Origin of the sequence: Catalinimonas alkaloidigena, assembly GCF_029504655.1 — a bacterium.
Lineage (GTDB): Bacteria > Bacteroidota > Bacteroidia > Cytophagales > Cyclobacteriaceae > Catalinimonas > Catalinimonas alkaloidigena.
Map to the genome: position 1 here is coordinate 7,559,044 of NZ_JAQFIL010000001.1, position 115,343 is coordinate 7,674,386.

Below are 115,343 nucleotides of genomic sequence, written 5' to 3' on the forward strand. Positions count from 1 at the left end.
AAACTTTTAACAATGTACTTTTGCCGGCTCCATTTTTACCAATAATACCTACCGCTTCACCACGCCCCACTTTAAATGATACATCTTTAATGGCCCAAAACTCTTCAGTTTTCTGATTAGCATTATTGGTAAAGAAAGATGCAATGGTTTCTTTTAAGCTTCCACTTGAAGTGTCTCCTATGGTATATTTTTTAGATACACTATGTATGTCTACGGCAATTTCACTCATGATATTAGATGATATCAGCAATAGTTCGTTCTACTTTTTTAAAGTAAAATAAAGAACTTATGAATAATAAGATAACTACAAAAAAGGAAACATACGAAAGTATGTTCGGAGGATCAGTACCCAACACAGTCCATCGGAAACCGTCAATTACTCCTGCAATAGGATTAAGGTAATAAATGATTAGAGCCCAATTTGGAATACGATCAGCAAAAATACTTGCAGGGTAAGCAACTGGAGTAAAGAACATCCCAAATCTTACCAGAAATGGAACAATCTGCTGAAAGTCTCTATACCTTATAGTCAGGGCACTTAACCAAATCCCTACTCCTAATGCTGCAATAACGGCCATCAAAATGAAGAAAGGCAAAAAGATAATATTTGGAGAAGGCGCATACTGATAAAATATTAATAACAAAAAGATAATTAGAAGAGCAATAAAAAAATCAATCAACCCTACCAAAGCTTTTGACAAAGGTATGATAAGACGAGGAAAATAAATTTTTTGCACCATACCTTGAGAGCCAATGATAGAATTACCAGCTTGATTCATCACTGATGAAAAATAAGTCCATGCTGCCAAGCCGCAAGCTGCAAATAATATGTATGGAATCTCACCTGTATTAAGTCTTAATCCGCGGCTAAATACCAATGCAAAGACAATCAATGTCATGAAAGGTTGTATAAAAGCCCATGCAAACCCCAAAAAAGTTTGTGCATATTTCACTTTAAAATCTCTTTGGGCAAGCGTGTAAAAAAGATCTTTATAGCTAAAGAGCTCTTTTAGATCAAGTGAAAGGACACTTTTATTGGCATCTATGATTACTTTATGATTTGCCATTTTTATTTTTACTTCGTGTAATATTCTCTATACCAGTCTACAAACTTTTGAATACCCTCAATGAGAGGAGTGGCTGGTTTAAAGCCAACATCTTTGATCAGGTCATCTACATCTGCAAATGTTGCTGGCACATCGCCATCTTGTATGGGCATCATATTTTTCTGAGCCTCCATACCCAATGCCTGTTCCAAGGTGCTTATAAAGTCTAATAACTTAACTGGATTGTTGTTGCCAATGTTATAAAGGGCATAGGGGGCAAAACTACTGGCTGCGTCAGGGTTGTTACCGTCCCAACTAGGGCTAGGTGATGCGACATGAGGCAACAGTTTGATGACTCCTTCTACAATATCATCCACATAGGTGAAGTCTCTTTTCATTTCACCATTGTTGTACACATCAATTGGTCTATTCTCTAGTATAGCTTTGGTAAATAGAAAGAGCGCCATATCTGGTCGCCCGTAAGGGCCATAGACTGTAAAGAAGCGCAGACCGGTAGTAGGAATATTGTATAAGTTTGAATAAGTATGTGCCATCAATTCATTGGACTTCTTGGTAGCTGCATACAATGAAACCGGATGGTCTACATTATGATGGACAGAAAAAGGCATCTTTGAATTGGCGCCATATACAGAACTAGAGGAGGCGTATACCAGATGCTCTACAGGATAGTGCCGGCAAGCCTCCAATATGTTTAGAAAGCCAGTAACATTAGCATCTATATAAGCATAAGGGTTGACCAGCGAGTATCGTACCCCTGCCTGCGCCGCAAGGTTTACCACATAGTGAAACTTTTCTGTCTCAAAAAGCTGATCTATCCGCTCTTTTTCCAAAAGGTCTATCTTATGAAAAGAAAAGGTACTCAGTACCTTTAATATATCAAGACGACTCTTTTTAAGATTGGGATCATAATAATCGTTCAGGTTATCTATCCCCACTACCTCAAAACCTTGCTGACAAAGTTTTTGTGAAAGGTGAAAACCAATAAAACCAGCTGCGCCGGTGACTAACACTTTTTTTGTTTGGCTCATAATAAATATTACAGCTTACCGTCTACCAAATTTTTATCAAGTATGCTTTTGACATCATATATAACGCCATTTTCTTTTTTTACTTCCTTCAGGTCAAGTTGTAGAAAATGTTTGTGACCTACAGCCATTACTATGCCTTCATATGCTTTATTAGGTACAGAAAGAAGTTCTATACCATATTCTTCATATACTTCACTGAAGTTAGCTAATGGATCATAAACTTCTACATTTACTCCAAAATCCTGTAATTCCCTGATAATATCAATAACCCTGCTATTACGTATGTCCGGGCAGTTCTCTTTAAAAGTAATTCCTAATATGAGGACTTGAGCGCCTTTAATAGCATGACCTTTCCGGGAAAGAAGTTTCACTACTTTATTTGCTACAAAACTCCCCATATTGTCGTTGATCCTTCTGCCGGATAATATGACCTGAGGGTGATAACCTATGCTTTCAGCTTTATGCGTAAGATAATAAGGGTCTACACCAATGCAATGTCCTCCCACTAGACCGGGCCTGAAAGGAAGAAAGTTCCACTTGGTCCCGGCAGCTTCCAGCACTTCCTGGGTATCAATCTGGAGACGGTCAAAAATTAAGGCAAGCTCATTAACAAAAGCGATGTTAAGGTCTCGTTGAGCGTTTTCTATCACTTTGGCTGCCTCAGCTATTCTGATAGAAGATGCTTTATGGGTACCTGCAGTGATGATACCCTGATAAAGCTGATCCACTTTTTCAGCGATCTCGGGCGTACTTCCACTGGTTACTTTTTTAATAGAATGAACCCGATGCTCTTTGTCACCGGGATTGATCCGCTCGGGTGAGTACCCACAGTAAAAATCCTGATTGTAAACTAAGCCACTTTGTTGCTCAAGAATAGGAACACAATCATCTTCCGTGCAGCCGGGATAAACGGTAGACTCGTAAATTACAATATCACCTTGTTTAAGCAATTTTCCTACTGTCTCACTTGCTCTGCGAAGCGGAGTGAGGTCAGGTTTTTTGTACTGATCAATAGGCGTGGGTACCGTGACTATGTAGATATTACAATCTTTGATATCTTCAAGTTGGTTGGTAAAGGTAAGTCCGGAGGCTTGTTTAAATTCCTCGGGTTCTACCTCACCGGTACTATCCTTTCCTTCCTGTAATTCCAGGATTCTCTTGTGGTTGATATCAAAACCTATAACCTCGTATTCTTTTTCTTTTCCAAACTCAATAGCCAGAGGAAGGCCTACATACCCTAAACCTATGACGGATATTTTAGTACTGTCAGTATTAATATCCACTAAAGCTTACTTTTAATATTGAAAAAAATCACCTGAGCGACAATGATGCCTAGCCCTACCGCGATACCAGCGAATAATGCTAAGGTAATGATCAGTTCACGGTTAGGCTCACTTTTAGTCAATGGAATCTGTATGGGTTCCAACACCTTAAATACAGGAGTTTCTTCCTGCACTTTAATTCTAGCCTGTTCAAGCTGTTGAGCAATACCTTGGTATAAGGTGTAAGACAAGTCATAATCGGTCTGTGCCTGTTCTAAAGCAATTCGTGCGCTTTCAGTAGCAATATTTAGGTTGCGATCTCTCAGGCGCGCTAATCTTTGCTGCGCTTCATTGTATCGCTCTTCTTTCTCTTTATATTGTTTTTCTACGAAATCAAGATCCTGCTGAACCTTCTCAGTCCTATATTCTGTAATATATTTGGTCAAATATGCAACAGCCAATTCAGTGGTTTTAGCAGATACTAAAGGATCGGGCATTACTGCAGTGACTGTAACCGTACCATTCTCCTCAATAGTAGTAGTGATTCTTCTTTTTAACTCAGCCATGACCCGCATCTGTCTGCTTGTTAAAGTAATTGGGTCATACTCTTGTACCAATTTATTCTCAAGGTCATTTTGAGTAGTGTCACTGCTATTTAACACAGTAGTTCCTTTTTGCATGTTTGCAGTAGCAGATCTGGTGTCCTTTTTAAATAAGTTGACTACTGCCATGGGTAAGTCAAGGAGCATATTGGGAAGCCCTATTGTATATTTCTTCAGGTTTTCTGTCAAAGGAGGCTCACTTATTTCCGTAAAATAGTAGTACAAACTCATGGTAGTATCTAAGGAAGGGAAATATTGATCTTCTTCCATTACCGAGATGTTGAATGGAGTACTTTTGGTGATGTCAGGGTATAAGTTTATGTTTAGTCCAGTGCTGCTTCCTCCTAAACCTATACCTGCAAACCCTCCGATTTGTCGTAGAATATTGGAAGAACTTCTTCCAGCGCTTGCATCAGACTGAGGCATCAGCACAATATTAGATTTATATTCTTCAGGGCTTACAATAGCGATAAAAATGCCTATTACTAGTGCGCCCAAGACAGTGTAGAGAAGGAGCTTTTTTCGTCTCCAGATTTCTTTAAAAAGAAGCGCTAAATCTATTTCATCATCTGCTACCTGAGGGTCACGATGAGCAGTAGCCCCATTAGTAGACTCCTCTTTTTTAGCATCTTTTTCCTGATAATATTTTTCTTGCGTTTCCAACACTTATGTGTTTAATATTTTAATAATACCGCTTGCTAGTATTAATTACGGTTAGCCACATTTATCACTGTAACAATGGTAAGGGCAATACTAGCGAGCGTTGAACCAATCCCTACCCAGGCTTGTGTTGATAATCCTCCCTGCTTTTGCGGTACAATAATTTCAGCCCCTGGTTTTACCTCAGGGTAGTCTTTAAAAAACAGGAAACTTCCTGTTTTATCCACAGATCCATTGGCATAGATCACATAGGCTCTTTTTTTATCTGCTCGTTTGGTAAACCCTCCTGCTTCAGATATATAGTGCTTGAAGCCTTTAGAACGATCATACCTTGTAGAAGAAGGGTACAATAGCTGACCATTCATTTGTACCGTCTGTAATTCTTTTGGTACTTCAAGCGTATCACCCGGTAAAAGAATCAAATCGTACTTTGATTTTGGACTTTCTAATATTCTCTGCAGCTCAATTCCAATAGCATTAGTTTCAGAAACACGTACTTTAGCTGCTGCTAATGTTTTGAGAAGTTCAGGGTCCAAAGTTTGCAAGTTTACTATGCCTTTTCCCCTCGTGCCCCTAGCATTGTTAGAGGCATTGGAGTTTACAGAAGAGGAATTCATTTCTGAACTTATTTGAACTCGCTGTAAAGAATCTATAACTTCCTCTTTCCTTTGATTGAGTTCTTTATAATATTCAGGGTTTAGTCTGATCAAACGTGCCCCTTCTAAATAGGCAAAACTAGTTAAGCCTCCCGCTCTTTCAATTAAGCTGGAAATACGTTCATTTTTATTAGTAATTACATATTGACCAGGATACATTACTTCCCCTTTTACCACGACTCCCTGTTGTACTTCATATTCAGGCGACTTCCTGACAAACACCTGATCAAAGGGCATTAGTTCAAAACTGGCGTTTTCAGGAGATAGGCTTAAATCTTTGTCTACATAAAACTGAAAGATATTTGCCATCTGTACATTCTCAGACACATTGGGGTTCTCCTGATCCAGTATTTCTTCTGCGGTAACTCGACGAGCTACTTCTACTCTGGCCTGAGAAGCAGATTCCTTGAGCCCTCCAGCCATAGCAATAAGGTCCTCAAGGGTCATATTACGCATAAAGCTGAACTCACCAGGGGCTTGTACTTCACCATTGATATTGACGTTGAACTCTTCTTCCAAATCGAAAATAGAGAATACTCTGACAAGATCCTCTCTCTGTAGGCCAATATCGGGAGCTCTATCAGTAAGGACATCCCTCAGACTTACAGAGATTACTTTTGAGGTGAGGTCTTCTCCCTTACGGTAAATCAGAGCACGACTGGTAAACGCATCTTCTCTTAAGCCTTCTGCCTTTTGTATAAGCTCTTTCAAAGTCATCCCCTCCTTGAGTTCATAAGTGCCGGTACGAAAGACAGCTCCTACAATTTCCACGCGGTTCTCAAAGCGATCCAAGATAGAGTCAACTTTAACCAGATCGCCGTTTTGAGGAGTGAAACTACTAATCTCGTCTCCATCTATATCTTCAATCCTCTTGGCCCTGTCTGTCTTGCGTATTACCTTGAGGCGGTGAGTATAAGCCTTGTCTGTAAAACCGCCGCTAAAGCGAATGGCTTCACCCAAAGACTCCTCCCCTTTCATTTCATAATATCCGCTTCGCTTTACTTCTCCCTGAAGTTCAATACGGGTATCATAAGGAACTACCCGAATAATGTCCTGATCCTGTAAAGGAATAGTACTGGCATTCTCCCCTTTAACGAGATAATCGTATATGTCAAGGATAGCGACGACCTTATTATTTCTGACGATCTCAATGTCTCTGAATGATCCTATAAAAGAAGGTCCTCCGGAAAGGTAAAGCGCATTAAAAGCTGAAGCTAATGAAGGTAAAGTATAAGTGCCGGGTTTACGAACCTCTCCTACGATAGTAACTTTGATGCTTCTGACTCTTCCCAATGAAACTTCGGCAAAAGTATTAGGCCCTCTCTCCCCAAATGAACGTAGCCCTGAATATATATCTGTAAGGCGGTTGATGATCCTGTCAGAGGCTTCTTCCACGGTAAGGCCATTGACATAAATGGGTCCCAGGTTGTCAATTGTCACCGTACCTTCTCTGCTTACCTCCAGTATATAGTTTTGGCGGGATGCCCCCCAGATATTTACCATCAATTCATCCCCGGTGCCTAACTGGTAGTTTTTTGGTGTGGCAATATTGATACTTGGCTCAAAAGTAATGTTCTGGTTGTTGAAAAGCTCCATGCCAAACACTTTTCTCTCTTCTTTAGTGAGCATGGCTGAGCCAGCCGATTTATTGTTGCTACTATCTACATTTGCACTGTCCTGTAGATTAAGGCTATTGCCACTTGTTCCATTTCTATTATTCTGGGCTTGAGACCCAGAACTCAGGCGTACAGAACGAAGTCTGCTCATAAGCTTGCTTACTTCGGCACGAGGCAACCCTCGTATCACCGCCGTTGTTTCAATCTGCTGGTCAGATAAATTACGTTCTTCAGCAGCATTGATAAACTGTTTGATTTGCGCATCAGATAACTGGTCTACTTTGATCTTACTAAGATCCTGCTCTAGTAGATTACTTTGTGCTGATGCTGATTGAAAGGTGTATAGTAAACAGATGATAACACCTGAAAGAATTATTTTTAATGACATACCCTATGTAATAAATGCAATGATAGCTCTCCCCAGTATGGCGCAAAGCTATGAATATTGCCCATATCTAACAAACCACAAATTCCTTAACTTGCTGAACACTAACGTTCATTTGATTAACTTATATTGTGCTGGCACTCAAATAATAAGCCAAACGTAAAAAGAATAATAAATACTTACATTTTTCTTACCTGCCGTCCGCTTTACTTTCAGCAGCTGGTGTTGAAATATGCTTAGACTACATATAAAATTACAGTTGCTGCATTGTATTTTATTAAGGGTGTTTTGACGGTTCAAAGCCATTTGTCGTGTGAATCACCGCTAAAATTATCTTATGTGCCAAAGTGGTAATAGTTAAGCATTCTTTGTTACTTTGATGCCATGAATTCAAGCAAAAAAAAACTCTTTTTACTGGATGCAATGGCACTGATTTACCGGGCACATTTTGCCTTCAGTAAAAATCCACGCATCAATTCAAAAGGAGTGAATACCAGTGCAGCTTTTGGTTTCACAAATACGCTCTTTGAAGTACTTACCAAAGAAAAGCCAACGCATATCGCAGTAGCTTTTGATACCAGTGCGCCTACATTCAGGCATAAGCAATTTGAAGCCTATAAAGCCAACCGTCAGGAACAGCCGGAAGACATCAGGGTAGCTATTCCTATTGTCAAAGATATTGTCAGGGCTTTTGATATTCCTGTATTAGAACTGGATGGTTATGAGGCAGATGATATTATTGGCACCATTGCCAAAAGGGCATCCTGCGAGGAGTTTACGGTATATATGATGACGCCGGATAAGGACTATGCACAGCTGGTAGAAGATTGTGTTTTTCTCTACAAGCCTGCCTTTATGGGCAATGGGGTAGAAATACTGGGCGTGCCGGAAGTATTGAAAAAGTTTGACATTGAACGGGTAGAGCAGGTCACTGATATCTTAGGGCTGCAAGGCGATTCGGTAGATAATATTCCCGGCATACCAGGAGTAGGAGCCAAGACTGCCGTAAAACTATTAAAACAATTTGGTTCGGTAGAAGGAGTAGTTGAAAATGCCGATCAGCTCAAAGGTAAGCAGAAGGAAAAAGTGATTGAGTTTGGTCAGCAAGGAATACTTTCTAAAGAGCTGGCGACGATCAAGATTGATGTACCGGTAGATTTTGATGCGGAGATGTTTAGCTACAATGGACCCGATGAGGAAGCGGTACGCAAAATTTTTCAGGAGCTGGAGTTCCGGGCGCTAACCCGCAGAGTACTGGGATCCCCTGCTGAGCAGGCAGCGAATACTAACGGACAAACCAGCCTTTTTGAAGAAGCCGCCCAAAGCATCGCTGAACAGCCTACAGACCTGAAAAGCATTACCGAAGTAGTACACGACTACCAACTGATAGATACAGCAGAAAAACGGAAAGAACTGGTACGGGAATTAGAAAAGCAGGAAGCTTTTTGCTTTGATACCGAGACGGATAGCCTGGACCCTCTTACCACTGAACTGGTAGGTTTGGCATTCTCCTTCCAAAAAGGAACTGCTTTTTACGTGGCGGTTCCGGAAGGTCGGGAAGAAATACAAGCCATTGTTAATGAGTTTAAGCCTTTGCTTGAGGATCAGAAAAAACTAAAAATTGCCCAGAACCTGAAGTTTGATATGCTGGTGCTTAGGAAGTACGGTGTAGAGATTCAGGGAGCTATTTTTGATACTATGATTGCCCATTACCTGATAGATCCGGAAACCGGGCATGGTATGGATGTGATGGCAGAAAACTACCTCAAGTACAAACCTGTCTCTATAGAAAGCCTGATCGGGAAGAAAGGGAAAAAGCAGGGCAATATGCGGGATATTCCTGCCGAAGAGATAACTGAATATGCCGGAGAAGATGCAGACATTACGTTGCAGCTAAAAGAAACTTTCAGTAAGGAGATAGAGAAGGACAGTAAGCTCAGGAAGCTGTTTTATGAGATGGAGCTTCCTCTTATTCCGGTATTGGCTGCAATGGAATACGAGGGCGTGCGAATTGATACATCCGCACTGGAAGAACTTTCGGCAGACCTTAGCAAAGAACTGGTTGAAATAGAAAAAGAGATTTTTGAAGTAGCAGGCACAGAATTCAATATCGGATCGCCCAAGCAACTGGGAGAGGTGCTTTTTGATAAAATGAAGCTGGTAGATAAGCCCAAAAAGACCAAGTCAGGGCAGTATGCTACTGGTGAGAACATACTTTCGGCACTAGCTACCGAGCATGAGATTGCCCGACGAATTCTGGACTTCAGAGAAGTACTTAAGCTCAAAAACACTTATGTAGATGCCCTGCCCAAACTGATCAGTGACTACGATGGACGTATTCACACTTCTTACAATCAGGCGGTAACTTCTACCGGAAGGCTAAGTTCTACCAATCCCAACTTACAAAACATTCCTATCCGTACGCCTAAAGGTCAGCTCATCCGTAAGGCCTTCGTACCCCGCAATGAAGATTATCTGCTGATGTCGGCCGACTATTCTCAGGTAGAGCTGCGTATTATGGCTTCTTTCTCCAGAGATGAAAGTATGATGGAGGCTTTTCGCCTGGGCAGAGATATACATGCGACTACGGCTGCCAAGATTTTTGATGTGAAACTGGAAGAAGTTACCGCTGAAATGAGGCGCAAAGCCAAAACGGCTAACTTTGGAATTATATATGGTGTGTCGGCTTTTGGCCTGGCCCAGCAACTCAGCATTCCTCGTGGCGAAGCTTCTGAAATTATCAAGGCTTACTTTAAGGAATTTCCCAGCATCAAAAATTATATGGACGCTGCCATCAAGCAGGCAAGAGAGAAAGAATATGTAGAAACCATTAGAGGACGCCGCCGTTATCTGCGCGATATCAATTCGCGTAACCCTACAGTGCGAGGCTATGCAGAACGAAATGCCATCAACGCTCCTATACAGGGCACTGCCGCCGACATGATTAAGCTTGCCATGGTCAACATCCACCACTGGATGGAGAAAGAAAAGCTCAAGTCCAGCATGATTATGCAGGTACATGACGAACTGATTTTTGATGTGCATCAGTCCGAAACGGAGAGGGTAAAGGAGAAGGTAGTAGAGCTGATGAAAGACGCACTACCGCTGGAAGTCCCTATGGAGGTAGAAGCTGACATTGCTAAAAACTGGTTGGAAGCTCATTAATCATCTTATGCGACCTACATTTCAAGAAATACAAAAAGCTGCCCGGCGCATTGCGCCATTGATCCACCGTACGCCAGTATTGCGCAGCGAAAGTGTAAATAGTATGGCGGGGACACAACTTTATTTTAAGTGCGAAAACTTCCAGAAAGCCGGCGCCTTTAAGATGCGCGGCGCAGCGAATGCTGTGCTTTCGTTGAGCGATGAAGAAGCTCAACGAGGCGTAGCTACCCATTCATCAGGTAATCACGGACAGGCACTGGCAAAAGCAGCGCAAAGCCGTGGCATCAAAGCTTATATCGTAATGCCGGAAACCGCCCCTTCTGTCAAGAAAAAGGCAGTCGCAGGTTATGGGGCTGAGATTATCATGTGCAAGCCTACTTTACAGGCACGGGAAGATACACTGGCTGAAGTGGTAGAAAAAACCGGAGCAGCTTTTATCCATCCCTACAATGACGAGCGTGTCATCTGTGGACAGGGCACGGCTGCCATGGAACTTATAGAAGAAATGGGGGAGCTGGATATTGTTATGGCGCCCGTAGGCGGAGGGGGCTTGCTCAGTGGAACAGCCATTACAACTAAAGCTATGTTACCTCAGGCTCAGGTAATCGCGGGTGAACCCAAAGGGGCCGATGATGCGTATCGTTCCTTACAAGCAGGTAAGATTATTCCTTCAGAATCACCTAATACAATAGCCGATGGTTTGCTGACTTCACTGGGGAGCAAGACTTTTCCCATTATTCAGGAATTAGTGTCGGAGATCATTACGGTAAGTGATGAGGAAATTATAGCGGCCCTAAGGTTGATCTGGGAGAGAATGAAAATCATTGTGGAGCCATCATGTGCGGTTCCTCTGGCAGCAGTGCTACAACAGAAAGAGAAATTTGTCGGTAAAAGAGTCGGTATTATTCTGACAGGAGGCAATGTAGACCTGGAAACCTTACTGAATAAGTTATAGGGGTTAGGGAGCAATCGTGTTATGTTTTTTTATAGTTGGCAAGCAAATTATAATGCCTTAGCGCTATAACACCCCTCTGTGGTAGATGGGAACCATAACAATTAACATTACTCCCTAGCGGCTAAAAACCATAATATTAAATTCACAGCATGAAAAACATAGCAGTATTTGCATCAGGTAGTGGTACTAATGCAGAGGAGATATTTAAGAAATTCCAAAACCATTCTTACGCCCGGGTGCGGTTGCTGCTCTCTAATAATCCCAAAGCCGGTGTCATTACGAGAGCTGCCAATTATAATATTCAGGTGTGCGTTTTTGATAAAAGCATACTTTTTCATACCGATGATATTATCACTACCCTGAAAGAGGCTGAAATTGATTTGGTAGTGTTAGCAGGTTTTATGCTCAAAATTCCTGAAAATATTTTAAAGGCCTATCCTAACCGAATTGTCAATATCCACCCTGCGCTTTTACCCAAGTACGGAGGAAAAGGCATGTACGGCAGACATGTACACGAAGCAGTAGTAGCAGCTAAAGAAAAGCAGTCGGGCATATCTATCCACTTGTGTAATGAGCATTATGATGAAGGCAAAATGATTCTGCAGGTGAGTTGCGATTTATCAGAAAATGACAGCCCGGAAGACGTAGCTGCCAAAGTTCAGAAGCTGGAACATAAACATTATCCTGAGGTAGTAGAAGAATTGGTATTGAAACTGGATTGAATTCAAAATAGTAAATTTCAACTTCAAAATTTCCCCAGCTACTAACGCTCCAAAACCTAAGGCCTAAAAACCAACTCCCAACTTTTACGCTGCTGTAAAATAGCTTACCTTTGCAAGCTCAAATCAAACCCGACCTATCATGAGCAAAAAGATCAATGCTGCACTTATTTCTGTGTATTATAAAGAAAACCTGGCTCCTATAGTTAAGCTGCTGGATGAGTATGGTGTAAAGCTGTATTCTACCGGGGGCACACAAAAGTTTATTGAGGAACAAGGAGCAGAGGTAACTGCAGTAGAAGACCTCACCGGTTATCCTTCTATTTTGGGAGGAAGAGTGAAGACGCTGCACCCTAAAGTGTTTGGCGGTATCCTATCACGTAGAGATGACGAAGGTGATGCTAAGCAGGTACAGGAGTACGAAATTCCTCCCATTGACCTGGTGATTGTGGATTTATATCCTTTTGAGGAAACGGTAGCTTCCGGTGCTGCTGAAGCAGACATCATTGAAAAAATTGATATTGGCGGCATTGCTTTGATCAGAGCGGCAGCTAAAAATTTTAAAGATGTATTGATTGTCTCTTCCCGCCAGCAATATAGTGCCCTGGAGCAATTACTAAAAGACAAGGAAGGTAGCACTGAGCTGGACGATCGCCGTCAGTTCGCAATGCAGGCTTTTTCCCAAAGTTCCCGCTACGATACGGCTATCTTCCAGTACTTTAGTGGGGCTACTAATAGTGAGGCAAGTGCAGCAGCCAGCTTCGATAAAGCAAAACTACCGGTAAAGCCATTGCGCTATGGAGAAAACCCTCACCAGGAAGCCGCCTTCTATGGTCAGTTGGAAGATATGCTGGAGCAACTGAATGGGAAAGAATTATCTTTTAACAATTTGGTAGATATAGACGCGGCAGTGGATCTGATAGAAGAATTTGAGGATGAGACTGCTTTTGCCATCCTCAAGCATACCAATGCCTGTGGCTGTGCTACCGGAGCCAGCGTAAAGGAAGCGTATCAGAAAGCATTTGCGGCAGATACTGTTTCTGCTTTCGGAGGGGTATTGATCACCAATGCTGAAGTAGACCTGGCAGCGGCTGAAGAAATGAATAGCCTCTTCTTTGAAGTGCTCATTGCTCCTTCATTTTCTGATGAAGCCTTAGAACTCCTGAGCAAAAAGAAAAAAAGAGTATTGCTGAAGAAGAAAACAGACAAATCTTCTCAAAAGCAATTTAAGACGCTGCTGAACGGAGTTATTGAGCAGGACCGTGATCTAAAAACTGATAGCCTGGAAGATCTGAAAGTAGTGACCAAACGCGCTACTACTGACGAAGAGAATGAAGCTTTGCTGTTTGCCAGCAAAATATGCAAGCATACCAAGTCCAATACGATAGTCCTTGCTAACAAAGGACAGCTGCTATCCAGCGGAGTAGGACAGACTTCAAGAGTAGATGCGCTGAAGCAGGCGATTGAGAAAGCCAAGCACTTTGGGTTTGAGCTTAATGGTGCGGTGATGGCTTCAGATGCCTTCTTTCCCTTTCCGGATTGTGTAGAAATCGCTAAGCAGGAAGGTATCAATGCCGTGATTCAGCCGGGAGGCTCAATCAAAGATCAGGACTCTATTGATTACTGTGATGGCCATGGTATGGCCATGGTGTTTACTGGCTTCCGCCACTTTAAACACTAAATTATTTAGATAAGTATTGTTGAAGAGGGGTAGGCCGGGTAAGGTTTATCCCTTTTTTATCTGAGTCCTGTCTGATTTGCAAGGAGGTGGAGAAAACAAACTACTGGAAGCGACCTTTCTCTGTTACATTTACCCGATTATGATTGCCCTACTGTACTGCGTCTTTTCTTACGAAGAAGTTCTTCATTGATGTAGGGCTTCTTGACGATCACGTCCCTTCTGATGATCAATGAATAAAGTATGAAAGTAACGATCAGCCCGGTGAAAGAGTATGAGACAGAGGACTGCGAAAAGAAATAGCAACTGATGCTCACTACCGCAATACTACATAAAGAAAGCAGCAGGGTTGCGCTGAGATGACTGAACCCATTGTCTATGATAAAATGGTGAATGTGGTTTCTGTCAGCCACAAACGGGCCTATTCCGCCGGCAATTCTATGAGTGAATACCCTAAGCGTATCAAAAAGAGGTACTGCAAGAATCAAAATGGCAATGGTAGGTGCATTGGGAATATAGACATTATTCAATACCTCATTATGTTGAATAAATTTTACAGCAAAAAGAGAAAGAATAAAACCTACAATCAACGAACCACTATCACCCATGAAAATTTTATTTTCTTCTGAGAAGTTGAAACGGATGAAAGCAAGAAGAGAACCAATTAGTACCGCTGCCAGTACGGCCGCCCAGTAAATACCTGCCAGATAAAAGTAAATGCCAAAAGTAAGGGCCGCAACTATGCCTATACCTGCTGCCAGGCCATCTATACCATCAATCAGATTATAGGCATTGATAATGACTACAATTACAAATAGCGTAATGACAAAGCTGGGAATATAAGAGATTTCGTAGGTCCCTAATATTCCGAATAAGTTGCTTATCCGTATGTCAGTAAAATATATCAACAGGGCTGCCGCCAGTATCTGTGCCAGCAGTTTTTTATAGGGGTCAATGACTAGTATATCGTCTTTTAAGCCAATAAAGAAAAGAATAACCAGAGAAGGAATGATAAGGTGAATATTGAGCGCACTGGAAGCAGTTTCGGGAGTAGCAAGCAGAAAGGTCATCACCACGGAAGCAAAAATGGCAATTCCACCAAAGTTGGGTGTTTTCTGTGCATGAGAGCTTCTTCCATTGGGCTCTTCCATCAGGTGTTTTTCCATCGCTACTCTCACAATAACAGGTATTGTAACAGAAACAATGATAAAAGCAAAGATTGAGGCAACTGACAATGAAACCAATGGGGTATTCAAAAAGTCGGTAATCATAAAAAAGTATGATTTGGTTTGATTAGCTAAAACTCTTACTCAGGTGTAATATAATGACAATCTACGTGCATGTTTACTCTCGTCAAAGCTAATATAATAATGCGTACAAAGTAAGTATAATGTACTTTGTTTCGGTAGAATTAAGCTAAACTAACTTTGTTTAGCTTAATTCAGAGATTTTGTTCGCTAAAATACTGCATTTATTTTGATGCTTTAAAGTACTTTCTGCTTCTCCATTTTTTCCTGTATATGACTCAAAGATATATCGGTCATGAGTTTTTCTTCCAAGAGATCAGCCCAGGTATACATATACTTTACCACATCTTTTTTATAGTTATGCCTTAGGTGCCTTTCTCTCGCAGGCAGTTTTTGTAAAACATCTCTATCAGAAAGTCTTTCCAGGTGTTTAAAGTCTGCTATGTCCATACCGACTTCCAGCATATAGGAAATCACCTGATCCATGAGGTAGCCGCTGGTAGGACAAAAATCTAAGGCCTGTTCACTCCAGTCTCCTCCGCGGGTACGCATGGCATATTCATGGATATCCGCTTTGGATAGCTTGGTAACTTCCTGTACCAGATAACCACAATTACAACTGCCCATATGTCCCCACTGATAGTTTTGACTATCCTGAAGTTTCTTTGCTGCATTACGAAGGGCGTAAATCAACTCGGGATTAGGTTTGGCCATAGTAAATAGATTTTGTTAAAGTTCGTATGTATTCAACCCATTGAGCGCTTTAGAGTTTAAGTAATTTTTTCTAAATTAAGATGGACGCCACAGATCAATATTTATAATAAAGTAAGTATAAACAACATTAAGGTCAAATATTATGGGAAAAGGAGATAAAAAGACCAGGAAGGGGAAAATTGTGAAGGGCTCATATGGGGTAAGGAGACCACGCAGGAGCAATAGTAACAAAAGTACTTCTGAGGAAAAAGCAAAAAAATAGGATACCATTGAAGCTAATTCATTAGTATCCTTTTCTGAATTTTGTTGAAGCCTCGCGTCAATGAAGCGAGTGCTTTTTTGCTAGCGTTTACATTTTTTTATCAGGAAACTCTTTGAACATCTTTTGCACAGATTCATAAGCGGTATTGAATCGTTCTTCCGGGTGGTTCACAGGACCTATCCCAATGCCTCTCCAGACCAGTTGCTCCTGCTCAGTAGACAGTAAATCTACGACAAAAGTACCGGTCTTTTCATACTTTACTTCTTTATACCGTTGATTGTAATTAGGGCCATACAGCGAATTATAAGCCCACATACCACGCATACCATAAGGATAGTAGGGATCATTATTGACACTCTTCCAGCTTTCTTTGCGAGCTTCTTCGGTCAGTATATTAAAGGCAACAACCAAATCAGGAGCATCGGTATTGAGTTCATAGCCCTTCTTCTTCATCTCATAAGCGATAGTTTTACGAATTTCCTGATAAAGAATGGCTGTAGCCTGGTCCATCTCCTTTAAGTCCACTTCGGCAAAGGCATAAGTGCCATATTCAGAATTATCAAATCCCTCGTCTTTTTCTGCGATTATCTTGACTGAAGAGCAGGCAAAGGTAAATAGTAACATCCATGCCATGCTCCCGCTAATGATATATTTTTTCATGCTAACTATTTAATTATCAACTGCTTTAATAACGTAATAGAGGTCTCCTTTTGTGCCTTTGATAAAAAAAATGATCAAGGATAGTTTCTGGCTTTAATTCTCCTTAATCACAAGGACAATTTTTCCACTGTTTTGGTTGGATTCCATGTAGGTGTGTGCATCTGCTACTTCTTTCCAGCTGTACATACTATCAACAACAGGTTTAAGTATACCTTTCTCAAATAGCGGAAGGGCAAAGGCGGAAAAGTCCTTGGTAAGCTGAATCTGGTATTCAAGACTGCGGGAACGCAGGGTGGAAGCCGTGATTTGTAACCTTTTGCTCAATAGCTTAAGGAGGTTAAGTTCTTCTACTTTTACGCCTCCTAATATTGCCAGCAAGACAAGACGACCATCCATACCCAAACAGTTGATATTACTGTTAAAATACGGGGCAGCGATAAAGTCAATGATAACATCTACCCCTTTTCCGTCGGTCTGCTCATTCACTACTTTTTCAAAGTCCTGATTTTGATAGTCAATAGCCAAGTTAGCTCCTAGTTCCAGACACAGCGGGTGCTTGGATGCAGAAGCAGTAACGATAATTTTTCCGGCTCCCATTTCACGGGCCAGCTGAATGGCCGCCGTGCCTACGCCGCTCGCACCGGCATGAATGAGCAGCTTCTCTCCTTTTTTGAAATATGCCAGCCAGCTTAGTGCCTGATAAGCGGTAAGAGAAACTTCGGGAATTGCAGCGGCTTCGGCCAGGCTGAGGCTATCTGGTACGGGCATTGCCATGTCTTCATGGATAACCGCGTATTGCGCATATCCCCCTCCGGGAATCAGACCAAATACCAGATCTCCTTGTTTCCAGCGTTTTGCTTCACTACCCGTTTCTACTACTTCACCGCTGACTTCCAATCCCAGAATTGGGCTGCTGCCTTTGGGGGGAGGGTATTTCCCTTCTCTTTGAAGAATATCAGCACGATTGAGGGCGGTGGCGGCTACTTTTATGAGTATTTCATGCTTATCAGGCTGTGGGGTTTCCCACTCACCTATCCGAAGTTTCTCAGCTCCTCCGGGCTGATCAAAAATTACAGCTTGCATCTAAGGATAGTTTTATAGTGAAAAAATAGATGAAACTCTAAAGTACGCAATAGTCAGAAAATAAACGTTCTACCGGCTACTTACCATTTGTCCGCTAAGCCTTAGCAGGTCTATCTCAGCAATTTTGGTAGAATAGATCGCATCTATGAGGCGGCTCTCTGCCTGCACTGCGTTAATCTGGGCTTCGCGAAGCTCCAGCGCATTGCTGTTCCCCAAACGATAGCGCTCTAGTGCAATTCTAGCATTCTCTCTGGCAATCTCCAGATTTTCTGACTCCAGCTCTAGCAGAATAGTGCTGTTGGTATAATTGATGTATGTCTTCTCCAACTGGGCTTTCAGCTCCTGAGTAAGTTCTTTGAGCTGGAGATCTTGATTTTCGGTCAGTATACGGGCATTTTGTATCTGCCGATTTTTGTTGAAGCCATTGAATATATTCAGGCGGGCAGCTACACCATAATTCACTCCATTGGCGCGGCGACCCAGTACAAACCCTGCTTCCGCTACTGAAGAATTATAGCTATAGCCCAGGTTTACCAGTATTTGAGGCCAGCGTTCTGCTTCCAGCTCTCTTACTTCCAGATAAGAAATGTGTTGATTGCGACGAGCCAAAAGCAGGTTAGGGTTGCTACTCAACGCTTTTTCCCGCAGTTCGCCAATAGATAAATCCATATTGGCATCTATCTGGTTGGGTACGGCAAAATCGGTGTCGGGCTCACGTACCAGAAAAGTATTCAGATCCACTTTGGTATTGTAAAGTTGCTCCTTTTGCTGTATAAGCGCTGAGGTATCGGCATTATAGTCTACCTGCGCTGCAAGGTATTCCAGCTTGGAAGTGTTTCCTACTTCGTACTTGGTACGAGCCAGGCGCAGCCTTTCACGAGAGAGGTCTACAGAATTTTGCAGCACATTGACCCTGGCCTGTTCCAGAATGACCGTATAGTAAGCCGCAGAAATATCAGCTACCGTATTCTCCATGTTAATCTGTGCTTCTATCGCGGAGGCCTGCTGTAGCTCGGCCAGTTTGTCGTAGCTAATAAACATTCGGGTGCCATCAAAGACTGTCCATTCAAGCAGGGCTGACGCGCTTAAGCTATTGGAGCGGGCACCGCTTACATTTTGTTCGTCACCGCTGGCAAATATCTGTTCAGAGTCCTGTATATTATAATCTTTGCTGGCGACAGCATCCAATGTAGGAAGGAAACCTGCATTGCCCAGCGTATAATTATTGTCGGCTATATTTTTATTATTAGCAGCAATCTGAACACTGTAGTTTTCTTCCAGCCCCATCTGTATGGCTTCTGATAAACGTAGTGTATCTGTATTTTGCGCTACTGCCGGAAGCCCGCCCATCATCAGCAGGATTCCAAGCATGTAGCAGTTAAGTCTGATATTCATTAGTCGTACGCTTGCAGTAGTGAAATGTTTATTTGTGAGAAGTCTCAATTTTAGCTTTGCTGGGAGCTTTACCTGACATAAAGGAATAGATCACAGGAATAACCACCAATGTCAGGATAAGTGAAAACAGCAGTCCTCCAATGATAGCCATACCCATAGGAATACGGCTGGTAGAAGCAGCGCCTAATGCCAGAGCAATTGGCAGCGCTCCCAGAATAGTAGCCAGGCTGGTCATCAGAATAGGTCTCAAACGAATTGTAGCGGCCTCAATTACCGCGTCAAATTTATTCAGACCTTCCTCCTTGCGCTGGTTGGCAAACTCAACAATCAGAATACCATTCTTGGTCACTATACCGATGAGTACGATGATACCAATCTGGCTAAAGATGTTAAGGGTATGTCCAAATAACCAGAGGGTTAGTAGCGCTCCCGTAAGCGCCAGAGGTACGGTAAACATGATGATCAGCGGGTCTATAAAGCTTTCAAACTGGGCAGCCAGCACCAGGTAGATTAATACCAAAGCCAGACCAAAAGCAAAGTATAAGCTTCCTGAGCTCTCCTGATAATCTTTGGAGGTACCGGAAAGAGCAGTAGAGAAAGAGTCGTCCAGTACCTCATCGGCAATCTCATCCATGGCTGCAATACCCTGACCGAGCGTAACGCCATCTGCCGGAGAGGCGGATACCGTAGCAGCCACATAGCGGTTGTAACGATACAGTTGAGGTGAAGTACTTTGGGTTTCCATGTTTACCAGGTTATTCAGCGTAATCAGCTCTCCTCTATCATTGCTCACACTGATTGAACTTAAGTCCAGGGGCTCATCACGGTTTGATCGGCTGGCCTCACCGATGATCTGGTACTGCTTGCCGTTCATGACAAAGTAATCAAAACGCTGACCGCTGAAAAATAGCTGTATGGTCTCTGCAATGTCCCGTACCGATACACCCAAGGCTCTGGCTCTTTCTCTATCAATAGTAACGGCGAGCTCTGGCTTATTGAACTTAAGGTCAAGGTCAACTACAGCGAAGTCGGGGTGTTGAGAAGCTTCGTCCACAAAGTCAGGAAGCACTTCTTTCAGCCTCTCCAGATTAGGTGCCTGGATTACATATTGCACGGGCAGGCCGCTAGACCTACCTACCTGTATGGTTTGTTCCTGCACCACAAAGGTACGGGCAAAATTCATATCGCCTACGATTCCACTAAGCTGCTGCGCAATTTCCTGCTGTGAACGCGCTCTTTCAGAAGGTGGCTTGAGGGTAATTCTCAGGAATGAAGAGTTGACAGAATTACTGGAACCAAAACCCGGTGAGGTCACCGCGATCAACGATTGCTTTTCCTGAAGTGTATCTGCCACATTGAGCAGCTCCATCACATAATTATCCATCAGTTCAAATGATGTTCCCTCAGGAGCGGTAGAAAACAGGCGGAGGCGGCTTTTGTCCTCCAGAGGAGCCAGCTCGGAGGGAATGATTGCTCCCAGACCGATAATACCTCCTAAGGAAAGAACCACGATCACGATAGCGGCCCAGCGATGCTTCATAAAACGGATCAAAAACATATTGTATCCGTTGGTCATCCACTCAAAGAAGCGCTCGGTAACTTTATAAAACCTGTTACTTCTCTCTTTCTTCTTTAAAAGCCGGGAACTCATCATAGGAGTAAGCGTGAGCGATACAAAAGCTGAGATCAGCACTGAGCCTGCTACTACCACACCAAACTCACGAAAAAGTCTACCGGTTACCCCTTCCAGAAAAATGATAGGCAGGAATACCGCTGCCAGGGTCACCGTAGTAGAGATGATCGCAAAGTAAATCTCAGCCGAACCCTCATGGGCAGCCTTTTTGGGAGAAATCCCTGACTCTATCTTTTGGTAAATATTCTCCAGTACCACAATAGCATCATCCACCACCAGCCCGGTGGCCAGTACAATTCCCAAAAGTGTCAGAATGTTGATAGAGAAATCGGCAAAGTACATGATGAAGAAGGCCCCGATCAGAGAGATAGGGATGGCGATGGCAGGGATGAGGGTAGTGCGCCAGTCGCGCAAAAACATAAAAATTACGATCACCACCAGACCAAAAGCGATAAGGATGGTCTCTTCTACCTCCGTAATGGCCTTGCGGATAGTAAGGGTAGTATCTAGCGCGTAGCCAAGCTTAAGATCATCGGGAAGCTCTTTTTCAATCTGGTCTACCCGTTTGTAAAACTCATCGGCTATGGCAATGTAGTTGGCTCCGGGTTGGGGTGTCACAGCTACTCCCACCATCGGTATTTTGTTGTTTCCTCTCAGCAGGGTACGCTGGTTTTCCGCATCCAGCACGGCTTTTCCAATATCTTTGAATTTGATGACTGCACCATCTTCTTCTTTGATGATCATTTCATTATAATCATCCTCTGTCACCAGCCTGCCCATAGTACGGATAGTCAGATAGCTGCGATAGCCCTCAATATTTCCGGTAGGTAGCTCTACATTCTGCTCTTGTACAGCATTTCTCACATCGAGCGGAGTAAGCCGGTAAGCTTCCAGTTTGGCAGGGTCCATCTGCAGGCGCATGGCGTAGCGCTTATCGCCCCAGATTCGGATATTACTGATACCCGGTATGGTTTGCAGCCTTTCTTTAAAAGTATTGGTGGCTATGTCGGAAAGCTCCAGCAGGCTCCTTTGGTCACTCTGCACGGTGAGGGCCAGAATGGTGGTGGCATCGGCATCTGCCTTGGTGACAATAGGAGGGTCAGCATCGGGAGGGAGGTTACGACGAGCCTGTGACACCCTGTCCCGCACATCATTAGCCGCAGCTTCCAGGTCTTCTCCCAGCTCAAACTCCACCGTAATGGTACTCCTTCCGTCAGTGCTGATAGAAGAAAGTGAACGTATGCCACTGATACCATTGATTCCCTCTTCCAGTGGTTCTGTGATTTGCGATTCTATCACATCAGCACTGGCTCCGGTATAGTTAGTACTGACAGAAATAATGGGAGGGTCTACGCTGGGGTACTCCCTAATTCCAAGATAGGTAAAGCCGATCACGCCAAAAATAATAATCACGATGGACATTACTGTGGCAAGTACCGGACGTTCAATACTGATGGATGAGAGGTTCATAGTGTAGGTTATAGGGATATATTGGGTTCATCAACGTTCAGCTCTGAGGCCTCATCTCTCAGGGTTTTAATCTCAAGCGACCTGCCGTCCTGGATGGACATGAGGCCGGTGAGCACGAGGGTGTCACTCGGAGTCAAACCCTCAATAATCTGCACCATATTTTCATTGCGTATGCCGGTCTTGATTCTCTTGGAGGCTGCTTTGCCATTTTTACTGATGAAAACTTTCTGTCCTTCCAGTTCGGTGAGTATGGCTTCGGAGGGTACCAGGATGGCATCTTCAAAAGTTTTGAGGATAATTTCTATACGGGCAAAAGCTCCCGGCCTGAGGGCATTATCAGGGTTACTGCTTCTTGCTCTCACTCTTACAGTTCTTGTATTGATATCAATTTTTGAGTCTATGGCATATACTTTAGCCTGGTAAGTCTCATTGGTATTAGTAACACTAAAGTTGACTACTGTGCCTTCTTTAATCTCACTGATGTAGCGCTCCGGCACTGAGAACTCTACTTTGATAGGGTCAATCTGCTGCATAGAAGCGATGAGCGTAGTGGGTGAGACGTACCCCCCTTCACTCACATTTCGCAGGCTGACCACCCCACTAAAGGGCGATACGATATTGGTTTTGCGAATCTGCGTTTCTAGCAGGTCGATCTCAGCCTCTATGGTATTGAGCTGGTTGAGCGTGACATCATATTCTCCCTGGCTGATCGCTTCTATGTCCAGTAGTTTTTGCTGACGGGCTTCTTCACTTTGCGCCAGCTTTTCCTGCACTTTCAGTTTTTTGAGCTGCGCATTCAGCTCACTGTTATCAATCCTGGCGAGAAGCTGTCCTTTGGATACCCGACTGCCTTCCTCAAAGTAAATACCTACGATGCGGCCGGAGGTTTCAGGCCTTAGCTCTACTTCTTCATTGGGCAGCAGGGTTCCGGTGGCATAAATCTTATCGTCAATCTCAGAAGTCTTGATTACCATTCCTTCCACGGGCATTGCCGCATTGGCAGTTGAGTTCGGACTTTCACTACTTTTCTTCTCTGCTTTGGAGCAGGCCTGAAGGAGTACAGCCAGCAGCAAAAGCACATAGGTAAAAGAGCTTCTTTGTATCAAGAAAGGCTTTCGTTTCATGTTAATTTCTTATTCAAGTGGGCGTATTTACTAGTCACGTTCAACAACTACAATTAGTTGTATGCACGTCAGAATTCTCTGCTTACTAAAGTTGATGTATGCTCTGTTAAGAATAACCGAATCCCTTTTTGTATAGTATAAACGTTTGTGAAAAACATATACTCGGGCTTCCCGGTAGTGATGTTTACACATTCGTGTATCCTCTTTGTATGAACCCTATGGCCAGTTTGTTGAAAATATCCGGTTTTTCAATATTGCAGACATGTCCGCAATCATCTACTACCTGTAAGATCGCAGAGCTATGCTCTTTTACGATTTTTTTTACCGGCGGTAAAAACATATAGTCTCTTTCTCCCATGATATAAAGCGTTGGCACCGCAATTTCTTTCTCTTTAAAGTATTTTAAAAGCGGGTTGACTTCATGGGTAAGTTTAAACCACCTCAGAAACTCTTTTTTGTACAGCTTCTTGGCCTCTCCTATAAATAAATTACGTGAAGAAGCATCTCTGGGGTTAGGCATGATGACAAAAGCAAACAGACGATAAAGCCACATATAGGGCACAAAGCGCTTGAAGGTATGACCTAAGAATACCAGCAGGCGTGATCGTAAGTTCAGGCGGGTAACGGCCCCACACAGGATCATGGACTTCATATACTGAGGGGCAATTTCCCCCAAAGTACGGATGATAATCGTACCCATAGATACTCCGATATAATGTGCTTTCTCTATTCCCAGATGAGTTATTACTTCCAGCAAATCAGTAGTTACGTCCTTGAAAGTGTAATTATGCTTTACATATCCCTCCAGTAAATCTTTGGAACGTCCATGCCCCCGTAAGTCTACCAGCAGTACGTTGAAGTGTTTACGAAACAAACGAAGCTGACGATACCATATAGAAGAGCTACCCCCTGCCCCGTGTACAAACACAACCCACTCTCTGTCTTTTCCCTGCTGATAATCTTTGAAGTATAACATTGAATAAATGCTAAAAGAAGCGGCAAAATATTTTATCCGTTACTATGCAACCCAAATTTCTTATCAGAGTTTCAAGAAAAGTAGATATTCGTTAGATAATCGCGCAATGTAGAACTTCGCATAAATATATTAATCAGTTTACCATAGTCTGTTTTGATATTTTATACTAAAGGCTATAATAAATCTACCAATCTAAGATAGTCTACCATTGACTTACGAAAGGCTTCCCTTTCGTCTCGGCGGCGCATAAAAGGTATTTGCTGATCATCATTGAGTATGTACAGAGCTCTCTGGTCCTGAATACTTCGGTAAAGCTGTACTGCCAGTTGAAAATGCTCAGCTTTATTGCCGTTTGAAAACTGGTAGGTGCCATTCTCTTGTGCTACTGTATCCTGCCACATGATTTTTATTGTATCCAATGATTGCAGGAAGGCATTAGGCTCGGTCAGTACATAAGCCTCATCATACCTCCAGTTAACGACAATAGAAAGGTTAAGTATAGGTCTGTCCTCTGCTTCTACCTGCTCTTTGAAACGGTACACATCCAGTTTGGTGTCACCCATCACGGCCTTGTCGTATTGTATCGACCTTACATTTTTGAAAAACAGTTCGGAAGCATCTGATGTAGTAAACTTTGCTGATTTTTCATCTACTTCTTTGTACTTGCTGCCATTGCAGGCCATAATGATGAAACACAGCATAAGGGTGTATAAATTCAGGAAATGACGCATAGCTAAAGCATAACTTTGGATGGTGGAGCTTTGTTTATGCCCCATGTGCTTTAGGGTTTAGCGGTTTTTTGAAGCAAAATCACTCCCATACTCCGGGCATTGTGCACGACTACATATTTGAGAGGCTCTACCAGTTGATAAGCATGTTGCTCACACAGATCTTCCAGCATATCCACTTGTAGCAGGTAGCGTTCACTACCGTCGGGCAGAAGGTAGCGCCCATTATCTCCAAGCGTTTTAACCTCCTGTCCTATCCCGGCCAGCATAGCGGTTCGTATGAATAGCAAGCCTCCCGGCCGCAACAGGCGAGTGAGTTCGGCAAACATTTTACTGAAGTGGATATGGTTATGAGCGAAATGTAGTACCGCACTGCTGATGATACCATCAAAGCTTTCAGGGGGTAAAGAAATATCCGCTACATCATCTTCAATAAACTTCTCAGGATCAAAGTCGGGGTGCAGGGAGCGACCGTACATCCTGAGCATACGCAGGGCAGCAGTATCCTGGTCTACGCCCCACACATCATAGCCCTGCCGAATAAAGTAGACGAGATTACGGCCCTCCCCACAGCCTGCATCCAGCAGGCGCATATCAGGGGTGAAATGTCCTTTTAGAATATGGTCAAGTAAATAGATATCGATATTGCCAAGAAGTTGGTTAAGGCCCTGGGGGAACATAAGGAGAATGATTAAATGGCTAAATAATTATACCGGAAAATTGTACACATACTACGAGGATAAAATTAAGAAACTGTTTTGAAAGAGACAGCAGAAGGTTTTAGCTTTAGGGCAAAATAAACGACTTACCATGAAGATCAATATACCTCCTTTTCACCTGGCTTTTCCGGTATCGGATTTAGCTGCCACAAGAAAGTTTTATGAAAAAACGCTGGGCTGTAGTGTGGGCAGAACAGCCGAGCGCTGGATAGACTTTGACTTCTTCGGTCACCAACTTTCCGCTCACCTTCGTCCGGAAGAAGTAGCCCAGGCCAGAACCAATGAAGTGGATGGCGATAATGTGCCGGTGCGTCACTTCGGAGTTATTTTGGCGTGGGAACAATGGCATGAACTCTCTGAGCGACTCAAAGAAATGGGGATTCAATTTATTATAGAACCGCATATCCGTTTTAAAGGAGAAGTAGGTGAGCAGGCTACCATGTTTTTGCTGGACCCCAGCGGCAATGCGCTTGAGTTCAAGTCTTTCAAAGATATGAAACAGATATTCGCGAGCTAGCCCTTGCTGATGAATAATGACGAATGTGGAATGATTAATAAGTAAAGCGTAGTGCATTAACCATCCATCATTATTCATTATAGTCATTCATACCGCAGGCTATCCACCGGATTTTGTTTTGCGGCTTTAAAAGTCTGTCCGCTGATGGATAAAAATGCGATGAAAAGGATAATCAAAGTGGGCAGCACAAACCACCACCAACTGATATCAACCCGGTAAGCAAAACTTTGCAGCCAGTCGGTGATGAAGTAGTTGGCAATAGGCAGCGCGATGATGCAGGCAATCAGTATCAGTTTGATATAGTCTTTGGAAAGTAAAAACAAGATACTTCCCACTGTAGCTCCCAGTACTTTGCGGAGGCCGATTTCCTGCGTACGTTGGGCAGTACCGAAAGCAGATAAGCCAAGCAGGCCCAGACAAGATATCAGCACCGCCAGCGTGGCAAAACAAACGAATAATTTTCCGAAATGCTCTTCTGCTTTGTAAAGCGCGTCGTAAGCTTCATCCGCAAAAAAGTAGCTGAAAGGGATGTCTGCCAAATCAGCCCACTTATGTTCTAAATTCACAAGGGTTGATCGCAAACGTTCCGGTGAAAGTTGTACTGTCAGAAAAGTAAGGAAGCCGGGGCTATTGCGTAAAGTGAGCGGCTGAATTTCCTTCTGAAAAGAGTGAAAATGAAAATCATTTACCACACCAATGATTGTCCCTTCCTGCTCCCCCTGGCGGAATGATTTGCCTACCGCATCTGCCGGGTTGACATAGCCCAATATCTTCGCGGCTGACGCATTGATCATCATCGCCTGCTTAGAATTGGGTGCGGTTATATCTGAGAACGCCTGGCCGGCAATTACTTCTATTTGATATTGTTCTAAAAAGTCACGATCCACAAAGTAAGCATCCAGACGAAGTTCATATTCTTCATGATCTGCGTTTTCCAGGCTGGTGATGAGTTGATGATTAGCCCTTCCTGGTAAGCTTGAGGAAACTGTAGCGGATTCAATGCCGGGGATGCGCAACAACTCCTGTTTTATCGTCTCAATACGGTCCTTTACCTGCTCATCAAAATGAAAATCTATTACCAGCTTATGTCTTTTGTGAAACCCCAGTTCCTGGTTTTGCATAAAGTGTAGTTGGTGGTAAATGACCAGGGTGGCCATTATCAAAACAACTGAAACAAAAAACTGGCAGGTCACCAATGTTTTGCGAAGCAGGGTTCCCTGAGAACCGGAAACCAATTTGCCTTTTAAACTGCTCAGTGGCTGAAAGCCGGAGAGAAAAAGCGCAGGATACAAACCGGAAAGCAGGCCGAGCACGAGAGCAAGTAAAAAAAGCAGGCCAAGGTAATTGATAGGCTCAAAAATACTGTTATTGATAATTTTACCGGATAGCTGATTAAAAATAGGAAGAAATATCATGCATAGCAGTAGGGAGAGAAAAAAAGCTGTCAGGCTCAGCAAAACAGCGTCGGTAAGAAACTGAGTGATCAGCTCTTTTCGGCTGGCACCCAACACTTTTCGTACTCCCACTTCCCGGCTACGTTGCATGGAAACAGCCGTGGAGAGATTGACAAAATTGAAAGAAGCAATAAACAACACAAATAACGCTACCAAAGTGAAAGTATACAGATTTTTTTTGTTCCCACTTACTGAACTTCCCGCTCTATGTCCTCTGGGTTTAGCCTGCAGATAAACACTTTTGAGTGGCTCCAGAGAAAGTGAGTAGCCGATCTGATCTTGCGGCATATGTTCTCCTACAAAGGAGGGAAGTTTTTCGGCCAGGTGAGCAGGAGCATAATCATTCGCTAACAACAGGTAGGTGTAGAAGCCAAACCTTTTCCAGTTATCTGCCATAGAAGGGTTCCATTCCTGCAAGAGCGTAGACATGGAAACCAGCATATCTACCCGAAAATGAGAGTTGGCAGGTATATCCTGCATCACTCCTGTGACAGTAGCAGCGTGTTTCCCATCTATGAGCAGCGTTTTACCCAGACAATCGTTAGAGCCAAAATACTTATGAGCGGTAGTTTCAGTCAGAACGATGGTAAAGGGAGCATTCAGCGCTTGTTGAGGATTACCGATGAGAAAGGGAAAGGTAAAGACCGAAAACAAAGAAGAGTCAGCATAAGCTACTTTTTCTTCACTAAAATTGTGCTGCCTTTGCTGGACAAGCAGGTAGTCCAGCAGAAGTCTTGTGGCAGACTCCACTTCAGGAAAGGTCTCTTCTAAAGCTGGTGCCATAGGGGCGGAGGTACTCTGATAGTCTATGCCTTTGGAAGTTTTTACATCAGTGACCAGGCGGTAAATACGGTCAGCTTTTGCATGATAACTATCATAACTCAACTCAAACTGTACATAGGTCCATGCAAAATAGCATACACTCAAACCTATAGACAGCCCCAGCAGATTGATGAGCGTAAAAGCTTTGTGCTTTCGGAAGTTGCGGAGGGCGAGATGGAGGTAGTTCTTTATCATAATGATGAATGAATAATGACTGATGACGACAGCTTTTCACCCCTCATTATTCAATAATCATTCGTAATTACCGAGCATTTTGCAGGGAAACTACCATATTTTGCAGTCAATGGTAGAAGTATTTCACATCGCCTGTATAATCTCTTTCTTGGAAAGCTGAATACTCCACATGCCCATAAAGTCAGTATTCCGTAAAGTATCTTCACTGCCGGGAAGTTTTTTTCTGAGTCCTGGGTTTAGCATCATTGGCTTGGTGTATAAGTAAGCCTCTTCATTGATCTTCTGCACATTGTCATTCACTGGTAAGTCATTCTCCACATTATACCAGTAAGCCTCCCAGAGTTGCTGTTCCATTTCGCTCAGTTGAAGCTGTTCCGCATCGGCAGGTACCCAGTGAATTTCCGCATTATGAGCTTTTGCCAGGGAATCTATTGTTACCAATGTGCGCTCATTTACGAAGCTATCGAGACCTTCAGATGCTCCTGCTTCCGACTGATAAAGCTTGACAGCAAGCTCCTGGGCCTGCACGGCTATATCATTACCCTGCTTATAAGCTCCTTCCACAATCTCTGCCGGGAGGATACGCTTGATTTCCCGCTGTTCCATTTCTTTGTTGATGGCCTCCTGGTCAAGTTGTTTTCTGCTCGCACTATCGCATCCCAAAATACTACCCATCATTATTACCGGAAGAAGGATTTTATTTAAATGCTGCATTTTTAGAGTAATCATTTAAAGGCTAGCTTACTGTGATGAGCATACCTCTCTGTTCTACCGTTTCCCCAAACGCCTGAAGCTGCAAACCAAGCTTTTGAGCAAACTGGACGAAATTATCTTCCTGTTCGGCTTCTACAGCGACTAATAAACCACCGCTGGTCTGGGGGTCACAAAGTAAAGCTTTTTGCCCCTCAGTAAGTGGACTGATCTTATGACCGTAACTGTCGAAGTTGCGTTGTGTCCCGCCGGGCATGCTCTTCTGCGCGATGTACTGGTCTATTACCTCAAAGCGGGGTACACGTTGGCTTTCCACTAGGGCGCTTACTCCGCTGCCTTCGCAAATTTCGCTAAGGTGGCCCAGCAGCCCAAATCCGGTAACATCGGTCATGGCTTTGACATAGGAAAGTGTAGCAAACTGTTCCCCGGCATTATTGAGGGTAAGCATGCTGTTTCTGGCCAATGCCAGGTCTGCTTCTTTTACCAATCCCTTCTTCTGGGCGGTCGTCAGAATACCCACGCCCAGTGGCTTAGTCAGGAATAGCTTACAGCCCGGTGTAGCACTGTCATTCTTTTTCAGGTTTTCAATCCTGATCCTGCCGGTGACGGCCAGCCCAAAAATAGGTTCGGGAGAGTCAATGCTATGGCCGCCCGCCAGCATAATACCCGCTTTGGCGCAGGCATGGCGGCTACCTTCCAGCACCTGCTGGGCCACCGCTGCCGGGATGGTATTGACAGGCCAGCCCAATATCGCAATGGCCATGATGGGGGCACCCCCCATCGCATATATATCGCTGATCGCATTAACAGAAGCAATCTGTCCGAAGTCAAAAGCATCATCTACGATGGGCATAAAAAAGTCCGTGGTGCTGATGACTGCCTCGCCATTGCCCATATCATATACTGCCGCATCATCTTTGGTGCTATTGCCTACCAGTAATCTAGGGTCAGGAGCCTGATGCAGTTGGGACACCAGCATACTTTCCAGAATTTTTGGCGATATTTTGCAGCCACATCCTGCTCCGTGACTATACTGGGTAAGTTTTATTTGCGCGGAAGCTTGCTCCATAGTTATGATTGATTTGAAGTTTTCAGCGTAATTTGATCTGCCACTTTCTTTACTGCCAAAGCGTTTGCATAAGGATCATCTTCACTACAGGGCAAAGAGATAATTTGTTCTGACGGTCGGCGGTCCATATTTCGGTGATAGCTGCGGTCATAATAGGTGAGGAGGTTATCAGCCACTGATTCTAGTCTATTTGCTTCCAGGTCCTCCAGAGCCTTCTGGGTACGTAAACCTCCCAGTCGTTTTTCTATCCTATGTATGGCCCTGCTTAAAGCGATGCTGTTCTGCTTTCCATATTCTCTAACCAGGCGCTTAATGCGTTCTTCTTTGGGCAGGCTCACCTGTATCATGCTGGCTGCTTTCATCTGTTCCCAAAGTTCGTAGGGAAGTTGTACGCCTCCGATGCTGAATGACTCATCCTCCAGCCAGACCCGCCTGTTATGATCTAATGCATGCCACTTCTCAAAAAGATCATTCTGAAACTGTTCAGTGGTAGGCTGTATGGCTTGGCCTATTCCCCCGAAGGAAGAACCTTTGTGGTGGGCAAGTGCTTCCAGGTCAATGACCTGCTCTCCCTGCTCAGCCAATGCTTTGAGTATGTCTGTTTTTCCACTGCCCGTTTCTCCGCCTACAATGAAAAGCTGTACAGGTTCTTTTAACCTTTCCAGCACATAATTCCGGTAAGCTTTGTATCCCCCTTCCAGGGTAATGACTTCCATGCCAGCTGTTTCAAGGAGCCAGGCAAAGCTCTCACTACGCATGCCTCCTCGCCAGCAGTGTACCAAAAGTTTTTTGTCAGGTGCGATTTTATAGGTTGCTTCAACAAAAGAACGCATCTTTGGCCCCACCAGCTCAAGCCCTTCCAGCATTGCTTCCTGCCGGCCTGTCTGCTTATAAGTTGTTCCCACAACTGCTCGCTCCCGATTATCAAAAAGAGGAATGTTATGCGCTCCGGGAATGTGGCCGGAGGCAAACTCTGCCGGAGAGCGGACATCTATGATAGGTAGCTGGCCTGATTTTTTCAGAAATGCTGTTGCTGAAAGCTTGTTCATATAAGATAATTATAAAAAAGAGAAATGCTTCTCTACTTTGTCAAGGTAACAAATATGAATAGCTTTTGTGTTATTAGTCTGTGGTTGCGCCCACTACCTCTTCCCTTATCATTTCATCGGGAAGTTTACCTTCTGTGCTGGCTACAATCATAGCGACGGAGGCATCACCGGTAACATTAACTACCGTACGACACATATCCAGGATACGGTCTGGAGCAAGGATAAGGGCAATGCCTGCGGTGGGCACGCCAATGGCTTCCAGCACTATGACCAGCATTACAACTCCCGCACCGGGTACGGCTGCAGTACCTATAGAAGCTAACACTGCAGTCAGCACGATCATTAGTTGTTGGGTGATAGACAGACCCAGGCCCAGAGCCTGGGCGATAAAAACAGCAGCTACACCCTGGTAAAGGCTGGTGCCATCCATATTGATGGTAGCGCCTAGGGGAAGCACAAAACTGGCTACTTCTTCCGATACTTCCAGATCTTTCTCTACCACCTCCATCGTCACCGGCAGGGTGGCGGCACTGGAACTGGTACTGAAAGCCAGTAACTGGGCAGGGCGTATTGCCTTAAAAAATTTAGAATAGGGAACTTTAGTGAAGATCTTGAATAAAGAAGGGTAGACGACCGCAACCATGAGTGCAAGACCAATGATAACCGTGATACTGTACCAAAGCAAAGCTAGCAACAGCTCAAAAGCCTGGTCAGGATTTTCGCCTCCCAGATCTACGATAAGCGAAGCGATCAGTGCAAATACACCATAAGGGGCCAGGATCATGATAAACTCCACGATTTTAATGATAATATCATTGAAGCCATCAAAAAAAGCGATAACCGTGCTGCCTTTTTCTTTTGGTACTTTTAGCAAAGCTATGCCTATAATGAGTGCCAGAAACACCACCTGCAGCATATTGGCATTGTCGCCGAAGGATTCAAATACATTTTGCGGCACCACATCTACCAGGGGTTGCAGCGGCCCGGCATCTTTTACGCCTTCTGCCACAGTCTGACGTGCTTCTACATCTCCGCTGTACAGAGAGATCAGGTTTTCGCGAGTAGTTTCCGGAAGTTGCTTACCCGGCTGTAACATGTTGACCAGCACCAGGCCGATGGTAACGGCTATGGCAGTAGTCACCAGGTAGATACCGATGGTCTTTCCTCCCATGCGGGAAAGTTTGGAGATATCGCCCAGGTTGGATATACCCACGATCAATGAAGCGAGCACCAGAGGTACAGCGATCATCTTGAGGGAGTTGACGAAAATAGTACCGAATGGCTTGATATATTTGACGGTAAGGCTGGGGTCCCAGCCAAGCTGTATGCTCAGAATACCGAAGACGAGCCCTAAAACCAGACCGATCAGGATCTGAGTATGCAAAGGAATTTTTTTCATATACGAGTCTCTCAGTTAGGATTTCTCAGGTAAGCACAAAATCAAAAGAAGTTGTAAAAATGCAAAATAAGTAGGTGAAATGCTAACCACTAATATCCGGCTAATATTATTTATGTTATCTATTGAGTTAGTGTAGTAATAAAAAAAGCCCGATCTATGGGACCGGGCTCTGTAGCAGTAGATGTATGCAATTTAGTAGTAGCTAAGGGCAAATAAGTCTTGAGATGGCCATTCCTGCATTTTCTCAAATGAGTTGTGCATGATGTAATTTACCTTGCCATTAAAGTAGCGGCTTCTTCGGCTGGTGGTGTTGGCCAGTACTACCCAGGAGATGCCATTGTCCAACCTCTTCATAATGGCTGATGTTCCTGCCAGCGTACCTGTACGCCACCAGGTGCCATCGGGGGTAATGCCACGCCAGCCATAAGGACGATTCCCTCCATGCCCCGGCTTGACCATGGTGAGCAAAGACTCGTTAGAAAGTATGTCCGGTGTATTTTTAAATCCATCCACAGCTACCAGAAATTTCAGCAGGTCGGTAGATGTTGCCAACCATCCCCCCGCCGCCGCCAATGCTTCTATATTAAAGCTATACGTAGTAGAAACAAGCTCTTCAGGGCTGTTCAGCGAGGGACGCATGTTGTTATAGGTAAAATCGTAATAGGCTACTTCGTTTTCAAAGCGGTCTTCCTCAAAGTTTTTAGCCAGGCGCATATCTCTTATGCCCAGTGGGTAGAGAATTTCTTTCTTCACGTAGTCTTCATAACCTTCGCCGGAAACCGCTTCAATCACTTTACCTAAGAGGGCGTAACCGAAATTAGAGTAATCATAATAAGCACCCGGACGATACGGCATGTGCTTGGAGAGGATAAACTCAATGATGGTATCCAGGTCAGGTGAAGACGTTTCGCCCATATCTTCGGCTATCTTATGAGGGATAAACATAGGGTCACCATAGGTCCGCTTGCTCCAGCCGGAGGTGTGGTTGAGCAGGTGTCTGACTTCAATGTTATAGATCTTTCTGTCCTTGATCTTATCGTAAACTCCCCCTTGTAGTATTCCTTCTTTACCAAATACTTTATCTTCTAATTGTAACTTACCATCCTCATATAGTTTCATCACTGCTACAGCAGTGATCAGCTTAGAGATGCTACCAATACGGAAAAGGTGATAAGGTTGGGTTGTCTGTTGCGCATCAATGTCAGTATGGCCAAAACCTTTGGTATAAATTAACTGACCATCTTTGACGATCCCTACCGAGGCTCCGATAATTCCCTGGCGCTTGATGAAGCGATGCATGGCGGAGTCTACATGAGACAAAGCCTTAAGGTTAGAGTTTTCATTGGAAAGGTTGGTGACGCTTTTAACCACTTCCATGCCACTGCTACCAAAAGCTTCATGATCGCCATCAGCAATAGTGAAGGGAATTCCTAAGATCAAAAGTGTAAAAATAAGTCCTGCTACCAGATTACTCATACGTAGTAATGGGAAATTCTGTAAAGGAATTTTTACTGTGCCTAGCATTAAAATATTCAGGTTAATAATTACCAAGCTATACCGCTCTGAAGTGCTTTTAGTTCCTTAGTAAGTCTTAAATCATAGCTTGTAACCTTAAATATGGAGCATAAATAAACGTATAGCAATAGGGGTATTAGATAGATTCTAAACATTAGTCGGATTATACAATGCAGATGAGTTTTTTTTAAAAAAAGTAAAAATTTCAGCCTTCAGAAAAAAGATGATCAATAAGGCCCTGTCCCTGAATGTATCGATCTGATACGCTCACTGTTCGCATACCTACAATATGACAATTGATGACATTTTTTAATAATCTGATTATCAGAATATTAGATAGAAGGTATGGCTTTAGTATTACTGTATAGCCTACACCAAAGCTATTAGTATTATGAAAAGATTTTTTGCCTTAATGCTGCTTTCAGCCCTGTGCAGCGCACAGATGACATTTGCCCAGGTGTCTCCAATAAAAATAAAAAAGCTGAATAGTAAACCCATAGTGGAAGCTAAACTCAATGGAAAGAAAGCCTACTTTCTGCTGGATACGGGATCTGATATAACCGTATTGCATGATGAAAATGCTAAACACTTTGATTTTAAGATCAAGCGCATGGTAAGCCCGCAAAGGGTAGCGGGCATTCATGGAAATGTCAACAATATGAATCGTGCATATGGTCTCAAGCTTGAGTTGGGAGACTTACCCATCAAAATACCTTTTTTTACTTATGATCTTAGCTCGGTAATTCAGGCGATTCATAGCAGCACACTGCTAAGAATCAGTGGAATCATAGGCTCAGATGTAATGATCAAATACGGGTTTATAATAGACTACAAAGAAGAGCTTGTCCATATGGAGAGCCCAACTATGGCTACCGTAGCACAGGCTGATGTGGATCAGACTAATTACAGGTAATAATAGCCTTACCAGACTTGCCACTTTTCTGGCTATATTCAACCGCTTTAGCAGCCTGTTTTAATGGAAAGGTAGCTCCGGCTTCTAATGGGATCACGTTGTTTTTGGCAAGTTGGTATAATTCGCTGCTAAGCCGGGCCTTGGTGGAGGTGCTGCTCTCCTGCATCCACCGGGACAGCCAGAAGCCTTTTATGTTAAGCTCTTTAAAGATCATCAGGCCACCATTCAGGGAAGTAGGTTTTCCACTGAGCACACCGTAAATAAGCATTTTACCTCCATGCCCCATGCAGTTTATCGCCTGCTCACAGAGTTCGCCACCTACTGATTCAAAGCAGGCCTGTACGCCTCTTCCGTTAGTAAGCGCATGCACTCTTTCAGTGAGCTGATCCTTTTCGGTATGGATGACCGCCTCGGCGCCCAACATATGTAGCGCATCCACCTGCTCATCTCTGCGAACGGTACAAATTGTTTTAATCCCCCTTTCTCTAGCGATTCTGATCACTATTTTGTTAAGCGCAGCGTAAGCGGCGGTGAGCAACAGCCAGTCCCCTTTCTTCAGATTTACGTCTTCCAGCATAGCCAGCGCCGTAAAAGGATTTACAAAAAACTGGGCCCCTTCCTCCCAGCTTACGTTTTTGGGTAGAGGCATAACAGACGACGCCGGAACTACCACATAATCTGACCAGCTCCCCAGTGTAGCGAAGGCCACTCGCATGCCTTTAAAAAGTTCAATGCCATCACCTATGCCCGTACCGATTTTATCAATTTCTCCGGCACCTTCCATACCCACCGGACTGTCGGGAAACTTAGGTTTGAGGCCATATTGCCCTTGTATGAAGAGTACATCAGCGGGATTGACCGAAGCGGATTTTACCCGGATACCTACCTGGCCGGCTTTTACTTCGGGAGTAGGTATTTCTTTAAGTTCCAGTACTTCTTTAGCTGCTCCGCTTTGGTTGAATACAATTTTTTGCATGATATATAATTAGGCTTCGTGATTAAATGAGATTAATATTGTTGACCCGGAACATCTGTTTTTTTCTTAAGAAATTTATATATTCTGCTCCAAGCAAGACTACTATACAACTATGAAAAAGCTACAGCTGTTACTTTTATTTTTTATTTTGAGTTCATATGCCTCTGCACAGGAAAAGCATGCAGAACCCGAAACACTGGAGCCGGGTGCAAAAGCGCCGGACTTTAACCTCAAAGGTATTGACGGTCAGATGCACAGTCTTTCTGAATATGATGATGCGGATGTGCTGGCTATCCTATTTACCTGTAACCACTGTCCTACGGCACAGGCCTATGAGCAGCGTGTAATTGATCTGGTTAATGATTATCAGGATGAAAGTTTTCAACTGATAGGCATTTCTTCCAATGCGCCGGATGCCATCAGCCTTTCAGAATTGGGCTACACCGACCTGAGCGATACCTATGAGGAAATGAAAATCAGGGCAGAAGAAATGAATTACAACTTCCCTTATCTATATGACGGAGATGATCAGGCGGCGGCGCTTCAATATGGCCCGGTAGCGACTCCTCATATCTTCATTTTTGATAAAAACCGTAGCCTCAGCTATGTGGGCAGGCTGGATGCTTCAGAAAAACCCGGTACTGCCAATGCAGAGGATGCCCGACAGGCCATAGACGAGTTACTGGCAGGAAAAGAAGTTTCTACGCCTCAAACCAAAACTTTTGGCTGCTCCATCAAGTGGGGCTGGAAAGACGAGTGGGTACAGAAGCAACTGGATGCCTGGGCTGCAGAAGAAGTAAGTATAGAACCCATCGGTACGGAGGGTATTCAGCAGCTTATTGCCAATGACTCAGATAAGCTGCGCCTGATCAATGTGTGGGCTACCTGGTGCGGACCCTGTGTGATGGAGTTTCCTGAGTTCATAGAAATAGACCGGATGTATCGCGGCCGCGATTTCGAGTTTATCTCTATCAGTGCGGACAAGCCTGATAAGCAGGACAAAGCACTGGCTTTCCTGAAGAAACAGGAAGCTTCCAACAAAAACTATATCTTTAATACCGACGATAAATACGCTTTGATAGAAGCGATTGACCCGGAATGGCAGGGAGCCTTGCCCTATACTATTCTGGTGGAGCCGGGAGGCAAAATCGTATACAGCCAGCAGGGTACGATTGATCCGCTGGAAATGAAAAAAGCGATCGTGGAGAACCAGTATATTGGGCGTTACTACTAATGTCTACTACACCTTCAACCAATAAGGATTGCTTATTGCAGAAGCAGTATTACCAAGAAAAGACCGGTATAAGCCGGTCTTTTTATATAGGGCACAATGAAAGATCAAAATGACAAAAGTGCAATTTAATGTGAAGATAGTTTCATTATGGTTCTATTTTTTTTGAAAGACCACAATATTTTCATTGTTTCTGGAGACAAGCATCACTTTGGATTGCTTTGACTCTATCATTACTGCGTCTCTTACTTCACCCTCTACATATGTGCCCGAAGCGGCAGGGGAAAGTGCTTCAAACTTTCCTGATCCTCTACCTAGCAGTAATGTGCCTCGGCTAGCGTCATGTCTGCCTACCTGAGGCTTGAGTGCGTAAAAGTTACCTCCCAGCCAGATATCCGGATAACCGTCTTCATTAAAATCTTCAACGGCGATAGCAAAAACCGGGGCCACCTGTGCTTCAACCGGCAATGCTGTGAGCGAAAAGTTTCCTCCCTCATTCCAAAGTATCGCGCTTTCCAAATAGCTCGCTTTATAAGTAAGAGACTGTTGACGTAGCTGAAGTGGAAATAACGTTTCGTAGGTTTGCCTGGCGTAGTCCTCATACTTCAGAATCTGTTTGCGTAGCTGGGGAAGCTGCTTGGTCAGTTCTCCTTTGGGAGCGAAAGGATATGCCTGATCGTCCAGAGGGGCATACCAACTGAGTATAAACTCGCTCTTGTTGTTTCTGTCAAAATCGTTTACATACAGGCTAAGAGGTTTTTCGGGAGATGCCTGAAGTTTACTGTTTAGCCCCCAATTACCTAACACAAAATCCATATCACCATCTTTATCCAAATCAGCAGCTTCAATTCTGTTCCACCAGCCCTGGCTATTTTTGATTTCAGTACTGTTGACCAACTTACCATCTTCGTTGTTAAAAATATGAATTCCCATCCACTCACCTACAACGATTAAGTCCTTATCCTGGTCTCCATCTATATCTACCCAACTAGCATCAGTCACCATGCCAATGCCCGATAGTGCTTCGGGGGTTTCGTCCACCCAGTTACCTCCTTTGTTGACCATTAAGTAGCTTCGTGGAGGAAGACCATAGTTACCTGGTACGCATCTTCCTCCCAAAAACATATCCATGCTGCCATCCCCATTAAAGTCTGCCGCTTCCAGACAGGAGAAGTTGCCTACGAGGCGGGGAACGTTACGGTTGCTGGGCTTCAGCTTTCCCTGCCCGTCATTTTCAAAGTACCTTAAAATAAAATGCTGACCTCCTTCAAGATACTCGTTGCCGCCAGCACCTAACATCAGGTCCTGGTCGCCATCCTGGTCTACATCCAGAAAAGCGCCACAGCTACTTTCAAATGATCCAGCTATTTTTAGCCCCTCACTCGGCGTTCTTTTAAAACTTCCGTCATTCCTCTGGGTAAATAGTTTGTCTTCATCGTCTTTAGCACCCAGTAAAACGAAATCTTCAAGCTTATCCCCATTTACATCCCCTTTTACTATTCTGGGGCCTTCGGTCGACAACATTCTCCAGAGTAAAATTTCGTGATCAAAATCATTGTAGCGGTTCTCCTGATGGCGGGAGTCTCCCTGCACCAATTGGTCACTGACTTCTGTTAGTAGAGGAGCCGGAACATTCCTGGCAGTTGATACTGGCACCGCTGTACTACTAGCCTCTTCATGATCCAGCGTGAGGGTTTGGTCAGCAGCAATATTTTTCAGTAGCTGTTTTCTTTTATCCGGCCAGATTACTTCAAGTTGATCAATGCTACTTTCTTCCCCAAGACCAAATAATAAGTAAGGCTCAATGCTACTCTCAAAACCCCGGGTATTGAAATTCTGTAATACCTGAATATTCTCCTTAATCGATATTTTGACCTGTGCACCAATACCAAAAGGGTTGTTCGCATAACCTTTAAATTTAATTTTGAGGTAGTGATGCTGTGTCTTTTCAGCTTCGTTTTGGTAGATGAAGACAGGCATATTGACATTGTTGATGACCAGGTCCTGATCCCCATCGTTATCCAGGTCACCATATGCGGCCCCATTGCTGAAAGAGGGCTGAGCCAGTCCCAGCTGCACTGTGTTATCTTCAAAACCCAGCCTTCCGGTATTGCTAAAGGCAAAATTTCTGATTGGGTTAGAAGGCATCTGAGTAATCATATTACTATAGTCAACCTTCTCTTTTTGGGCTATTTTTCGGTATACTCCATTGTCTGAAAGAAAGTCCCGAAAATCCATATACATCAGGTCTCGTTGTAGACCATTACTGACAAAGAGGTCTTTATGCCCATCATTTTCAAAATCAAAAATAAGTGCCCCCCAACTCCAGTCTGTGGCTGCTACATCTGAAAGCATGCCAATCTCCTGAAAATCGCCTTTGCCATCGTTAAGGTGCAGGCAGTTTTGCCCTATTTGGTAATGATAATTAGCCCTGTACTTCATGTTCTCCAGGTGATAAGGGTCAAAGGCTGACATAGCTTTCAGCCGGTAATTATCACCCGCCAGCATATCAGTGGTAAAAATCTCGGGATGACCGTCATTATTAATATCCGCCATATCACCTCCCATACTGGAAATGGAACAGAAGTCTATGCGGTCGATCAATTCTTCGGAGAAGCTCCCGTCTCCCTGGTTGATGTAAAGGTAGTCTCGTTCCCAAAAGTCATTGCTAATATAAATGTCGGGATACATGTCCTGATTGATATCCCCGATTACTGCGCCTAGTCCGAATCCTATGGCGCTGCTGTAGATGTTTGCCTGCAGGGTGATGTCTGTAAACTTATTACCATCATTTCTGTACAGTTTATCTCCTCCCATTTCGTCGGGTTCATCACGCATACTTTTGAACAGGTCAATCTTGCTGGGATCTTTAAAACTGTTGTTGAGTAAGTAGCAGTCAAGATCTCCATCCAGGTCGTAGTCAAAGAATGCTGCCTGGGTAGAGTAGCCCTGATTGTTTAAACCGTACTCCTCGGCTTGTTCACTAAAAGAAAGGTCTCCATGATTGATAAACAACTCGTTTTCCTTATTATCTCCAGCGATATCACCCGAATTGCTGACGTAAATGTCCAGCCAGCCATCTCCATTCACATCAGCCATCGTTACCCCTGTGCTCCAGGCTTTAGTGCCGGCAACACCTGCCTGTTCGGTGACATCTTCAAATGTCATGTTTCCTTTGTTGAGGTATAGTTTATTTCCTGTCAAATTGGCGGTGAAGTATAAATCGGGAAGGCTATCATTGTTGATATCCCCGATAGCTACACCTCCTCCATTATAAAAATTGCGATAGGTAAGAATGTTAAAATCCTCCTGATCCTCTACCTGGTTGATAAAGTCTACGCCTGTAGATCCGGCTTCTAACAGACGAAAGTAGGTCTGTCCATTATTTTCAGGAGCAGTAGGCTTGCTCTTCTGTTCAGATATTTCCTGCGAGCAGGCAGTGAACAACATACATCCAAAAAACAGAAAAATACAGTAATTATATATAGAGCTCATAAGCTAGGAGGTTCTTTTTTACTCGATTAGGCTATATTGTTTTTTTGTTGGAAACTGGCTCTTACTCTGGGTTCCCATGTATTCACCCCAGCGCGGTGAGCCTTGCATTCTGATTCCTGTACTGATGCGCTTTACACTCATTCCCATAAAGCGGAAAAGGTCATTTGGGTTGAAGTATTGAGTATAGACGATATCGAGGAATCCATCCATGTCCAGGTCGCCCAGCCAGGGTGTAGAGTAAATGTTCTTAAAACTTGGAGCCTGGTCTATGATATGTTCTTTTCTATCCTGGAAGTCAAGTGCGATTAGCCGCATTCTTATACTTTTTGGTGAACGAATGTCTTCTGTAAGCTCAATATCACAGTCGTAATCATTGACGCTGAGAATAGCTTCGTCATACCCATCATTATCTATATCGTAAGCTACAGGGGTAGATAAATTGAAACAACCAATATTGTTCTGGTAGATAATTACACCGTCTCTGCCATCAAGAAGTACCTGTGAGGCTGTTGAATAATCCGGCCATTTACCCTTACTCAGCATGGTAAAGAAATCCGGAATATTGTCCTCATTAAAATAGCCCACAGCAAAACTATTGCTTGACTCCATCTGGCTAAATTTTGTTTCCCATATTGGCTCTAAGGATTTTCCATCTATCGCAGAGGCTGTGCCAGCGTGAGAGATTGCTATGATATCAGTATAGCCATCCTCTGTGATGTCTGTCAATACAGGGGGAGCGATAAATCCATGCTGTTCTTCGGTGGCAATAGCTTTGGCTTTGTAGAGTTGCCCTTTTATCAGATCATCAAGCGTAGCAAGATACAAGCTGCCTCCCATAGTTTCGCCACCCGTACCGAATATGAGCTGTATATTTTCATTTCCTGCATGCGCAAAGCAGAGCGGAGACATATAAGATTCATGGCTATCAGGCATGGTATCTGCCGCGATAATTTTTCCGTTTCGGGAGTCAAATAGCATCAGCACAGCAGGATGGCGTTCGCTGGTATCATTGGGCAGAGCATTCCAATTACCGCCGTTTACAGTAAGTAAATCCTGGAAGCCATCATGATTCTGATCTGGTACAAGAACGCTGTTGTAAAAGTTGAAACGTGCATACTGCAATACCGGATCATTTTCGTGGTGATAGCTGTATTCCCAAATTAAATCGCCACTCTTACCATCCAGGGCTTTCAGGCTATGGTTTCTTCCTCCTATAAAAACATCCTTGACGCCATCACCATTGATGTCGTAGAATACTGCTGAGCCTACGATACTGGCATCAGCCGCCTGTTGCCAAAGTAAGTCACCATTCTTACCATTTAGGGCAAGTATACCTTGCTCTGTGGGAGCTAATTCTTCTTTTCCAGCGCCTATTACGATATCCAGTATCCCATCAGCATTCAGGTCGGCTGCTTTGGGTGAAGACTGGGACCCAATCTGATAAAAAGATTGCTGCCAGGCTACTTCAGTCTTCTTTCTGCTACACCCAATAATTCCTAACAGGATAATTAAGTAGTGAATGTGTACAACGCTCCTAAGCACTTGGGTATCAGGTTTCTCGTTTTTCAAAATGCCTTAAAATGTAATGAGTATAATCTTGAAAAAAAAGCATAAGCAGGTTTTAAGGCACGGATCAATTGGTTACTGAATAAAAAATAGCGGACCTGTAAGATCAGGCCCGCTATCATGATTTTATCAAATTATCTTTTTACTGAACGTCCCACCATACACGGGTCATCACATCGTTGGGAAGTGTACCCCCTTCCTGAAGGTTAGGGTTATTGGCCACTTCCTGAGAATAGTATTCAATTCTTCTGAATATCTGCCCGCCTGAAACATTACCAGGATAATTTACCGGACTTAGTTCCGGGTAACCCGTTCTTCTCCAGTTACTATAGGCCTCATACCATTGCATAAAGTTTGCTGCCCAGTGTTGCTCACCGATCATTTTCTCTGAACCATCAAAAGGGTTAGCCGCCAGATAGGCTTCTACTTCCGCATCGCTCACGGTCAGTGAAGGATCAAAAATATCCCACTGCTGCATTGAGCCTTTGACACCGGCATTGTAGTGAGAGGTAGCATCACCACTGTGCCAACCTTTGAGTGCGGCCTCGGCTAATAGGAATTCTACCTCTGCATAAGTCATAAAGATAAAGGGGTCATCTACATCCAGCATCATTGGATTAAGGCGAGAGTAGGTAAGCTCCCTGTCTATTTCTTCAGTGGTGCCTTCGTACTCCTTGATGGTTTCCGTATCATAACCATTAGGCATGCCTTTTTGCGCGGCGGGGTCTGTATTGTAAGGACCACCCCAGATACCGATTCCTCCGCTATAGATCATCAGGCGAGGATCATTACGACCTTTAAGAAAGTCAATCAGAGTTTTGCTAAGCATATTGTTAGCTCCCCAGTCATCAGGGATCATGGCACGGGAAATACCATTTTGGTTGAACCACTGGCTGGGGCCGGATGCCATCTGTATCCACGCCATGTCCTCATTGCTCTCCATCACACCTCCGGAAATGGCTTTCTGCACATAAGTTTGAGCAGTACCGGGATCTACATTAGAAATACGCATGGCTAAACGTAACATCAGCGAATTAGCGAGCTTTTTCCACTTGGTAAAGTCTCCTCCGTATACAACATCAGCAGCGCCTACCTCATCCGAACCGGTGCCTATGGTAGCGGCGGCAACCTCAAGCTTAGCCAGCATATCCTTGTAGATGGTTTCCTGTGAATCATATTTAGGAAAGAATATGCCCTCAACCCCTTTGTTGGCTTCGGTGTAGGGCACATTACCATGCAAATCGGTCATGATATGCATAGGAATAATATACATGATCTGGGCCATATGGTGCAGGTTTGTCCAGTTGGGGTTTGTGCCTTCTGGCCCAGTCTGGCGAATAACCTCTCCTAAAGTTTTCAGGGCGTTTTCATAAACGTAAGACATAAAACCATTGAAACTGTCAAGGTGGCGCATGTATTTATCACCGCTTCCTCTCTCTCCGCCCACTTGTAGGGTTGCCATCTGCTGGATAAGACCGGATGCAAGGTTCAGATGCACCCTGCCATTGATATATCGGTTTTCGGCAGCTTGCACCTGCCCCTGGGTCAACATGAACTTCCAGTCCAGTTCATTAGCAGCGGTGGGGTTAATATTTAGTTCCACCAGTTCATCGTTATCGCAGCTCGCCAGTGGCAGCATACAGATGATGATGATGCATGAAAATATATTTATGTATTTCATTGTTATCTGTTTTTTTTAAAAGCTCACCTTTAAATTAAATCCATAAGAACGGGTTTGAGGCACACCAAAGTAGTCAAAACCCTGTGCGTTATCATTGCTGTAGTTAGACTCAGGGTCAACGTTTTCCAGATTGGAATACAGAATGAAAAGGTTTCTTCCTACGAAGGAAATACTTGCCCTGTTTATAGGTGTGTTTTTTAACAAGCTACTGGGCAATGTATAGCCCAGGCTTAGCTGGCGGAATTTAATGAAAGACGCATCATAGATGAAACGATCTGATAGCGAACTGTACGCCCCCCAGAAGCCAGGAATTTCTGTGGCATCCAGCGTTTTGGAGAAGGCTTCTCCATCCTGATCTACTCCGGTAACAGTAAGCGACTCGCGGCCTTCTGAAACAAAGCCAAGTCCACTGGTGGGTTCTACTGTCATCTTATGCTGACCTGCTCCTACAAAGCGTGCGTTAGTTCCTGAGTAAATATCCCCTCCAGCCTTGAAGTCAATCAGAAAGTCCATGTATATTCCTTTCCAATTGAAGCTGTTGGTCAGACCTCCCACATAATTATGTACACCGTTGCCAAGAATAGAAGTTTCGTCTGAGCGTACCGGCTGACCACTATCCGGATCAAATACCGGCTGTCCATTGATCATCTTCTGGGTAAAGCCAGTGATCGTACTGAATTGTTCACCCACAATCTGATTGATGAATGCTACCCTGGTACGAGGCTCACCAACCTGTATACTGGTAATGCCATCAGAAAGCTCAATTACTTCATTGTTATTCAGAGAGAAGTTAAATGTGACATCCCAGTTGAAATCACTTTGCTGTATAGGTGTACCTGTTAGCAAGAGCTCAACTCCTCTGTTTTGCATTTTTCCTACGTTAATGGTTGTTCCTGAGAAGCCTGAAGCTTCGGAAATGGTAGCATTCAGGATGTCATCAGTAGTTTCCTGACGATAATAGGTAAAGTCAACACCGAGCCGGTTATTGAAGAAGCGGAAGTCCGCACCAATTTCAAACTCAGTAGAAGTCAGGGGTACCAGGAAGCGGTTAGGAATATTACTTTGTGAGATAGAGGCAGTAGGTAAGCCCAGGTGACCTTGTCCCAAACTATAGGTCAGGTCTAAGCGGTAGGGGTCGGTATCTCCTCCCACCTGTGCCCACGAACTACGCAGCTTACCATAAGAAAGAAAGCTGTTGCTGGACATGTTAAAAAGCTCTGTGAAGACAAAGCTACCTCCGATAGATGGGTATAAAATATCGTTAGTTTCAGGATTGAGCGTAGAGAACCAGTCCTGTCGTGCGGTTCCTGTTATGTAAATTAAATCCTTATAACCGATGGTAGCTGACCCAAATACTGAGTTAATCCCTTTTTCGCTGAATCCATAGCCAGGATTCTGGTTTTCCAGATTGGTAAAAGTATTGAAGAATGGAATATTAAAATTACTTCCGTTCAAAGCCAGTGCTTCGTAAGAACGTCGCATACGGTTTCCTCCTATGAAGGCATTAACAGAAATATCTCCAAAGTTATCATCAAAGCCAATCATCCCTTCCAGATTGGTTTCACGTATACGTTCTTCTCTTTCATTCATGCTCCCCCGGCGCTGATAGCCGGTTCCATAAGGAGTGATATCAGTTTCTCTCCGGGTATACCAGTCCATCCCGAAGCGCCCCTGCACATAAAGAAAATCTGTAATGTCATAACGAGCTACATTAGAAGTGATGATCCTGTCCCTGACATCGTCATTCTCAAACTGATGCGCCGCCCACCAGGGGTTCTGGTTCCAAAGGTCATTAGATATTTGTAATTCCTCACCGGGGGCTTTACCATCTCCGGGCACAAATCCCTCAGGTACTGCACCTAGCTTGTCTGGATCTCCTTTCAAATCGTTGACGTTATAGTTAGGAGGGAGTCTCAATAATCCCTGAGGAGCATTACCCGGTGAGTCAGAAATGCGCGGGCGGTTTTGTGCATTCTCGTTGGAATACATAACCTTAGAAGTAACGGTAAGCTTATCAGCATAATTTCCATTATATGATAAGCTTAGGTTGTTACGGTCGTATCCAGAATTTGGAATGATGCTTTTATTTTGCAGGTTAGAGAAGTTCAAACGGAAAGTTTGTGTCTCATTGCCTCCGGAAAAACCTATGCTATTTGTCCAGGTGGTTCCGGTCCGGTAAAAGCGATCATAATTATCTCCCGCATAAGCATAAGGCCGTTCCACACCATCAAACTGTGCTACAGGCCTTCCGTCCAAACGGCCTCCCCATACGCTTGTGCCCACATTGAAAGCCTCTGATGCGTCTACCGGGGCACGTCCCTGGTTGCCCTGTCCGTATTCTTTTTGCAGGTCTAACAGGTTGAAAATATCCTCGAAGACAAAGTTGGAATTAAAATCAATGCCAATACCTTTTCTGGCTTTTCCGCTTTTCGTGGTGATCAGAATAACACCGTTGGAGGCTCTTGATCCATATAATGCGGCTGCGTTCGCTCCTTTCAAAACAGTCATTTCAGCAATGTCATCCGGGTTAATACTGGATGTTCCATCACCTTCATCAGAACCTCCCCACATGCCTGCCTGTCCAAATCCTGAATTGTCTATCGGAATCCCGTCTACCACATAAAGAGGTTGGTTATTACCCGTCAGTGAGACATTACCACGGATAACTACACGGCTGGAACCGGCCGGGCCGGAGGCAATATTGCTGACATTAACCCCGGCTACTTTACCAGCGAGGGAGTTTGCAATATTAAGTTCTCGTGCTTCCTGGAAGCTTTCTCCATCTACTTGTCCTACTGAATAAGAAAGCGCCTTTGCGCTACGCTCCATACCCAGGGCTGTTACTACAACTTCACTTAGCTCCTGGACGTCAGGGGCCAGGCTCACGTTGATAGTAGATCTGCTTCCTACTTCAACCTCCTGGAGGGCATACCCAATAGAAGAAAATGTGAGAATCGCATCATCTCCGGGCACACTAATATTGTAATTTCCGTCAATGTCTGTCACAGTACCAGTAGTAGTGCCTTTGACCAGTACATTGACTCCTGGTAATGGATCACTATCATCGGTACCGGTCACAGTTCCTGAGACCTGCCTTTGCGCCATCGCATAAGTGACGCTGGCAACCATAAGTGTTAAAATGAGTAATTGTTTTTTCATTTGAGGTAGAGTTTGGTTGTTGTATGCAATAGCATGGTTGAGAGAAAAGAGTTGTTTGTGATTCTCATAAATTGAATGGTTTTAGGTAGATATTAATAGCAAATACTTAATTAATTTAGGCATAATTATGATATTCTCAAATAATTTAGAGATGATATTCAGGGTGCTAATAAATAGGGGTAAAAACCCTAAAAAGTATTGAGAAAATAGTATGAAGAGTTAAGTGTTTTAGTTAAAAAAAACATCTTTTTTTAAGTTTATAGAGACTTTTTAGGTAATGAAAAGCAATTAAATTTCCTTTAATTAATATGTAAATGAAGAAATTTTCAGTAGCGGGTATAAAATACAGTTTTGCGGACAGTATTCTGCATAAAAGCTTAAGGCAGGAAAGTTACGCAACACCAGTTACTTCTTAAGAATGGCATACTCTTAGGCGATAACGGTGTGGGTATACAAAACACTACCTGCCTGAGACTTCCTCCGGAGAAATTGAGAGCTTACTCAGGGCAAAATGCCCAATAGCCTTGCCTTCCACTACACCATCTTCTATCGCATCGCGAAAGTGAATACCTCCATAGAGTCTTGAAATAGCAGCTTCCTCTGCTGCCTGGTAGAAAGAAGTAAATGATCTGACTGGTAAGCCAAAGTAAACTTCGGAATCATCATCAAAGGAGAAATTGTCTCCTAGTAGTGCAGTAAGAATGACTGCCGCTGAAGCTGAGGCTACACTGTGCCCGCTGGTATATTCCGGGAAAGGAGGGGTTTGCAGAATAGGCCTCCAGCGCTGGTCAATATAGCGGTTGATCACAGTCTCGGGACGAATGCGGTCACTGCGGTATTTCTCATGCCAGCAACTGATAAAAGCATCATGCAAGGTAAGCGCTAGCAGCGTATGCGTCAAGACTGCTTTGTCAAAAGATATATCAGCATTTTCACAGGCAATACCTGCAATGCTTATCCAGTGCCCTCCGGGCGTAATTTTCTTCAGCCCTATAGCCATATGTCCAGTAAATTTTACGGCAAAGGGATTGCAATCCCAGAAGTTGGCTATCTCTTCTTTTTCTTCATCAAGGCTTTTCACCGTTTCATACACCTCCATGGTCTGCTTATAAAAGCTGCTCGTACTGTCCAGGCTGAAAGGAGCCGGAGGAGGAGGCATAAACTGGTTGGCCGAGTCCATAAAAAAAGTGCGTATATGCATCCAGTTGGGCTCAATGGCTTCAATATACGCTGGCGGAGTAGGATACCAGCTTCCTTCTTTTTGTGCCGGTGTATAACGTGTATAAGTACTTAACTTGCCGTAACCGTCGGTTTTAGCGTAAGTCAGTACCTGCTGGGCGATAGCTTCAGCGTAACTTACATTTGCTGCCGAAGCCTTGTTGGAAAGCTTGTATTTTTTTTGGTAGGTATCAATATAAGCGTCTTGCTTTTCCTGTAGCATGTAGCCGGAAGGAAGAATTTTCTTGCCTAACTCCAGCATGGCATAAGTGGCTGCAAACACCTTGTCCAGCGATTTGGGAGTAGGTACAGTAGTGAAATTTGGTGATGCTTTAAACTTGCTGCTGAGCCTGGGAAGGACTTCATTATTGGCTTCTACCACCTGATAAGCCGCCAGCATGGCGTAGGCATAAAACCGACTGGCAGCTGGTGGGTTGACCACATCATGGAGCATAACTGAGGAAATCTCAAATACTTGGTCAGTAAAATCCTTGATCTGTGCTTTGCGCATTTCCTCATCTGGGGGGGTAATGGCAGCAGCTGAGGTAAACAAGAAACTGAGGATAAAACTTAAGCTCACAATTCTCATGGCTGAGTCAATTTGTAGGATTCTATTCCACTATTGTTAATACCTATCAACAGATAAGTTTCATCTTTAATTCTGATACTTTCAAAGGACTTTACATCCCCTTTCAGATCAAGGCCTGATTTTGTCTGAGGAACATAAGTAAAGTTTCCTTTTCCATCCCCCTCAAAGAGCTGTCCGTAGTTGGCATCCATCACGCCCATGCGGATTCTGATCGCACTCTGGTTGCCTGCCAGAATTAAGTCCAGATTACCATCATTATTATAGTCCAGCGTAGCGATGGCGTATACAGGAGCAAACTGCGCCTCTTTAGGAAGTTTAAGCGGAATGAATTTGCCATCTTTATTTTCCAGATACATGGTTTCTAAAGTCTCGGCAGTAAGTACCCTGGCCTCTTGCAGCTCTTTTTCCGAGAAAATGTCTTCCAGCTGAGCATCGGCATAGTCGGCATAAGTAGTATACTTTTGGCGCATGCTATAGATTTGGTCCAGCAGCTCGCCCCGGCTGGCAAAAGGATACGGTTTTCCCTGAATGTAATAAGTTAGAATAGGATCTACTGAACCATTACCATCAAAATCATGATAAACCATGCGCAATGGTTCTTCATAACTTACCTTGAGTTGCGAGTTCAAACCAAAGTTTGCCGCTACAATATCCTGATCTCCATCATTGTCAAAGTCCGCCAGCGTCAGCTTGTTCCATAGTCCTGAAATAGGTCTTTCAAAATATTGTTCAGTGGCATCTTCAAAGCCTTTTTCTCCACGGTTGATAAAAATTTTGATAGGCATGTACTCTCCCACTACGATCAGGTCCTGACGCTCATCACCATTGAGGTCTGTCCAGCTTGCATCGGTGAGCATGCCTGCCTTGGCAAGCCCGGGTATTTTGTCCTTCATCACATCGCTAAAGCGCGGCTTCCCGTCTTTATCCACACCTTCATTCTCCAGCAGGAAGCTCTGGGGTGTCATGGGGTACTGCCCGGGAATGACTCTTCCCCCTACAAACAGGTCCACATCTCCATCCTGATCATAATCAGCGGGTGCTACACATGATTTACTGACTAGCATAGGCGGCAGTGTACCTTCTGAGACTTCAAACTTGCCTTGTCCGTCATTTAAGTAAAGAATATCCTGAAGTACCAGGTCCTGCGGATTAAAATCCTGATACCCTCCGCTGGCTACGTATAGGTCCTGGTCGCCATCACCATCGGCATCAAAAAACACGGCATCAGCATCGGTATTGAGCATATCTATGCTACTAAAATCCTGCTCAGTTTCTTGGTACTGTCCCTCAGAGGTGAGCGTATAGATTTTGCCAAAACTTCCTTTAGCGCCTCCTACAAAGATATCCGGTAGATTATCCTGATTGACATCTGCCATGGTCATAGAAGGACCGCAGGTGGTTAGCATATTCATGAGAAGCGGCTGACGCTTAAAATCATTGTATGCGTATTCCTGATGCTGGTAAGGTAGCAGTGTGGGCACCTTCTGAAACACACAGCTAGCTGTTTGAGTGGATGTCATAACCGGCTTTTGACTATCTTTCTCATCAATGGTTAGCAGTTGGTCAACTTTCACGTTTCTGAGCGTTTGGCTGCTACCAGAAAGCCATTGCACCTGAATAGAATCTACTTGCTCTGTGCTACCCAGGCCAATATGGATACGGGAACTCATAGAAGACTGAAACCCCCGGGTAGGCATATTTTCAAAAAACTGAATCCCGTTCTTCGTGTATATTTTCAGCTTTGCACCCAAAGCGGTAAACTTATTCCCTTTAAGTAACAAGCTCAGATAATGATGATCGGGATGCTGCTCCCTGCTGAGATTCTTGTGCAAAAAAGCACGCTCATTCAGATTGTTAACGACCAATTCCAGATCACCGTCATTGTCCAGGTCACCGTAAGCGGCACCATTAGAAAACGTCTTATCCTCAAAGCCCCAGGGTTCACTTTTGTCAGTAAAATTTAGTTCCCCATCATTTTTGAAGATATAATTGTGCACCGGCGTGGAAGTCATGCTGGTGACCAACTGAAAAGTATCCGCTTTTTCTTCATTGACTGCCTTCTGGAAGAAATAGTCCCCTTTGTATTTCAGAAAATCACGATTGGTGTAGTCGCGATAGTAGCCATTGGTGATGAAAAGGTCTTTCCAGCTATCGTTATCAAAATCAGCAAAGAGTGAGGACCAGCTCCAGTCCGTATTGGATACGCCCGCCAGTTGTCCTACTTCGCTGAAAGTACCATTGGCATTATTTACGTGCAGCATATTCCGCATATTCTGATGATAGAAGCCGTTCATCACCATCAGAGCGTAATGCTCATAATTATCCGGGCCATACAGTAACTTCTGCCGTTCATTATCTTCAGGGAGCATATCCAGCGTATAGATGTCAGGCTCACCGTCATTGTTCATGTCCACAATATCCGACCCCATAGAGAAGTAGGAGATATGCTGAAAATATTCTGTCATTTGATCTTTAAAGGTGCCGTCCTGCTGATTGATGTAAAGGTAATCAGGCTCTATATAATCATTGGATATGTAGATATCCTGCCAGCCATCTCCATTAACGTCGGCTATAGCAACGCCCAGTCCAAAACCCAGCGGGCTGCCTTTGATGCCGGCTTTCTCACTAATATCTACAAAATGCCCGTTCACATTTTCGTACAGTTTATCTCCGGCCAGCGGATGACGGGTATCGCGGACATTATTGTACTCCACTTCATAAATAACGGTAGTATTATGGTTTAGCAGATACATATCCAGGTCGCCATCTTTGTCAAAGTCAAAAAAGGCAGCCTGCGTACTGTTGGAAGGGTCATCCAGACCATATTCAGCCGCTTTTTCTACAAACTCCTCTCCGCCCTGATTGAGGTACAATTCATTTCGCCTTGCTTTCTCATCCTGCCAGCCGGAGTAGCATACATATATGTCCAGTAAGCCATCCTCATTGATATCCACCATGGTAACGCCGGTGCTCCACGCGTCTTTTTTCCCTTCTACCTTGGCTGCTTTGCTGATGTCTTTGAATTTGAGGTCACCCTGATTCAGAAAGAGGGCGTTTTTGCCCATATTGGCAGTAAAGAAAATGTCCTCAAGCCCGTCATTGTTAACATCTCCAATAGCTACTCCTCCCCCATTGTAAAAATACTCGTAAGTGAGAATATTGTGCTTCTCATCTTCTTTCAACTGATTCTTAAAATTAATGCCTGACTTGGAAGAAGATAAAAGCTCAAACAGGGGTGATTTCTGTGCTAAAACCTTGTTCAGTGAAGTTAAGCCTAAACATGCCAGGCACAATACATAGAAAAGATGGAAAGGTGCAGGTTGCAGTATTTGTTTCATAACTCACAGACTTTGGGTAATGCAAGAAATTCCCTACGTAATATTTCAATCTGGTAAATAATGCTTAAGTAAGCAAAACGGCTTTACTTTCCTTTTCAGTTAGCATTCTCCTTCATTCATAAAGTCAGGGTTTGTCTCTGTTATTCCGTGTACTTATAGCTATTTTGGCTAGCTACAGCCCTTAATACTAGTATTTAAAGGAAGTGAGTCTACTGATAAATAGATTCCTTTAACCGGGAAATTTAGAGAAATACTGAAAATAAGCAAAATTTTTACCTGAAATATACAGTAGTTATAAATACCTGACGACCACCAGCCTTCAGGGGCATAAGGATGCTAACCGTAAATTTCATTAAGGATGCCTGCTAACCTTATGCCTGCTTGTAATAATTGCTCTTCTACAATGGGGTAATTGACATATGAGTATTCGTAACCCAAATGTTTATGCTCAGGCAAGTCATAGACAGTTGGGCGTAAGTCCATCGCCTCATACAGCCACTGTTCAGGGGAGGTTGACTGCCATTGCTTTACCAGTCTTTCAGTTGCTCGGCGATTGAGGTGCTGGGCCAGCTCAGTGTAGCTGAGTTGTCTGCTATTGATCATGTCACTGTCCCACACCCTATGCAGGTTAGAAGGCTCACCCATCCACTCAACTCTGACATCATTCCCTCCTTTGTCCTCACCTGTGCCTACATGTAAAGGTTGGTGGAGGTCTCCCACCAGGTGTACCAGCATTTTGAGGTATTCTTCTTCTGTCTGGGTAGAAATAGTATCGCTTTTCAACCCACTAATGATTTGCCTAACTACTGCATAAGCATCGCCTTCAGGCTCTTGTATGCTTTTATCATATTTTTGTCTGTTGGGTATGGTTACCCAGTGCCAGGTATAGGTATAGTCGTAGGCATCATCAGAACGGATTTCATCCATCCAGGTACTGACCATCGCCAGCGAGTTGGGTCCAAGAATCTGATTGATTTTCTTTGCAGCGCGTTTGTTTAGATGCCATTCAGCGATTTGTCCAATAGTACGATGACCTAACTGGCCCCAGCCGTAGACCGGTAAATATGAGCTTATCAGGAAAGAAGAGAATAAGATAATAAAGCCTCTAAGCATGCTTTTTTTACTGCAAACTTAAAGAATTAATATGACTCATGAGGGAAAGAGAGGTTAAGTTGTTGTTAAAGCGCATTTATGGCTTCAATTGGCTTATCCCTATGCATGTAAAGTAAAAAAGACACATGAGCTAAAGCATGTGCCTGATTTGTAAATGCAAAAGAGTCCACAGGATAATATTTAGCGGGTTTTATTCACCTTGATAGCAGGAGCTACGCCAGTGAAAACTTCAATTTTTGTATCCTTCATCCATACCTTACCGGCCTCATTCAGCAGGATACCGTAAGAAATAATATCACTATCCGGGTCTACTTCTAAGGTGATGGAGTAATCTTTCCAGTCCTGCGTGTTTTTGATGGCGTGGCGAATCATATTTTCGTAGGCATAAATCTCATTGGTTTGTGAATCAGCAACTCTCATCCAAAGCCCCACCCAGCCCTTGATATCTTCTGTTTTGACAGAAGCGGTAAATTTAACCTTTCTACCCTTGAAAGGCTTTGAAGAAATGTTTTTCATAATCGTTCCCCACCCTTTCACACTTTCCTGATTGGAACGTAAATGCAATACTTGCTTTTTCTCAATATTCTGTGTGATAAAGTCATAAGCATAAGCTTTATCGCCGTTTTTATACCAATCCAGTTCACTTTGATCTCCATTGAGAGGAACACCAATGAAACTGGTCATAAGAAAAAATATGGTGATTAATGTAAGTAACTTCATGGCATACATATTTTAGGGTGAACCCTGAGGGTTGTTGATACTGCTTTGTATTTGTCTTATGCAATACGTATTACCGGAAGGAACAGAGAAATTGTTTATTTAGATATTGTAGTATACTTTCAAAAACCTTCAGGTATTATTACAGTAAGCGACTCATAACTACTAAATAATTGGGACCTAGCTTTTTAAGGCATGATGGAATATACAAAAAATTGCCTTTGATGTCTATTATTATGCCTTTTAATAAAGTGTGAGATTTACGATTTAGGTAAGATTATATTACTACAACCAACGATACTCATCCATTTTACTTCTCGTATCCTTGAAGATACAAGCACTTTAAGTACACAACTTAATATTTAAAACGCTTTATTTTCAATTTGGATATCTGATCAGACGCTTTTTTTAGATTTTTTTGAGAAACCCTTTCCACTTATTGTGTATTGTAAATATGCTTTTTTCAAGATAGCAGCATAGTTAGGTGCATACAGCCTTTTTTAAATGTCTTCAATTTTCCATACGGCCATGCTCTTATCATGAAAAGCGCCTTCCATCTCACTACATTGCTCATTGAGTAACTCCAGAGGCAGTGGAAGGTTAAAGGGGGGCAGACAAAAATTAGCGGGACGCCAGCCTCCGGTTATTATGTCTTTATTGTGATCCTCAAGGGGGAAATGGGTCATCATCAGGTAGGTAGAACCGCTTGCTTTTATATTTGTCAATGCTGAGCTCACATCTTGGTGGGAGAAATGTACCAGGCAGTCGCGGCAAAAAATAAGATCAACCTGAGGCAATGGGTCATTGATCAGATCCATGAGTGTAAACTCCCTGTGATTGCACCCATAAAGCCTTTGATTTTTTTGAACGAGTTCAGAGACAATATCAGCCCCTGTATAGTGAATTCCTTCCAGTTTCAGTTCCTGCATCCAGTGGAAATCCCCACAGGGTAAATCCAGCATGCTGTGTACATTGAATTGCCTGAGTAGCCTGGGCAAATCCTTTTTTAGCGCCTGTGTTTGCTCAGTAGTAGAGCCTTCACCTGAAACAGATTCCTGAGTGCTTATATTCCAGGTATTTTGCTCATAGATATCCTGAAACACTTCACGGGCAGACTTGCCATGATAATGCTGCCCATTGGCATAAGGGTATAACTGGTCTCGGTCGGACATAATTATATAAGTGGAAACAACAAAATGGTAGCGGAAGAGCTTTACAAAACTTAAATAATGGTACCTAATTAGTGTTATCAAGTACTCACATAAAAATTAACGTTTTATAAAAAGTGATAATTGATGTACAAGTAAAAAGCCCTCTTCTTACAATATTAGCAAATATCACGATTGATTCCTAAACAGAAAGACCACCCTCGTCAAACAGCTTTTTATCCGGCTATAAATAATGTGTTAATAAAATGCTGAGGTTAAGGATAAATCATCAACTTATCCGAATGCGTTTGCATTTTTTAGGGCTTTGAAAATCTGAAGGCTCTGTTTGACTCCTAAGCAATGCATCAATCTGAATTTAACATAAGCATTACCTATGGGCTTTCGCCAATTTATTGACAAACACCTGCACTATAATTTTTATTTAATAAGGTTGAAGGCAGTCAGGGTACCGCAATGTAAGACAGGTGGAGCTATAAAACCGCAAATTTTCAGCCTGGTCGGCAAAGTCTGCCAGCCTCCATTTTTTCGAAAACTGTATGACGAATAACCGAGGCGGCATTGACCATGGTCAGTCTGTGGATGGTACCAACAATCTTAGAGCAGTAAAACAGATGTGAGAAAATATATGCGCTCAATTTTCAAGGGAAGAAAATTTGATCGTATTTCAGCTTATACGAGTGGTACCGCTGACTCCAACGCAGGTCTATCGGGATATGCTTCAATGATTGAAGCAGCTGATTATCAGTGAACGTATAGAAAAAATCAAGCGCATGAGCGCGGTATGTGAACAGTAGTGCTGCGCGCTACCCTTCATCGAGATTGTACAGCGCGATATGATCCGCTTATCAGGTAAGCACTTGAAATAGTGCTCTTTTTCACTACTGATCTGCATATTTGCCCTTTATCCCCTATATTGAGCTTTCCAAATTTTTAGTAAGCATAACACCCATTTTTATGGCTAAAATTCTCGTTTCGTATCGTCTACCGGAAGCAGGCTTGCAGGTTCTTCGTGAAAAACATGAGCTAATCACTCCCAAAGATCTTAGGTTTAGCCGGGAAGAACTGATGCAGCAAATAGGCGATTGCGATGCCCTGCTAGCTGCCAGTCTGAAGGTAGATCGTGAACTTATTGACAAAGGCAGTAAGCTTGGCATCATCGCCAACTACGGGGCCGGTGTAGATAAGATAGACATAGCATATGCCAAGGAAAAAGGAATAGTAGTGACCAATACGCCAACTGCTGTAACCGAGGCTACTGCTGAACTCGCTTTTGGACTTATACATGCATTGTTGCGAAGAATCAACGAATGTGACCGTCGTTTGCGCAATGACCCTGATTTCCTGTGGGGGATGATGCGACCTCATATAGGCCATAGCCTTTACGGCAAAACCCTGGGCATTGTAGGCTTGGGCAAGATCGGAAGAGCACTGGCACGTAGAGCCCTGGCAGCCCGTATGAAAGTACTCTATCATAATCGCCGCCCCATATTTAATAAATTTGAGCAGGAAAGTGGCGCTACCTACACTTCTCTTGACGAACTTCTGCAAAAGTCAGATATTGTCTCTTTACATACGCCACTTACAGATGCTACCCGGCATTTGATCGGCCCACATCAATTGAGTATCATGAAGGACAGTGCTTTTCTGATCAATACGGCGCGTGGCGCAGTAGTAGATGAGACTGCCCTGATCGGTTACCTCAAAGAAGGCAAGATCGCGGGCGCGGCACTGGATGTTTTTGAACATGAGCCTAAGGTTCCGGAAGAATTGCTGATGATGGAAAATGTAGTGCTTGTGCCTCATATTGGTACAGAAACCATAGAGTCACGTACTGAAATGACCTATGAGGCAGCAGGAAATCTGCTTCATTTTTTTGAAAGAGGCAAGGGGCTGAACTTGGTCTGAAGGCTTACAAGATAAGCCATTTGACCTTGATAGGCGACGAAGGTAGATTATAGTTTTTGCTTTATTTATAAGGCTACCATTTGAAGTAAAGAGAAGTATTAAGGCTCGAAAGAAGTATATTTTCAATACACTTTTGCATTGTCGTGCACCTGATGAGACTGCTTACTTTCTCTGCTTTATACATTAATTCACCAAGTGTTTCTAAGTTTTCCGAAAAAAAATTGCACGAATTAGCATTATCAAAATTTTAAAATTTCAAATAAATTTGTCAATTTAATTACGCTATTTACGCTAAATAAAAGCTTTTTTATGCTTTTTATAAGTCTGTTTCAGGAAAGTGCAGGATGGAGTTTCACCTGTGTTTATCTAAATATCGGGCTTTAAGAATCAAATTTTTGTATGCGCATTCACACACAGACGATCCGGCAATTTAATAAACAGGAGCACGACGCACATCATAAAAAATTGAGTGCCCTGCAAGCGAGTAAAGAAGCCCCTCAGCTATTAGAAAGCATAATCCAGAAGCTTGCCGCTTTGCAAATCGCTATTCCCAGCTGGGCATTAGGTACTGGCGGCACACGCTTTGGCAGATTTGCCGGGGGCGGGGAGCCTCGTAGCCTGGAGGAAAAACTTGAGGATATAGGTTTGCTGCATGCACTAAACGCAAATAGTGGGGCAGTGTCTCTGCATATTCCCTGGGATATTCCCGAAAATTATCAGGCGATTAAAAGCCTGGCGGATGAGCTGAATATCAAGTTTGACGCAGTTAACTCCAATACCTTTCAGGACCAGAAGCAGCAGGAGCATTCATACAAATTTGGTTCCCTGGCGCATAGTGAAATGCAGGTGAGAAAGCAGGCAGTGAAGCACAATATTGAGGTGATTGAACACGGAGAAGCTCTAGGCTCAAAATCCATGACAGTATGGCTGGCTGATGGGAGTAACTTTCCTGGGCAGCAGAATTTCCGCAAAGCTTTTGAGCGCACGCTGGATTCCCTGCAGCAGATTTACGCGGCCCTTCCCGATGACTGGAAGCTATTTGTAGAGTATAAGCCTTATGAGCCCAACTTTTATAGTACGGTCATTCAGGATTGGGGAAGCTCATTGCTACTGGCTTCCAAATTAGGTTCCAAGGCTTATTCACTGGTTGATCTTGGCCACCACCTTCCCAACACCAATATTGAGCAGATTGTGAGCCGTCTGATGATGGAAGGTAAGCTGGGAGGCTTCCATTTTAACGATTCCAAATATGGGGATGATGACCTGACAGTAGGCAGCATCAAACCTTATCAACTATACCTGATTTTCCTGGAACTGGCCGAAGGCATGGAGCAGCATGATTTTGCCTGGATGATAGATGCAAGTCATAATGTAAAAGACCCGCTGGAAGATCTGCTACAGTCAGTAGAAGCCATCCTGATTGCTTATGCGCAGGCGCTGCTGGTAGACAAAGAAGCGCTTGAGCAGGCTCGTGATGCTAATGATGTGGCGCTTTGTCAGGAGATCATCCAGGATGCCTACCGTACAGATGTGCGTCCGTTGCTTGCTGAGGCACGCCTCAGAAAAGATGCGGCATTGTATCCGATAAGGCTCTTCAGAGAACTGAAAGTACGAGCGCAACTTATTGAAAGCAGAGGTAGAGAGACCGTGGCCACTGGCTTGTAAATAGAAGACAACAGAGGGGTGAAGCCATAAGGGGTGGACTACAACCTCCGGTCTTCAGTTTCCAAAATTAACACTACTAAGCTTTGTCCTGAGGGCAAGCGTGCAACAACCTAAAATTATAAAGCCTTATGTCAGAATCTGTAATTGCTGTTTACGACATTGGCAAGACGAATAAGAAGCTTATTCTTTTTGACCGACAGTACCAGATCATCCATGAAGAAAGTCGCAAATTTAAAGAGATTACGGATGATGATGGCTATCCCGCGGAGGATCTGACAAGGGTAAGTCAATGGGTAAAAAAGAGCTTTAAGGACATCAAAAAGCGAGATGATCTGGATATACAGGCTGTTAATGTTTCCGCTTATGGTGCCAGCCTGGTACATCTGGATGATAAAGGCTTCCCTGCTACACATCTCTACAATTACATGAAGCCTTTTCCCGATGATCTGGCAGATCAGTTTTATAGTACGTATGGAGGTCGCGAGGAATTTAGTATGCAGACTGCTTCTCCCGTCCTGGGCATGCTCAACTCCGGATTACAATTGTATTGGCTCAAGTATAAGAAGCCCGACTTATTTGCCAACATTAAGCGCACCCTCCACCTGCCTCAATTTTTTGCTTACCTACTCCATAAGAAGCCATTTTCTGAAATCACCAGCATAGGCTGTCATACCGGATTGTGGGACTTCAGAAATGACCGTAGCCATGATTGGGTGTATGAAGAAAAACTGACCTCACTCTTCCCCCCTATAGTTTCAACCTATAGCTATAAGATGTTGCGCAGCAAGCTAAGGACAATCAAATGCGGGGTGGGAATTCATGATAGCTCAGCAGCATTAGTGCCTTATCTTCAGGGCTTTCGTGATCCTTTCATGCTGATCTCTACCGGCACCTGGAATATAACACTTAACCCATTCAACCAGGACCCGCTAACCAAAGAAGAACTCAAAAAAGATTGTCTGAACTTCATGGATTTTCGAGGTGCACCCGTCAAAGCATCTCGTGCGTTTTTGGGTAAAGAGCATGAGTACCAGCTACAAAGGATCGCTGATCACTTTCAGAAAGACGCGGACTACCACCACCATATCAAGTTGGATAAGGAAACGCTGCTTGGCTTATTAGGAAGTAATCATACTGAGATCAGGAAGTTTTATCCTCAGACGATGCAGGGTACTGGCCCTATGCCTGAATATACCGGACCGGAAAATGACCTTTCTCTCTTCAAAAACTTTGAGGAAGCCTATCACCAACTGATGCTGGATCTTGTGAGCATACAGATAAACTCATTAAAGTTAGCAAAAGGAGAAACACAGCCAGAAAAAATATTTGTGTCGGGCGGCTTCTGTAAGAACCAGCTTTTTCTCCAGCTTTTGGCCAGTTACAATAAAGACATAGCTATTTACGTGGCTGATCTGGCTGGTGCTTCTGCCCTGGGAGCGGCCCTGGTGATGCACCGCCACTGGAACAGAGAGAGTAATCCCGATCATTTGTTTGATAAGTTTAAGTTAATTCCTCCTGTACCATTAGAACAGCTTCATCAATACCAACTGGTAGCAGGTAACTAATATGGGGGCTACGGCTGCCCTGTGCCGAACCATTGAAATTGACCTGAGGGATAGGCTGGAGAAAAGCGAACTGCCCGAAAAAGGCCAGCACGGGGATAACATTTTATACTAAAGTATTGAAGTGTAATTTGAATAATACGCCCTGAACAACGAACTGACAAACTAAGAATGATCATAACAGGTAGGTACAGTATGGTTAACAGTGAGCAGATTCGTACCTTTATTTTATACATAATCTTGAATTAATAACCAGCACTTAACCAAATAAAGTAATGGAAAAGGAAGTAAGCTCTTTCAAACATGTACAGTATCTCTGGGATCATGATAAAGCCCGCGAGCTAAAAGGAGATGAGGTAGCACTCTTGCTCTATCGCTCCAATATGCTGGGGGCAGATCTGCGTATCACCAATTATGGTGGAGGCAACACCAGTTGTAAAACGATAGAAAAAGATCCGCTAAGCGGAGAAGATACCGAAGTAATGTGGATCAAAGGTTCAGGGGGCGATATAGGCTCGCTGAAGCGTAGTGGGCTGGCAGGTTTATATGTGGACAGGCTGCATGCCCTTAAGAACCGCTATCGTGGTTTGGAGTACGAAGATGAGATGGTGGGCTTCTTCTACCACTGCCTCTACGATTTGGATTCAAAAGCACCCAGCATTGATACCCCACTGCATGCTTTTCTTCCCTTTAAGCATATAGACCACCTGCATCCTGATGCCATCATCGCAATTGCGGCAGCCAAAGACGGAAAGAAGATTACCGAAGAGCTGTTTGAAGGCCAGCTGGGCTGGGTAGACTGGCAGCGTCCCGGATTTGACCTGGGTTTACAACTGGAGAAATGCCTGAAAGAGAATCCCGGAATCAAAGGAATTATGTTAGGAAGCCACGGCCTGTTTACCTGGGCTGACGACGCCTATGAGTGCTACATGAACAGTCTAGAGACCATAGAGAAAGCTTCACGTTTTCTGGAAGAAAATTATGGCAAAGAAAGACCCGTATTTGGGGGCGCTAAGGTAGAATCATTACCACCAGAGAAACGCAAGTCGCAGGCAGCGCAGTTGGCTCCTTTGCTCAGAGGCTACTGTTCTACCCACGCGGCCATGATTGGGCACTTCACTGATGACGATAAGGTATTAGAGTACATTAACAGCAATGACCTTAGCAAGCTGGCTCCTATGGGAACCAGTTGTCCCGACCACTTCCTCCGTACCAAGATCAAACCTTTGGTATTGGACTTTCTCCCTGCCGATACGGATCTAAGTGATCAGGTAGCCATGAAGAAGCATATGGATGATGCATTTGAGCAGTATCGTAAAGAGTATGCCGAATACTATGAGCAGTGCAAGCATCCTGACAGCCCTGCTATGCGTGACCCTAATCCCGTCGTTATTCTGTGGCCGGGTGTGGGCATGTTTACATATGCCAAAAACAAGCAGACTGCCCGTGTTGCCAGTGAGTTTTATGTCAATGCAATTAATGTGATGCGCGGCTCTGAGGCCGTTTCGGAGTACACTTCATTGCCTACTCAGGAAGCCTTTAACATTGAATACTGGCAGTTAGAAGAAGATAAGCTAAAGCGTATGCCTCCTGAAAAAGCCCTGTCCCGCAAGATTGCCCTAATTACGGGTAGTGGCGGTGGAATCGGTAAGGCAGTAGCTGATATTTTTATGCAGCATGGAGCCTGCGTAGTGCTCTCCGATATGAATGCTGAGCGCCTGGAAGAAAGTCGTAAAGAGTTTGAAGCCAAATACGGCAAAGATGCAGTTTCTTCAGTACCCATGAATGTTACCAATGCTGAAGACATTGCTAAAGCTTACAATGAGGCAGCTCTTCATTTCGGAGGCGTTGACATACTGATTAACAATGCGGGCTTGTCTATCTCCAAACCTTTAGAAACTACTACTGATCAGGACTGGGATATCCAACATAATGTGATGGTAAAAGGACAGTTCAAAGCCAGTCAGGAAGGCGTCAATATCATGCGTAAACAAGGTATGGGAGGGGATATTATTAACATTGTAAGTAAAAACGCTTTGGTATCCGGGCCAAATAATGTAGCTTACGGCTCTGCTAAGGCAGCTCAGCTGCATATGTCCAGGTTGCTGGCGGCAGAGTTAGGCAAAGATAAAGTGCGTGTGAACGTAGTGAACCCTGATGCGGTGATAGAAGGGAGCAACATCTGGGCCAACGGCTGGGCAGAAGGAAGGGCAAAAGCTTACGGAGTAAGTGTAGATGAATTGCCTGCTTTTTATGCCAAGCGTACTTTGCTGAACGAAACAATTAAACCGGAAGATATTGCTAACGCTGTTTTTGTACTGGTCGGCGGATTGTTGAAGAAAAGCACTGGTAATGTGCTCAATGTAGATGGAGGACTAGCCCAGGCATTCGTTCGCTAGATCACTGCTAAACTACCTAAACCGAAGCCACTGTCAAAAGCAGTGGCTTTCTTATATACTAGCTACCTACTACAACCACCTTTATCTCTATGAAAAAACAACTTTTTGGCTTACTGCTGTTCTTTTCATGTTTTGATGTATCAGCTCAGTCCCCTGACATTAACCCTGAGCTTCTGCGTCATCAGTGGGATGCGTCCTGGATCACTCACCCTACTGCCCCACTCACTACTTATGGCGTTTTCCACTTTCGCAACACTTTTGACCTGCCAAGCCAGCCAGCCTCGTTTGTAGTACATGCTTCAGCCGATAATCGTTACCGTCTTTTTGTGAACGGTCAGCCGGTAGGTTTCGGTCCAGCCCGGGGGGATTTGTTGCACTGGCGTTATGAAACCTATGATATCTCCGAGCATTTGCAAGTGGGTAAAAATGTGATTGCCGCTGTGGTATGGAATTTCGGTGAGGATATGCCCGTAGCACAGCATTCCTACTATACCGGCTTTATCCTACAGGGCAATACTGAGGCAGAGCATGTAGTTAACACAGGTGAGGGAGAATGGAAAGTAGTAGAAAATGAGGCTTATCAGCCGCTCACCCAGCAGGATTTTACAGTACTCGGTTACTATGCCGTAGGCGCTACCGATCATGTAGATGGAGAACAGTACCCCTGGGGATGGGAAGAAACAGCTTATAATGATGATGAATGGCTCAAGCCCAGAAACCTCAAAAGAGGAGCCCCCTACGGATTCCCTTACGGCTACGGAGATGGTGGTTACAACCTGATTCCTCGTAATATTCCGATGATGGAAGAATATGTAGAAAGGTTTAAAGAAATAGAACGTAGCGAAGGTAGCAGCGCCCCGGAGGGATTTATACAAGGAGAAGAAAGCTGGACAATTCCCGCCAATACCAAAGCCCGTCTGCTGCTGGACCAGACTTATCTGGTAGCCGGATATCCCGAGCTCAAACTGAGCGGAGGCGCGGGAAGCCAGATTAAGATCACCTATTCAGAAGCTTTGTATGATGAAAGTCGTCAAAAAGGAAACCGTGACGAAACTGAGGGCAAAAATATTATTGGTTATTACGATATTTTTGAAACGGATGGAGGAGATGACAGAACATTTCGTCCGCTCTGGAACCGTACCTATCGCTATGTACTGCTGGAAGTAGCGACGGAAGGCGATCCGTTAGAAGTACAGGACTTTTATGGTATTTATTCCAATTATCCCTTTGAAGAAAAAGCAATGTTCAGCACGAATGATGAGGTGACAGAAGACATCTGGGAAGTAGGCTGGCGTACCGCTCGCCTCTGTGCTACCGAAACCTATATGGATTGTCCATATTATGAGCAACTGCAGTACATCGGAGATACGCGCATACAGGCATTAATTTCTCTCTATGTCTCAGGCGATGATCGTTTGATGCGCAATTCTCTTATGCAGTTTGATCATTCGCGTGCGCCGGAAGGCATCACGATGAGTCGCTATCCTTCCGGACTGGCACAATACATCCCTCCTTACGCCCTCTTCTGGATTGCCATGGTGCATGATTACCATATGTACAGAGAGGATGAGGCTTTTATCAAAGAAATGCTGCCCGGGGTTGAGTCAGTGCTGACCTGGTTTGAAGATCAGTTGGATAATAGCGGTCTGCTGGGTGGTTTGCTCTGGTGGAACTATGCCGATGCAGTTGAAGGCTTCAGCCGGGGGACACCTCCCGGAGCAGAGGAAGGGAATTCTATTTTGCTCACGCTTCAGTTTATCTATGCAGCAGACTATGCTGTAGAGCTTTTTGAAAGTTATGGTAAGTCCTACCTGGCGGACCATTATCGGGAGCTGTCTGCTCAGATGAAAGAAGCAGTGATGGCGTTGGGCTATGATGATTCCAGAAAACTTATTGCTGAAACCCCCGAAAAAGATGCCTTCAGTCAGCATACTAACATTATGGCTATCCTGACGGATACGGCACCCGAAGAAATGCAGGTAGCCTTATTTGACAAGCTTGTAGCGGATACCAGCCTGGTACAGTGCAATATCTACTATCGCTTTTACCTGACTCGTGCTGCTAATAAAGTAGGTAAGGCAGACTATTTTGTCAATAATATGAGTACCTGGACTGACATGCTGGAACAGGGCCTGACTACTTTTGCCGAGCATGAAGACAATACCCGCTCGGACTGTCATGCCTGGAGTGCCAGCCCCAACTATGAGTTTTTGGCTACTGTGGCCGGTATTATGCCCGGTAGTCCGCACTATGCTTCTGTACAAATTGCCCCGGCTTTAGGTTATCTGGATGAAGTTTCCGGAAGTACGCCCCACCCGCTGGGTATGATAGAGGTAGACTTAGAGCGTAAGGGTGAAAAGGGAATACAGGGAACGGTTGATCTTCCTCAGGGGTTGAGTGGTACTTTTGTATGGAATAATAAAACCGTCAAACTCGGAGGAGGAAAGCAGGAAATTAAGCTTGAGTAACTTTATCGCTGTCTTTTTTTTGCTGCTCACTAATCACCTGAAAGATATAAGGATCATCCATAATTGCTTCCAGGTAACGAGAGGCGCCTATGATTTCTATATGATTTTGATAGATCAGCATTTCAAGCGTGCAGCGGTCAGGCGCAAAGCAGTAGGCATAGAGATACCTTAATGAGTTGTCGAGCTGATACTCCAGATGGTAGTTGGCTTTATAGCTTACTGAGAAAACAGAATCCCTTAATCTGTATTGAACGACATTCAGCAACTTTTTCTTCGGGCCTTTTATGTCAATACAGAGGACATACGTTTGAGAAACATTGGCTCCTAAAGCAAGCAACACCGGAACTACTGAAAGTTGCGCATACACACTAAGGGGGTAAGGCTCAAAAAAAGAGCTTAGAGTGATCAAAAGGAGACAAAAAGTGCTACTGATGATAAAAAGTCTCATAAGCCGGATATAGTAAGAAGGGTTTATACTTTGGTTAACCTTTCTGACCAAAAGCTTTTTGCGTTTTACCTTTTTCCTGAGCTTATACTCAAGCAAAATCTCATAAGCTGCAGTCGCCAGGCCTGCCAGGGTACCAACTAGCAAGGAGTAGAGTAGTACAGGTGAGAAGCCAAATCCCTTTAGGATATTTACCAGTGCAAGGTCAATGAGCAAGATAATGCCTATTGAGAGCAGTACGTTACGAGTGAAGATTTGGAAATAATCAATTCCGGGCATAAGAAATACAGATAAAGTGATGTATTAACAGAGAAGTAGTATTACTTAATTTTTTTGAAAAATTCAATAATAGCAAACGCTCAAAAGCTTAGGATGTTAAAGGGAGATATATACACTTATCGGTAGCTTTGGTGTGAAGGGCTGGTGATGATTCATAGAGGTGGTAAGCGCTTCAAACATCATAAAAAGTAACCGATTAAGATGGTTAATTATTATAGGTTTGGAAGTATATAATGAGGACGTTAGCCAACGAAAATTTAGCGCCAATGCTTGCAAAATATAGTCAATACTAATTATTCAATTATGTGAGAACATAACTAAGTGCAGCATCGGGCAGGTTTCTTAGGAAAATACCAGTTTTGTGCATTTTAAGCAAATAGCTCAAGTAAATGGCTTAAAATGGCTATTATTGTACTTGAGTATAATGCCTTTGCCACTGCGGTACTTTGAAGGGAAAGATGAGTAAAATCACGTTTTACCCGTAAACCAATGGATTTTTCTATATTTTGTAAAAAAATAAAACAACCTTAACCATCTTTTCATGCCAAATTCTTCAGAATTAATAAATACCTGTTTGAATGCTGTTGATTCAGGTATTTGTGTGATAGATCAACATGGAAACATTAAGCTTGCCAATGCTGCATTTGCAGCATTGTGTGAGATAAGCCTTGATAAAATAAGCAATAGTACTTACGAATCTATTCTGCCACAGGAAAAGTCTGGAGCCTTACTAATTGAAGAACTAATCCAGGGTACTCGCAATGAGCTTGAAGAATGCAAGACATGGTGGAATACGCCGGAGCTGTACAAGTTTGTCCGGGGGCATGCGCAGGATACAGTAGGGGATTTTGGAAAAGGGAGAATCATCTTATTAAAAGACATAAGCAAAGAAGTACATCAAAGGCAGCAGTTGCAATACCAATCCATCATTCTCGGCAATGTGCAGGATAGCGTAATAGTGACCGACAGTAGAGGAGTGATTACTTACTGGAATGATGCCGCTACTGAGCTTTTTGGTTATACCCGGCAGGAGATGGTGGGGGGTAATATCAATAAGCTTAATCCCGCATTTAATGTAGATGACTTTATCACGAAAGCGGGTGGGAAAAAAGACTATTACCGCCGTAGGGACTGGCAGTATACCCGGCGAGACGGAAAAGAAGTATGGGCAGATGTTAAGCTCAGCATGTTATATGATGAAAATGGGTCCGATTTTATCGGATTTATAGGGGTGTCCAAAGATATCACCGAAAAGAAAAGGCAAGAGCAGGAGCTGGTACGGCGCAATAAAGAATTGGCCTCTCTAATTGAATCACAAACTAACTTTCTGGCAAGAGTTGACCTTGAAGGACATTATATTTTTGTAAACAAGCACTTTTTAGAAAGCTTCGATTACGATGAAAGTATTATAGGAAAGCATTTTTCTTCGGAAATTCATCCCGACGATATTGAGAAATGCAGAGAAGGGATTCGCAGATGTATGGCCTATCCGGGGGTTGCTGTCCCTATTGAGATACGCAGGCCCAAGGGTGATGGCTCTTATATTACCAACTACTGGGAGTTTACAGGAATTACAAATGAAGAGGGAGAAGTTGTAGAGCTTCAGGGGATAGGGTACGATATTACAGAGCGCAAAAGAACAGAAAATAAAGTTCATTATTTAAAAACTTTTAATGAGCTGTTACTGGAAATTTCTACCGGCCTGGTCAATTTGAAGTATCAGAACCTGGGAGCACATATCATTGAGGCGCTGGGAGATGTTACTGAATTTACCGGCTTTGACAGAGCGATGATGTACTTGTTCAATGAAGATACTTCTGAAAGTGAGTTGCAGTATGAATACTGTGCGGCAGGTATCCCATCATCGCCACCGGAATCCCACAAATACCCCGCTGGTCCCTTTGTGTGGTGGAAAGAAAAGATCATGAACCTAGAGGCTGTAGAAATCTCTAACAAAGAAGGTCTGCCCGCAGAAGCTAAAAACACCAGACGGGAAATGGAGGCCTATGGTGTAAATGCCATGATCAGTGTACCAGTAGCCTATGAGCAGGAAGTGATGGGTTTTTTAGTCTTTCTTTCTATGAAGAAAGATAAATGCTGGGATTACGATGCAGTTACATTACTCAAACTATTAGGGTCAATTCTGGCCAATACACTGTATCGGGCCAGAACAGTCCTGGACCTGGAAGAAAGCCGTAACCGTTACAGGTTATTGGCAGATAATGTGACTGATATGCTCATCAAACATGATCTTGATTTCAACATCACTTTTGCTACACCTTCCAGCAAAGAGATGATAGGATATCTGCCTGAAGAGCTGATTGGTAGTTCATTTGCCGAACTGGTGTATCCTGAAGATCACTATAAGATTATGAATCATGTACAGGAAGCACTGGACGGAAATCTTATTCGCTTTATCACTCGCCTGAAAAAGAAAAGTGGTGCGTATCTCTGGGTAGAGGCTAGTGCCAGAGCTTTTGACAATAATGGAAAAACAGAGCTCGTAGCTGTGATACGAGATATTCATACACAAAAGCTGATTGAGATAGAAAAGACAGAGCTTTTCCGGGAAACGCACACATTAAATGAAGAATTGAGGGCTAGTGAGGAGGAATTGAGGCAAACTTTAGACAAGACCGTAGAACTCAACGAACAGCTAGCCAACAATGAACGGAAATTCAAAGGGCTTATTGAGAAAAGCTTTGATGGCATCGTAGTATATGGTCCAGATTCCAGCATCAAATATATTTCCTCTTCAGCTACCCAGATTATTGGTTATACACAGGAAGAAGCATTGAAAATGAGCGGGAGGGATTTTATCTACCCTGCGGATCTGCCAGCAGCGGATGAAAAAATGAGTAGTCTGATTCAAAAACCAGGAGAGCGTGTATCTTTTGAGGTACGTAGCACCCGCAAAGACGGTAAAGTAATATGGATAGAGACACATATTACAAACTTACTGGGAGACCCTGCAATACAAGGCTTAGTAGCAAACTTTAGAGATATTACTGATAGGAAAAAAGCAGCTATAGAGCTGGAAGAAATCCGTATGTCACTCAATGTAGCGCAGAAAATCGCCAAGATAGGAAGTTGGGAACTGGAGCTGCCTGCAATGAAATCCTATATGTCGGAAGAGTTTTATAATCTTCTTGGTTTACAAAGAGATGAAACTCAAAAATCTGCGCTGAATTTTGTTGAGTTTGTTCACCCAGACGATAAAGAAAGGATACAGACAGCTATTGATTTGATGATGCAGGCGCAGAAAGTCACTGATCTGGAATTTAGGATTATAGACAAAAAAGGACGACTTAAGTACGTAAGAGCACAAAACCGCTTAGTTACTGATGGACATGGAAAGGCTGTCAGAATTTTAGGCACTATTCAGGATATTACCAAAGAAACTGAACTGGAGCGTTTGCTGGAAGAGACCAGCAGACTGGCAAAAGTAGGAGGCTGGGAGGTCAACGTAATTACTAATGAGCTTATTTGGACTGAAGAAACTTATGCGGTGCACGAAGTGCCTTATGGAGAGGAGCTAGAACTAGAAAAAGGTATAGAGTTCTATCATCCTGAGGATCGTCCGGTGGTGGAAGAAGCACTGAAAAAAATGACAAGCACTGGCATAAAGTATGACCTTGAGCTAAGAATTATCACATCCAAAGGTAACCTGAAATGGGTACGTACCACCGGTGGTATTGTAACTCAGGTAAATGGTAAGGTCATCAAAATCAGAGGGTCAATTCAGGATATTACAGAGCGCAAACTAAGAGAAGAAGAAGTAAAGAAGTATTCTGAGCGCCTTAGGCTGGCTGCAGAATCCGCGCAGATTGGTGTATGGGATATGGATATTCAACAAGATATCCTGCGCTGGGATAGACAAACCTGCAAAATATTTGGAGTCAGTGAGAAGCATGTACAAGCTTCACTAGAGAAGCTGCGAACGCTTTTGTACCCTGAAGACAGAGACAGGATTCCTGACATAGAAACCCTCAAATCTATGCAAGGAGATAGTATAAACTTACAGTTCAGAATTATCAAAGCAGACAGCAAAGAGATAAGGCACATTAAGTCTTCAGCTAAGGTGCTTTTTGACAATGAGCAGAATGCGGTGCGTATGATCGGAATTCATTGGGATATTACTGCCCTCAAAGAAAATGAGGAACGTCTGCAAAAGAATAATGAAGAGCTCCGCAAAACTAATACGGAACTGGATTACTTTGTCTACAGTACTTCGCACAACCTGAGGGCTCCCCTCACTTCAGTAATGGGCATAGTAGATGTATTACGTGACGCTCGGTCTGAAGCAGAAAAAGGGCAGTTCATTGACCTGATCAGAAAGAGTATCTACAAGCTGGATGAGACGATACAGGAGATCAATGATTATTCTAAAAACTCAAGAGTAGAAGTACAAAAAGTACCGATAGACTTCAGGCAAATGATCAATACCATTGCAGAAAGTCTCTCTTTTATGGATAATGCCCGTAAGGTGAAGCTAGACCTGAAATATCCAGAGGAACTTGAGTTTTATTCTGACACGGGCCGGCTCAAAATCATATTCAATAATCTGCTCTCTAATGCAATCAAGTATAGCAATCCGGCCGAGGAAGATCCCATTATCTCGGTAAATGTAGAAAGCTTGGAAGAGGGGGTGCTTATTGAGATCAAGGATAATGGGATAGGCATCAAGAAGGAGTATCTGGATAAGATCTTTAATATGTTTTTTCGTGCTACCAATCGGTCCAGTGGCTCAGGCCTGGGACTATACATTGTAAAGGAGGCAGTAGAAAAATTAGGCGGGGATATCAATGTAAAATCAGCCCCGGGTAAAGGGACTGATTTTAAAATACAACTACCAAATTTAAAGTGAAAAGGGGGCCGTACCCCTGCTCAAATGAGCGGTGATACGGCCTTGGAACAACTCCCTCATTCACGCTCTCCGCTGGCAGGAGTTTTCTGCCCGCTTAAGTTTTTGTCAGGAGTAGCCTTTTTGGTAAGGCCATCAGGCATGCTTACCGGAGGTACTCCCAAAGCAGGATTTTGCTCAAAAAAGCCGAAAGGAACCAACTGGAATGACATATACGCCCGGTTCATAATAGGCCAGTCCTCAGAGCGCACGATGTGGGTTTTACCCATCACGTACCACAATACTACATCCGTGTTCTCAATATTTCTGTCCTGTTTTGTCCACTGAGGAAGTCCTTCCCACTTCTGGTTACTGGCAGGGTACATACCGGCAGGGTAAATCTCATCACGCTCATAAGGCGTTACCCAGAAATGGTTGTAAAGCACTTTAGCACGGTTTGAGAGAGAAGACCCTTCATGTGCCAATGGCGTAGTACCGGGAGAAGGCATCAGCACATAGCTAGGCATGCGGCCCAATGAGTCGCGCACACCGGGAGTCATGACTCTCCAGCGTCGGCTGGTGGTTTCATCATTATTTCGTATGGCCTGCTTCTCTGTTTTCAGCATGGTGGGCTTGGCGATGATTACATTACGATAAGGATTTTCAGGACCGGCAGCAGGGCTTACATTATTTACCTCGGCTACTGTATTGTGGGTGCCATCTACATCCATATCCAGGCGGAACACATGCCAGTGCTGGTGATTGTTAGCTTCCACATGTGGATAGACGGTTACTCCTGGATAGCTACCATCAATCATCTCTTCTTTATGAGTAGGCATATCGTCCGGACGCTCCACACTGCGGATGTGTACAATGCCCTGTAGCTCGTTATCTACCTGAATCACACCATTCTCTTTAAAGATCCACTTAAACCCATAATCGTAATTACCGGCAGTGATATAGTATTTGATTGACAGGTCAGTAGCTCGGCGGGCATGCTTTTCATGTCTCCAGAGCGGACCTCCATATTCTTCGTAAATGGCTACCGCACTATCAATTTTTACAGGCTCACCATGATGTCCGTGTACGGTGGCATCGAGGTAAGTAGCGTTCTCAGGAGCATCGGAACCGGCGGTAAGCGGCCTGTTTTTGCTCTGGAAAAACCTGAACTCTCCTTGGTCAAAGTAGTTGTTGGTAGCATTAAGCAGGTCAGGTGATCCGTAGTTTACTACCATTTCCACAGCTGAGCCACGGTACATGATTTTGCGCCACTCTTTTTTGTAAGGGTCAAAAAACTGCACATCGTAAATTACCAGTCCTTCACGGTTATGGATGCCATAGCGAAGCTTCCAGTGAGGCGTGATGACCTGATTCCCCTGCAGCTCATAATTCACACCATCAGGTTGGCTGATCATCACCTGCTTCATAGGAGCGAGAGTAGGCTCCAGCTCATCGCCGTCAAAGTAGCCGGGGTCAGTAGGCTCATTCCAGCCTTTGCCTTCGTCAACGATCTTAAGCACTTTTTGGTCAGTAAGATCTACAAAAGCATAAAGTCCTCCCACCGGCACACGGCGGTATTTTTTGTTCTTGTAATATGGGCTGACAATTACTTCCCGATGTCCTTCGGGAGCGATACCCATATCGGCGGCAAAGTTACCATGCGCTTCAATAGAATCTACATTGATCCCTCTTTTCTCCAGAGCGGCCAGCCAGCTTTTGTCTTCAGCCAATATGTCGCTGGCAATAGAGTCTCTTTTAAAATGCCCAACCGGCTGCTTGTTTTCTACCGTCTCATAAGAAGTGATCTTTTTGTCATTCAGATTAATGATCGCTTCGGTGAGGGTATTGGTAGAATAATGGTAAAGAGCAGCAAAAGCTTCACGCACAATCGGCGAGCCGGGTTCCCAGGCTTTTACTTCAGCTTTTTCAGGCTCACGCAGATAAACCATGCTAAAGTAATGGCTGCTGTCATGCTGAATTTTCTTTTCTTTCAGCAGAATCTGTTTTACGAGCTTAAGTTCATTGGAATCCAGTGGATCCAGGGGGTGTTTGTATTCCATGCTGCTTTGTTGTGCCATGAGTTGTTGACTCATGCCCAGCAGGCTGCATAGCGTAATCAGGCAAGTTGTCCAAAGTATCTTTTTCATAAAATTAGATAGATTAAGTGAATGAGTGATAGATTAAAATTTTATTTGTCCCACCATACACGGGTGCTCATAAGGTCAGGGCCCTGTCGTGCGATGGCTTCATCGTAATTTTTTTTATTCAGGCTGATTTCTGAGAGCGGATAACCTCTTCGGCGGGGAATGTCTCTTCCTGCGGCAGCATCAGGAGCAGGCAGCAGTTGAGGGTAGTCCAGTCTTCTCCATTCTGACCAGGCCTCCATACCCTGCATGTAAAGAGCAAACCACTTTTGGTTACCGATAGATGCTTTGTAATTGCTGGCATCAAAAGCGACCTCATCCTGTGCCAGGTAGGCTGCAAGATCAGCATCTCCTACGTTCCACTGCTCAAAAGAGGCGGCAATGGCCTGCTCATATAACTGCTCGGCATCTTCACCAGTCCATCCCCGTGCCGCGGCTTCGGCTCTCAGAAAGAGCACTTCTGAATAAGTTTGCAGCGTAGCAGGGTAATCAGTGGAAGTAATCGCATCAGCAGGCAGCGATACTTCTTCATTTTTGATACTACCGGCAATGGCAGCATTGACACCATAAGGCATGCCCACATACTCACCCAAAGCGTCGGCTTCTTCCGCAAAGGCAGGGAGGCGAGGGTCATTCAGCTCCATTAGTTTGTCAATCATGGTATTGGAAACCGCCAGCGTAATGGTCTCCAGATGAAATTCAGTATACCAGGGGTTGACAAAAGGGACCTGCTCATTATAGGTGAAAGTAGCGTTTTGCGCATTGCTGGTAAATACACCCTTTTGTAAAGCATCAGCTACTACTGCCTGTCCAAGTTCAGGTTTGGCTTCTGAAAGGCGCATGCCCAGTCGCAGCCGTAAAGATTGGGCAAACAATTTCCACAGGGCCATATCTCCATCGTAGATGAGGTCTCCTTCAATACCTCCCGCTCCCTCGTCTATCTGTGCATATGCTTCGTCCAGCTCCTGAATAATACCTTCATAGATTTGCTCCTGTGGATCATAGATGGGCGTGACATTTTCAGAGCCCAGCAAGGTTTGGCTGTACGGAATATCGCCCCAGATATCGGTCAGGTTATGAAAGGTATAAGCCTTAAGAATACGGCTTACCGCTATCTGGTTCTGGTTAGGGCCGGAGAAAGCCGCCTGAACAGCAGTCTCAGGATTAGAGTTTTGCTCAATTACCTCTTGTAAATCCCTTAAGCTTTTATAGTATACAGGCGTAAAATCTCCTTCAATCGTAACATAACGGTCTTCGGAAGTATAGAGGGTAGAAGTCCAGTGCTGCATATAGCGCATGCCGGTAAGGTTCCACTTAAACGACTCATTGTACAGGCCGAAGAGTTCCTCTATGAGCTTGGTCTGCGCCCCGGCAAGGATGTAGGAAGTAGGTACCTCCGTAGGATTATTGGGGTCCTCATTCATTTCCTCAAAGCCATCGTCACAGGCAGGCATAGTGGCTACCAAAGCAAAGATTAGTATAAATATAGGTAACTTTTTCATGATGTTCTTTTTTATAGCAATAGCGCAGTGACTATAATTTAATGTTAATGTTGAATCCGACAGAGCGCGTACTGGGGAGCTGAGAGTTTTCCAGTCCCTGCACATTACCTGAGCCTAAAGTAGTTTCGGGATCAACATGGGGAACTTTAGAGTAGAGCAAAGCCAGGTTTCTGCCTACCAGACTGAAAGACACACCGCTTATCGGCATATTTTCAAGCATCCGCTGGGGAAGCGCCCAGCCAAATCTCAGTTCGCGCAGCTTTATGAAGCTGGCATCAAAAACGCTGTATTCATCTATGCCGGTGATGTCTTTGAAGTAGTCCACCGCCTCTACGTATTGCTGATTCTGCTCTCCGCTTTCCAGTATACCTTCAGCTCTTACGCCTCCCCCTTCATCTACCGGGCTACGCATAGGATTGCCAAGATCATTTAGGCCTACAGTCTCTTCAAGTAATCCGGCATATACTCCCACTGAGCGGGTACCGACAAAGAGGTCTCCGCCTTTTTGGAAGTCCACCAGTCCGCTAAGCATAAAGCCTTTGTAAGAGAAAGTACTGTTGACACCTCCGGTATAGTCGGCCATGACGTTGCCCAGGACTTTACCAAACTCACGGATATAGTAGCCCTCGTTGTCTACCAGTCTTTCTCCGTCTTCATTGGTGGCAAAACCATCGCCTACAATAGTACCGTAAGGCTCTCCGATACGGGCATTAATGGTAACCCTTTGGTCGGCCAGTTGATAGTTGTCCTGTCCATCTGCCAGGCTAACTACTTGGTTATTATTTTTGGCAAGGTTGAAGATCATTTCCCATACGAAGCCACTGCTGGTTTCAATGGGTACAGCGGTTAGCATAAGTTCAATGCCATTATTCGTCATCTCTCCGGCATTTACGATGTTAAACTGGCTCCCTGAAGTGCCGGAAACCGGAAGTTGGATGATCTGGTTGGTCGCTATACTACTGTAGTAAGTTGCGTCCAGGCCGATACGCCCGTTCAGGAATTGCATATCCAGACCAAATTCATAAGAGGTCGTAGTTTCAGGCTTGAGGTTGGCATTGTTAAGAATATCAGGAACAGTAAAAAGCGGAATGGTGCCGAAAGATCCGAAAGGCTCATAAATCTGGTACAACCGGTAAGGGTCAGTATCGTTACCTACCCTGGCCCAGCCTGCGCGAAGTTTTCCAAAAGAAATGAGGCCTTTGTTAGAGATAAACTCAGAAAATACAAAGCTACCGGCGAATGAAGGGTAGAGGTACGAATTGTTATCTACTGGAAGCGTAGAGGACCAGTCATTTCTCAAGGAAGCATCCAGATACACAAAATCCCTGAAGCCCAGATTAACACTACCATAGATACTGTTTACTTCCCGCTCCTGCGACATATCGGTAATGGTAGGGCGGTCTTTGGAGGCTTCCAGCGTATAGAAATAGGGAACACTTAATCCTCCGTTGGTCTTGCCATAGTTGCGGTACAGCGTCTGAATACGTCGGTTGGCCCCCAGGTTGGCTGCCAGAGACATGTTATCATTCAGGAAACGACGGTCATACTGGGCCAGTAATTCAAAATTGTTTTCACTGACCTTTCTCACATCTTCAGCATAAGAACTGATATTGACATGGCCTATTGGCGTCCATGCCTCACGGCGGTCGTCGTAGAAATCGGTACGGGCCCAGCCGGTAAGTTTGAGGTGGTCATTGAACTGGTAGGCGAGAGAGATGTTACCATATACACGCTCACGCATATCCTGGTTAGAAGCTTCCTGTAATTCCCAATAGGGGTTGTTCCAGTAAAAAGGCGTCAGGTTTTCAGGTCCGGAAAGATTCCACAGTCTTTGCAGCCCTTCCGGTGTGGTGGTTTGCTTGAGCCTGTCCATGTCAAGCTGGCGCTGAAACCAGGTGTTGAAGGAAGATTGTACACTCTGCGCACCGTCTCCGATATAATCACCGGTAACGGGTCTGCCATTTACTTTAGACTTCATGTAATTGAAGCGCACGCTGGTAGTAAGCTTATCAGTGATACTGGCATCAGCATTTACGCTAATGGTGTTGCGCTTCAGTTCACTATAGGGAAAAACTCCTTTCTGATCCAGATTGGTATATGATATACGCACGCTGGCGTTGTCACTACCCGCAGTAAGCGCTACATTATTGGATAAGTTTACACCGGTTTCGTAAAAGTTTTTGATATTATCAGGCTGGGCTACCCAGGGGCGTAACTCCCCGTATTCAGGAGAGTTAGGGTAAAAACTGTCCCAATGCCTTACCATTTGTCCATCCAGGATAGGTCCCCAACTCTCGTCAGCCTGAGTTGCTACCATGGGCTCACCATTATACATATCAAATACCTGCTTGTATCCCCCACCATATTCATTCTGATAGTCGGGCAGGATATACACTTCGCTGAAAGTAGTGTTGGAATTAATGCTCACCCCAATGCCATTGGTCCCCTTGCCGCTTTTGGTAGTGATCAGGATTACGCCATTGGCAGCCCGGGAGCCATACAGCGCTGCTGCGCTGGGACCTTTGAGTACAGATATGGATTTGATGTCGTCGGGGTTGAGGTCCTGAGCGGCATTTCCATAATCTATACCACCATTAGCCGCCTGAGTGTCTTCTGAGTTGAAGTTAGAATTGTCAATGGGTGTTCCATCCACAACAAAGAGAGGCTGGTTATTCCCGGAAACAGAACTGGCACCCCGGATCAGGATGCGGGAAGAGCCTCCAATATTTCCGGCAGAACCAGCAATTTGTACACCAGCGACTTTACCCTGTAGTGAGTTGACAATATTGGTTTCACGAGCTTCCTCCAGCCCCTGGGTATTGATTTCCTGTACTGAATAGCCCAGTGAACGTTCTTCGCGTTGGATACCCAAAGCGGTAACCACTACTTCTGAAAGCTGTTGTGCGTCAGTAATTAACTCAACATTAACAGTAGATTGGTTGCCGATCGCTACTTCTTTACTAAGGTATCCGATGAAAGAAAAGACAAGTGTGCTGGCTTCTTCGCTTACACTAAGTGAGTATTTTCCATCTATATCAGTAACAGTACCGGTAGAGGTCCCTTTTACGATGACATTTACACCAGGCAGAGGGTCTCCTCCTTCGCCGCTTACCTGGCCGCTGATATTGGATTGTGCAAATAAGTGATTTTGTAAGATTAGCAAGCTGAACAACAGAAGCCACCGGCTGCTGCCACAGTGGCCACTGCTAAAGAATAGGTAGTAGAGTTTTTTTTTCATTACATTAGCATTTAAGTTGACTTGAAACAATACTCCCCTGTCATCTATGAGAATAGATGTGTTGACGCATGTGCAGGGAAAAGCTCAACTGAAGCCAGAGACGGTACCAGCGTTTCTGGCTTTTATTTTTTTTGACCTGGGTTAATGATTATTTGAGCGTTGCAAAGCTTATATTCTGTAAAAACACGACATATATGGAGCTAAGTGGCTTTGCCTGAAAGATGATGTAATACCAGAACTTAGGTATTATTACCTGAAACTCTGTTTTGCAATATTAGGTTATAAGGCTTATTAATCAAATAAAATTTTGAATTTGATTTTAAATACAGTAAAAAAATCTAATATGTATATAAATTTAACAATTTTATTTTGATATATGTAAAAAGTGCTGATACTTTATCGTTTGGATTGCTAATCTTTTATGTCCCTTATACTGGTATTTCTGTATGTAAATTGCTCTTCTTCGGAATTTGCAGTAAATTCATTTTGCCCTGCTATCTATTTTTAACCCGATTGTGTTAATCCTGCAAATCATCATTAAGTATAGTTTGTATGTAGCGCTATGATAATGAAACTGGTCTCTACAGAGATATAATACGCAAAAAAGGGGTAACGCTATGGATAAGCTCAATGCGTGCAAAAAAGGCTTTTCCGCTTTCCCAACAAATTTTCAAAGATGAGAAGAAAACGTTTCCCCCTAAGCCTGCTGCTGGCCATCATGAGTATGGTCTTGATATTGGCACTTTTTCTGATTTTTATGCCAGTTGTTCCTGCGACCCAGGATAATACGGTAAAAATTTCCGCTAAAGTACAGGCAATTGAAGAAGGAGGTAGGCTGGATGTCATCATCAGGCTGGCTGAGGATAATCATTATTATTATATCAACCGGGGGCTGGAGCAGGGACTTAAGCTTGAAAAGCTACAAAAAGGCCTGGAAGGTGAGCAAATTACTTTGCGATATATAAAACACTGGTCTTTGCTGAACCCTTCCGGCAGGGTGAGGCCGGTGGCTCAACTAAGCTTCAAAGAAACTAAACTCTTTGATATCGTAAGTAATGCCAAATGACAGGAGAAAATTGAACAGACATATACTTGGAAACATGTAAATATTTAGATCAGATCTACAACCGACATGAAGCAAAATTCTCCCTCAGCCCAAGATATTCTGGCTGAACTCAAGTCTCAAAGTAATCAGGAATATCTGAGTAGCTTACGCCAACTGGGGGTTCAGGGTGAGAAAATACTGGGAGTCAAGATGCCTGTCATCAGGAGTTTGGCCAAAACCTATCATAAAAATCATGAACTGGCCCTGCAGCTTTGGCAGACAGAGATTCATGAAGTTCGTATCATGGCGGGCTTACTGGATGATGTTAAAGCAGTAACGGTGCAGCAGATGGAAGCCTGGGTACAGGACTTTAACTCCTGGGATATATGTGACCAGACCTGTAGCAATCTGTTTTGCCGTACCTCCTACGCTTACGATAAAGCCCTGGCCTGGAGTGAGCGTCATGAGGAATTTGTCAAGCGGGCGGGTTTTGTGCTGATGGCCGGCCTGGCAATCCATGATAAAAAAGCGGAAGATGCCAAGCTGGCGGCCTTCTTCCCGCTGATAGAACGCGAAGCTTATGATGAGCGAAATTTTGTAAAAAAAGCAGTGAACTGGGCCCTGCGGCAGATCGGTAAGCGTAACGCCACTTTACGTACCATGGCTTTGTTAGTGGCGGAACGGCTTGCAGCACACGAATTACCCAATGCCCGTTGGATAGGAAAAGATGCGCTACGCGAACTCAAAAGTGAGAAAATACGTAAGAGACTACAATAAAATATGGTATTTTAGCTTTTGTGCTCTCTGTTGAAATTTTTCAAAAAATATTTTAAATTATTAGGGGGAAATTAAATATTTCGCAAGCTTACATCCTGATTTTAGCTTTTTCATATATATTATCTGATCCAGTTTTTTGAAGCCTAAACGGAGCGAATCATGAGATACTTCACTACCACTCTCGTTCTAACATTATTTGCCAGTTTGTATTTTTCGCTATCCGCTCAATCTTTAAAAGTAAGCGATGACCAGCGTTACCTGCTTCGGGAGGATGGCACCCCTTTCTTCTGGCTAGGCGATACGGCCTGGGAACTTTTCCATCGGTTAGACCGTGAGGAGGCCAGCATGTATCTGGAGGATCGTGCCAGCAAGGGGTTTACAGTAATTCAGGCTGTAGTATTGGCCGAACTGGATGGGCTGAATACGCCTAACCCATATGGTGATACTCCTCTGGCTAATAATGATCCTACACAACCCAATGAGGCATACTTTGAGCATGTGGATTTTATTGTGGATAAGGCTGAAGATCTGGGCATATATATAGGTATGTTACCCACCTGGGGCGACAAGTTCAACAAGCGCTGGGGTGTAGGGCCAGAAGTCTTTACTCCTGAAAATGCCCGCGTTTATGGCAAGTTTTTAGGAGAAAGGTATCAGGATAAGCCTATCGTCTGGATACTGGGAGGTGATCGTATTCCTGAAGAAGATGAAGACTTTGCCATCATCAGGGCAATGGCTGAAGGTTTGGCTGAAGGAGATAATAACACTCACTTGATGACTTATCACCCGATGGGCGGACGCAACTCGGCTGAATTTTTTCATGCAGATGACTGGCTGGATTTTAATATGTTTCAGTCAGGGCATGGAGAGATAGACAAACCTAACTATCAGGTAACAAAGCATAACTATGCCCTGAACCCTGTGAAGCCTACTTTGGATGGAGAGCCCTGCTACGAAGATCATCCGATTAACTGGAAGCCTGAAAATGGTTGGTTTGATGAAGACGATGTAAGGCAGGCCGCTTACTGGTCTATGTTGGCAGGAGCCTTTGGGCATACTTACGGTAACCATAACATCTGGCAGATGTGGGAAGAAGGGCGAGAGCCCGTTTCCTCAGCACGTACCCCCTGGAAAGAAGCCCTGGATCATCCGGGAGCCTATCAGATGGGGTATATGCGGCAATTGTTTGAGTCTCGCGATTTTACTGAGCTTACTCCCGACCCTTCTTTAGTAGTAAGCAATGAAGGTGGGGATAAACATATCGCGGCAGCAAGAGGCACTGACTTTATGATGGTTTACCTTCCCTCCGGTGAGTCAGTAGAGATAGATGCCCGGAAAATATCCGGTAAAAAGATTAACGCCTGGTGGTTTGATCCCCGCACCGGCGACTCAGTAAGTCTGGGTAAATTTAAAAATAACCGTACCTATGCTTTCCGTACGCCTATCGCTGAGCGGGACTGGGTGTTGATCATAGATGATGCCAGCCAGACTTACTCTACTCCCGGTCAAACATTTTTCGGTATGAACGAGTAGATATAGCGCGTAGGATTTAATCTTTCAGGCGAGCATAAATGAGCTCATCTACCGTCTTACCTTCTTTGGTTATGTTTTTCTCAAGACGAGCTTCCAGATGAAAGCCCGCCTTTTCTAGCACTCGACCCGAAGCCGCATTATACTCAAAGATCCCGGCATATATCCGGCATATATCGTAATCCGGATGATTGAATACATATTCGGAAAGCATATCGACCGCCCGACTGATGATCCCTCTGTTCCAGAAAGGCTCGCCTAGCCAGTAACCTATTTCCGCGGAGCGGGCGTAGATGTCCTGTTTGAAAACAAGACCAACCCCTCCCACTGATTTTCCTTCAACTTCCACTGCCAGGTTAATCGTAGAGTGGTCTGCATTAGCAATACGTACCCACAGTTTGGCATCCTTAAGGGTATAAGGGTGAGGAAAGTGGTCTCTTACATTGATCCATATTTTGTAATTATTTGCGTATTTCGAGAGTGCTTCTTCATCTCCTTCCTGCCAGGGGCGAAGGATAAAGTCTTCCTGTGGAAGAACGATAGCATGTTTCATAACTTTGATAAAATCCACTGATATAGCTTTTCAGTATCTTCTTTCTTGCAAAGCCCTGTTCCCTCATTCATGGTGGCAGCAGTTCCTGAAGCCACCCCAAAGGCTACCACTTCGGTTAGTGATTTATTTTGAGATAGGCTAAGCACCATACCTGCTACCATGCTATCCCCGGCGCCAACCGTACTTTTCTTATGGACTGTGGGAGCAGGCACATATACTACCTGGTCTTTAGCCACCAGCATGGCACCCTGGGGACCCATGGATACCACTACTACCTCAGCCCGTTGGCTACCAATAAGTCTTTTTGCCAGGTCCTCCTGTTCCATTGCCGTCACAGACTCCTTTTTTGACAGAGAGCCTAACTCTCCCAAATTGGGTTTCAGCAGGTATACCCCTTCTTCGGCGGCTAGTTCAAGAGCCTCTCCCGAGCTATCTACGATGTAGCGGGCGTTATTTTCTTTAGCGATACGGGCAAGCCTGGCCCAGAAGTCATCCGGCGCGCCGGGAGGTAAACTGCCACTGCCTACCACGTAGTTAGCTTTCTGGCAGAAGGTTTCCATAGCTTTGAGAGCTTGCTTCCACTCTTTCTCGCTAATCTCTTCACCCGGCATACCGAAGCGGTATTGCTGGTTATTGCTTTTGTCTACCACAATAAAGTTTTCTCTGGTCCAACCCTCCATGGAAATAACATGTTGCTTCACGCCCTCTTCTTCAATAAGCTGTTGCATGTGCTCCCCATCCGGTCCTCCGGCCAGATAAGCGCAGAGGGAGTCCCCTCCCAATTTGTGTATGGCACGTGAAACATTAATGCCTCCCCCACCAGGCTGATATTTGGGAGGTTCGCAACGTAGTTTGCTGTCCGGACGAATGTTGTTTACACGTGAACTTTTGTCCAGTGCGGGATTCATGGTTAGGGTAACGATCTTCATAAAAATTGCGGGTTTGCTGTTCAAAAAATATTTAATGCTTCATTAGATAAGCATGTTGATAAAAAAATTGTGCGCATCAAAACATTTATTCATAAAGGCTCTTTAATTTAGCATTAAACAAATTGTTATGGAAATTTTTTTAGAAGCAGAAAACTGGATTGCTTTACTCACCCTTACTTTTTTAGAAATTGTATTAGGGATTGACAACATCATTTTTATCTCTATTGTCACTGGAAAACTTCCTGTCGAACAACAACCAAGGGCTCGTAATCTGGGCTTGTTACTGGCACTTATCTTTAGGATTGGTCTCTTGCTAGGCATTACCTGGATTATTGGTTTTACCGAGCCTTTGTTTAGCCTTTTTGAGCTAGATATCAGTGGCCGCGACCTCATTCTGATGGCAGGAGGTTTGTTTCTGCTGGCAAAAAGCACCTCCGAAATACACCATAAGATAGAAGGCGAACAAATTACTCATGGTGATGATGCGAATAAAAAGACACAAAGCTTCGCTAAGATTATCACCCAGATCATACTATTAGATATGGTCTTCTCTTTTGATTCCATCCTTACTGCCGTAGGACTTACTCAGCAGATCCTGATTATGATTATAGCTGTGGTTATTTCCATTATCGTGATGATGGTGTTTGCCGGTAAAATCAGTGATTTTATTAACAAGCACCCTACGCTGCAGATCCTGGCACTCTCATTTTTGATCCTGATTGGGTTTATGCTAGTGATTGAAGGTTTCCACTTCCACGTCCCCAAAGGTTATATTTACTTCGCAGTGGCATTTTCTTTATTGGTAGAGATATTAAATATGCGCCTCCGCAAAAAAGCCAAGCCGGTGCAGTTGCACGATCAGCAAATGCCCAAAAAAGAGGCAGTGAAGAAGTAAGAAAAAAGTACTACATTTTAAGGCGATATTTTCATATCGCCTTTTTTCATTCTGATACCATAGATACAACATAAAAAAGACAGGTAGTCTCAATTTTTTTTTACGTCCGGTGGGTAAGGAAAAGCCTAGTGTAATAAAAAGCTGAAACTTGAACTTTAGGCAGCGATTTTTCTTAAGATAGTCAGTTTACAATAAGGGTTGGTTCAGAATAAAAAGAACCAATGATAGGATTTAGCAAAATTTAATTTATCAAAAGGAAGGTATTGCAAAATAATTTTTTAAAACAATGATTTTGGTAATCTATTTTCAAAAGTCCATTCATAAATTCACTTCCTTTCCCTAAAAGTGATAATATCTAATAAATGCAAAACTAATAAGTGATACTTTGCCTCAAAGGGTTGATATTCAGTAAAATATATTTGTGGATAATCTTATATAAGAGATACAATCTTTACCATATGAAATTTTGCATTCATATAAAATAACTTTTATTTCGTCACTTATTTGATTGATATAGGCTATATCATTTTTTTATCGTTTTACATAAATCTTTTCTTATGAACAAAATTCTTTACATGTGTACGCTCCTGGCCTTCCTCAGCTTTACCGGCAATATAGGGATGGCCCAGTCGCGTACAGTAAGTGGTAATGTGACTTCCCTGGAAAACGGGGAAAGCTTACCTGGAGTAAACATTCTGGTACAGGGTTCTACTACCGGTACTGTAACCGACGTAGATGGCAACTACCGGATTTCGGTACCTTCCGATGATGCAATTCTATTATTTTCGTTCATCGGTTACCAATCAGAGGAAGTAGCTGTCAATGGTAGAAGTAATATTGATGTGGCACTTTCTCCCAGCCTGGAACAATTATCGGAGGTGGTAGTGACTTCCTTTGGTATAGAGCAGGAAAAACAGGCTTTGGGATACTCAGTACAAGAGTTACAAAGCCGCGAAATTACGGAGACCAAGCAGCCTAACCTGGTAAATGCCCTACAAGGTAGAGTAGCAGGGGTGCAAATCACCAATTCGGGAGGTGCACCAGGGATGAGCTCACGTATCATCATCCGTGGACTTACGTCACTGAATCCTGATGCAGACAATCAGCCTTTGTTTGTGGTAGATGGTGTGCCTATTGATAATACTACGGTAGAATCTGATGGAACACCCCGCGGTATGAGTAACCGGGTGGCTGACCTCAATACCAATGATATAGAATCAGTCAACGTGCTGAAAGGTGCGGCGGCAACCGCATTGTATGGAGTACGTGCTGCCAATGGCGCGGTGATTATTACCACTAAAAAAGGTCAAGCCGGTGCCACGAAAGTAAATGTAACCAGCTCAATTGGTTTTGAGGAAATTAACAAGTATCCTGATTTTCAGGAAAAATACGGTCAGGGTTTCTCTGGTGCTTATGAGCCAAGTAGTTTCTGGCCTAGCTGGGGTGCCCCGGTAGAAGCCGCCCAGGTGATTGACCCTGATCATCGCTACTACGACAATACCCGCAATACTATGGAGACCGGTATGCAACTGGAAAATACGGTAAGTGTATCGGGCGGTAATGAAAGCGCTACTTTCTATGGTTCCGTTTCTAACCTTCAGCAGGATGGTGTAATTCCTTTTAGCGAGTGGGACCGTACCTCTGCCAAGCTTTCCGGTAAAATAAGCGCGGGAGAAAAGTTTGACCTGAATGGCTCCATCAACTATATCAATTCAGGAGGTAATCGTGTGCCTCACGACCGTATCATGGAGCGACTGATGTATTGGGCCAATACCCAGGATGTTACTGATTATATCAATCCTGACGGTACCCAGAATACTTATGGAAATACTAACCCTCTCTATGACGCCCGTTTTGCGACCTACGAAGACGATGTTAACCGAATCATAGGTAATCTGAATTTCAACTATCGTCCTGCTGACTGGATGAGCATTTCTTATCGTATCGGTACAGATGTGTATAGTGATAGCCGTGTTGAGATTTTACCTGGCCCATTGGGCATTGATGGTGAGGTAGCATTGAGCAGTACCGGCTTTATCACCAAAGAGAAGATCAACAGCCGTGATATTAACTCTACCCTGAATATTAGCCTGAACCATACTTTTGCCGAAAAACTGGATGCTACCCTTCGTATAGGTAATGATGTTTTTGACAGAAGCAGAAATGACCTGACTTCTACAGGTACTGACTTTGTCATTCCTCGTTTCTTTAACCTCAGCAATACTACTGAGCTACAAACTGGAGAATTTACCAGTCAGAGACGACTTATCGGTGTTTATGGCGACTTACTATTAAACTATGATGACTATCTCTACCTGAATATTACAGCCAGGAATGACTGGTCATCTACGCTTCCGGTTGAGAATCGCTCGTTCTTCTATCCTTCATTCAACTTAGGATTTGTGTTCAATGATGTGTTGGGTGTTCCTGAATTCTTAAGCTATGGTAAGTTCAGAGCTTCCTATGCTGAGGTGGGTAAGGACGCTGATCCTTATTCTACGGCTATCACTTATACTTCACCAAACTTTTTCCCGGTAGAGGGACAGGTTGGATTTACCAGAAGCAGCACATTTGGATTACCTACGCTGAAACCGGAAAGAACTACCGCAGTAGAGATTGGTACAGACCTGAGGTTTTTTGAGAACCGCTTAAGCCTTGACTTTACCTGGTACAAGTCCAATAGTAAAGACCAGATCATTCCGGTGCCAGTATCCAATGCTACAGGTTTTACGCGTTTTGTGACCAATGCAGGTGAACTGGAAAATCAGGGCGTAGAAATCATACTGGGGGCGACACCCGTGAGCATCAACGATTTTAGCTGGGATGTGTTGCTTAACTTTACCAGAAACCGCAACCGGGTAGTAGAAATCAGAGAAGGTATTGAGAATATTGTGCTGGGAAGCCAGTTTGGCTATGCCGGTAGCTCAGTTACCCTGCAGTTGATTGAAGGAGATGCTTACGGAAATCTTTACGGACGTAGCTATGAGCGATATTACGAAGGGGGCGAACCTGAGAACCTTACTGAAGTAGATAGAGATCTTCCCTTACTGATAGGTGATGATGGCTTCCCGGTGGTCAATACCAATCAGTTGATTCTGGGTAACGCGCAACCCAAGTGGTATGGAGGTATTCGCAACACCTTCAATTATAAAGGCTTAAGCCTGTCATTCCTGATAGACGCCCGTGCCGGCCAGTATCAGTACGATCAGTATGCCAATTTCTATTCTGCTTTTGGTAAGCTTGATTATTCTCTCAACCGAAACGATGTGGTTGTTTTTGATGGTCTTCTGGCGGACGGTTCACCCAATACACAAGAAGTATGGCTAGGTCAGGGTATTGGCCCGGATGGCAGAGATTATGGTGCAAGCTTCTATCGTAATATCTACAGAGGAGTATCTGAAAACTTTGTGAAAGATGCTTCTTTCGTGAAACTGAGAAATATCTCTTTAGGCTATACGCTTCCTTCCGGAATTCTGGATGCTACTCCTTTCTCAGCAGCCAACGTATCACTGGCAGCCAATAATATTATCCTGTGGACACCGTGGACAGGCTTTGACCCTGAGTCTTTCAGCGCCGGAGCAGGGGGGAACGCATCAGCCTTTACCGGCTTAGGTTACCCTGGAGTACAGAGTTATTTCTTTACACTTAACCTAACGCTTTAATCTGATTATTATGAATATGATTATGCGAAAGCTAAATATATTATGCATAGCGGCCTTATTGATATTTACAGCAAGTTGTGAAGATTATCTGGATATCAATACAGATCCCAACAACCCTACTGTAGCGCCGCTAAGTGGGTTGCTCGCCAACGCCACCCTGGAGACAGCCAATAACGTATTTGATATAGGTGGAACGACTTCCTTTTATGTACAGTACCTGGCTTCCCCTAACGCCTCAAGCTCTACTGATATCCATGATGAAGTGCCTTACGATAATACGTGGTTCAATCTGTACAATGTGATGACCGACCTGAGTGACATAGAGGTACTGGCAGAAGAATCAGGGGCTACTGAGTATTTGGGCGCAGCTAAAGTGCTTAAAGCCCTGAATCTGGGTATGACAGTGGATCTCTGGGGAAATCTGCCTTACAGCGAGGCTTTCTTTGCCCAGACATTAACGCCTTCTTATGATGATGCGGAGAACCTGTATCAGGAGATTTTTACCCTTTTAGATGATGGTATTGTAGCCCTTGGGCAGGAAAATTCAGCAATTGTAATAGGAGATGATGATTTCTTTTTTGGAGGCGACACTGAGGCCTGGATCAAGATGGCTTATGCACTGAAAGCCCGCTATCTGCTACATCTGAGTGAAACTGGCAGCTATGACCCTCAGGCAGTATTAGCCGCAATAGATAATGGCTTTGAAAGCTCAGAAGATGATGCACAAGTTACCTCTTATGCCAATACACTTCAGCGTAACCCCTGGGCACAGGAGGCGATAGATAACGAAAACCTATTGCTGGGAGGTTGGATTTCCGAGCAACTGGTAGAAGCTATGGATGGTACTACCTATGGCTATGTGGACCCTCGTATGCCCTTTATGTTCGGCCTAACCGATGATAGCGTATATGTGGGTACACCCAACGGAGCAGGCCGGGGAGATGCACCTGAGCAGGGAGCTCGCTCAACGCTGGTAACAGATACTTATTATGCCGCGGAAGATGCGCCTCTTTTGGTGATTACCTACTTTGAGCAGAAGTTTATAGAAGCTGAGGCAGCTTTGGATGCAGGTGATCAAAGTAGGGCTTATAACGCATACATTGAAGGCATCACTGCCCACCTGAATAAGCTGGGTGTTGAAGAAGCGGAAATAGAGGCTTACCTGGCAAATCCTGAAGTGAGTGTGGGAGCCGCTAATCTTAGTATTCAGGATGTTTTTAAGGAGAAATATATCAGCATGTTTTTACATCCTGAAGCCTGGACCGATGCTCGCCGTTTTGATTATCAGTATGAGAATATGACCTTACCGGCAAACCATAATCCTAACCTCAACGGTGAGTTTATCAAAAGACTTATCTATCCTGATTCAGAAACAACCCGTAATGGGCAGAACGTACCAGCGGTTTCTCTGGGAGACCCATTGTTTTGGGACGAGTAATTTGGTGTTTTTAATTTTGAAATCAATAACATGAAAATATATAGTAAAATACTCGTAATGATGGCATTAGCTTTTAGCTTTGCTGCCTGCGAAAAGAACGAAGTGCTTCCTGACTATCAGGTAGCAGGGACAAGTACAGCTACCATTGCTCAGATAAGCGTATCTAATGATGAGCCTCTGTCCGGTGAAGAGATAACCGTTACTCTGTATTATGTAAATCTGGAAGAGGACCCTGCGACAGGAATTGAACTGTTGGAACAAGTAGGTGGTAGTGATTTTACAACAGTTACTACTTTGGATGAGTCTTCCGCTTCATTAGATGCAGAGATTACCCGCACATATACCTATACAGTTCCGGATGTAGAAGTCGGGACTGCTATCAGACTGGATATGGTGCTAAGCTCACAAAACAAGGAGTTTCCCCAGCGGGAAAAAGTAGATTTAGAAGTTTCGGAAGAAGAAGAGACGGAGGAGTAGTTTCCGCTGATATGTAATTTTGTGAAAAACTCTCTGTACGAAAGTGCAGGGAGTTTTTTTATATCAGCAAAGCGAAGCGTTTGTAGAGTTTCAAATTAGAACATTATTTTTGTTTAAAAATCTTATATAGAAAAATGATGACACCATTCAAACTCAAAGCGGGAAGTGAATACATTGAGCTTAATAAACTCCTGAAAATCATGGGATGGGCTGGCAGTGGTGGGGAAGCCAATCAGCTGATTGAATCAGGGTTTGTACAGGTAAATGGCTCCGAGGAAACTCAGAAGAGAAAAAAGCTGGTTGCTGGTGATCAGGTTACTTATGAAGCATACAAAGTAGTAATTGAGTAGTTGATTGCATTATGCTAAGCTAAGTTATCTTTTATTTCCTTAATCAGGTAGGCACATCTTCTTGCTCCTTTTACGATATGCTCGGTACGTTCTACACTCACCCCCTGCCCCAAGAGCTGGCGAAAGGTATTGAGCTCTGTACGACAAAAACCCTGACAATAGGTAGCCGCTTCGCAGATTGGACAATGATTTTCTATCAATAGCAAGGCATCATTTTCTTTTTTTACTTCAGCCAGGTATCCTTCACGACTTCTGATATCCGCTAGTTGCTGTACTTTTTCCTCCAAAGTTTCTGCTTCAGCTAATTTCTGCTGATAGCGTGTCTTTACTTCTTTTTCCCTGGCCTCGATTACTTTTTCTAATGAATTTTCCCCCAACGTATCCCGGATTTGCTTGATGAGCTGTAGCGTAAGTTGACTATGTGTATCCGGAAAGTGCGCATGCCCATCAGAAGTTAGGCTGAAAATCTGCTTAGGACGTCCTACTCCTTTTGCTTCACTGTGGCTACGTACCATTTTTTGCTGCACCAGTTGGCTCAGTTGCAGGCGCGCCCCTTCACTGCTGATACCAAGCTCTTCAGCAATCAGAGGTGCTGTCATAGGGCCTTTGGTCTTAAGTAAAAGTAAAATTTGCTCAGTACGCATGATGAAAGCTAATAAAACAAGTAACCACTTGTTTTATTATTCGTAAGAATAAATGAAAGGTTTAAAACCCATTTTTTTTCATATTAAAATATACAATTATGTCATTTGAATTGCCAAACCTACCTTATGCGTATGATGCACTGGAACCCCATATCGATGCACAGACTATGGAGATCCACCATACAAAACACCATAATGCATACGTGAGCAAACTGAATGCTGCTATTGAAGGAACGGATGCTGCTGATAAGTCTCTGGAGGAGATTATTAAAAATGTATCCAACTATGCTACAGGAGTAAGAAACAATGGCGGAGGACATTATAACCATTCGTTCTTCTGGCCGCTACTTTCTGCTAATGGAGGCCAGCCTGGCGGAAAACTGGCTGAGGCTATCAACGCCACTTTTGGATCATTAGATAAGTTAAAGGAAGAATTTAACAATGCTGCCGCCACACGCTTTGGTTCAGGCTGGGCATGGTTGATTGTAGATGAAAGCGGAAGCCTGAAAGTAACTTCTACTCCTAACCAGGATAACCCTTTGATGGATGTAGCCGAAGTAAAAGGAACTCCTGTTTTGGGGCTTGATGTATGGGAGCATGCGTACTATCTCAAATACCAAAACAAGCGCCCGGATTATATTGCAGCATTCTGGAATGTAGTTAACTGGGAGCAGGCTGAAAAAAATTATCAGAGCGCCCTGTAATCAAACCATATTGCTGGTTTATAAACGCTTATTGTTTATAAATCAAGTTATTGATCTTAATATGAAAACCTTCTGTACACGTAAAGTACAGAAGGTTTTTTTTGCTTCAAAAGTAGAGAGGGTACAAATTAGCCAAGGCTTAAAAGTCAATTATTCTTACTTATTTGGTATATTGTTGATCACTCGTGCGTCACATTGACATTAAAAAATTAATAATATGTTTGGGCTTTTTAAGAAGAAAAAAAAGAAGCATCAGCCTGTACTCGCAGACCTTAACAATCATCCTCTACATGAAGGAGATGTAGTAGAATCATTACGCTATGGATTAGGAAAATGCAGGATCATCATGGGGGATAAAGGGCTTGCGTACGAATCTATGGAAAATGGTAAGCAGGTAAGTTGGCACTTAATGGTAGATGCGGCCACAGATCTACAAAAAGTGAAAAAGATTACGCTTAAAAATTGAATTATATTTTGAGTAAATAGTCATGATATAAAGAATTTTTTACTTATGTAATATTTCCGCCTTTTCGGAGGAACTGTTTTAGAGATTATTGGGTATATTGAATCTATTAATCTCATAAAAATATGGTTTTGACTTTTGTTGTTTTTGCAATTTTATCAGTAATAAGCCTTGCAATCTATTTGGTGGAAAGTATCAGTCACCAGCGTACGCTGAGGCGCAATCATGATGACAACGGAAATTTCTACGCTGGAAAACTTCAGCCGATAATGGTCACTGCTATACGAAAAGGTGAAATGCAGGAAACTTATTATTATATGCCGGAACAACAGTTACAACATGGACATTATCAGCTAAAGGTAGAACGTTCACTTTTTAGGAGTCTGGTGATGAGCACTCAGCTTTCAGCTAATTAATACCGTTACAATTTACACAAACGTTAAGGAGCAGTTTCAGGACTGCTTTTTTATTTATTGATGTTGTGGTTTAGCCGGGCGATATAATGCTACTAATGTAATGCAGCCCTTAACGGTAAATTTTCTACAATTTTTGCTTCCTCAGCAACTAATTCAGCAATGCGTTCGTCTACCTCCTTTTTATCAAAGTACCGCAATGCCATATGTACAAAAATATGACTATGTTTAGCTTCCGAAGCCCATAAGAGCTTATAGAAGCGCCGAATATCCTCATCCTCCTGTGCTTCGCTTACTAACTTAAAACGTTCACATCCTCTACTCTCTATCAGAGAAGCTAAAATTAGCCGATCACGGAAACGGGTGAGAGGTGTTCCTCCGTGGCTGAGCGCCATCAGTTGCTTAATATAAGGATCTGGTGACATTTGCTTTTGCCAGTGGAATACCCTTCTGACGCATAAACTCATATACCTGCTGAAAATGTTCCAGCTCTTCAATTCCCGTAGCAATGAGCTCAGGGATAATTTCATGGCGTTCAGGATATTTGGCTACAAAACTCATAGCCATGGCTGACGCCTTTCTTTCACAGTCAGCATGATCCTGTAAAAAACTATTGAAATCGTTCATTACGGTATCTAACCACGCCTGGCTGGAGGCATTAGCAAGTTCTATTTTATATTGCATACTAATATATCTTTAAGAAAGCCTTTACTGCTTTTGATATGACTTTTGCGAAAATATTAATTTTACGGCATTATGCATGAAAACTCACTGGTAGCAATTGCTGATCGCTACTTTAAGCGGTTTGGCTTTTGTGACAAACAGCTGGAAAGTATTCCTCATCCTGATACTAAAATTTCTATTGTAATTCCTTGTTATGACGAGCCGGCACTGACACTTACGTTAGATGCGCTGTACCAGTGTGAACCACCAGCGTTTCCGGTTGAAGTACTGATCGTAATCAACAGTAGCCTTAATGATGATAAGACGCTAAAACTGAGAAACATAGAAACCAGAAAAGAGATAGCGCACTGGAAAAGCAAGCATGAAAAATCCTGGCTCAAAATACAAGTATTATATATAGAAGACATGCCTTCCAAACATGCCGGAGTAGGATTAGCCAGGAAAATTGGTATGGATGAGGCATTGCGCCGTTTTGCTTTCATCAGGTATGCCGGCATGATTGTTTGCCTGGATGCTGACTGCCTGGTAGCAACAAACTACTTGCGGGTATTAGAAAAAGTTCAGGTACATCACAAGCCACAATCCTGCTCCATATATTTTGAACACATTTTAGAACAGGCCGACAATTCAAAACTGCGAATAGGGATTATTTATTATGAATTATTCCTGCGTTATTATGTAAATGCGCTGGCATATAGTCAGTACCCCTTTGCTATGCATACTGTGGGCTCAAGCATGAGCGTCGCGGGCAGATACATACGCACTAAGTGGAGGAATGAACAGGCGTAAGGCAGGAGAAGATTTTTACTTTCTACATAAAGTAGTGCCCTTGGGAAATCATTATGTTATCAACGAAACTGTGGTTTATCCTTCTTCTCGGCTTTCAGCTCGTGTTCCTTTTGGTACTGGTAAAGCACAGCAGGAGTGGCTAAACGATGAGGAGAGCCGTAAACAAGCTTACCATCCTGCTATTTTTGATGATTTGAAAGTGTTTATTCAGTATGTACCTATGTTTTATGAGACAAGCCATTTTGATGAAGAACTCTCCAGCCTAAGATTGCCCGAGGCTTTAAGGACCTTTTTGATAAAACAGCGCTTTGTGGATAAACTCCAAGAGATGAAAGCTAATTCATCAAGCTTTAAAACTTTTAAGAAGCGATTTTTTTTATGGTTTGACGGCTTTAAAGCTTTAAAATTTGTACATTACTGTAAAGATCATTATTATGAACAGCAGGAGTTGAACTTCGCTAGTCAGCAATTACTAGAAAAGTTGGGCTTAGAGAGCGCAGCCAGTATAACAGAACTTTTGCAGGCCTATAGAAGGTTAGATAAGAGTAGATATCCGATAAATTTAATGTTGACTTAAGCAGGTTAAATAAAATATTTTTTAACTTTCTGCTTGAAAAGCAATTTAACCAGCGTTTGTATGTCTTTTCGTAGCATCAACGTGATTATTGAACCTCGCCACTTTTTTCCCTGGATTGCTCAGAAGATCCAGGTTGATGGACAAGCTACGTTTTATGTAAAACGTACTTATCGTCTATTGTCTGCTACCACAAAAGTAAAAAGAATTAACCCTCGCGGGTTGGAGATTAAAATCCATAAGCCCTTCATTCATAGCTCTGGATTTGAAATAATTACTGCTGGAAAGAATTACAGAATTCGTAAAATCTCATACTGGCAATGGGAATGTCGCTGTGAAGAGGAGGTGATCATGGTAAACCGTTTGGGAGGAATCAAATGTGTACTTTCGCAGGAAGGACGCCAGCTTGCCATCATGTCTTTGGGGACCAATCTACCTTTTGTAAAAGATAGAAATACCTATATCAGAGTAAATAGCGATGACTATCTACATATTGCTATTGCCTCAGCATTACTCATCAGCGGTTTTGGTATTAATATCAATCCATTACTGCTGAATAATAATAAGATGAGTTCTTCTATGCGTCCTATTGAAATTGCCTAGCATCCGGCTACGCTACTTGTTTGCGTTGATAAAGCATTCATTCTCCTGATTTTCTGAAAATTCCCCTATAATTCAGAGATGCTTTATTATCAACAGAACCTACATTTGCCTACCTTCGTTTAAGGAATACATTTTATACAATATGGAAGAACTTTTTTATCTGGCAGAAGACTTAGGTCTGGAAAAAGGAAAAGATTTTGATTCAAAAGTAGAGAACCTATCTGCTACTTTTACTTTTACCGACAAACAAAAAGGCGATCTGCTCAGAAACGTATTTTTGAAGAAGTATGCAGAGGGACTAATTAACGTAGGTTACATCTCCAATCTAAAAAAGTCAGCTGTCAGTGGTAAGTATTCTTTTAAAATTACGATTCAGTAAGCAGCTGTAGTACCTCTTTTCAGCTTATCGACGAACTAAGCTAACCATCTGATGAACTTTTTTTCCAACGCTTTAATTTGGAAGGACTTCTTACATTTAGTAAAAACTAGCCCACAAATTGCTGTCTTTCCTCGAGAAAAATAAGGTTGGAACTATGGAAATAGCAGAATTCAAGGAGTTATCTCGTTACGAACAGGTGAATTTTTTGCAGTATAAAGGTGTCTTTTTAACTGTTCTCAGGACAAAACACTATATACTTAAGCTTTACGCAATGAATAAATTTTATGTAGAATTATTGTATGATACCAGTTTAGGTACAGTTGACATCAATGTGCTGAGTGGTATCAATAAACTGGACTATTACCTGGAAGAGATTAAAGTCTAAAGAAAGCAGGCGATACTTTTCCTGCATCGCCTCCCTAGCTTTCCTTACTATACCTAATTATTGCAAGCCAAAAACTTATCGGGCAAAAGTATATGCTCAATAAGAAACTAGTAAATGCAATGGTAGAATTTCAGTAATGTGATTGAGTTGGATAATTTCTGACGCAAATGGTGTTACAGCTACTTTTTGTTTGCTAACCAAATCGCTAAAATTGCCAATACCAAAATGCCTCCAAAAATCAGGAGTAATGTGGTGTTATCCATGCTTTTGAGTTTAGTTAGTTAGTTTATTTATTTCTAATGGTCAAAATAAGTAAATTATTTCAAATACATAAAACGAGGGGCTATATATAAGAAAAACAAATAAGGGAGAGTAAGATTAATGAGGAATGCATAGAATGTTTACCATTGATCACTATCCATTCCTCATCAGCATTAAATTTAACGTGAAACTCTACCCGAAGCATCTCCGCTCATGAGCTTCTCTACCTCATCTACAGTTACAAGGTTGAAATCTCCGTGGATGGTATGCTTCAGGCAGGAAGCGGCTACCGCAAAGTTGAGTGCCTGCTGGTCATCATCCGGATAAGTGAGCAAGCCATAGATCAAGCCGCCCATGAATGAGTCTCCTCCCCCTACGCGGTCTACAATGTGCGTGATCTGGTAAGTAGGGGCTTCATACAGTTGCTTGCCATCGTAGAGCACGCCCGACCAGCTGTTGTGGCTGGCACTGATAGAGCCTCTTAAGGTGATGATCGCCTTCCTGGCTCTGGGAAATTTCTCCATCAGCTGGCTACAGACCGACTCATATGCTGCTGCTTCCACATGGCCTTTGGTGACGTCTACACCTTCAGGATGTATGCCAAACACTTTCTCCGCATCTTCTTCATTGCCCAGGATGATGTCACAGCCTGCTACCAGCTCAGGCATTACTTCAGAAGCTTTCTTGCCATATTTCCAGAGGTTTTTGCGGTAGTTGAGGTCAGTAGAAACGGTGATGCCTTTAGCATTGGCCGCTTTTACGCCTTCCAGACAGACATCGGCTGCGCCCTGAGAAACGGCTGGAGTGATGCCTGTCCAGTGAAACCACTCGGCACCGTCCAGGGCTTTGTCCCAGTCAATCATGCCGGGCTGGATTTCAGAAAGCGCAGAGTTGGCTCGGTCATAGACCACTTTGCTGCCCCGGCTTACAGCGCCGGATTCCAGAAAGTAGATGCCCAGGCGGTCTCCGCCAAAAGCGATATGGTCGGTACCGACATTGTATTTTCTTAAAGTAGAGAGGGCAGCTTTGCCGATATCGTTCTGAGGCAGTCGGGTAACAAACTGAGGCGAAAGGCCGTAGTTGGCGAGCGATACTGCGACATTGGCTTCTCCGCCACCATAGGTAGCTTCAAAATCAGTGGCCTGGATAAAGCGTTGGTAGCTGGGCGTGGCCAGTCGCAACATGATTTCTCCAAAAGTTACTACTTTTTTACGCATAGGTTGATTTGAAAATTTAGATGTTTGAAATAAAAATTAAATGCTTACTCGTTTGCAATTGTATATTTAGCAGGAACTCAACAGGCATCAGGTTAAATAATAAACTATTCCTCTTTTCTGAGGGAAGAACCTCTGATGATGAGCTTAGGCGTAAGCACAGTTTTTTGGCTTACAGGCTTTTTTTCTGACCTAAGCTGATCAAAGAAAAGTTCAGCGGTAAAATTGCCCATCGTGATACTCAACTGATCTACTGTAGTAAGGGGAGGAGAAGTAAAGGAGGTAAAAGGCTCATTACTAAATCCCGCCAAAGCTATCTGCTGAGGAATCTTGATCTGCCTTTCTTTTAAAACCTGCATAGCACCCATAGCCCCATAATCGCTGGCAGAGAAGACTGCATCAGGAAGGGCGGGTAATTTCAAAAGTTGTTCCATACTACTTCTCCCATCCTCCAACTGAAGGTTGCTTTCTACCACCAAAGATTTATCATAGGGGAGTCCATAATCTTGCAATGCTGCTTTGTACCCTCTTAACCGTTCAATGTATATACTTACTTTTTTGGGGCTGGTAAAATGGGCAATGCGTGTACAGCCTTGTTCAATCAAGTGTTCCACAGTCTTATAAGCTCCCAGGTAATCGTCTATCATAACCTGGCTCACATCCAGTTCATCAGTCACCCTGTCAAAAAGGATGAGGGGGATATCTCTGTCCTGTGCTCTTTTAAAATGGCTAAAGTCTTCTGTGTTTTTTCCGATTGAGGCAATGATACCATCTACTCTTGCACTGATCAGGGCATCTACGGTCTGAACCTCTTTTTCGTAATTGTCGTACGACTGGGAGATAATTACCTTATAATGAACCTTGTTGGCAATTTCTTCAATACCCCGGACAACAGAGGCAAAAAAGCTTCGGTCGGCAGTGGGTACCATAATACCAATGAGGTGACTTTTCCCATTGCGGAGAGCGGCCGCAATGTTATTAGGCTGATAATTGAGTTGCTTGGCAGCTTTAAGAACTGCCTTACGCGTATTCTCGCTGATTCTTGGTTTGTTATTCAGGGCACGAGATACGGTAGAAGCCGTAATATTCAGCTTCTTGGCAATATCGTGTATGGTTGCTCGGGAGTTTTTTGCCATGACTTACTAAAAGCAAATTAAAATAATGACCTTTTTGCAAAAGATTCCAGGTACCTCAAGGGTTTAAAATATAACTAGACTTTTAGGTCTTACTGATTGGTTACTGTCAAGATTACCAAAATCAATGAGATTGTCAGTGTTTATAACTTAATAATAATTGTGTAATCGTTTGCGTAAAATAAGCGTCATTTTGATCAAATCAAATTTTTCAGATAAAAGGCGACTCTATACTTTGTCTTGATATCGTGAAAAGAGAAGGGAAATAACAAATTTTGCCTATTATTAGAATATTCATTATAATACAATCGTTTGCATTTCTGTTACAACACATTCACTAGCGTCGTATTAAAAAACTTTACCTAAAATACTGGATGAAACTTAATACTGCTCAATCACTTAACCTTTCTTTTGTTGCTCTGCTGATTATTATTAGTTGTTGCAGTGTGCCTAAGCAAGATGAACAAGAAAAATCTGAGGTCAGTAATAGAGATGCTTGGAAAAGTATGAATGCGATTTTGGCGGAAATCAAACCTCCTGCTTTTCCTGATCGCGATTTTCTTATTACAGATTATGGAGCAGTGGGAAATGGTTCTCAGGATAACACCCAGGCGTTTCAGGAAGCCATAGCAGCCTGCAATCAGCAAGGGGGAGGAAGAGTAGTAGTACCTCAGGGTAATTTTTTTACCGGACCTATTCACCTGAAAAGTAATGTGAATTTACATTTGAAAGAGGGGGCGAAAATTTCTTTTTCAACCAATCCGGACGATTATCTTCCTTTGGTATACACCCGCTGGGAAGGAGTAGAACTGATGAATTACTCTCCACTGATCTATGCTTTTGCGCAAACAAATATTGCTATTACAGGCCAGGGCATATTGGACGGACAAGCTAATGAAACCAATTGGTGGCCCTGGAAAGGCCGCAAAGAATATGGTTGGCAGGAAGGTATGCCGCAGCAGGAAGAAGATGCCAATCGCCCGGCTTTATTTGCTATGGCGGAAGAAGGGGTGCCAGTGAGTGAGCGAAAATTTGGAGCGGGACATTATCTGCGGCCCCAGTTTGTGCAGCCATACCGTTGTGAAAATGTATTGATTGAAGGCGTGACCTTTGTCAACTCCCCCATGTGGATACTCAATCCCGTGCTATGTAACAATGTCATCATTCAGGGGGTAACGGTGGATAGTCAGGGTCCGAACTCTGATGGCTGCGATCCCGAATCTTGTAAAAATGTGCTGATCAGAGACTGTTTCTTCAATACCGGAGATGACTGTATCGCCATCAAATCTGGTAGAAACGCTGATGGGCGAAGGATTAATGTGCCCAGTGAGAATATCATCATTCAAAACTGCTCTATGGCCAATGGGCATGGTGGCGTGGTAATTGGCAGTGAGATATCAGGAGGGGCCAAAAATATCTTTGCTGAAAACTGCAGCATGAACAGTCCCTTACTGGATAGAGCTTTAAGAATTAAGACCAGTTCCATGCGCGGTGGTGTGGTAGAAGATATATACATGAGAAATATAAAAGTTGGACAGGTGGCAGAGCAGGTGATTCGTATTAATATGTTTTATGAAGACTCAGGCTCATTCATCCCCACTGTCAGAAATATTGAAGTAGAAAACATGACTGTGGAGCATGGGGGTGAAGTAGGAATATTGCTGGAAGGTTACGAACAATCTCCGGTAGAAAACATCCGCTTATTTAATGTAAGCATCAATGATGTGAAAATTCCTTATGAGTTTTCTAATGTAAAGAATGTAGTGTTTCAAGATGTGACCATCAACAACCAAAGTATTACGCATCAGGAGCAAAAAATATCAGGGTCTAAAGCTTTTTAGCTATCCCGGCTGTTCCTTTAATTACTATTTTAGGATAGTAAAGCTTACCTAAGTAAGTATTGAAAACAAGATAGAATCAATTTAATAATTTGTATAATTATTTTTATCTGTTAAATAATTGTGCAAGCAAATGAAATTTTCAATATGTCTGCTGTTTTCTCTTCTTCAACTTCCCCTACTTTTATCTGCTCAATATAAGAGTATAAAATTTGAGGAGGTTCGGGCTAATCAGGGGATATCAAGCAATGTTATTTGTATTCTACAGGATAGCCGGGGCTTTATGTGGTTCGGAACACGTGATGGGTTAAGCAAGTACGATGGGTATAACTTGACAAACTACAAGCACGATTATAAAGATGCCGGAAGCATTAGCCATAGTACAGTGATGGATCTTATAGAAGATGAGCAGGGTAATCTGTGGGTAGCTACATGGGATGGCGGTTTGAATAAGCATGATCGATATAAAGATCGCTTTGAGAGTTATCAAGCTAATGAAGAAGATCCTGAAGCCCTCGCTTCAAACATGATCAACAGTATTCTTATCGATAGCCAGGGAAATTTTTGGGTATGCACCAAAGGAGGAGGACTCAACTTATTTGACCGGGAAAGTGGCAGTTTTACTCACTACAGACATCAATCTGAGAATATCAGCAGCATAAGCAGTGATATGGTGACTGAGGTATACGAAGATAGTGAGCAAAACTTATGGGTAGGAACATACGACGGGGGACTAAACCTTTTCAACCGAAAAGCTCAGACATTCACCAGGTTTCAATACGACAAAAGGGATCCACAGTCTCTAAGTCACAATTACATTTCAGAGATATATGAAGACAGCCAAAACCGTTTATGGGTGTGTACCCGAGGTGGAGGACTTAACCTTCTAGACAGAAAAACACAGAAATTCAGACATTTCAGACACTCTCCTTACGACCAGACCAGCATAGCCAGCGATGTAATTCTGTCCATAGAGGAAGACGATCAGGGAGTACTATGGATAGGTACTGAAAACGGTGGAATAAGCATTCTTGAAAACGGAACTGAAATTTTCCAAAACTATAAAGAAGATGGAGGAGATGATACCAGCTTAGGAAACAATACTATTTATGACATCTACAAAGACAATAAAGACAATATTTGGGTAGGCACTTTCAGTAGTGGCCTCCATATGGTAAATATTGATTACAAGCAGTTTGCCCATTATAAGCACAACTCTTCCCCTTACAGCCTGAGTAACAATAATGTACTGTGTATTTATGAAGACTCAAGTAATGATCTGTGGGTAGGAACGGATGGAGGAGGGCTCAACCTGTTTGATAGAGAAGAAGGCCGTTTCTACCACTATAAGCATGAGTTAGGAAACAAAAATAGTATTGCAGGAAATCATGTGTTGAGAGTGACTGAAGATAGTGAAGGTAACTTATGGATAGGTACCTGGGGAGACGGATTAACAATCTACAATAAAGAAAGAAACACTTACCGGCATTTTAATCATGATCCGGACAATCCGCAAAGTATCAACAGTGATAACATCTGGAATATATATGAAGACTCTCAAAAAAATATCTGGTTGGCAACTTATCATAGTGGCCTGGATTTGTATGATCGGCGAAAAGACGCTTTCGTTCATTTTACTTCCAAGCCGGAAGATAAATCAAGTATAGGCCACAATACAGTAAATAATATTTTTGAGGATAGCCACGGTCGTTTATGGGTAGGAACTAAAGGAGGAGGGCTCAACCTGATGGACAGAAAGACGAATACCTTTACACGTTTTGTGCACCATAAGAATAAAAATAGTATCAGTAACAACTTCACCAGTTGTATTTTTGAAGATAAGCGAGGTGATCTGTGGATAGGTACAGAAGAAGGCTTGAATCGTTTGAATAATGAAACGAATAAGTTTACTAACTACTTCCAGGTAGATGGCCTTCCCAATGATTTTATTTTTGGTATTTTGGAAGATGATCATGGCAACTTATGGATAAGTACTAAAAAGGGGTTATCTAAATATGATCCTCTGAACGATAATTTTGAGAACTATGGAGTGGCAGATGGCCTTCAGGCAGAAGAATACCGTGAGGCATACTGTAAAAGCCGTTCCGGAAAAATGTATTTTGGTGGCATCAATGGCTTAAATGAGTTTCATCCTGATAGCATCAAAGAAAAAGAGTTCACCCCTCCTCTGGTCATTACCAAGTTTGAAATATTCAATAGCGTTGTCCCTATTGGACAAGACGATGAAGCAATATTGAAAAAACATATCTCTGAAACTGAGGCCCTAACGCTTTCACATGAGCATTCGGTGTTTTCTTTTGAATTTGCATCTCTCAACTATACACTTCCCGACAAAAAGCAGTATGCCTACCAGCTGGAAGGCTTTGACAAAAGCTGGAATTATGTAGGCACTCAACATATGGCTACCTATACTAACCTGGACCCTGGCACATATACTTTTAGGGTTAAAGGTCTTGATAATCAGGGTAGTTGGTCAAAGAATACTGCTTCATTGAAGCTAACAATTACTCCTCCCTACTGGCAAACCTGGTGGTTCAGGCTGGGGGCGGTCCTATTCATTCTGGGTGGTTTTGTGCTTTCCTTTCATGTGCGGGTAAGGGTAATTCACAATCAAAAGGAGGCCCTTGAACGGCAGGTAAAAGAAAGAACGGAGCAGTTGGAAAGCCTGACTGAAGAGGAACGAATTGCTCGCCTGGAAGCAGAAAAGGCAAGAGTAGAAGCTGAGAAAGCAAATCGTGCTAAAAGCGTGTTTCTGGCTACTATGAGTCATGAAATTCGTACTCCTATGAATGGCGTAATGGGGATGACCGCCCTACTGGAAGAAACAGCACTTAGTCATGAACAGCAGGAATATACAGCAACAATCCGCAGTAGTAGTGAGAATCTGTTGGGAGTAATCAATGATATTCTTGACTTCTCCAAAATAGAGTCGGGAAAGATGGAGCTCGAGGCCAGGGATTTTCACCTGAGAAGCTGTGTAGAAGGAGTATTGGATTTATTTGCTACCAAGGTCAATAAAAACGAAATGAACTTAGTGTTGCAAGTGGAGAATGCTATTCCGACTCAAGTCAGAGGAGATGCACTACGTTTACGTCAGATACTGATGAATCTGGTGGGTAATGCAGTCAAGTTTACAGATAAAGGAGAAGTATTTGTTTTGGTACGCCTGCTAAATCAAAAAGAAAAAGCCCTGGAACTGGAATTTGAGGTAAGAGATAGTGGAATTGGTATACCAAAGGAGAAAATTGAAAGGCTCTTTAAATCCTTTTCCCAAGTTGATTCGTCGACTACACGCAAGTACGGAGGCTCAGGCTTAGGCCTGGCGATTTGCAAAAAATTAATTGAAATGATGGGAGGGCAAATACAGGTACAAAGCGAAGAAGGGGTTGGCTCTACTTTTACATTCAATATTTGCTTACAAAGTAGTCTGCAGAACCAGCCCGATACCTTCTGTGAACTTAGCAGTATGCAGGGCAAACGTGTACTTATTGCGGATGAGAATGCTTCCCTCAGAGAGGTGTTGAGGAAGCAGTTGTCAGACTGGAAGCTTATACCGGTAGCAGTAGAGTCGGTAGAGCAGGCACTCAAAACATTGTCAGAGGCTGATGCTTTTGACCTTCTGATGATTGATACTCAGATGGCAGAAATTCATAGAGATGAGCTTATTGTTCAACTAAATGACACCTATAATCTTCCTGTCATTTTTATGAATGTGGCAGGCATGAATCATCAGTGGTCAATAGAGGGTTGTGCTACATCTATGATCTCTAAACCTATACGTCAGCAATTGTTATATGAGCATTTGCGTAAAATCTTTGAGCCTGATCAAACACAAATAAAGCATAAGCCTGATCCCAAAAAACTATCTGACAGGCTGGCGCAAGAGTATCCGCTTAATATTCTGGTTGCAGAAGATAACCTGGTCAACCAAAAGCTGGCAATAAGAATTTTAGAGAAGCTGGGTTATCATCCTGATCTGGCTAAAAATGGCAAAGAAGCGGTGGCAGCGGCACAAAATAAACACTACGATATCATTTTGATGGATGTAGAGATGCCTGAACTAGATGGTATGGAAGCAACTCGGCAAATACGTGAAACCTCCAGCCATCAGCCCGTGATTATCGCCCTCACTGCAAATGCTATGCAGGGAGATAAAGAAAGTTGCCTGAACGCCCAGATGGATGATTATCTTCACAAGCCTTTCAAACTGACCCAACTCTCAGATACACTTAAACATTGGGCAGTAGAACGCAGGATAAGGAAAGAGTTCGCATGCAAAAGGCTTGATCTCAAGGCAGATAGCGTATTTATTTTTTATAAAAAGTTACCAACTGACTGACTGCTTGATCACCCTGCACCGCATATTTAGGTCTGGGATGTTCTGCATCAAATACCCGAAGTTTCTGATGAGGTTCTACAGTAACAAAACGCTCATCAATTTCTCCGTCATCATTTGTTATTTTCTCCAGTGATAACCCCAGATGCCTGGCGAGAAACCGGTAAGCTCCTTCCCTCTTACTAATTCCATAGTCATGCCCTTCGTCAGGAAGATGGAGGTAGTCTACATTTTCGGCCTTGCCATAAAGCTCATACACATTTCTGATATAAGGATATTCTACTTCAGGTGTATTCAATGTCCAGTCTTTGCCATTCGAGATCAGCAGCATAGGACGAGGAGCAGCCAAAGCAGCTATCTCCACATTGTTGGTTTTATGCGCATGGCTTTGGTGAATAGGCAAGCCGCTCTCACACACGCAGCCTCCAAAAAAATGTGCGGAAACCATGACTACCGGAACTGATACAGCAACTCTATCATCCAAAGCGGTGAGCAGGAAAGTTTGTGTACCTCCGCCGGATGCTCCGGTCACACCTATACGCTCTTTGTCCACCTCCGGAATCGTATGCAAAAAATCTAATGCCCGAATGCTGTTGATAGATTGCAGAGCCAGCGCCTGGGGATGCTTATGATCATTCTGATCAGCATCTCCGTAGCCCACCATATCATACGCAAATACTATAGCTCCCATGCGTGCCAGAGAGGCGCAACGTCTCTGCATATCCTCCCGGGTTCTGGCTGTATACTCATCCTCCTGAAAATGACCATGGGTAGAAAGGATAGCAGGATAAGAAGGGTGTTCCTGAGTAGGACGATATAAGTTTCCTGTAACAAAAAAACCAGGCATGCTCTCAAACGCTACATTCTCTACTGTATACCCATCATGCGTTCTTTTGCTGTGGATGATAGGTTTTAGCGGTGTTCTTTTAAAATCCGGTGACAAATCTAGTCCTTCCCAAATGCCTTGTCGTATTTGCCCCGCCCGCTTCTCCCATGAAGCTAAGTCATTATAAGTAGCAGCATATTTTTCTAAAGCGGCGGCGCCTTCTTCCTCAGTAAAAAAATTGCCCTGACGAAGCAGCCCAGTGTCAGGAGATTGAGCGGATAGCTTGTCGCTAAGCGCCATGATAGTTAATAGTAAAATCAGGTAGCTTGTAGTAGTTTTCATAAAGTCAATATAAATAAAAATTGAAATAAGCGAATACTAAACTACCCAAGTTCTATCAAAAAACGGTTTAGCTCTTTCATCCATTTTATTCTTTAAGTTATTCGTAAAGCTGTTGAATTGCTTATCTTACCGGAGCAACCTAATTTTAGCAAATACCTAAAACTAAAGATAATTATGCATGTAATAGGTGTAGACTACGGTACGGATAGTGTCCGTTCGCTCATCGTAAATACTACCACGGGAGAAGAAGTAGCAACCGATGTATTTCACTATCCACGCTGGGCAAAGAGCCTCTATTGTGACAGTAATCTCAATCAGTTTCGCCAACATCCCCTGGATTATATAGAAGGACTGGAAACTACCATAAAGAATTGTCTGGAAAAAGTATCTCCTGCTATTCGTGATTCTATCAAAGGAATAGCGGTGGATACGACGGGCTCCAGTCCCTGTGCGGTAGATAAGACGGGTACCCCTCTGGCCATGCTACCCGGATTTGAAGAGAATCCTAATGCTATGTTTGTCTTGTGGAAAGACCATACCGCTGTAAATGAAGCACAGGAAATCAATACATTGGCTAAGAAAAGCAAAGTAGATTATACGCAATATGAAGGAGGAATTTATTCTTCGGAATGGTTTTGGGCCAAAATGCTGCACGTACATCGGGTAGACGAAAGTGTACGTAAGGCCGCTTATTCCTGGGTGGAGCATTGCGACTGGATACCCTTTCTACTTACTGGTGGTACCCAGGTGCATGGAATGAAGCGTAGCCGTTGTGCGGCAGGTCATAAAGCCCTATGGCATGAGTCGTGGAATGGCTTACCTCCCAACGACTTCTTTACCCAACTGGACCCGCTGCTGGGTGGTATGCGGGATCGTCTCTTTGAAGAAACTTATACTTCTGATCAGTCAGCGGGGAATCTTTCAGCGGAGTGGGCGGAACGACTTGGGCTTTCTAAGGCGGTAGTAGTCGCTGTAGGAGCTTTTGATGCACATATGGGAGCCGTAGGCGGACAGATAGAAGCTTATTATTTAAGCAAAGTGATGGGAACTTCCACCTGCGATATTCTGGTAGCGCCACGAGAAGAAGTAGAAGGCAAACTGGTACAAGGCATCTGTGGGCAAGTGAATGGTTCAGTGATTCCAGGCATGGAAGGATTGGAGGCCGGACAGTCGGCTTTTGGTGATGTGTATGCCTGGTTCAGAAAACTGCTTTCCTGGCCGCTCACCCATGTGATTCAGCAGTCACAACTTTTAGATGAAGCCACCAAAGAAAAATTGATAACAGAAACTTTGGATAAAATGATTCCTGCCCTTTCTGAAGCAGCGGCGCAGATCAAACCTGCCGAATCGGGAGTGATCGCCCTGGACTGGCTCAATGGTCGTCGTACGCCCGATGCCAATCAAAGGCTAAAAGGAGCGATATTTGGTTTAAACCTGGGTAGTGATGCACCTAAGATTTTCCGTGCACTTGTAGAGGCTACCTGCTTCGGTGCCAGAAAAATTGTAGACCGTTTTCGCTCGGAAGGTATTCCTGTCAAAGGCCTGATTGGCTTAGGTGGCGTGGCAAAAAAGTCACCCTTCATCATGCAGGTGATGGCTGATGTGATGAATATGCCGATCAAGATTGCCAAGTCGGAACAGACCTGTGCTCTAGGAGCGGCCATGTTTGCGGCTACGGCAGCGGGAGCTTATCAGAATGTGGAGGGAGCTATCGCTGGTATGGGTTCTGGTTTTGATGCTGAATATCATCCAGACCCGGAGCAGAGCAAAATCTACGAACAGCTTTATGCACAGTATAATGAATTTGGAAAGATAGTAGAAAAAATTAGTCAGGCATGAGTCAGTATACGGATATCAAAGAGGCCGCTTATCAGGCCAATATGCAGCTACCCGAATTGGGATTAGTGCTTTTTACTTTCGGCAACGTAAGCGCGGTAGACAGAACCAAAGGTGTTTTTGCGATCAAACCCAGCGGAGTGCCCTACGAAAAACTAAAGACAGAAGATATCGTCATCGTTGATTTTGACAACCAGATTGTAGAAGGAAATATGCGACCTTCTTCCGATACCAAAACCCATGCTTTACTCTATAAGCAATGGGAGAATATTGGAGGCATAGTGCACACCCATTCTACCCATGCCACCGCCTGGGCACAAGCTCAAATGGATATTCCGATTATGGGCACTACCCATGCCGATCACCTTACGGTAGATATCCCCTGTGCCAAAGTGATGGATGATGCTCGTATAGAAGGGGACTATGAACATGAAACAGGCTTTCAAATTATTGATGAGTTTAAGGAAAGAGGCTATTCCTACGAAGAAGTAGAAATGGTGTTGGTAGCCAATCATGCGCCTTTTACCTGGGCAAAGACACCTGAAAAGGCAGTATACAATAGCGCTGTACTGGAAGAAGTGGCCCGCATGGCTTACCTCAGCCTGCAAATCCGCCCCGATGCTCCCCGGCTCAAAGACAGCCTGATCCGCAAACATTACGAGCGTAAACATGGAAAAGATGCCTACTACGGTCAGTCATAGTGTTATATAGTGGGCATTTATTTACATACCCACTATATAACACTATTTAAACTGACCAAAACTAATACATGAAAAGGCTTCTATTAACGCTTGGCTTCTGCTTGCATATGTTCCTGCTATACAGTCAATGCCCGGAAGGATTAATCACGGGTGAGCATAACCTGATTAAAAATGGAGATTTTGAAGAAGATAAAATTAATTTCAAAACAGACTACATTCAAGATTCTGTAGCAATAGCAGGAAAATATTTTATTGTCTCGGATGCAAAAACTTTTTGTAAATGCTTTACAGGTACTGGGGATGGTAAATTCTTAGCAGTGGATGGTTCGGTAGGAGCCAACAAAATTGTCTGGCAACAGGATATAGAGGTGAAAGCAAACACAATTTATTTTTTTTCTGCCTGGGCTTCCAATCTGTATCCGGTTTATCCTGCAGTACTGCAATTTTCCATTAATGGAGAACTGCTTGGTAAAGCTTTTCATACTTCTGAAAAACAAAATATATGGGAACAGTTTTTTGTTAACTGGCATTCAGGTACAAATACGATGGCTACTATTACCCTTGTGAGCCAGAATCCAGGTTCCACCGGAAATGATTTTGGCTTGGACCGGATGAAATTCTATGCATGTGAAAGAGCTTCTTTACAAGCCGGGTTAGAAGCGATTGAGAAAGGAAAAGTTATAGAATTAAGAAATGTGCTTTTTGAAAGAGCCAGCGCACAAATCATAAGTACCTCCTATCAGGAGCTTGACCAATTGGTAAAGTGCCTTCACGAAAACCCACTGGTAGAAATAGAGATAGCCGGCCATACGGATAATGTTGGTAAAGAGGATGACAATCTCAAGCTTTCTCAAGACAGAGCAAACGCAATTGGTGAGTATTTAACAGAAAAAAAAATTGAACCAAACCGATTAGTGATGAAAGGCTATGGCGAACAAAACCCTATTGATACAAATGATACCTTAGAAGGCCATCAAAAAAACAGGAGAGTTGAGTTTAAAATAACAAAACTATAGCTTTAACTAATCACTAGCTGGTTGTCAGTCAGCCTCGAAAAAGGGCATGGAAGTTTGACGCACCACAACCTATATTTGATACTTGAACAGAAAATGTAAATCATGACACTGCCCAAACGGCTAGCTTAACCGGATGATGCCTCAAAGACGCCAATACCCAAAATCAAACTTTTCTAACTCCCAAAAACATGATAAAACTTGATCAATTTGAAGCCTGGTTTGTCACGGGCAGCCAGCATTTGTATGGAGAAGAAACTTTAAAACAGGTAGCTGAACATTCGCAGCAAATTGTCAAAGGATTGAATGCCTCTCAGGCACTTCCTGTAAGAATTGTATACAAGCCTGTGCTGACTACGCCTGATGCCATTTTTCGGCTTTGCCAGGAAGCTAACACTGCTGAAAATTGTATCGGGCTTGTTGTCTGGATGCATACTTTTTCGCCTGCCAAAATGTGGATTGCCGGACTAAAGGCATTACAGCGCCCTCTGGCCCACTTGCACACCCAATTTAATCGGGATATTCCCTGGTCTACGATTGATATGGATTTTATGAACCTGAACCAGTCGGCGCATGGAGGTAGGGAGTTCGGCTATATAGCCAGCCGCATGGGAATTAATCGTAAGGTAATTGTTGGGCATTGGGAAGATTCTGAAGTCCACCAGCAGTTGAATGTATGGACGCGGGCAGCTTCTGCCTGGTATGACGCTCAGGGAGCCAAAGTAGCCCGCTTCGGTGACAATATGCGGGAAGTAGCCGTCACCGAAGGTGATAAAGTAGCTGCGCAAATGCAATTCGGCTATTCTGTAAATGGCTACGGCCTGGGCGATCTGCTAGCTTACATTAATGAAGTCTCGGATGCAGAAATTGATCAATTGACTGCTACTTATGAAAATAGTTACGAATTGGTAGACGCTCTGCGCAAAGATGGCGCTCAGCGTGCTTCCCTGAGGGAGGCGGCACGAATAGAACTGGGTATGAGAGCCTTCCTGGAAGCGGGTAAGTTCAAAGCGTTTACTGATACCTTTGAAAATCTGCATGGTCTGGAACAGCTTCCCGGTATTGCAGCACAGAGGTTGATGGCGGATGGCTATGGCTTCGGCGCTGAGGGTGACTGGAAAACTGCTGCACTTGTCCGTGCCATGAAAGTTATGAGCTCAGGCCTCAAAGGAGGCACTTCTTTTATGGAAGACTACACCTATCATTTTCATCCCGGCGGACAGAAAGTACTGGGTTCACATATGCTGGAAATCTGCCCTTCTATCGCAGCAGCTAAGCCAAGGTGCGAAATTCATCCGCTTTCTATTGGTGGTAAAGCCAATCCTGTACGTCTGGTTTTTGATGTAAGTGCCGGTCCTGCTCTGAATGCCTCGGTAATAGATATGGGAGGACGTTTTCGTTTGCTGGTTAATGAAGTGGAAGCCGTACCCTTGGAGGAGCCTATGCCCAGGCTTCCGGTAGCCAGGGTATTGTGGGAGCCCAAGCCTAACCTAAAGACCGCTGCCAGTGCCTGGATACTTGCCGGGGGCGCACACCATACCGGCTACAGTGCGTGTCTGACCTCTGAGTACATGCAGGATTTCGCTGAGATGGCTAATATGGAATATCTGCTGATCAATGAAGATACGCACTTGTACCACTTCAAAAATGAGTTGCGTTGGAATCAAATGTATTGGGGAAGATAGAAATAGCGTTATGATTCCAGGTACTTAATGTTAAGGTGTTATAATTTGTAAAAGCGTATGCTCAAACCATAGCACCCTAACATTATTCAGTTGAGAAGCGGTACTCTGTCGTAGTACTATATGTTTCACCAGGGGCCAGTTCTACTGAAGGAAAGTCAGGTTGATTGGGTGAATCCGGAAAGTGCTCTGTCTCCAGGCAGAAAGCTGTTCTTTTAGCGTAGGCAACTCCTTCTTTTCCCGTAACCGAGCCATTGAGAAAATTGCCGGTATAAAACTGCACTCCCGGTTCTGTGGTATACACTTCCATCACGCGACCAGTAGAAGGCTCATGCACGCGGGCGGCCAGCCCCATACCTTCTTTGTCCAGTACCCAGCAGTGATCATAACCCATGCCATATTTGATCTGCTCGTTGCTGTCTTCGTTGATCTGCTGACCGATAGGCTTAAGTTCAGTAAAATTAAAAGGAGTCCCTTCTACAGAATTCAGTTCACCCGTAGGAATCAAGGTTTTATCTACAGGGACAAACTGATCAGCATTGATCATAATTTCATGATTTAGCACAGTTTGGGTAGGATCTCCTGTCAGGTTGAAGTAAGAATGGTTGGTCAGGTTGACTATAGTTTTTTTATCAGTAGTCGCTTCATAATCAACTCTCAGTACATTTTCATCGGTAAGCGTATAGGTTACCCTGGTTTCCAAAGTACCGGGATAGCCCTGATCGCCATCGGGGCTGGTGTAAGTGAGCACTAGCTGCTGTCCTTCCTCTGACTGCTGCGGCTCAGCGGACCACACCACCTTGTCAAAACCCTTCAGCCCACCGTGCAGGTGGTTGCCCATATTGTTGGTATCCAGTTGGTAAGTAGTGCCATCAATTGTAAATTTCCCTTTGGCAATACGGTTTCCATAGCGTCCGACCAATGCGCCAAAGAATGGATTATTGTCTACGTAATCCTTCAAGTTATCAAAGCCCAGTACAACATCATCAAAATTGCCCTGAGCATCTTTCACCTTAAGCGAGGTAACAATCCCTCCGTAGTTGGTGATTTTGGCTTCCATGCCATCTTGGTTGGTCAGGGTATAGATATCAACGGCCTCTCCGTCGGGGCCTGTACCAAAGCTTTCCTTTGGTATGGGGTTGGTTGCTTCTTGCATAGTAGGTTGTTCGTTTTCTTGTTGCGAGGGTGACTGGCATGCAGCCACAAACAGGCCAAATATGAGTAGATAAGGTTTCATATGATTATACATCATTTAGTTAAAAGTCATTGCTATTCTATAAGCAGAAGCCAAAATGTATGGTGCCCGTATTAAAACCAAAGCATCTACCAGCCATTCATGCTCTCAAATCTAATCAAAAGCGCACAACTCTGAAAGTAAAGCGTTGAGGATAGGAATACAACAGAGCACCTGGGAAAGTGCTCTATATCATATTGGGTAAAATAAGCAGTGGGAAGCCAGTTTACCGAGCGTTCCTTAAAGCTCAACTTGAAATTACTTACGTTCATCGAGTAAGCCAGAGCAAGCTGGTATTCTTAGCCAAATTTGGAGAAAAGATTATGGGCTTTCAACAAGAGAGGATAACCTGCTTGGAAGATATTAAACGTACCTGTTAGCAAGGGAACCTTTGTATGGTTAATAGCGTGCATTGACAAATAGTGTTGGTTCATAAGCTCAAATGAATCAACAAAACATAATTCAAATTGCATAAGTTGTGCATATTATTCATTTTGTTTGACCATTAAAACTAACCAAACTAAACCTAACTATGGAAAATTTTGACTTAGCGAGTACATTGGAAACCATAAGGGAGTACGCAATTTTGTATGTTCCCAAACTCCTTCTTGCTATCCTTACCCTGATCGTGGGTATGTGGGTAATTGGTAAAATTATCAGTGGTATTAAAAATACACTTACTAAGCGTGATGTGGACCCTTCCCTGGTTCCTTTTCTTACCGGAGTATTAAAAGCAGTATTTGTTGTCATGTTGATTATCAGTGTGGCGGGAATGATAGGAATTGCCACTACTTCATTTATAGCAGTTTTGGGTGCTGCAGGTCTGGCAATAGGTCTGGCTTTGCAGGGTAGCTTAGCCAACTTTGCTGGTGGAGTATTGATTCTAATCCTCAAGCCTTTTAAAGTAGGAGATGTAATTGAGGCCCAGGGCGTAATCGCTAGTGTGACTGAAATTCAGATCTTTCATACAGTGCTTAAGTCTTATGACAATAAAACGATTATTATTCCTAATGGCCCTCTATACAATGACAAAATTATCAACTACTCTACTGAACCAACCCGTAAAGTTGAATGGATATTTGGTGTAGGTTATGATGATGATATTGATAAAGTAAAGCAGGTAATTAAGGATGTTGTGTTCAGTGACGAACGTATCCTTGACCGTGACACGCCATATCTGAAGTTAGCAGAAATGGCTGATAGCTCAGTCAATTTTAAGGTTAGGGGATTGGTGAACCAGGCCGATTTCTGGGATATATATTTTGAGAAACAAGAAGCTATCAAGAAAGCCTTTGATGCTAATGGCATTTCTATTCCTTTCCCTCAGGTGGATGCACATTTGTTTTCTGAAAACGGTGCAGGACCCAAAGCATAATAATAATAACTTAAATAATAAGCAGCCTTTCGCAGGGCTGCTTTTTTTTAATTACCGAACTATGAAGAAACGAATAGGACTTTTTGCATTGATTTTTTTGCCCTGGATGCTTCAGGCACAAACGGATACAACTTCAGCAGTAGCGGCCGATACACTTTGGAAAAAATCTGTAGGCTTTGGCATTAATTTTAATCAGGCTTCCTTTACCGAAAATTGGTTTGGAGGGGGCGTTAACTCTCTTGCGTTCAGTGCTTTTTTCAACACAAAAATGAATTACAAAAAGGATAAATGGTCCTGGGATAACAGGGTCAATTTTCTTTTAGGAACAGTAAATAATTTTGGAGACGGATACCGTAAAAGCCAGGACAGGCTCTTTATAGATACCAAAGTAGGGCATGAGATTTCTGAGGCCTGGGGCGCTTATTTTTCTACCACTTTCCTGACGCAGTTTGCCCCCGGCTATCGGTACGTAACATTGCCAAGCGGTGAAGAAGATGCCTTGAAAATCTCGGACTTTATGGCTCCTGGCTTCTTGACCTTCTCCTTAGGGTTTGAATATATTCCTGACGATAACTTCACACTTCGTTTGAGCCCTTTTTCTCCTCGCTTTACCTTCGTCACAGATTCCGATTTGTATTTGAATACAGAGGGAAATACAAATTATGGTGTAGAGTTAGGTGAGACGGTAAGACAAGAATGGCTGGCGGCACAACTGGTCGCTGAATGGAGTAAAGATTTTACAGATAACATCAATCTTTATTCGCGCTATATGATGTTTGCCAACTATGAGACGCTAAACTTTCAGGAGGTTGATCATAGGCTGGATGTAGTATTTAATGCTCAACTTACAAGCTTTATCAACCTGAGTCTCTCAGGCATTATGGTATATGATTATGATCAGGTCAATGAAATCCAGCTTAGCCAAACATTAGGTTTAGGTATACTCTTGCAGGCTGAAGGTGCAGTGGTAGAGTAACAAATAGAAAGCAGTGTTTTGTGATCAATACACTGCTTTTCTTTTATGCATTATAGCTTACCTGATCAGTCACATCCTAAACAGTCCAGAAACAAAATCTTACGTTTTCCGAGTTATTTAGTGGAGGCTTTTCTATGGTATTTTGGCTGACCTGCTAATCATAGCGCTAATTTCATTAGTGGTTTTCGGAAAATATGCTCAGGAGAAATTGGGCATAGAAAAAAGTTATGCAGCGAGAGTTTCTCATTTGTCAATACAGGCATGCATCGCTGACCTAGTGGAAGCTCTTTTCTGACCATGCGCATATCTTCCTGCTCCACCTGAAGGGGCTGCAACCGCCTTTACGGTGACAGGTCATAAAAGAACGGATTTGCAGGCCCGGACTGATTTTCCATTGAGATAGACTACCTGCCAATGCATGACTTCGGAAACATACGCTTGATTTGTCCTAACTGAACTTAAACAATAGCCTCATTAGCTGATAGAGGATGATATAGAGCACTTACCGCATTAACGCCGTATTTAGTGTTGGGGCATAACGAATTTTTTTTAATCAAACATTTATCAGCTTATTTTATTATAGAAATCTAAGCACTTATACATTTCGTAAGTTAAAGTGTCTGCACATTGACAATTTTTCCGGCTTTATTTTTTCTTAATTACTATCATTAACTAGCCCTTTAATCGTATCACTTCTACTACACTATGGACCAAAAAGATAAGTTCAAAAACACATACCCCCACACCATTTTCTTAGAACACGAAATTAGCCATGAGTTGGAAAATTTCCTTAAGAGAAAGAAATGGATAACTGCTGAAGAACAAGTGATCTCTACAGAGAAGCCGGGAGAAGGAAATATGAATTTTGTACTTAGGGTAATCACAGACAAAAAATCTTTTATCTTGAAGCAGTCACGGCCCTGGGTACAAAAGTACCCTCAGGTGGAAGCTCCAATTGGTCGTATCAGTGTGGAATATCATTTTTACCATTATATAGCGCCATACAAGGAAGTAAATAAATATACCCCTGCTGTCATTGGCTTTGATGCCGCACAGTTTATGCTGGCGCTTGAAGACCTGGGAAGTGGAGCGGATTATACTTATCTATATC

General features: G+C 43.4%; 83 protein-coding genes (2 of these 83 only partly in view). 38 read left to right on the forward strand and 45 right to left on the reverse strand.

The genetic code is table 11. The features are described from left to right. The 6 genes in view from OKW21_RS30815 to OKW21_RS30840 are tightly spaced (at most 41 nt apart) and all read right to left on the reverse strand, a layout consistent with a single transcriptional unit that may run on beyond the window. A protein-coding gene (locus OKW21_RS30815; protein ID WP_277487301.1) for an ABC transporter ATP-binding protein crosses the window boundary here: on the reverse strand, positions 1 to 229 show its start. The gene continues 1,019 nt to the left of window position 1, outside the view; only the first 229 of its 1,248 coding nucleotides appear in the window; it begins with the start codon at positions 227 to 229; its stop codon lies beyond the left edge, outside the window. Positions 230 to 233: 4 nt separating this feature from the next. Next, the gene (locus tag OKW21_RS30820) at positions 234 to 1,067 is read right to left on the reverse strand and encodes an ABC transporter permease (protein WP_277487302.1); all 834 of its coding nucleotides are present in this window, start codon (positions 1,065 to 1,067) and stop codon (positions 234 to 236) included. An 8-nt stretch (positions 1,068 to 1,075) separates the two neighbouring features. Then, positions 1,076 to 2,095, reverse strand: coding sequence for an NAD-dependent epimerase (locus tag OKW21_RS30825; protein ID WP_277487303.1), 1,020 nt, complete (start codon positions 2,093 to 2,095; stop codon positions 1,076 to 1,078). Between the two features lie 8 nt (positions 2,096 to 2,103). After that, positions 2,104 to 3,378: a Vi polysaccharide biosynthesis UDP-N-acetylglucosamine C-6 dehydrogenase TviB gene (gene tviB / locus OKW21_RS30830; RefSeq protein WP_277487305.1), complete on the reverse strand. Its 1,275-nt coding sequence runs from the start codon at positions 3,376 to 3,378 to the stop codon at positions 2,104 to 2,106. Then, a complete protein-coding gene (locus tag OKW21_RS30835) occupies positions 3,378 to 4,622 on the reverse strand; it encodes a Wzz/FepE/Etk N-terminal domain-containing protein (protein WP_277487307.1) in 1,245 nt (414 codons plus the stop codon). The genes tviB and OKW21_RS30835 overlap by 1 nt, the downstream gene beginning before the upstream one ends. Before the next feature lie 41 nt (positions 4,623 to 4,663). Beyond that, positions 4,664 to 7,279, reverse strand: coding sequence for an SLBB domain-containing protein (locus OKW21_RS30840; protein ID WP_277487309.1), 2,616 nt, complete (start codon positions 7,277 to 7,279; stop codon positions 4,664 to 4,666). 381 nt (positions 7,280 to 7,660) lie between these two features. Here OKW21_RS30840 and polA point away from each other — a divergent pair, with 381 nt between their 5' ends. The 4 genes from polA (at position 7,661) to purH (ending at position 13,796) form a co-directional block, all read left to right on the forward strand. After that, a complete protein-coding gene (gene polA / locus OKW21_RS30845; protein WP_277487311.1) occupies positions 7,661 to 10,441 on the forward strand; it encodes a DNA polymerase I in 2,781 nt (926 codons plus the stop codon). A 7-nt stretch (positions 10,442 to 10,448) separates the two neighbouring features. Continuing rightward, on the forward strand, positions 10,449 to 11,396 hold the full coding sequence (locus tag OKW21_RS30850) for a pyridoxal-phosphate dependent enzyme (RefSeq protein WP_277487313.1): 948 nt from the start codon (positions 10,449 to 10,451) through the stop codon (positions 11,394 to 11,396). A gap of 149 nt (positions 11,397 to 11,545) precedes the next feature. Beyond that, entirely contained in the window at positions 11,546 to 12,118 is a 573-nt protein-coding gene (gene purN, locus OKW21_RS30855; protein WP_277487315.1) for a phosphoribosylglycinamide formyltransferase, read from the forward strand. Between the two features lie 136 nt (positions 12,119 to 12,254). Beyond that, positions 12,255 to 13,796, forward strand: coding sequence for a bifunctional phosphoribosylaminoimidazolecarboxamide formyltransferase/IMP cyclohydrolase (gene purH / locus OKW21_RS30860; RefSeq protein ID WP_277487845.1), 1,542 nt, complete (start codon positions 12,255 to 12,257; stop codon positions 13,794 to 13,796). A 137-nt stretch (positions 13,797 to 13,933) separates the two neighbouring features. On the opposite strand, the gene OKW21_RS30865 is transcribed toward purH, so the two are convergent. Next, positions 13,934 to 15,064, reverse strand: coding sequence for a glycosyltransferase family 4 protein (locus OKW21_RS30865; RefSeq protein WP_277487317.1), 1,131 nt, complete (start codon positions 15,062 to 15,064; stop codon positions 13,934 to 13,936). 213 nt (positions 15,065 to 15,277) lie between these two features. Then, on the reverse strand, positions 15,278 to 15,754 hold the full coding sequence (locus OKW21_RS30870; RefSeq protein WP_277487319.1) for a hypothetical protein: 477 nt from the start codon (positions 15,752 to 15,754) through the stop codon (positions 15,278 to 15,280). 142 nt (positions 15,755 to 15,896) lie between these two features. Here OKW21_RS30870 and OKW21_RS30875 point away from each other — a divergent pair, with 142 nt between their 5' ends. Beyond that, positions 15,897 to 16,016 (forward strand): 30S ribosomal protein THX, encoded by a 120-nt coding sequence (locus tag OKW21_RS30875; protein WP_277487321.1) that lies wholly within the window; start codon positions 15,897 to 15,899, stop codon positions 16,014 to 16,016. Between the two features lie 87 nt (positions 16,017 to 16,103). Here the strand turns inward: OKW21_RS30875 and OKW21_RS30880 are convergent, their stop codons facing one another. The 8 genes from OKW21_RS30880 to OKW21_RS30915 all read right to left on the reverse strand — a co-directional run bounded on the left by OKW21_RS30880 (position 16,104) and on the right by OKW21_RS30915 (position 25,765). Further along, complete coding sequence (locus tag OKW21_RS30880) at positions 16,104 to 16,676, reverse strand: DUF4136 domain-containing protein (RefSeq protein WP_277487325.1); 573 nt, start codon at positions 16,674 to 16,676, stop codon at positions 16,104 to 16,106. 93 nt (positions 16,677 to 16,769) lie between these two features. After that, complete coding sequence (locus OKW21_RS30885; protein ID WP_277487330.1) at positions 16,770 to 17,759, reverse strand: NAD(P)H-quinone oxidoreductase; 990 nt, start codon at positions 17,757 to 17,759, stop codon at positions 16,770 to 16,772. A 69-nt stretch (positions 17,760 to 17,828) separates the two neighbouring features. After that, positions 17,829 to 19,154, reverse strand: coding sequence for a TolC family protein (locus OKW21_RS30890; protein ID WP_277487333.1), 1,326 nt, complete (start codon positions 19,152 to 19,154; stop codon positions 17,829 to 17,831). 28 nt (positions 19,155 to 19,182) lie between these two features. After that, positions 19,183 to 22,257, reverse strand: a complete 3,075-nt coding sequence (locus OKW21_RS30895; RefSeq protein WP_277487336.1) for an efflux RND transporter permease subunit — start codon at positions 22,255 to 22,257, stop codon at positions 19,183 to 19,185. A gap of 8 nt (positions 22,258 to 22,265) precedes the next feature. Continuing rightward, positions 22,266 to 23,381 (reverse strand): efflux RND transporter periplasmic adaptor subunit, encoded by a 1,116-nt coding sequence (locus OKW21_RS30900; protein ID WP_277487339.1) that lies wholly within the window; start codon positions 23,379 to 23,381, stop codon positions 22,266 to 22,268. A 184-nt stretch (positions 23,382 to 23,565) separates the two neighbouring features. Then, positions 23,566 to 24,357 carry an alpha/beta fold hydrolase gene (locus OKW21_RS30905; RefSeq protein WP_277487341.1) on the reverse strand — a complete coding sequence of 264 codons (792 nt, stop codon included), beginning with the start codon at positions 24,355 to 24,357 and terminating at the stop codon, positions 23,566 to 23,568. A gap of 173 nt (positions 24,358 to 24,530) precedes the next feature. Then, positions 24,531 to 25,133 (reverse strand): hypothetical protein, encoded by a 603-nt coding sequence (locus OKW21_RS30910; RefSeq protein WP_277487343.1) that lies wholly within the window; start codon positions 25,131 to 25,133, stop codon positions 24,531 to 24,533. Positions 25,134 to 25,138: 5 nt separating this feature from the next. Further along, a complete protein-coding gene (locus OKW21_RS30915) occupies positions 25,139 to 25,765 on the reverse strand; it encodes a class I SAM-dependent methyltransferase (RefSeq protein ID WP_277487345.1) in 627 nt (208 codons plus the stop codon). 130 nt (positions 25,766 to 25,895) lie between these two features. On the opposite strand from OKW21_RS30915, the gene OKW21_RS30920 reads away from it, so the two are divergent. Then, on the forward strand, positions 25,896 to 26,321 hold the full coding sequence (locus OKW21_RS30920; protein WP_277487347.1) for a VOC family protein: 426 nt from the start codon (positions 25,896 to 25,898) through the stop codon (positions 26,319 to 26,321). A gap of 83 nt (positions 26,322 to 26,404) precedes the next feature. Here OKW21_RS30920 and OKW21_RS30925 read toward each other — a convergent pair whose 3' ends face one another. From OKW21_RS30925 to OKW21_RS30950, 6 genes are all read right to left on the reverse strand, one after another. After that, entirely contained in the window at positions 26,405 to 28,792 is a 2,388-nt protein-coding gene (locus tag OKW21_RS30925) for an ABC transporter permease (protein ID WP_277487349.1), read from the reverse strand. A 123-nt stretch (positions 28,793 to 28,915) separates the two neighbouring features. Next, positions 28,916 to 29,521, reverse strand: coding sequence for a hypothetical protein (locus OKW21_RS30930; protein WP_277487351.1), 606 nt, complete (start codon positions 29,519 to 29,521; stop codon positions 28,916 to 28,918). Between the two features lie 7 nt (positions 29,522 to 29,528). Further along, complete coding sequence (gene selD, locus OKW21_RS30935) at positions 29,529 to 30,572, reverse strand: selenide, water dikinase SelD (protein ID WP_277487353.1); 1,044 nt, start codon at positions 30,570 to 30,572, stop codon at positions 29,529 to 29,531. A gap of 2 nt (positions 30,573 to 30,574) precedes the next feature. Then, on the reverse strand, positions 30,575 to 31,621 hold the full coding sequence (gene mnmH / locus OKW21_RS30940) for a tRNA 2-selenouridine(34) synthase MnmH (RefSeq protein WP_277487355.1): 1,047 nt from the start codon (positions 31,619 to 31,621) through the stop codon (positions 30,575 to 30,577). A gap of 73 nt (positions 31,622 to 31,694) precedes the next feature. Next, the gene (locus tag OKW21_RS30945) at positions 31,695 to 33,020 is read right to left on the reverse strand and encodes a dicarboxylate/amino acid:cation symporter (RefSeq protein WP_277487357.1); all 1,326 of its coding nucleotides are present in this window, start codon (positions 33,018 to 33,020) and stop codon (positions 31,695 to 31,697) included. A gap of 192 nt (positions 33,021 to 33,212) precedes the next feature. Beyond that, positions 33,213 to 34,544, reverse strand: coding sequence for a serine hydrolase domain-containing protein (locus OKW21_RS30950; RefSeq protein WP_277487359.1), 1,332 nt, complete (start codon positions 34,542 to 34,544; stop codon positions 33,213 to 33,215). Positions 34,545 to 34,926: 382 nt separating this feature from the next. Here OKW21_RS30950 and OKW21_RS30955 point away from each other — a divergent pair, with 382 nt between their 5' ends. Continuing rightward, the gene (locus tag OKW21_RS30955; protein WP_277487361.1) at positions 34,927 to 35,448 is read left to right on the forward strand and encodes a retropepsin-like aspartic protease; all 522 of its coding nucleotides are present in this window, start codon (positions 34,927 to 34,929) and stop codon (positions 35,446 to 35,448) included. On the opposite strand, the gene OKW21_RS30960 is transcribed toward OKW21_RS30955, so the two are convergent. Then, positions 35,435 to 36,424, reverse strand: a complete 990-nt coding sequence (locus tag OKW21_RS30960; RefSeq protein WP_277487363.1) for a quinone oxidoreductase family protein — start codon at positions 36,422 to 36,424, stop codon at positions 35,435 to 35,437. The genes OKW21_RS30955 and OKW21_RS30960 overlap by 14 nt on opposite strands. Positions 36,425 to 36,536: 112 nt before the next feature. On the opposite strand from OKW21_RS30960, the gene OKW21_RS30965 reads away from it, so the two are divergent. Then, positions 36,537 to 37,658 carry a redoxin domain-containing protein gene (locus OKW21_RS30965; RefSeq protein ID WP_277487365.1) on the forward strand — a complete coding sequence of 374 codons (1,122 nt, stop codon included), beginning with the start codon at positions 36,537 to 36,539 and terminating at the stop codon, positions 37,656 to 37,658. 153 nt (positions 37,659 to 37,811) lie between these two features. Here the strand turns inward: OKW21_RS30965 and OKW21_RS30970 are convergent, their stop codons facing one another. The 9 genes from OKW21_RS30970 to OKW21_RS31010 form a co-directional block, all read right to left on the reverse strand. After that, positions 37,812 to 41,150, reverse strand: a complete 3,339-nt coding sequence (locus OKW21_RS30970) for a VCBS repeat-containing protein (protein ID WP_277487367.1) — start codon at positions 41,148 to 41,150, stop codon at positions 37,812 to 37,814. Between the two features lie 18 nt (positions 41,151 to 41,168). Further along, positions 41,169 to 42,719 carry a PQQ-binding-like beta-propeller repeat protein gene (locus OKW21_RS30975; RefSeq protein WP_277487369.1) on the reverse strand — a complete coding sequence of 517 codons (1,551 nt, stop codon included), beginning with the start codon at positions 42,717 to 42,719 and terminating at the stop codon, positions 41,169 to 41,171. Between the two features lie 139 nt (positions 42,720 to 42,858). Continuing rightward, complete coding sequence (locus tag OKW21_RS30980) at positions 42,859 to 44,397, reverse strand: SusD/RagB family nutrient-binding outer membrane lipoprotein (RefSeq protein ID WP_277487371.1); 1,539 nt, start codon at positions 44,395 to 44,397, stop codon at positions 42,859 to 42,861. Between the two features lie 15 nt (positions 44,398 to 44,412). Next, positions 44,413 to 47,556, reverse strand: coding sequence for a SusC/RagA family TonB-linked outer membrane protein (locus OKW21_RS30985; RefSeq protein ID WP_277487375.1), 3,144 nt, complete (start codon positions 47,554 to 47,556; stop codon positions 44,413 to 44,415). A gap of 460 nt (positions 47,557 to 48,016) precedes the next feature. Further along, positions 48,017 to 49,363 carry a vanadium-dependent haloperoxidase gene (locus tag OKW21_RS30990; RefSeq protein ID WP_277487378.1) on the reverse strand — a complete coding sequence of 449 codons (1,347 nt, stop codon included), beginning with the start codon at positions 49,361 to 49,363 and terminating at the stop codon, positions 48,017 to 48,019. After that, a complete protein-coding gene (locus OKW21_RS30995) occupies positions 49,360 to 52,701 on the reverse strand; it encodes a VCBS repeat-containing protein (protein ID WP_277487380.1) in 3,342 nt (1,113 codons plus the stop codon). Before OKW21_RS30995 ends, OKW21_RS30990 begins: the two co-directional genes overlap by 4 nt. A gap of 336 nt (positions 52,702 to 53,037) precedes the next feature. After that, positions 53,038 to 53,814, reverse strand: a complete 777-nt coding sequence (locus tag OKW21_RS31000) for a S1/P1 nuclease (RefSeq protein WP_277487381.1) — start codon at positions 53,812 to 53,814, stop codon at positions 53,038 to 53,040. Between the two features lie 180 nt (positions 53,815 to 53,994). Next, positions 53,995 to 54,534, reverse strand: a complete 540-nt coding sequence (locus tag OKW21_RS31005; protein WP_277487382.1) for a hypothetical protein — start codon at positions 54,532 to 54,534, stop codon at positions 53,995 to 53,997. Positions 54,535 to 55,031: 497 nt separating this feature from the next. Beyond that, a complete protein-coding gene (locus OKW21_RS31010) occupies positions 55,032 to 55,703 on the reverse strand; it encodes a class I SAM-dependent methyltransferase (protein WP_277487383.1) in 672 nt (223 codons plus the stop codon). A 951-nt stretch (positions 55,704 to 56,654) separates the two neighbouring features. Between OKW21_RS31010 and OKW21_RS31015 the strand changes: the two genes are divergently transcribed. The 5 genes from OKW21_RS31015 to OKW21_RS31035 all read left to right on the forward strand — a co-directional run bounded on the left by OKW21_RS31015 (position 56,655) and on the right by OKW21_RS31035 (position 65,699). After that, the gene (locus OKW21_RS31015) at positions 56,655 to 57,605 is read left to right on the forward strand and encodes an NAD(P)-dependent oxidoreductase (RefSeq protein WP_277487384.1); all 951 of its coding nucleotides are present in this window, start codon (positions 56,655 to 56,657) and stop codon (positions 57,603 to 57,605) included. 399 nt (positions 57,606 to 58,004) lie between these two features. Next, the gene (locus OKW21_RS31020) at positions 58,005 to 59,270 is read left to right on the forward strand and encodes a sugar isomerase (protein ID WP_277487385.1); all 1,266 of its coding nucleotides are present in this window, start codon (positions 58,005 to 58,007) and stop codon (positions 59,268 to 59,270) included. A gap of 128 nt (positions 59,271 to 59,398) precedes the next feature. Next, positions 59,399 to 60,835 carry an FGGY-family carbohydrate kinase gene (locus OKW21_RS31025; RefSeq protein WP_277487386.1) on the forward strand — a complete coding sequence of 479 codons (1,437 nt, stop codon included), beginning with the start codon at positions 59,399 to 59,401 and terminating at the stop codon, positions 60,833 to 60,835. Between the two features lie 272 nt (positions 60,836 to 61,107). Then, positions 61,108 to 63,231, forward strand: a complete 2,124-nt coding sequence (locus OKW21_RS31030) for a bifunctional aldolase/short-chain dehydrogenase (protein ID WP_277487387.1) — start codon at positions 61,108 to 61,110, stop codon at positions 63,229 to 63,231. Between the two features lie 89 nt (positions 63,232 to 63,320). After that, positions 63,321 to 65,699: a family 78 glycoside hydrolase catalytic domain gene (locus OKW21_RS31035; RefSeq protein ID WP_277487388.1), complete on the forward strand. Its 2,379-nt coding sequence runs from the start codon at positions 63,321 to 63,323 to the stop codon at positions 65,697 to 65,699. Here OKW21_RS31035 and OKW21_RS31040 read toward each other — a convergent pair. Beyond that, the gene (locus OKW21_RS31040; protein ID WP_277487389.1) at positions 65,686 to 66,423 is read right to left on the reverse strand and encodes a hypothetical protein; all 738 of its coding nucleotides are present in this window, start codon (positions 66,421 to 66,423) and stop codon (positions 65,686 to 65,688) included. The two genes, OKW21_RS31035 and OKW21_RS31040, sit on opposite strands and share 14 nt — an antisense overlap. A 541-nt stretch (positions 66,424 to 66,964) precedes the next feature. Here OKW21_RS31040 and OKW21_RS31045 point away from each other — a divergent pair. Beyond that, entirely contained in the window at positions 66,965 to 71,290 is a 4,326-nt protein-coding gene (locus OKW21_RS31045) for a PAS domain S-box protein (RefSeq protein WP_277487390.1), read from the forward strand. 56 nt (positions 71,291 to 71,346) lie between these two features. Here the strand turns inward: OKW21_RS31045 and OKW21_RS31050 are convergent, their stop codons facing one another. Genes OKW21_RS31050 through OKW21_RS31060 form a run of 3 tightly spaced genes read right to left on the reverse strand, consistent with a single transcriptional unit; the run spans position 71,347 to position 78,150 of the window. Beyond that, the gene (locus OKW21_RS31050) at positions 71,347 to 73,413 is read right to left on the reverse strand and encodes a copper amine oxidase (protein WP_277487391.1); all 2,067 of its coding nucleotides are present in this window, start codon (positions 73,411 to 73,413) and stop codon (positions 71,347 to 71,349) included. A 41-nt stretch (positions 73,414 to 73,454) separates the two neighbouring features. Next, the gene (locus OKW21_RS31055) at positions 73,455 to 74,912 is read right to left on the reverse strand and encodes a SusD/RagB family nutrient-binding outer membrane lipoprotein (RefSeq protein ID WP_277487393.1); all 1,458 of its coding nucleotides are present in this window, start codon (positions 74,910 to 74,912) and stop codon (positions 73,455 to 73,457) included. A gap of 31 nt (positions 74,913 to 74,943) precedes the next feature. Further along, positions 74,944 to 78,150: a SusC/RagA family TonB-linked outer membrane protein gene (locus tag OKW21_RS31060; RefSeq protein ID WP_277487396.1), complete on the reverse strand. Its 3,207-nt coding sequence runs from the start codon at positions 78,148 to 78,150 to the stop codon at positions 74,944 to 74,946. Positions 78,151 to 78,826: 676 nt separating this feature from the next. Between OKW21_RS31060 and OKW21_RS31065 the strand changes: the two genes are divergently transcribed. The 3 genes from OKW21_RS31065 to OKW21_RS31075 all read left to right on the forward strand — a co-directional run bounded on the left by OKW21_RS31065 (position 78,827) and on the right by OKW21_RS31075 (position 81,505). Next, positions 78,827 to 79,216 (forward strand): hypothetical protein, encoded by a 390-nt coding sequence (locus tag OKW21_RS31065; RefSeq protein WP_277487398.1) that lies wholly within the window; start codon positions 78,827 to 78,829, stop codon positions 79,214 to 79,216. Between the two features lie 66 nt (positions 79,217 to 79,282). Continuing rightward, complete coding sequence (locus OKW21_RS31070) at positions 79,283 to 79,972, forward strand: DNA alkylation repair protein (RefSeq protein ID WP_277487400.1); 690 nt, start codon at positions 79,283 to 79,285, stop codon at positions 79,970 to 79,972. A 159-nt stretch (positions 79,973 to 80,131) separates the two neighbouring features. Continuing rightward, complete coding sequence (locus OKW21_RS31075; RefSeq protein ID WP_277487402.1) at positions 80,132 to 81,505, forward strand: glycoside hydrolase family 140 protein; 1,374 nt, start codon at positions 80,132 to 80,134, stop codon at positions 81,503 to 81,505. Positions 81,506 to 81,521: 16 nt separating this feature from the next. Here the strand turns inward: OKW21_RS31075 and OKW21_RS31080 are convergent, their stop codons facing one another. Together OKW21_RS31080 and OKW21_RS31085 are read right to left on the reverse strand one after the other, a co-directional pair. After that, positions 81,522 to 82,055 carry a GNAT family N-acetyltransferase gene (locus OKW21_RS31080; protein ID WP_277487404.1) on the reverse strand — a complete coding sequence of 178 codons (534 nt, stop codon included), beginning with the start codon at positions 82,053 to 82,055 and terminating at the stop codon, positions 81,522 to 81,524. Next, a complete protein-coding gene (locus OKW21_RS31085; RefSeq protein WP_277487406.1) occupies positions 82,052 to 82,984 on the reverse strand; it encodes a 1-phosphofructokinase family hexose kinase in 933 nt (310 codons plus the stop codon). Before OKW21_RS31085 ends, OKW21_RS31080 begins: the two co-directional genes overlap by 4 nt. Positions 82,985 to 83,111: 127 nt before the next feature. Here OKW21_RS31085 and OKW21_RS31090 point away from each other — a divergent pair, with 127 nt between their 5' ends. The 5 genes from OKW21_RS31090 (at position 83,112) to OKW21_RS31110 (ending at position 89,806) form a co-directional block, all read left to right on the forward strand. After that, positions 83,112 to 83,879: a TerC family protein gene (locus OKW21_RS31090; protein WP_277487407.1), complete on the forward strand. Its 768-nt coding sequence runs from the start codon at positions 83,112 to 83,114 to the stop codon at positions 83,877 to 83,879. A gap of 557 nt (positions 83,880 to 84,436) precedes the next feature. After that, positions 84,437 to 87,541, forward strand: coding sequence for a SusC/RagA family TonB-linked outer membrane protein (locus OKW21_RS31095; RefSeq protein ID WP_277487409.1), 3,105 nt, complete (start codon positions 84,437 to 84,439; stop codon positions 87,539 to 87,541). Between the two features lie 22 nt (positions 87,542 to 87,563). Further along, on the forward strand, positions 87,564 to 88,979 hold the full coding sequence (locus OKW21_RS31100) for a SusD/RagB family nutrient-binding outer membrane lipoprotein (RefSeq protein WP_277487411.1): 1,416 nt from the start codon (positions 87,564 to 87,566) through the stop codon (positions 88,977 to 88,979). 30 nt (positions 88,980 to 89,009) lie between these two features. After that, complete coding sequence (locus OKW21_RS31105; protein WP_277487413.1) at positions 89,010 to 89,456, forward strand: hypothetical protein; 447 nt, start codon at positions 89,010 to 89,012, stop codon at positions 89,454 to 89,456. 134 nt (positions 89,457 to 89,590) lie between these two features. Continuing rightward, the gene (locus OKW21_RS31110; RefSeq protein ID WP_277487415.1) at positions 89,591 to 89,806 is read left to right on the forward strand and encodes an RNA-binding S4 domain-containing protein; all 216 of its coding nucleotides are present in this window, start codon (positions 89,591 to 89,593) and stop codon (positions 89,804 to 89,806) included. Positions 89,807 to 89,820: 14 nt separating this feature from the next. Here OKW21_RS31110 and OKW21_RS31115 read toward each other — a convergent pair whose 3' ends face one another. Continuing rightward, positions 89,821 to 90,450 (reverse strand): helix-turn-helix transcriptional regulator, encoded by a 630-nt coding sequence (locus OKW21_RS31115; RefSeq protein WP_277487417.1) that lies wholly within the window; start codon positions 90,448 to 90,450, stop codon positions 89,821 to 89,823. Between the two features lie 98 nt (positions 90,451 to 90,548). Between OKW21_RS31115 and OKW21_RS31120 the strand changes: the two genes are divergently transcribed. The 3 genes from OKW21_RS31120 (at position 90,549) to OKW21_RS31130 (ending at position 92,033) form a co-directional block, all read left to right on the forward strand. After that, positions 90,549 to 91,154 (forward strand): superoxide dismutase, encoded by a 606-nt coding sequence (locus OKW21_RS31120; RefSeq protein WP_277487418.1) that lies wholly within the window; start codon positions 90,549 to 90,551, stop codon positions 91,152 to 91,154. A 217-nt stretch (positions 91,155 to 91,371) separates the two neighbouring features. Continuing rightward, on the forward strand, positions 91,372 to 91,620 hold the full coding sequence (locus OKW21_RS31125; RefSeq protein WP_277487420.1) for a hypothetical protein: 249 nt from the start codon (positions 91,372 to 91,374) through the stop codon (positions 91,618 to 91,620). Between the two features lie 122 nt (positions 91,621 to 91,742). Continuing rightward, the gene (locus OKW21_RS31130; protein WP_277487423.1) at positions 91,743 to 92,033 is read left to right on the forward strand and encodes a hypothetical protein; all 291 of its coding nucleotides are present in this window, start codon (positions 91,743 to 91,745) and stop codon (positions 92,031 to 92,033) included. Between the two features lie 92 nt (positions 92,034 to 92,125). Here OKW21_RS31130 and miaE (OKW21_RS31135) read toward each other — a convergent pair whose 3' ends face one another. After that, on the reverse strand, positions 92,126 to 92,455 hold the full coding sequence (miaE, locus tag OKW21_RS31135) for a tRNA isopentenyl-2-thiomethyl-A-37 hydroxylase MiaE (RefSeq protein ID WP_277487425.1): 330 nt from the start codon (positions 92,453 to 92,455) through the stop codon (positions 92,126 to 92,128). Beyond that, complete coding sequence (gene miaE / locus OKW21_RS31140; protein ID WP_277487427.1) at positions 92,433 to 92,714, reverse strand: tRNA isopentenyl-2-thiomethyl-A-37 hydroxylase MiaE; 282 nt, start codon at positions 92,712 to 92,714, stop codon at positions 92,433 to 92,435. Before miaE (OKW21_RS31140) ends, miaE (OKW21_RS31135) begins: the two co-directional genes overlap by 23 nt. A 72-nt stretch (positions 92,715 to 92,786) precedes the next feature. Here miaE (OKW21_RS31140) and OKW21_RS31145 point away from each other — a divergent pair, with 72 nt between their 5' ends. The 4 genes from OKW21_RS31145 to OKW21_RS31160 all read left to right on the forward strand — a co-directional run bounded on the left by OKW21_RS31145 (position 92,787) and on the right by OKW21_RS31160 (position 95,059). Next, positions 92,787 to 93,503, forward strand: a complete 717-nt coding sequence (locus tag OKW21_RS31145; protein ID WP_277487429.1) for a glycosyltransferase family 2 protein — start codon at positions 92,787 to 92,789, stop codon at positions 93,501 to 93,503. Between the two features lie 40 nt (positions 93,504 to 93,543). After that, positions 93,544 to 94,080 (forward strand): hypothetical protein, encoded by a 537-nt coding sequence (locus tag OKW21_RS31150; RefSeq protein WP_277487431.1) that lies wholly within the window; start codon positions 93,544 to 93,546, stop codon positions 94,078 to 94,080. A 60-nt stretch (positions 94,081 to 94,140) separates the two neighbouring features. Then, complete coding sequence (locus tag OKW21_RS31155; RefSeq protein ID WP_277487433.1) at positions 94,141 to 94,680, forward strand: hypothetical protein; 540 nt, start codon at positions 94,141 to 94,143, stop codon at positions 94,678 to 94,680. Between the two features lie 142 nt (positions 94,681 to 94,822). Then, the gene (locus OKW21_RS31160) at positions 94,823 to 95,059 is read left to right on the forward strand and encodes a hypothetical protein (RefSeq protein ID WP_277487435.1); all 237 of its coding nucleotides are present in this window, start codon (positions 94,823 to 94,825) and stop codon (positions 95,057 to 95,059) included. 825 nt (positions 95,060 to 95,884) lie between these two features. Here the strand turns inward: OKW21_RS31160 and OKW21_RS31165 are convergent. Both OKW21_RS31165 and OKW21_RS31170 read right to left on the reverse strand, forming a co-directional pair. Then, positions 95,885 to 96,922 (reverse strand): sugar kinase, encoded by a 1,038-nt coding sequence (locus OKW21_RS31165; protein WP_277487437.1) that lies wholly within the window; start codon positions 96,920 to 96,922, stop codon positions 95,885 to 95,887. A 104-nt stretch (positions 96,923 to 97,026) separates the two neighbouring features. After that, positions 97,027 to 98,055 carry a LacI family DNA-binding transcriptional regulator gene (locus OKW21_RS31170; RefSeq protein ID WP_277487439.1) on the reverse strand — a complete coding sequence of 343 codons (1,029 nt, stop codon included), beginning with the start codon at positions 98,053 to 98,055 and terminating at the stop codon, positions 97,027 to 97,029. A 371-nt stretch (positions 98,056 to 98,426) separates the two neighbouring features. Between OKW21_RS31170 and OKW21_RS31175 the strand changes: the two genes are divergently transcribed. Both OKW21_RS31175 and OKW21_RS31180 read left to right on the forward strand, forming a co-directional pair. Continuing rightward, the gene (locus OKW21_RS31175; protein WP_277487442.1) at positions 98,427 to 99,893 is read left to right on the forward strand and encodes a glycoside hydrolase family 28 protein; all 1,467 of its coding nucleotides are present in this window, start codon (positions 98,427 to 98,429) and stop codon (positions 99,891 to 99,893) included. Between the two features lie 130 nt (positions 99,894 to 100,023). Next, complete coding sequence (locus tag OKW21_RS31180; RefSeq protein ID WP_277487443.1) at positions 100,024 to 104,250, forward strand: hybrid sensor histidine kinase/response regulator; 4,227 nt, start codon at positions 100,024 to 100,026, stop codon at positions 104,248 to 104,250. Here the strand turns inward: OKW21_RS31180 and OKW21_RS31185 are convergent. Further along, entirely contained in the window at positions 104,219 to 105,415 is a 1,197-nt protein-coding gene (locus OKW21_RS31185; RefSeq protein WP_277487444.1) for an alpha/beta hydrolase family protein, read from the reverse strand. The two genes, OKW21_RS31180 and OKW21_RS31185, sit on opposite strands and share 32 nt — an antisense overlap. A gap of 174 nt (positions 105,416 to 105,589) precedes the next feature. Between OKW21_RS31185 and OKW21_RS31190 the strand changes: the two genes are divergently transcribed. From OKW21_RS31190 to araA, 4 genes are all read left to right on the forward strand, one after another. Further along, positions 105,590 to 107,254 carry a ribulokinase gene (locus OKW21_RS31190; RefSeq protein WP_277487448.1) on the forward strand — a complete coding sequence of 555 codons (1,665 nt, stop codon included), beginning with the start codon at positions 105,590 to 105,592 and terminating at the stop codon, positions 107,252 to 107,254. Further along, positions 107,251 to 107,952, forward strand: a complete 702-nt coding sequence (locus tag OKW21_RS31195; RefSeq protein ID WP_277487452.1) for an L-ribulose-5-phosphate 4-epimerase — start codon at positions 107,251 to 107,253, stop codon at positions 107,950 to 107,952. Before OKW21_RS31190 ends, OKW21_RS31195 begins: the two co-directional genes overlap by 4 nt. 68 nt (positions 107,953 to 108,020) lie before the next feature. After that, positions 108,021 to 108,968: an OmpA family protein gene (locus OKW21_RS31200; protein ID WP_277487454.1), complete on the forward strand. Its 948-nt coding sequence runs from the start codon at positions 108,021 to 108,023 to the stop codon at positions 108,966 to 108,968. A 188-nt stretch (positions 108,969 to 109,156) separates the two neighbouring features. Next, the gene (araA, locus tag OKW21_RS31205; protein ID WP_277487456.1) at positions 109,157 to 110,650 is read left to right on the forward strand and encodes an L-arabinose isomerase; all 1,494 of its coding nucleotides are present in this window, start codon (positions 109,157 to 109,159) and stop codon (positions 110,648 to 110,650) included. 82 nt (positions 110,651 to 110,732) lie between these two features. Here araA and OKW21_RS31210 read toward each other — a convergent pair whose 3' ends face one another. Further along, positions 110,733 to 111,884, reverse strand: a complete 1,152-nt coding sequence (locus tag OKW21_RS31210; RefSeq protein ID WP_277487458.1) for an aldose epimerase family protein — start codon at positions 111,882 to 111,884, stop codon at positions 110,733 to 110,735. Positions 111,885 to 112,413: 529 nt separating this feature from the next. Here OKW21_RS31210 and OKW21_RS31215 point away from each other — a divergent pair. The 3 genes from OKW21_RS31215 to OKW21_RS31225 all read left to right on the forward strand — a co-directional run. Next, complete coding sequence (locus tag OKW21_RS31215; protein WP_277487460.1) at positions 112,414 to 113,256, forward strand: mechanosensitive ion channel family protein; 843 nt, start codon at positions 112,414 to 112,416, stop codon at positions 113,254 to 113,256. A gap of 61 nt (positions 113,257 to 113,317) precedes the next feature. Next, positions 113,318 to 114,232 (forward strand): DUF3078 domain-containing protein, encoded by a 915-nt coding sequence (locus tag OKW21_RS31220; RefSeq protein ID WP_277487462.1) that lies wholly within the window; start codon positions 113,318 to 113,320, stop codon positions 114,230 to 114,232. A 705-nt stretch (positions 114,233 to 114,937) separates the two neighbouring features. After that, positions 114,938 to 115,343 carry the start of a phosphotransferase gene (locus tag OKW21_RS31225; RefSeq protein WP_277487464.1) on the forward strand. The gene runs 632 nt beyond the window's last position, so the window shows 406 of its 1,038 coding nt (coding positions 1–406); the start codon lies at positions 114,938 to 114,940; the stop codon falls past the right edge of the window.

Coding starts and splice junctions, on each gene's coding strand:
- OKW21_RS30985 (WP_277487375.1), bottom strand. CDS start 47,556: ATGAAAAAACAATTACTCATTTTAACACTTATGGTTGCCAGCGTCACT.
- OKW21_RS31050 (WP_277487391.1), bottom strand. CDS start 73,413: ATGAAAAAGATACTTTGGACAACTTGCCTGATTACGCTATGCAGCCTG.
- OKW21_RS30990 (WP_277487378.1), bottom strand. CDS start 49,363: ATGAGAATTGTGAGCTTAAGTTTTATCCTCAGTTTCTTGTTTACCTCA.
- OKW21_RS31115 (WP_277487417.1), bottom strand. CDS start 90,450: ATGCGTACTGAGCAAATTTTACTTTTACTTAAGACCAAAGGCCCTATG.
- OKW21_RS30970 (WP_277487367.1), bottom strand. CDS start 41,150: ATGAGCTCTATATATAATTACTGTATTTTTCTGTTTTTTGGATGTATG.
- purN (WP_277487315.1), top strand. CDS start 11,546: ATGAAAAACATAGCAGTATTTGCATCAGGTAGTGGTACTAATGCAGAG.
- OKW21_RS31100 (WP_277487411.1), top strand. CDS start 87,564: ATGCGAAAGCTAAATATATTATGCATAGCGGCCTTATTGATATTTACA.
- OKW21_RS30890 (WP_277487333.1), bottom strand. CDS start 19,154: ATGAATATCAGACTTAACTGCTACATGCTTGGAATCCTGCTGATGATG.
- miaE (WP_277487425.1), bottom strand. CDS start 92,455: ATGTCACCAGATCCTTATATTAAGCAACTGATGGCGCTCAGCCACGGA.
- OKW21_RS31105 (WP_277487413.1), top strand. CDS start 89,010: ATGAAAATATATAGTAAAATACTCGTAATGATGGCATTAGCTTTTAGC.
- OKW21_RS31095 (WP_277487409.1), top strand. CDS start 84,437: ATGAACAAAATTCTTTACATGTGTACGCTCCTGGCCTTCCTCAGCTTT.
- OKW21_RS31160 (WP_277487435.1), top strand. CDS start 94,823: ATGGAAGAACTTTTTTATCTGGCAGAAGACTTAGGTCTGGAAAAAGGA.
- OKW21_RS31040 (WP_277487389.1), bottom strand. CDS start 66,423: ATGCCCGGAATTGATTATTTCCAAATCTTCACTCGTAACGTACTGCTC.
- OKW21_RS30825 (WP_277487303.1), bottom strand. CDS start 2,095: ATGAGCCAAACAAAAAAAGTGTTAGTCACCGGCGCAGCTGGTTTTATT.
- OKW21_RS31000 (WP_277487381.1), bottom strand. CDS start 53,814: ATGCTTAGAGGCTTTATTATCTTATTCTCTTCTTTCCTGATAAGCTCA.
- OKW21_RS31065 (WP_277487398.1), top strand. CDS start 78,827: ATGAGAAGAAAACGTTTCCCCCTAAGCCTGCTGCTGGCCATCATGAGT.
- araA (WP_277487456.1), top strand. CDS start 109,157: ATGATAAAACTTGATCAATTTGAAGCCTGGTTTGTCACGGGCAGCCAG.
- OKW21_RS30945 (WP_277487357.1), bottom strand. CDS start 33,020: ATGAAAAAAATTCCTTTGCATACTCAGATCCTGATCGGTCTGGTTTTA.
- OKW21_RS31165 (WP_277487437.1), bottom strand. CDS start 96,922: ATGCGTAAAAAAGTAGTAACTTTTGGAGAAATCATGTTGCGACTGGCC.
- OKW21_RS30870 (WP_277487319.1), bottom strand. CDS start 15,754: ATGGCCAAACCTAATCCCGAGTTGATTTACGCCCTTCGTAATGCAGCA.
- OKW21_RS30950 (WP_277487359.1), bottom strand. CDS start 34,544: ATGCTAGGCACAGTAAAAATTCCTTTACAGAATTTCCCATTACTACGT.
- OKW21_RS30865 (WP_277487317.1), bottom strand. CDS start 15,064: ATGATTACCGACTTTTTGAATACCCCATTGGTTTCATTGTCAGTTGCC.
- OKW21_RS30915 (WP_277487345.1), bottom strand. CDS start 25,765: ATGTTCCCCCAGGGCCTTAACCAACTTCTTGGCAATATCGATATCTAT.
- OKW21_RS31145 (WP_277487429.1), top strand. CDS start 92,787: ATGCATGAAAACTCACTGGTAGCAATTGCTGATCGCTACTTTAAGCGG.
- OKW21_RS31220 (WP_277487462.1), top strand. CDS start 113,318: ATGAAGAAACGAATAGGACTTTTTGCATTGATTTTTTTGCCCTGGATG.
- OKW21_RS31155 (WP_277487433.1), top strand. CDS start 94,141: ATGTCTTTTCGTAGCATCAACGTGATTATTGAACCTCGCCACTTTTTT.
- OKW21_RS30840 (WP_277487309.1), bottom strand. CDS start 7,279: ATGTCATTAAAAATAATTCTTTCAGGTGTTATCATCTGTTTACTATAC.
- OKW21_RS31055 (WP_277487393.1), bottom strand. CDS start 74,912: ATGAAAAAGTTACCTATATTTATACTAATCTTTGCTTTGGTAGCCACT.
- OKW21_RS31080 (WP_277487404.1), bottom strand. CDS start 82,055: ATGAAACATGCTATCGTTCTTCCACAGGAAGACTTTATCCTTCGCCCC.
- OKW21_RS31075 (WP_277487402.1), top strand. CDS start 80,132: ATGAGATACTTCACTACCACTCTCGTTCTAACATTATTTGCCAGTTTG.
- OKW21_RS30900 (WP_277487339.1), bottom strand. CDS start 23,381: ATGAAACGAAAGCCTTTCTTGATACAAAGAAGCTCTTTTACCTATGTG.
- OKW21_RS30965 (WP_277487365.1), top strand. CDS start 36,537: ATGAAAAAGCTACAGCTGTTACTTTTATTTTTTATTTTGAGTTCATAT.
- OKW21_RS31060 (WP_277487396.1), bottom strand. CDS start 78,150: ATGAAAAAAAAACTCTACTACCTATTCTTTAGCAGTGGCCACTGTGGC.
- OKW21_RS31195 (WP_277487452.1), top strand. CDS start 107,251: ATGAGTCAGTATACGGATATCAAAGAGGCCGCTTATCAGGCCAATATG.
- OKW21_RS31035 (WP_277487388.1), top strand. CDS start 63,321: ATGAAAAAACAACTTTTTGGCTTACTGCTGTTCTTTTCATGTTTTGAT.
- OKW21_RS31180 (WP_277487443.1), top strand. CDS start 100,024: ATGAAATTTTCAATATGTCTGCTGTTTTCTCTTCTTCAACTTCCCCTA.
- OKW21_RS31175 (WP_277487442.1), top strand. CDS start 98,427: ATGAAACTTAATACTGCTCAATCACTTAACCTTTCTTTTGTTGCTCTG.
- OKW21_RS30980 (WP_277487371.1), bottom strand. CDS start 44,397: ATGAAATACATAAATATATTTTCATGCATCATCATCATCTGTATGCTG.
- OKW21_RS30925 (WP_277487349.1), bottom strand. CDS start 28,792: ATGATAAAGAACTACCTCCATCTCGCCCTCCGCAACTTCCGAAAGCAC.
- OKW21_RS31025 (WP_277487386.1), top strand. CDS start 59,399: ATGTCAGAATCTGTAATTGCTGTTTACGACATTGGCAAGACGAATAAG.
- OKW21_RS30820 (WP_277487302.1), bottom strand. CDS start 1,067: ATGGCAAATCATAAAGTAATCATAGATGCCAATAAAAGTGTCCTTTCA.
- OKW21_RS30930 (WP_277487351.1), bottom strand. CDS start 29,521: ATGATTACTCTAAAAATGCAGCATTTAAATAAAATCCTTCTTCCGGTA.
- OKW21_RS31020 (WP_277487385.1), top strand. CDS start 58,005: ATGCGCATTCACACACAGACGATCCGGCAATTTAATAAACAGGAGCAC.
- OKW21_RS31210 (WP_277487458.1), bottom strand. CDS start 111,884: ATGAAACCTTATCTACTCATATTTGGCCTGTTTGTGGCTGCATGCCAG.
- OKW21_RS30910 (WP_277487343.1), bottom strand. CDS start 25,133: ATGGGGCATAAACAAAGCTCCACCATCCAAAGTTATGCTTTAGCTATG.
- OKW21_RS31190 (WP_277487448.1), top strand. CDS start 105,590: ATGCATGTAATAGGTGTAGACTACGGTACGGATAGTGTCCGTTCGCTC.
- OKW21_RS31110 (WP_277487415.1), top strand. CDS start 89,591: ATGATGACACCATTCAAACTCAAAGCGGGAAGTGAATACATTGAGCTT.
- OKW21_RS31090 (WP_277487407.1), top strand. CDS start 83,112: ATGGAAATTTTTTTAGAAGCAGAAAACTGGATTGCTTTACTCACCCTT.
- OKW21_RS31130 (WP_277487423.1), top strand. CDS start 91,743: ATGGTTTTGACTTTTGTTGTTTTTGCAATTTTATCAGTAATAAGCCTT.
- mnmH (WP_277487355.1), bottom strand. CDS start 31,621: ATGAACAAGCTTTCAGCAACAGCATTTCTGAAAAAATCAGGCCAGCTA.
- OKW21_RS31070 (WP_277487400.1), top strand. CDS start 79,283: ATGAAGCAAAATTCTCCCTCAGCCCAAGATATTCTGGCTGAACTCAAG.
- OKW21_RS31085 (WP_277487406.1), bottom strand. CDS start 82,984: ATGAAGATCGTTACCCTAACCATGAATCCCGCACTGGACAAAAGTTCA.
- OKW21_RS30850 (WP_277487313.1), top strand. CDS start 10,449: ATGCGACCTACATTTCAAGAAATACAAAAAGCTGCCCGGCGCATTGCG.
- OKW21_RS31170 (WP_277487439.1), bottom strand. CDS start 98,055: ATGGCAAAAAACTCCCGAGCAACCATACACGATATTGCCAAGAAGCTG.
- OKW21_RS30960 (WP_277487363.1), bottom strand. CDS start 36,424: ATGCAAAAAATTGTATTCAACCAAAGCGGAGCAGCTAAAGAAGTACTG.
- OKW21_RS30905 (WP_277487341.1), bottom strand. CDS start 24,357: ATGTTATACTTCAAAGATTATCAGCAGGGAAAAGACAGAGAGTGGGTT.
- OKW21_RS31010 (WP_277487383.1), bottom strand. CDS start 55,703: ATGTCCGACCGAGACCAGTTATACCCTTATGCCAATGGGCAGCATTAT.
- OKW21_RS31200 (WP_277487454.1), top strand. CDS start 108,021: ATGAAAAGGCTTCTATTAACGCTTGGCTTCTGCTTGCATATGTTCCTG.
- OKW21_RS30875 (WP_277487321.1), top strand. CDS start 15,897: ATGGGAAAAGGAGATAAAAAGACCAGGAAGGGGAAAATTGTGAAGGGC.
- polA (WP_277487311.1), top strand. CDS start 7,661: ATGAATTCAAGCAAAAAAAAACTCTTTTTACTGGATGCAATGGCACTG.
- OKW21_RS31030 (WP_277487387.1), top strand. CDS start 61,108: ATGGAAAAGGAAGTAAGCTCTTTCAAACATGTACAGTATCTCTGGGAT.
- OKW21_RS31215 (WP_277487460.1), top strand. CDS start 112,414: ATGGAAAATTTTGACTTAGCGAGTACATTGGAAACCATAAGGGAGTAC.
- OKW21_RS31125 (WP_277487420.1), top strand. CDS start 91,372: ATGTTTGGGCTTTTTAAGAAGAAAAAAAAGAAGCATCAGCCTGTACTC.
- OKW21_RS30880 (WP_277487325.1), bottom strand. CDS start 16,676: ATGAAAAAATATATCATTAGCGGGAGCATGGCATGGATGTTACTATTT.
- OKW21_RS30920 (WP_277487347.1), top strand. CDS start 25,896: ATGAAGATCAATATACCTCCTTTTCACCTGGCTTTTCCGGTATCGGAT.
- OKW21_RS30995 (WP_277487380.1), bottom strand. CDS start 52,701: ATGAAACAAATACTGCAACCTGCACCTTTCCATCTTTTCTATGTATTG.
- OKW21_RS30955 (WP_277487361.1), top strand. CDS start 34,927: ATGAAAAGATTTTTTGCCTTAATGCTGCTTTCAGCCCTGTGCAGCGCA.
- miaE (WP_277487427.1), bottom strand. CDS start 92,714: ATGCAATATAAAATAGAACTTGCTAATGCCTCCAGCCAGGCGTGGTTA.
- OKW21_RS30895 (WP_277487336.1), bottom strand. CDS start 22,257: ATGAACCTCTCATCCATCAGTATTGAACGTCCGGTACTTGCCACAGTA.
- selD (WP_277487353.1), bottom strand. CDS start 30,572: ATGGAGCAAGCTTCCGCGCAAATAAAACTTACCCAGTATAGTCACGGA.
- OKW21_RS31045 (WP_277487390.1), top strand. CDS start 66,965: ATGCCAAATTCTTCAGAATTAATAAATACCTGTTTGAATGCTGTTGAT.
- OKW21_RS31015 (WP_277487384.1), top strand. CDS start 56,655: ATGGCTAAAATTCTCGTTTCGTATCGTCTACCGGAAGCAGGCTTGCAG.
- OKW21_RS31185 (WP_277487444.1), bottom strand. CDS start 105,415: ATGAAAACTACTACAAGCTACCTGATTTTACTATTAACTATCATGGCG.
- OKW21_RS31120 (WP_277487418.1), top strand. CDS start 90,549: ATGTCATTTGAATTGCCAAACCTACCTTATGCGTATGATGCACTGGAA.
- OKW21_RS30885 (WP_277487330.1), bottom strand. CDS start 17,759: ATGCAAGCTGTAATTTTTGATCAGCCCGGAGGAGCTGAGAAACTTCGG.
- OKW21_RS31005 (WP_277487382.1), bottom strand. CDS start 54,534: ATGAAGTTACTTACATTAATCACCATATTTTTTCTTATGACCAGTTTC.